Raw genomic sequence first — 110,413 nt, 5'->3', positions numbered from 1 at the left:
CGCGCTGGACCTGCTGTTCGTGCTGCACGCCGACCACGAGCAGAACTGCTCCACCTCCACGGTGCGCCTGGTGGGCTCCTCCGAGGCGAACCTGTTCGCCTCCATCTCCGCGGGCATCAACGCCCTGTTCGGCCCGCTGCACGGCGGCGCGAACAGCGCGGTGCTGGAGATGCTGGAGAAGATCCGCGACGAGGGCGGCGACGTGGAAGCCTTCGTGCGCAAGGTGAAGAACAAGGAGGACGGCGTCCGCCTGATGGGCTTCGGCCACCGGGTCTACAAGAACTACGACCCGCGCGCCGCCATCATCAAGAAGACCGCGGACGAGATCCTGGGCAAGCTGGGCGGCGACGACCAGCTGCTCGACATCGCCAAGAAGCTCGAGGAGACCGCGCTCGCGGACGACTACTTCATCGAGCGCAAGCTGTACCCGAACGTGGACTTCTACACCGGGTTGATCTACCGGGCGATGGGCTTCCCCACGAAGTTCTTCACCGTCCTGTTCGCACTGGGCAGGCTGCCGGGCTGGATCGCGCACTGGCGCGAGATGATCAAGGACCCGGCCACCAAGATCGGCCGCCCGCGCCAGGTCTACGTCGGCTCGCCGTCGCGCGACTTCGTGCCGATGGACCAGCGCTGACCGGTTCCGCGACGAGAAAGGCCCGCGCCCCAAGGGGTGCGGGCCTTTCCGTCCTCTGTGGACTGTCAGGGGCGCAGCGCGTCGCGCAGCCGGACCCGCGCGCCGGTGCGCAGCACCGCGTTGGCGTAGACCCTGCCGCCCAGCCACGTGATGGCCGCGATCGCCAGCAGCGCCAGCAGCACCGCCAGCAGCACCTGCCACGCGGGCGCCACACCGACCGCCATCCGGCCCGGCATCATGATCGGCGCGAACGGCGGCAGCAGCGACAGCACCGTCACCGCGGTCCCCGACGGGTCCTGGATCATCAGGTTGATGCCGACCACGAAGGCGATGATGATCACCATGCTGATCGGCGTGAGCACCGACTGCAGCTCCTCCTGGCGGGAGACCAGCGAGGCCGCCGCGGCGAACACCGTGGCGTAGAGGAAGAACCCGAGCAGGTACCACAGCACGCCGGTGGCCAGCGCCCCGCCCGCCAGCCCGGCCACGTCGAGCACGCCCGACAGCGAGGACAGCAGCACCCCCAGCCCGCCGATCAGCAGCAGCTGGACCAGCCCGACCGCGCCCAGCCCGACCACCTTGCCCAGCAGCAGCTGCCACGGCCGCAGCGTGGCCAGCAGCAGCTCCACCACCCGGCTGGACTTCTCCTCCACCACGCCCTGGGCCACCATCGTCCCGTAGACCAGCAGCGAGTAGTACAGCAGCCCGGCGATCACCAGGCCGATGGCCAGCCGCGGCCCCTCCTGGTCGTCCTCGGGCTCCAGCGCCACCACGGCGGTCTGCGCCCGCGCCACGTTCGCGGTGACCGTGGCCGGGTCCAGCCCCGCCTCGGCCAGCTGCGCGCTGAGCACCTGCTGCTTGACCACCAGGTCCAGCGCGGTGCGCAGCTGCTCGTCGAGCCGGTCCTTGACCACCACGCGCAGCGCGTCCGCCGCGCCGGTCACCAGCGCGTCCAGCTCGCCCTCGCGCACCCGCCGCTCGGCGTCGGCCACGTCGGCCGCGTCCACCACCTCGATGTCGTAGCTCAGCGACTGCGCGGTCTGCTCCACCGCCCCGGCCAGCGCGGTGGCCTGGCCGTTGAACGCCACCACGTCGCGCCCCACCCGGTCGAACAGCACCGCCTGCAGCAGCACGTAGCCCGCCAGCACGGCCACGATGACCACCGTGCCCCACAGGAACGACTTGGCGCGCACTCGGGTCAGGAATTCCCGGCGCGCGACCAGGAACACCGCGCGGCCGGGGGTGAGGGTGCTCATGCGGCGTTCTCCTCCGTCACGACGCTGCGGAACAGCTCGGTCAGCGACGGCCGCTGCCGGGTGAACTCGTGCACCGGCCCGGTGGCCAGCGCCGCGCGCAGCACCACCTGGTCGTCCGCGTCGGGGGCCAGTTCGAGCACCGTCCGGCCGCCGCTGACGTGCGCGGACCGCACGCCCGCCAGCCCGTCGGCCCAGCCCGGCGGCGCGGCGGGCGCGTGCACCACCAGCCGCGAGTCGCCGCCCGCGCGCAGCTCGTCGACCGTGCCGCAGGCCACCAGCGAGCCGCCGCGCACGATGCCCACCCGGTCGCACAGCCGCTCCACCAGGTCCAGCTGGTGGCTGGAGAACACCACGGGCACGCCCTCGGCGGCCTTCTCCCGCAGCACCTGGCTCATCACGTCCACGGCCACCGGGTCCAGCCCGGAGAACGGCTCGTCGAGCACCAGCACCTCCGGCTGGTGCACCAGCGCCGCGGCCAGCTGCACCCGCTGCTGGTTGCCCAGGCTGAGCTTCTGCACCTCGTCGCCGCGCCGCTCGCGCACCCCGAGCCGGGTGATCCACGCCTCCGCGGAGCGCCGCGCCTCGGCGGGGGACAGCCCGTGCAGCTCGGCCAGGTAGACCAGCTGCTCCAGCACCTTCATCCGGGGGTAGAGGCCGCGCTCCTCGGGCATGTAGCCGATGCGCCTGCGGGTCTCCAGGGTGATCGGCTCGCCGTTCCAGCGCACCTCGCCGGAGTCGGCGGCCAGCACGCCCAGCGCGATGCGCATGGTCGTGGTCTTGCCCGCGCCGTTGCTGCCGACGAAGCCGAACAGCTCGCCGGGGTGGACCTGGAAGGTCATCTCGCGCAGGGCCACGACGTCCCCGTAGCGCTTGGAGACGCGGTCGATCTCCAGCACCCCGTGTGCCACGGTCGCTCTCCTCACGTCGTCAACCGCCGTAGACCTGCGTCGACAGCGGCTCGAAGGGGGTGCGGCTGAACACCGCCTCCACCGGCAGCCCGAACACCTCGCAGATGCGCAGCGCCAGGTCCAGGCTGGGGTAGTGGTCGCCCCGCTCCAGCGCCCCGATGGTCTGCGGGTTGACCTCGACGGCCTCCGCCAACGCGGCTCTGGTCATACCGCGCTCCGCGCGCAGGACCTGCATCCGGTTGTGGATGCGCTGTTCGGACCCCCGGCGAACCGGACTCATGGACGAAGTGTTGCGAAAACCCAACGAATCGGCAAGCAAACAACCTGGCGATTGCGCTGAACGGCCCAGCATGAGCAGCGCCCGTACCCCAAATCACGATTCGGTGAAACGATCCGCAGCCCGGAACCGAAACGAACTCTCGACGAGTCGAATGCGCACCAGGGCAGCCAGCCCGTTGCGGTGAGGGGTGGACATGGAGCCGGACCAGTGGCTCGCCCAGTACGGGCAGAAGATCGAGCAGGCCAAGCGCGGCGCCGCGGAGGTGGAGACCCGCCTCGGCGGGGTGGGCGGCAGCGCGACCTCCCCGGACGGCCTGGTCACCGTGTCGGTCAACGCCTCGGGCGCGCTGACCGACCTGATCCTGCGGCCCGGCCTGCGCGGTGAGGACCCCGAGCGCATCGCCAGCGCCGTCATGGCCGCCGCCGCGCAGGCGCAGCGCGCCGCGGCGGGCCAGGTGGTCGAGATCATGACCGAGTTCGTGGGCGACAGCCCGGCGCTGGAGTTCGTCAAGGCGAAGATGCCCAACGGCTATTCGGGTGACGGCACGGACGCCGTGGAACCGCAGCCGGAGCTGCAGCGTCGAGACACCAGGCCCGATGACGAGTACTTCACCAACCCACCCGACGTGATGGCCTGAGCAGGGGGTAGAGGGACATGTTCCACTCGTTCCACGTCAGCCCGGAGCAGATCCGGGCGCACGCGGGCACCGTCGACCAGTTGACCCAGCGGATGCTCGCGGCCACCCGGACCGCCGACCCCTCGCTGTCGACCGAGGCCTTCGGCGTCTTCGGTTCCTTCCTGGCGCAGTTCCTGCTCAAGACCGCCGGCGCGTCCCAGGACATCCTCGGCCAGGCCACCGAGACCGTCGCGGACATGTGCCAGGGCCTCAAGGAGGTCGCCGACCTCTACGAGAACGTCGACCTGGACAACGCGTTCGGGTTCACCGGAGGAGCGCGCGGATGAGCACCCAGGCCACCACTCAGGGCCGCGACCCGGCCTACCTGGTCAACGACGTGCAGGGCACGGTCGCGGCGGTCGAGCGCGGCGACTGGGTCTCCGCCGGGCTGGGCATGGCCAACACCGCCATGGGCATCGTCGGGCTGGCCGCCAACCCGCTGTCGGGCTTCCTGTCGGCCGGGTTCAGCTGGGCCATCCAGCACGTGGACTTCCTGCGCGAGCCGTTCGACGCGCTGCTGGGCGACCCGCAGGCCATCGCCAGGATGTCCGAGAGCTGGGCCTCGGCGGCCAAGCAGGTCGAGAGCGTGGTCGCGGACTACCGGCGCACCGCCGTGGAGGAGACCCGCGGCTGGGCGGGCCGCTCCGCCGACGGCTACCGCGCGGCGGCCGCCAAGCACGCCAGCGGCCTGGAGACGCTGGCCAAGGCCACGCAGGGCATCTCGCGCGCGGCCAAGGGCGCGGGCGAGCTGGTGGCCACGGTCCGCAAGGCCATCATGGACCTGATCGGCAAGGCCGTGTCGGACATGGTCATGCGGATCATCCAGTGGCTGTCGGCGTCGTTCCTGACCTTCGGCGCGGCCATCGGCGCGGCCATCGCCGACATCGTGCAGATGGCCTGCAACTACGCCAAGAAGCTCGCGGACTTCCTGCAGAAGCTGGCCAACTCGCTGAAGAAGCTGATCGAGCTGATCCGCTCGGTCGCGCAGATCGCGCAGACCGCCAAGCAGATCCTGCAGGCCATCACCGCGATGACCAACTCCAACCGGACGGGCGGCGGCAGCGGGCCCCGGCTGAGCCAGGGCGGGGTCGGGCTGACGCAGGAGCAGCTGGCGCAGATGGACCGCAACGCGCGCGACCGGTACACCTCCGGGTCCGGCGGCGCGACCAACCCCAGCGGCAGCCACGGCGCGGGGCCGGTGGTCAACCAGCCGCCGCAGGTCGGCGGCACCGGCGGGTGGACCTCGCCGCAGCCCCACCCCGGTCAGCCGGGCGGGCCGGTGGTCAGCCCGCCGCCGCAGGTGGGCGGCACCGACCAGTGGATGCGGGCGCAGCCGTACCCGTACCCCGGCAACTCCGGCGGTCCGGTGGCCCAGCCGCCGCGGGTCGGCACCCCCGGCTACGGTCCCGGCACCCCCGGCTACGGCCCCGGCGCGCCCGGTGGCACTCCAGGGGGCACCCCTGGCGGCGGCAGCGGTGGTTCCGGTGGTTCCGGTGGCAGCACCGGCGGGCACTGGGAGCCGGGCCGCTGGGTGCCGAACACCCCCGGCGGCACCACTCCGGGCGGTACCACCCCGCCCCCGTCGGGCTACACGCCGCCGGTCTACACCCCGCCCGCCTACACCCCGCCCGCGAGCCGCGGCGCCGACACCACGCACGCCACCACGGCGGACGGCGGCGGCACGCCCACCGCGCCCCCGGCGCGGTCGTTCAGCGCGCCCGACCTCAACCTCGACAAGGCGGGCGGCGCGGGCGGCGGCGGTGGTGGTGGTGCCGCAGGTGGCTTCGGCGGTGGCGGCGCGGGCGGTTTCGGCGGTGGCGGCGCGGGTGCGGGCATCGGCGGTTCCGGCGGCGGTGGCGCGGGCGGCAACCCGATGCCGCAGGCGGGTGGCGCGTCCGGCGTCCTGCCCCCCGGTTCCGGCGGCGGCCCCGCCACGGGCGGCCCGGCGGGCGCCGCGGCGGGTGGTCGGCCCGCCGCGGGTGGCGGCATGGGCATGATGGGCGCGCCGATGGCGGGGATGCCCCCGCAGGGCGGCGACGCCAAGGACCACCAGCGCAAGGTCCGCATCGAGGGCGACCCGCTGATCGAGGAGCCGCCCAGGGCGGCCAAGCCGGTCATCGGCGAGTGACGCGGAGCCGGGGCCGTCCCACGCGGGGCGGCCCCGGCGGCCTCACAGCTCCACCAGCGCCTTGCCCAGGTTCTCCCCGCGCAGCATGCCGATGAACGCCTCGGGGGCCTTGTCCAGGCCGCCGCTGGTGACCGTCTCCCGGTAGCGCAGGCTGCCCTCGGCGACCCAGCGGCCCACCTCCCGCTGGAACCGCTCGCGCAGGTGGCCGTGGTCGCGGACCAGGAACCCGCGCAGCGTCAGGCGCTTGCCCACCGCCAAGCCCAGGTTGCGCGGCGCGGTGGGCGCGGAAGTGCTGTTGTAGACCGAGATCGCGCCGCACAGCGCCGCGCGGCCGAAGTCGTTGAACGAGGCGATGGCCGCCTCCAGGTGGTCGCCGCCGACGTTGTCGAAGTACACGTCGATGCCGTCCGGCGCGGCCTCGGCGAGCAGGTCGGCCACCTTGCCGCTCTTGTAGTTGAACGCCGCGTCGAAGCCGAGCTCGCCGGTCAGGAAGGCGACCTTGTCGTCGGAGCCCGCGCTGCCGATCACCCGCTTCGCACCGCGCAGCTTCGCCACCTGCCCGGCCACCTGGCCCACCGCGCCCGCCGCGCCGGAGACGAAGACGACCTCGCCCTCCTTGAACGCGGCCACCTCCAGCAGGCCCGCGTAGGCGGTCAACCCGGTCATGCCCAGCACGCCGAGGTAGGCCCCCAGCGGGGCGGCGTCCGGGTCCACCTTCACCGCGTGGCGCGGGTCGAGCACGGCGTACTCGCGCCAGCCCAGGCCGTGCAGCACCTTGTCGCCGGGCGCGAACCCCTCCGCGTCGGACTCCACGACCTCGCCGATCGCCCCGCCGTCCAGCGGCTCGCCGAGGCGGAACGGCTCGACGTAGGACTTGACGTCGTTCATCCGGCCGCGCATGTACGGGTCGACGCTCATCAGCACGTTGCGCACCAGCAACTCGCCCGGACCGGGCCGGGGCACGGGGACCTCCGCCAGCTCGAAGTCCTCCGGGGTGGGCAAGCCCTTCGGTCGGGCGGCCAGGCGGATCTCACGGGCGGTCATCGGCGCTCCTCAGCGGACTGTCTTGAGTGGACTTCCTGGAGTGGACTGGCGCGGCGACTCCAGCACGGCCACGCCGCGGTAGTCGAAGCCGAGCTTGCGGTAGACGGCGATGGCGTCGGCGTTGCCCGCGTCGACCATGAGGGCGCAGGTGCCGTGGCGGGTCAGCAGCGAACTGGCGACGAACGCGCAGAGCCCGGTGGACAGGCCCCGGCCGCGGTGGTCGGGGTGCGTGGCCACGCCCGCGAGGAAGCCCGCGGTCGGCGCGGACCAGGCGTCGGCGGCGACCGCGACCAGCCCGCCGTCCACGCGCAGCCCCGCCCACCGCGTCGGGCCGGGTTCGCGCGGCCACACGTAGGAGTTCGGGTTCGCCTCGCGCAGCAACGCCTCCACCTCGTCCCACTCGGACTCCGCGAGCCATCTTCCTGGGCCGGGGGCCAGCTCGCCACCGCGCTCCATCCACCCGAAGACCACCCTGGCGGGGGTGCTCAGCCGCGCGGCGAGGTCGGTGGTGACCAGCGGTCGCAGGTGCGGGGCGGCCAGGTGCTCCAGCAGGGCGTCCACGTCGCCGGGCGGCCCGTCCAGGACCAGCCGGTCGTGGCGGTTGAGCCGGGGGGCCAGCACGGCGACCGCGCCGCCGTGCGCCCAGGCGGAGCCGCCCCAGGCCAGCGCCTGGGCGGCCCAGCGGATCATGGTGCTCCGGTCGGCCAGGTCGGCGGGGCTGTGCAGTCGACGCATCCCCGCATCATCGCCCGCCCCGCCCCCCGCGTCGGCAAGTACTACCCGGCACGCCTCCGGCGGCCGGTAACCACTACCCGGCGTCGCGAACGCTCGGTTCGCGGTGCTTGGACCCTCGGTTCGCGGTGTCCGAACGCTCGGCTCGCGGGATCAGGGCTTGCGGCGCAGCAGGGAGCGCTTCTGCAGCGCCTCCTCCAGGGCGTGGAAGGCGGCGTCCATCGCGGCGTTGTACTCCTGCTGGGGGCGGGGCGGCACGGCCTCGTCCGGGGTGGGGCGCGAGCCGATGGAGGTCCACCGCTCGTCCCACAGCGCCTTCACCGCCGCCTCCCAGTACTGCTCCACGTCCGCCTTGACCGCCTTCTCCTGCTCCAGCGCGGCGGCCATGCGCTCCTGGGACTCCGCCAGCCGCTCCAGCAGCTGCCGGACCACGGCGCGGTCCCGCGCCCGCATCCGCTCCACGGACTCGCCCACCATGGCGATGGTCTCCTTGTACCGCTCGACCGCGGACGGCTGGTGCGGGTCGGCGCTGTGCTGGCCCATCACGACTCCTCCCCGGTGTCGAACGGGATGAGCACCTGCGGCCGGGAGTGCTCGAACCGGTCGAAGAACAGCCCCCGGCGCGGCCTCGGCGACCACGCCATGACCTGCTCCGGCCCGAACGACAGCAGCTCCTTGCCCTGCACGTCGAAGGCGACCCACGCGCCGATGTCGTCGTACACGCCCGGCGGCAGGCTGTTCTTCAGCCGCTGCACGCCGCGCCACCAGCCGATCACGTGGGTGCGGTGCTCCGGCCCGTGCTTGAGCACGGTGCGCAGGTGGTCCAGGCCGGACGTGCGCGTCGCCGGGTCCTTCTCCTCCAGCGCCGTGTGCGCCGCGTCCACCGCGTAGATCACGACGTAGTGCGGTTGCGGGGCGGCGAGCGCGCTGGTGGCCGCCGCCCTGAGCTGCTGCGCGGTCTCGCCGAGCAGCCCCCTGATCCCCTCCAGGCCCAGCAGGTCCGCCTCGTGGCCGGTGTTGCACAGCTGCTTGACCAGGCGGTCGGCGTGCGGCTGGGCGTCCTCGGCCAGGCAGATCACGGTGAACCTGGCCGCCGTGGGCTCGTGCTGGCGGGCCAGCGACAGCGCCGCGCTGCCCAGCACCCCCGCGGCGTCCTCGGCCAGCGAGCCCAGCACCGCGATGTTGCGGCCCGGCGTGCGGGGGAAGCGGACCCCGGCCGCGCTGCCCGCCACGTCGATCACCTGGCCCAGCAGCACGGTCGGGTTGACCTCCCCGGCGCGCAGCGCCCGGAAGTCCGGCAGCGCCCGCAGCGCGGGCACCCGGCCGCCGTCGAACAGCACCGGTTCGGGCAGGTCCGAGGGCCTGCGCCGGAACAGCTCCGCCTGCAGCACGTCGAAGGTGCCCCGGCGGGTCGCGTCCGGGATGCGGGCGACCTCGTTACCCGGCCGCACGCCCGACTCGTGGTTGACCACCGCGTGCCAGCGCGGCAGCTCCACCGCCGCGTCGTTGTGCGGCTCGGCCAGCACCCGGCGCGCCTTGGGCAGCGCGATCCGCACGGTGAACTGCTCGAAGATCGCCGACTTGCCCCAGAAGCCCTCGATGCCCGCCACGTCCTGGCTGCACAGCACCAGGTGGATGCCCTGCGAGCGGCCCCGCCGGGCCACGTCCTCCAGCAGCTGGGTGGCCTGCTGGGTGACCTGGTCGCGCTCGCCGAACAGGTACTGGAACTCGTCGACCACCGCGACGATGCGCGGCCACCGGCCCTCCGGGTCCTCCTCGCGCAGCTGCTCCAGCTTGGTGACCTCGTGCTGCTTGGCCGCGTCCGCGCGCCTGCGCATCTCGTCGGACAGGAACTTCAGCAGCGCCACGCCGAACTCGCGGTCGGTGTTGACGTTCACCCCGACCAGCCGCGCGTGCGGCAGCCACGTCGGGTCCTTGCGGCCCGGCGCGAACTGGGCGAACGACACGCCCTCCTTGAAGTCCAGCAGGTACAGCTCCAGCTCGTCCGGCGAGTACCGGGCGGCCAGCCCGCCGAGCATGGCGTAGAGGAAGTTCGTCTTGCCCGACCCGCTCGGCCCGCCCACCAGCGCGTGCGGCGAGGTGTCGCCCAGCGCCACGTGCACCGGCTCGCCGTCGTGGTAGCCGACCGGGGTGACCACGCCGGCGGCCGAGCTCTCGGTCCACAGCTGCTCGGGCAGCAGGTCGTCGAACGCGCCGAACCGGGTGCGCCGCTCCTCGCGCTTGTCCGCGATCACCGCGCACGCCCTGGGCACCTGGGCGCGCGGCAGCGGCGGGTCCAGCGCCACCGCCACGTGCTTGCCGGTCATCGTGCAGCTCGCGCTCTGGTCGGCGTGCACGGTCACCGTCTCCACCGGCGAGTTCACCGTGATCGGGATGTCGACGATGAACAGCTGCACGCCCGCCGCCAAGCCGTTGCGGGCCACCCGCTGCAACTGCTGCTGGTGCTCCTCGCGCAGCGGCTGCCGGTTGCCGAACAGCACCGCGACGTGCCACGGCTCGGTGCGCCTGCCGCCCGCGCTGACCGCGCGCACCGACTGGTGGCCCTCGACCAGCACCCCGGTGTGCACCCGGCGGATGTGGTCGGACAGCTCGTCGAGCATCTCGTGCAGCCGCGCCGGGTCGTGCACGGTGAGCAGGCCCGCGCGGGTCAGCGGGTACAGGCCGGGCAGCGAGCCGGTGAGCTGGCTGACGTCCCACACGTGCACGTGCACCAGACCGGGCTGGAAGTGGCTGAGCACCCGCAGCAGCAGGTTCTCCACCAGCGCCTCGGCCGTCGCGCGGCTGTCCGGCACCGACGCCACGTGCAGGTGGGCCTGGTCCAGCAGCGGGACCGCCACCGGGAACCGCTGGGGCTCGGGCGCCGTGCGCACCACGCCCGTGCCGATGCGCCACAGCTCCGGCACGCCCTCGCTGCCGTCGGCGGTGCCCGCGCTGCCCAGCCACGCCTCGGGCGGCCAGGACGCCGGGCCGTCCGCCACTTCGCCCACCAGGGCGGTCAGCTGGTCCGGGCCGTGCTCGGACCACTCGCGGAACGCCTCCACCCGGTCGATCAGCGCGCTCGCCAGCCGCGCGTCGAACAGGGGCTTGGCCAGCGCCCCGGCCAGCGCCGGGTCCTCCAGCGCCCGGTCGACGCCGTCGCCGCGCAGGATGACCTCGAACATGTCGCGGGCCCGCTCCTCGGCCAGCCGGTGGTGCTCGCGCGCGGCGTTGCCCAGCGCGGCGGCCACCGAGCGGCGGAACTCCTCCAGGGCGGCCTGGACCTTCCTCCGGCGTTCGTCGCGCCTGCTCACGTCAGAGCTCCGCGGTCAACCGCTGGACCAGGTCCAGGCTGCGCACGATCAGCTCCAGCTGAGCGGCGAAGCCCTCCTTGGCCTTGAGGAAACCGGGCGGCACCAGCGCGTCCTGGTGGTTGGCGTCGGCCTCCGCCAGCACCTCCAGCGCGTCGTCCAGCGCGCTCTCCGCCTCCCGCACGCTGCGGTAGGCGTCCCGCAGGAACTCGCAGCTCTGCTCCAGGGCGAGCTTGACCTCCGCGACCGACGTCACGCTAGAGCCTCGAATTGATGCTCTCGGCCTGCGAGATGCCCGCGCCGAGGAACTTCTGCAAGTCGTTGACGCCGCTGACCACCTCGGCGAACTGGGCGTTGGCCTGCTCCACGTCGGACTGGACGCTGCCCTGGGTGGCCGTGTTGAGCAGCGCCTGCGCGTCCTCGGCGAGGTCGGCGGCCTGCTGCAGCGCGGCGGCGCTCTGGCCCGCCTTCTCGATGGCTTGGGCGATCGCGGCACGGACCTCTTCGATGCTGGCCATGTCGAATCCCGTCTCCCTCTGAACCGCCCCCGCGCTTATGGTTACCCAGCCGCGCGTTGAACTTCTGCCCAAAAATTCACAGTTTAAGAGTGCCCGCCGCTGGTGGAGTGTATTGCAAGTCCACCCTTTTGGGTTAGAGCGCGCGAACGCTCACTCGGGCTCCGTCCACACCAATGCCGAAGTCGGCGTCGCGTTGAGTTCCAATGCGGTGACCCCCGTTATCGGGGGTGGTGTCGCTGACCAGCGGACCGTGGCCGATTCGCCCGACCACTCCGGCGCGGACCACCCCGAACGGCCCAGCGAGGACACTGCGTCGAGTAGCACCGACGTGGTCGACCCCACACTCGTCCCGAGGTCGAAGTGCACGCTCAGTAGGTGCCCGAGGGGAGCCACACGGGTGATCTTGCCATCCCGACCCACCCGGCTGGCTACCGCCCGCGCCTGCCACTCGGCCCCGGCGGGCCGGTCCGCCGCCACGTCCACCCGCAGAAGCAGCCGAACGGTCGAGTCCGGATCGGGCGTCAGCGCGGGTTCGGGCCCCGGTTCGGGTTCGGGTTCGGGGACCGGTTCGGGGGCCTGCGGGGGGTCGGGCGCGGGGTCGGGCGTGGGTTCGGGCGTGGGTTCCGGCTCCGGCTCCGGCTCGGGTGCCGCCCCGGCGTCGCGCCGGTAGGGGTCGCCCCCGGCCCACGCCTCGACCAGCAGCCGCTCCGCGCCGGGCACCAGCCCGTCCAGCAGCGCCGGGTCCTCGATCACCGCCCACGCGGCGGGCGGGTCGCAGGCGATCCGCGGCAGGGGGAAGTCGTCGCCGAGCGCCCGGACGAACCCGCGCACGGCCATGGCCAGCGCGCCCGCGCTGTGCCGGGCGGCGTCGCCGGTGGTCGGCTCGCCGCTGGTCCGGCTGATGGTGACCGACCAGCAGCCGGGCTCCTCGTCCGAGCAGTCGCGGGCCTGGAGGACCGACCCGCCTACCCGCCGCAGCAACCCGGCGCAGGCGGTCAGCGCCTGCCGCTCGTCGTCGGCCGCGACCACCAGTGTGATCAACAGCTCCAGGTCATCTCCAGCCATCGCGGGGCGATTGTCCACCAGGCGGGTCCTGCCCCGGCACGCGCTCCCACCAGGCCGGGCGGGCGGCGGCCGCGCGAATCACCCGAAGGATTTTCGCAGTGCGGTTCATTCGGTTACCCGATGGTGGCCGGAGAGTCGCCCTGGTTTCCTCGGAGCGACCGGGAGAAGATATCCCGGAATGGTTGCCGTGTCGCTCCGGTGAACCATTCGGAGGTGTTGAACAATAGCCGTGGAATGGGTGGGCATCGGCGGCGGTCCGGATCATCCGGCCTGATCACGTGCGTGCCCGGCGGGCGGGCGGCGTTCGGGGCGGACGCATCCGGTCGCGCTGCCGCGCCCGCACCGACTGTTGCCGCAACCTTGCGGGAACAGCGGGCAAAGGCGTCGGAAATCGCCCTTTTGCGGGTTTCCGGGGGTAGGGGTGGGGGTGCGCGGGCAACGACACGGCGAATTCGCGCGCGTCCGGCCGGTGGCCGACCGGTGACCGGCCACACCGTGCTGTGGTCCCCGGTCCGGCTGTCCCCGGTCGAGCTGGCGGTGTGCTGGTCGCACCTGGGCCTGGGCGCGCTGCCGCGGGTGCTCGACCCGGCCGCAGTCCAGCCGCGCGATTCGGTCCGCGAGGTGCTGACCGGGCTGCGCGGGCGCGGCGTCGCACCGCGGGGCGGTCAGCTGGAGCGGCAACTGCGCACGCTGGCGGGGGGCGAGTGCCGGATCGACTCGTGGCAGTTCCTGGACGAGCCGGTGCGGCTGCGGGCGGCGCTGTCGGGGCCGGTCGGCGTGCTGGCCGTGCTGCGGGCCGACCACGCCGTCCTGGTCAGCGTCCCGCACTACGCCGTGCCCGGCCAGCTGCTGGCCGGGCTGGCCCCGGTCGACCCGGCGCCGCTGCCGCCGGTCAGCGTGCGCGCCACCGCGCTGGACGAAGCCGACCGCGACCACCTCGCCGCGGCGCTGGCCGCGCGGGGCGAACCACGGTCCGCCGCCGAGCGGTGCGCGCGGGCGCTGCGCGACGCGGGCCACCACGGCCGGTTCGCGGTCACCGCGGGCGGGCGGCGCTCCGGGCGCGTGGTCGCCTTCCACGACACCGGGCTCGGCAGGCTGCTGGTGCTGCGCGGACCCGACCGGACCACCTGCCTGCCCGCGGACCGGGCCGCCGTCGCCGCCGCGATCGCCGAGCTGGTCGACGAGACCCGCGGCAGCACCGAACCACTGGCTTGACCTTGAGCAGGTCCAGCGGTGTTGAGTGGAGCCATGACGAACCACCTGCAAGGCAAGGTCGCCCTCGTCACCGGCGCGTCGTCGGGCATCGGCGAGGCCACGGCGGTCGCGCTGGCCCGCGCGGGGGCCACCGTCGCCATCGCGGCGCGGCGGGTCGAGCGGCTCAAGGCGCTGGAGGAGCGGCTGACCGAAGAGGGCGCCCGCGTGCTGCCCGTCGAGCTGGACGTGACCGACGAGGCCGCCTGCCGGGCGGCGGTCCAGCGCGTCGCCGACACCTACGGCGGGCTGGACGTGCTGGTCAACAACGCGGGCGTGATGCTGCTGGGCAAGATCGAGGGCGCGGACACCACCGACTGGACCCGCATGGTCTCGACCAACCTGCTCGGGGTGATGTACCTGACCCACGCCGCGCTGCCGCACCTGCTGGAGCGCCGGGGCGCGGTGGTGCAGGTGTCCTCCACCGCGGGCCGGGTGGTGCGGGCGGGCGGGGGCGTCTACAACGCCACCAAGTTCGGGCTCAACGCCTTCAGCGAGTCGCTGCGCCTGGAGGTCACCCAGCGCGGCGTGCGCGTCATCGTGGTCGAGCCCGGCGTGGTCGCCACCGAGCTGCGCGACCACATCACCGACCAGGAGGCCAAGGCCAACATGGAGCGCACCGCGGCGGCCATGCGGCAGCTCCAGCCCGAGGACGTCGCGGCGGCCGTGGTGTACGCGGTGACCCAGCCCGAGCACGTCGCGGTCAACGAGATCCTGGTGCGGCCAACCGACCAGGGCTGGTGAGGGGCGAGGGGCGGCGGCCCGGCGGGACCGCCGCTCAGCCCAGCTCCAGCACCCGCCGCACGAACTCGACCACGTCGGCGAGCACCTCGTCCCGGTTGGTCTCGTTGAACACCTCGTGCCGCGCGCCGGGGTACACCCGCTCCTCGAACAGCAGCCCGCGCAGCCGGTCGGTGCCGGTGCGCGTGTCGGCCAGCGGGACCAGCTCGTCGGCGTCGCCGTGCAGCCACAGCGTGGGCAGGTCCTCCAGGGCGGGCCCGTAGTTGACCTCCTCCAGCGCCCGCTCCAGCGCCTCCAGCGTGGCGCGCTGGAACGGCCCGTGCCAGACCAGCGGGTCGGCGGCGTAGCCCCTGACCACCTCGGGGTCGCGGGAGAGCAGCTTCGGGTCGATGGACTCGTCCGGGATCTCCGGCTCGGACAGCAGGTCCAAGCCCTGCCAGGTGCCCAGCACCGGCGCGGAGAGCACCAGCGCGGCCAGCCGCTCGCGGTGCTCCTGCGCGTACTTGGCGGCGACCAGGCCGCCCACGGAGTGTCCGATGAGGACGATCGGCAGGTCGGAGGCGGCCGAGCTGATCGCCGCGTCCACGTCGGCCACCAGGCCGTCGACGTCGGTGATCAGCGCGCGGGGCCCCTCCGAGCCGCCGTGGCCCGCCTGGTCGGCGGCCACCACCAGGGCGCCCGCCGCGACGAGGGCCTCGGCCACGTGGCCGTACCGGCCCGAGTGCTCGCCGTACCCGTGCACCAGCACGGCGAGCCACGTGGCCTCCAGGTTGGGCCAGGTGCGGACCGCGAGTTCCCCCGAGTGGCCGGGGACGTTGGACTCGATCACCTAAGCAGCGTAGAACGCGCTGATGTAGATCTTCCCGCCGCCGCACACCGGCCCCAGGCCCCAGTTCAGCCGCATCGGCTCGGTCTCGTCGGGCGGGACCGCCGCGGCGCTGGGGGCCTCCGGCTCGCACGGCCGGTCCACCGGCTCGTCGCCGGTGGCCACGACGGTCCAGTGCAGGTTCGCCACGGCGGTGCCGCCGGGGGGCAGGGTCACCGCGGAGGGGCCGGGGTCGGCGGTGCGCTCCAGCTGGGTCGGCACTTGGCTGCCGTCGGCGGCCAGCAGCTGCAGGCCGCTGTAGCCGTTGAGGGTGCACGGGCCGGCGCCGGTGTTGGTGACCAGCAGCTTGCCGTAGCGGTTGCCCGCCCCGGCGTCGGTGGGCTCGACCCTGCCGTCGAGCACCGCCGCCGAGCAGCGGCCGGGGTCCGTCGCCGCCGGGGGCGCGGCCGAGGAGGGCGGGGGAGGTGGCGTGCCCGCCGCTGTGCCCGCCTGCGACGTCGATGACGACGTGGCGGGCGGTGACGCCGTGGTCGACAGGGCGGTCTGGTCGGCCGCCGTCTGGGCATCGCCGCACGCGGTGAGCGAAGCCGCGAGAACACCGCACGCGACGAGCGTCCGTCGCCTCATGTCCACCTCCTGGTCGGGCCTGTGGTCTCCCGTGGTCTACCCAGAGGACGTGCCCGCGCGACGACCGGTTGGGTGGGGTGGACAGGATTTCACTTGATCGGGGGTATCACGGTCGCTTTTCGACCCAGCCCCGCGCGAGCACCGGCATCCCGGTCACCTCGGCGGCCCACAGGTAGGTCCAGCACACCCGGCCGTCCGGCAGCGTGACGCGAACCCGCCGGTACTCAGGGCCTTCGTACTCGTCGAGCACGGGCAGCGCCGCCTCGGGCGTCTCCAGCCGCAGCAGGTGCCCCGGCACGCCCGCGCCGTCGCCGCCTGGCCGCAGCGCCGGGTAACCCAGGCCGGTGTCGTGCAGCACGCCCGGCAACATCACCCGTTCGGGCTCGCCCGAGGTGAACGGCTCCACCAGGGACCACGCGCTCAGGCCGGGCTGGAGCGTGCCGTAGACGAAGAGCCGGTCCGGCCAGTCGTCCGGTGACGGGGCGCCGCGCACCGGCGACACGTCCAGGCCGTCGGTGAGCGCGGCCCGGCCCGCCAGCCTGCGCGCGCCCCGCTGGTCCACCTCGGCGCACCGCACCGGCCGCCCGCCGGACAGCAGCGGCATCCGCCGGGAGCCCGCCCCGGTGTAGGCCAGCACGGAGTCGATCACCCCGCCGTTGAACAACGTCACCCGACCGGTGTGCAACCGCACCAGTTGGTAGCGCAGCCCCCGGCCCTCGCACCGGTCCAGCACGCGCAGCTGCTCGGCGGTGGCGAACCAGACCGCGTGCTCCTCCTCGACGCCGGGCGCGGCGGCCAGCGTGGCGGGCCGCTGCCCGTCGGTCTTGCGCAGGCCGGCGGCCCACACCGCGGCGATGCCCTCGCAGCGGGCGCGCAGCACCACGGCGGGGCCGGGCAGGCCCAGCTCCTCGCGCAGCCACGTCACCTTGGCGGGGTTGGCGTTGGACCCGTAGGCCAGCACCGGCATCCGGCCCGCCAGCGGCGGCTCGCCGTGCCGGGCCAGCCACTCGTCCAGGTCCACCCCGTCGGGGGCGACCCGCCACCCCGAGTCGGCGCCGGGGTCCGGGGTGACCGGCCACCCCGCCCCGTCCAGGTGCACGAAGCAGTGCCCCGGCCGGGCTCCCGGATAGGGCTCCGCCGGGTGCCGGTCGTCGGTGAACGGCTGCGTCATCCCTTCATTCTGGCAAAGCTCACAGGGAATTCACCTTTTGCCGGACCGACCCCTTCGGCAACCCCTCCGATCTGTGGGCGGTCCGAGTCGGATCAGCTCAGGAGAAATTGCCCAATTCGGCCCAGCAAAGCTCGGAGGGGTCCATGTGACCTGTCACACGTTCGCCATGCGCCGGTCGTCGTACTCCCGCTGCGCCGCCAGCAGGGTCGGCAGGTTCTGCTCGATCCACTCGAACATGCCCTTGATCCGCAGGGCGATCTGCCTGCCCGGCTCGGTGAGGGAGTAGTCCACGTGCGGCGGGATCACCGGGTGCACCACGCGCCGCACCAGCCCGTCGCGCTCCAGCGCCTGCAGCGTCTGGGCCAGCATCTTCTCGCTCACCCCGCGCACCTCGCGGCGCAGCGCGGAGAACCGCAGGGTGCCCTCCAGCAGCTTGCCCAGCACCAGGCTGCCCCATCGGCCGGTCACGTGGTCGGCGATCACGCGGGAGGGGCAGTTGTGGTCGTACACGTCACCTGTCAGGGCCATGAAGGGCAGCCTAGCTGGATGCTTTCGTATTCGTAAGTACCCCACTTCAAGGTGGGTACTTACGAATAGTGAGCGGTTTTCCTAACGTGTCCGCCATGACCACGTTGATCACCGGCGCGACCGGCCACCTCGGCTCCCTGATCGTCGAGCACGTCCTGAACCGCATCCCGGCCGCCGAACTGGCCGTCTCGGTGCGCGACCCGGAGAAGGCGAGCGCGCTCGCCGCGCGGGGGGTGGACGTGCGGCACGGCGACTTCACCCGCCCCGAAACCCTCCGCACCGCCTTCGCGGGCGTGGACAAGCTCGTGCTCGTCTCCATCGACGGCCCCGACGAGGAGCGCGTGGAAGCCCACCGGGCCGCCGTCGCCGCCGCGAAGGAAGCGGGCGTGTCCTTCATCGCCTACACCAGCGTCACCGACGCCGACACCTCCCCGCTGATCCTGGCCAAGGTCCACAAGGCGACCGAGGAGGCCATCAGCGCCACCGGCATCCCGCACGCCTTCCTGCGCAACGGCATGTACCACGAGAACTACACGCCCGCGCTGGCCCAGGGCGCGCTGGTGCACGCGGCCGGTGACGGCCGGATCGCCAGCGCCTCCCGCGACGACCTCGCCGAGGCGGCGGCCGTCGTGATCACCTCCGACGGCCACGACAACGCCACCTACGAGCTGACCGGGCCCACCGCGTGGAGCTTCGCGGAACTGGCCGAGCTGGGCGGCGTCGAGCACCGCGCGATCACGCCGCAGGAGCGGCAGGCCCAGCTGGCCTCCTTCGGGCTGCCGGAGTTCCTCGCGGAACTGCTCACCGACATCGAGGCCAACATCGCCAAGGGCGTGCTGTCGGAGGTCCGCCCCGACCTGGAGAAGCTCCTGGGCCGCACCCCCAGGAGCATCCAGCAGGCTCTGTAGGGGCTAGGGCAGGCGGACGGCGGAGCCGGAGACGCGGGCGCGGGGGTCGTCGGGGGAGACCTCCACCAGCAGGAGGCTGGGCCGGCCCATGTCCTCGCCCTGGTGCAGGGTGATCGCCCTCGGCCGGTCCACCAGGCCAAGTTCCCGCAGGTAGCCCGCGAACGCGGCGGCGGCCGAGCCGGTGGCGGGGTCCTCGACCACGCCACCGACCGGGAACGGGTCGCGCGCGTCGAACACGTCCTCGGCCCGCTGGAAGAGCAGCTGCGCGGTCACCGCGTCGCGCTCCCGCAGCAGGTCGGCCAGCGCGTCGAAGTCGTAGTCCAGGTCGGCCAGCCGCTGCCTGGTCCCGGCCACCACGACCAGGTGGTGCGACCCGCCGAACGCCCAGTGCACCGGGTAGCGCGGGTCGAGGTCGTCGGCGGACCAGCCCAGCGCCCGCAGCGCCCGCGCCACGTCCTCCTCGGAGGCGGCGCGGGAGGAGGTCGCCACGCTGGTCAGGGTGGCCCGGCCCGCCGCCACCGCCACCTCCACCTCGCCCGCGCGGGTGGCGAACCGCACCACGCCGGACCCGCCCAGCGCCACCGCCGCCGCCACGGTGGCGTGCCCGCAGAACGGCACCTCCACCAGCGGGCTGAAGTACCGCACGCCGAACGCGCGCGGGTCGTCGGTGGGGAGCAGGAACGCGGTCTCGGAGTAGCCCACCGACGCGGCCAGCGAGAGCATGTCCTCGTCGGCCAGGCCGGTGGCGTCGAGGACCACCCCGGCGGGGTTGCCTCCCGCCGGGTCGGTGGTGAACGCCGCGTAGCGGAGCACTTCGGTCGTGCGCTCGGTCATGCGCACAGCCTGACCGGCGCGGTCGGCCGAGTCCAGGAGTCGGGCGTCACGCCAGCGCCGCGAGCATCCCCTCGCAGCTGCGCACGACCACCTCCGCCGCGCGCCGCTGCGCCTGGTCCAGCGCCGGGTTGGCGGCCTGCTCGCGCCAGCGCCCCAACGCCTCCAGCACGCCCTGCCGCGCCTCGCCGGGGGTGGGCTCGTGCTCCATCCCCAGCCGCGCGGGCAGGCTCGTGCCCAGCCCGCCGACCAGCCGCGCCGCCTCGGCGTCCAGCTCGGCGGGCAGCCGGGTCCGCCCGCCCTGCAGCGCCGCCAGCAGCCGCAGCTCCCGGAAGTCGTGCGCCGAGGCCAGCACCCGCTCCACCGCCGCGACCAGCGCCCGCGCGGCGGGCCGGGGTTCGGCGCGCAGCACCACGTCCAGGCCCAGCAGCGCCGAGCGCGCCTTGAGCACCTCGCGCCGCTCGGTGAAGTACTGCCCGATCGAGTCGCGCAGCTCGCCCAGGCCGCTGCGCTGCACCAGCTGCCCGGTCAGCTTGACCTGCGTGTCGAACCCCTGCCGCACCAGGGTGCTGGTCAGCCGCACGCCGAACAGCCCGAACCGGTCCAGCAGCCGCTGCCGCACCGGGGAGGCCAGCCGCACCGGGAAGTCCTCGCCGACGAACCGGTCCGCGGACAGCAGGTGGTCGTCCAGCTCCGCGCGCGGCAGCGAGGCCAGCGCCGCCAGCGCGGCGAACTCGTCGTCGCGCAGCGTCCGCGCGGCCACGGCGAGCAGCCCGGCGACCGCGACCACGTTCTGGCACAGCGGCCTGATCCTCGGCTCGCGCCGGTAGCGGCGGGCGATCTGCTTGGCCGAGGACAGCGCGTCGATCCGCCCGCCGCCGATCTCGTCGGCGCGCGCCAGCACCAGCACCGTGCCGACCGGGGTGGCCCGCGCGATGGGGTGGTCGTGGGCGGCCTGCAGGTAGTGCAGGTCGGCGGTGTGCAGGTGCCGGGTCAGGTACAGCACCGCGTCCGCCTCGCCGTAGACCTGCTCCACCGGGGCCCCCGAGGGCGCGTCGATCACCACCACGTCCCGCAGCGACCGCGACGGCCAGTCGACCACCACCCGGTCCGCCGTCGGGGCCTCCACGAACACCTTGCCGTCGCGGCGCACCACGGGCACCTCGTGCGGTCCGGCCTGGGCGCGCGGCTGCGGGCCGTCGCGGTACCAGGTGAACGCGGCGCGCGGCGCGAACTCCTCGCCGACCAGGGCACTGACCACAGTGGACTTGCCCGCCAGCGGCGCGCCCGCGACGGCGACGCGCACCGGTTCGGCCAACCGCGCCAGGTGCCCGCGCAGCCACGCGGTCGCCCGAGGGCTGTCGCGGTAGACGCCGAGCGCCTCGGTGAGCAGGGCCTGGACCCGGTCCTCCAGGTTCACGCGCTGATCCCCAGCGGCGGTTGGCCCGGCGCCGCCGCCAGTGCCTGGACCCGCTGGTAGAGCTGGACCAGCGCGTCCAGCTCGCGCTTGGCCTCCCTGGTGCGGCGCTCGCGCTCGGTGGCGTCGTCCTGGACCGCGCGGCGGGCGCTGCGGGCGGACTCCAGCAGCGTCTCCTGCATCTCCTCGGCCAGCGTGCTGAAGTGGTTGCGCAGGCTGCGCTGGATGTGCCGGGCGGCGTCCCGGCAGTCCTTGCTGAACTTGACGAAGAAGTCGTCCACGTGCCGCTGCGCGGCCTGGCGGGCGGCGGCCTGGCGGCGCTTGAGCCGCTGGTCGCCCTCGTCCATGATGGACTTGCCGCCGAACAGCGCGCCCGCGCCCAGCGAGATCGCGTTGATCAGCGGCATCCCGGCCAGGCTGGTGACCAGGCCGAACATCAGCAGGCCGCCGTAGGAGCCGCGCAGGCCGGTGAAGAACTTCTGGCTGATGCTGAACTTCTCGATCACCGGGCGGTCCATCTTGGACACCCGGTCCAGCACGTCGTCGGGGAACACCGACTCGGGCAGCAGGTCCTCGCGGTGCACCGGGAAGCTGCGGGCGACCTTCTCGGCCACCCACTCCGAGCGGTCCAGCAGCCAGGCGAAGTTGGTGGTGGCGGCTTCGGTGAGGTTGTCCTCCAGCCAGCGCTCGAACCGGTCCCAGCCCAGCATCGGGTCGGCGGTCTCGAAGGTCCGGTCCACCTCGCGCAGGATCTTGCGGGTGCGGTCGCGCAGGTCGTACTCGATGTCGGAGACCAGGTCGGCCATCTCGTCGGCGAGCACGGTCTGCCAGCGGGCGGAGCGGCGGCGCAGCTCGTCGACCCGGCGCTGGGCCTCGTGCAGCGCCGCGATGGTGTCCTGGGTGCCGCGCGAGCCCTGGCTGGACAGCTCCTCCCGCAGCGGCGCGACCAGCTGCTTGATGGCCGAGGCGGCGGCCACCGCGACGGTGCGGCGGGCCAGCACGTCGGCGGCGGCCACGATGTCCTGCTGCACGCACGCCAGCAGCTCGGGGAACCCCGACTCGGCGTTGAGCTCGCGGTCGCCGGTCTTGGCCGCGCGCAGCCGCAGCGCGGAGGAGACCGGGATGAGCTTGGCGGTGACGCCCGCCCGCGCCAGGTGGGCCCGGTTGCGCTCGACCACGCGCCGCCACTGCGCCGCGATGTCGATCTTGGTCAGCACCACGGTGACGTTCGGGCAGGAGGTCATCACCTGCTTGAGCAGCTCCAGCTCGGAGGCGGTCAGCTCGGTGGTCGCGTCGGAGACCATGAGCACCGCGTCGGCCTGGAGCAGGGCGGTGAACGTGCTCGCGGTGCGCGCCGAGCGCAGGTCGCCCACGCCGGGGGTGTCCACCAGCACCAGCCCGGAGGTCAGCAGGGCGCGGGGGATGCCGACCTCGGCGGCCAGCAGCTCGCCGGGGCGGCCCGCGCTGACCTGCTGGGCGACCTGGTCGATGGGCACCGGGATGCGCTCGGTGGGGGTGTTGGCGATGGAGACGCCGCGCACCAGCGCGGCGGAGGGCGTCTCGGCGTGCTGCACGAAGGTGGGGACGGTGGTGGTGACGTCGTCGCCCACGGCGCACACCGGGGCGTTGATCATCGCGTTGACGAGCTGGCTCTTGCCCTGCTTGGCCTCACCGACGACCAGCACCCGCAGCTTGGGGTCGAGCTGGCTGGCCCGCTTCTCGCGCAGCCGGGCGGCCAGGTCGGGTCTGTTGTGCGCGGCGCAAGCCCTGATCGTGTCGTCGAGCACGTCGAGCCAAGGCGCAGACATCACCCGAAAGAGTGTGCCTGCTGACCGTCCGTGGTGAAAGGGGAGGGCCCGCCCGTCCGGTGGACGAGCGGGCCCTCCCGAGGCTCGACCGAGCTCAGAACAGCAGGTCGTCCACGCCGAGCGAGTCGACGACCGGGACGTCCAGCGCGTCCACCTTGCCGGTGACGTGACCCACCACGTCGTCCACGCCGGTGTGGTTGGCGACCTCGGCCACGGTGTCCACCACGGGCGCCACCGGCGCCGCGGAGGTCACCTCGGTCACGTGGGAGGTCACGTGGGAGGTGACGTGGCCCAGGGTCTGGTCCACGCCCAGGTTGCCGGTGAGGTCACCGGTCACGCCGTCGACCACGCCGTTGAGCGTGTCGACCGTGCCGAACACGTGGCTGGTCAGGCCCTCCGTGCCGGGCAGCGGACCGGTGACCCCACCAACGGAGGCGACCGCGCCGTGGGCGGCGGCGGTCGCCGTGTCGGCGAGGTCGTCGACCTGGCCGGTGGTGGTGTGCAGCGTGCCGTCCAGGGTGTCGGTCACGTCGCCCACCGCGGAGAAGTCCCCCGCGACGGTGGCGTCCACCGAGGCCACCGCGTCGACCAGGCCCCAGCTGGACAGGCCGCCGAAGGCGTCCAGCCCGTTCGCGTCGGCGGTGAGCGCGCCCGCCACCGCGAGGTTCACGTCGGACGTGCTCGGCACGCCCGCGAGGGACAGCTGCTGGGCCACGGCCTGGAGCTGGGTGATGGCGCCCGCGGTGCCGTCCTCCACCACGTCCAGCGGCAGGTCGTTGAGCACGACGCCGTCGAGGGCGGGCAGGCCCGCGGTCGGCGCGTAGTCCAGGACCAGCGGGATGACCTCCTGCACGTCCAGGGCGCTGATGTCGCTCAGGCCCGCCGCGGCCAGCGAGCCCTCGGCGTCGACCTGGAACGCCTCCAGCGCCTTGGGGTCGCTGAGCAGCTCGAGGACGAAGTCGTGCAGCGTGTTGGGGCTGGTGCCCATGTGGAAACTCTCCTGGTCAGATGGGGCGCGGGTGCCAGGCCGGCAGGGGTGGCCCGGCGGGTTGGTCCCAACGTACGGAGAGTGGCGGACCGGGCCATCGGGGATTGCTCCCAGTAGATGCCGAAACCACGTTGGGGTGGTTCTCGTTCACTCCCTAGGGGATTAGGGGCTGAAGTTGTGACCCCCCGATCCCGCGTGTAGGTAGTGGGAGCCCTACTGCGAACAGGTGACCGAAGGAGGCTCCGAGTTGCCGTACGTCCTCGGGGTCGACGTGGGCACCACGCGCACCGCGGCGGCCGTGTGCAGGCTCGGCGGCGCCGGGCGGGCCGAGCCAGAGGTGGTCGGCCTCGGCGGACCGGGCGGCGGCGTGGCCTCGTTCCTGCAGCTCACCCCCGACGGCACGATCGCGGTGGGGGAGCCGGGCGACCCCCGCCGGACCGCCACCGGGTTCCTGCGCCGGGTCGGCGACGAGGTGCCGGTCGTGCTCGGCTCCGAGCTGTGCGCGCCCGAGGAGCTGACCGCCCTGATGGTCGCCTGGGTGGCCAGGCAGGTCGCCGACCGGGAGGGCGAGCGGGCCTCGCACGTCGTCCTGACTCACCCCCCTGGGTGGGGGCCGCACGCCAAGGGGCTGGTGCACGGGGCGCTGCGGGCGATGGGGCTGCCCGAGGTGACGCTGCTCGCCGAACCCCTCGCCGCCGCGGAGAACCACGTCTTCGCGCGCGGCCCGGCGAGCACGGTCGGCGTGTTCAGCATGGGCAGCCACGCCTTCAGCGCCGCGCTGGTGCGCCGCGCCCCCGACCGGGGCTTCGAGCTGCTGTCCTGGACCGAGGGCGTGGACCAGGACGCCGGGGCCGACTTCGACGACGCCGTGCTGTCCCACGTGCGCACCGAGCTCGGCCGCGCGCTGGGCGAGCTCGACGCCGAGGACCCGCGCGCGCTGAGCCTGCTCGCCCGGCTGCGGCGCGACTGCGAGGCCGCCAAGCGGGTGCTGTCCGGCACGCCGGAGACGGCCGTCCCGGTGCACCTGCCCACCGGACCGGTCGAGGTGGTGCTGACCAGGGCGCGGTTCGAGGAGCTGATCCGCCCCGCCGTCGAGCAGGCGGTGGAGTCCCTGCGGCGGACCTGCCGGGGCACCACCCCGGACGCGGTGGTCCTGGTCGGCGGCAGCGCCCGCATCCCGCTGATCGCCGCGTCCGTCCCCGGCCGGGTGGCGCTGGAGGCCGCCCCGGAGACCTCGGTGGTCAAGGGCGCCGCGCTGGCCGCCCGGCGGCTGCTGGTCGGCCCCGAGGACGAGCCCGAACCCGTGGAGACCTCCGTGCTCGCGCGCGGCGACGACCCGCGGCTGCGCTTCCCCGTGGGAGCGCTGGAGCTGGACGACGCGGAGATCGCCGCGCCGCCACCCCGCCCCCCGGTCGAGATCACCCCGCTGGACCTGCCCGAACGCCGCTCGGTCAAGCGCGTCGTGCGCGGCTTCGCGGTCAGCGGCCGGTCCCGCGGTTCCCGCTCCCCCGACGACGAGGACGGCCGTTGAGCCACCGCATGACGATCCCCACCAGGCCCGTGCTCGACCAGGCGACCAGGCAGCTGCTGGACGCCATCGCCGCCGACCCGGCGGCGCCCATGAGGCTGGGCGTGCTGGCCCCCGGCGGCTACGGCAAGACAACGGTCCTGGGCGAGGTCGAACGCGCGTACGCGCAGGCGGGCGTGGACGTCACCATCGTCGACGACGCGCACCTGCTGCCCGAGGCCGACCTGCTGGCCCTGCGATCGGCCGTCGAGCGCGGCGGAGGTCGCGTCGTGGTCGCCTACCGGCCGTGGCCGCGCTCCCGCGCGCTGGCCGCGCTGGCGGAGTCGCTGGGGCGGGCGCGGCCCGCGCTGACGCCCGCCCCGTTCAGCCGCGACCAGGTCCGCCAGGCGCTGCCCGCCTCGGCGGGCCGGGCGGTGGTGGACTTCGTGCACCAGCAGACCGGCGGCGTGCCCCGGTTCGTGGCGCGGCTGGCGGCGCTGACCGCGCCCGAGCTCACCGCCGAGGTGATCGGGCGGTTCCGGGCCGACCTGGACTGGCTGGACACCGACGTGCAGAAGTTCCTGCTGGCCGCCGAGGCGGGCGCGGCGCTGCGGCTGGACCTGCTGGCCGCGTTGCTGGACAAGGACTTCGACGCGGTCGGCGAGGTGATCGAGGCCGGTCGGGCGACCGGGCTGCTGGCCCAGGACGGCACGCTGCTGCCGGTGGCCCGCGCGGCCGTGGCGGCGCTGAGCCGCACCGACCGGCGCATCGCCGTGCGGCAGCGGCTGGCCGAGATCCAGCTGCGCTCCGGCGGCCCGGTGCTGGAGCTGGTGCGCCCGCTGCTCGGCTCCGGCGCGGGCGGCCCCTCGGTGGCCGCCGCCTTCCAGGCCGCCGCGCGGGAAGCGCTTCCCACCGACCCCGCGCTGGCCGCCCGGCTGCTCGGCGCGGCGGGCTCGCCGTCGCCGGAGGCGGCGGTCCACCGGGCCACCGCGTCGGCCATGGCCGGTGACCTGGATGCCGCGCTGCGGCTGGCCGACCAGGTGATCTCCTCGGGCGACCGGCAGCACCGCGGCCCGGCCGCCGAGGTCGCCGCGATCGCGCTGGCGCACCGGGGCCAGCTGGCCCGCAGCACCGAGCTGCACCGCTGGTCGCCCAGCGCGACCTCGACCGCGTTCGCCGTGGTCGGCCAGATCGGCACCGGCAGGCTGCCCGCCGCCGCACTGCCGGTGGCGCCGCCGACGATGCTCGAGGGCGGCGCTTTCCTGATGGCGCAAGGAGTTCTGGAGTCCGTCACCGAGGAGCCGACCACCGCTCTGTCCACTTTGGTCCGCGCTGCCGGGCTGCTGGAACCGGCAGGCGGCGCGGTGCTGCTGCCGGACACCCCCGCCGCGCTGGCCGCGCTGGTCGCGCTGCACAGCGGGGAGCTGGGCGTCGCGGAATCGGTGCTGGACCGCGCGATCGCCACCTCGCTGGGCGGCGGGCTGATGTCGGTGCGGCACCGGCTGCTGCGCGCGTGGGCGGCGATGCTGCGCGGGGACCTGGTGCGGGCCAGGGAGGTGCTGGTCGCCCTGCGCAAGGTCGGTCGGCCGCTGGAGCCGAGGGACTGGGTGTTCGCGGTGGCGCTGGAGGTGGGCATCGCGCGCCGCAACAGCGACCTGGCGGCGTTGAAGCGCACCTGGGAGCAGGCGTGCGAGGCGGTGCTGCGGCACCCGGTGGACCTGTTCACCTTCCTGCCGCTGGGCGAGTTCGCCGCCGCGGCGGCCCGGCTGCGCGACCAGCACCGGCTGGCCCCGCACCTGGCGCGGGCGCGGGAGCTGCTGCGGCAGCTGGGCGACCCGCCGCTGTGGTCGGTGCCGCTGCACTGGAGCGGCCTGCACGCGGCGATCATCGCCGAGGAGGCGGGCGCGGCCGAGGAGCACGCCGCCGAGCTGGCCGCCAACCGCGACCGCGGCCGGTACTGCGCGATCGTCTCGGCCGCCGCGGAGAGCTGGCTGGACGTGCTGGCGGGCAAGGTCGACCCGGACCGGGTGGAGCGGGCCGCGCGCGGGCTGCACGTGGCGGGGCAGTGGTGGGACGCGGCCCGGCTGGCCGGGCAGGCCGCGATCCGCACCTCCGACCGGCAGGCCATGGTGCGGCTGCTGGACTGCGCCCGGCTGCTGCAGGGGCGGCCGGTCGGCGCGAAGCGGGCCGCCGAGGCGGGCGCGGAGGGCCCGGCGGAGGTGGGCAAGCTCAGCGACCGCGAGCGCGAGGTGGCCGAGCTGGTGCTCAGCGGGCTGACCTACAAGCAGGTGGGCGACCGGCTGTTCATCTCGGCGAAGACCGTCGAGCACCACATGGCCCGCATCCGCCAGCGGCTGGGCTGCTCCAGCCGGGCCGAGCTGCTCGACCAGCTCCGCCAGCTGCTGGGGTAGACCACTCGATCGTGATCTTGCCGGGTGTCGAACACCTGTTCGACACTGGACGGCATGATCACTCCTGCCCTGCTGCTGTACCCGCTGGTCCTGGCCTTGTCTTGCTCGGTCGTGCTAAATTTTGCTCATGCGAGCAAAATCGGTGACGGAACAGGCCCGGCGGGCGCAGATCATCGCCGCGGCCATCGAAGTCGTCGCCGAACTGGGGTACCAGGCCACCTCGTTCAAGCGGATCGCCCAGCGGGCGGGGCTGAGCAGCACCGGCCTGATCTCCTACCACTTCAAGGGCAAGCAGGAGCTGGTGGACGAGGTCTTCGCGGAGGTGCTGCGGCGGTTCACCACCTTCGTGCTGGACCGGCTCGACCGGGCCGACACCGCCGCGGGCGAGCTGCGGGCGTTCCTGTCGGCCAACTTGCGGTTCATGGCCGCCCACCGGGCGGAGGCGGTCGCCTTCCTGCGGCTGCGCCCGCACGTGTCGGAGCGCGAGGTGGCGGAGGGGGACCACCGCAAGATGGCCGACCTGCTGCGCGCGGGTCAGGCGGCGGGCGAGTTCCGCGACTTCGACCCGGACATCATGTCGATCTTCCTGCTGGCCCTGCGCACCGGTGTGCTGACCAGGGCGGCCGACGACGCGGCGGTCGACATCGAGCTGTGCGAGCGCGAACTGCTGATCGCGGTCGAGCTCGCCACCAGAAGATGACGCGCCACCTCGCGCTCGCACTGGCACTGGTGCTGCTGCTGGGCGCGACGAGCGGAGGGCAAGCGATGGACGACCACACGACCAAAACAGACACCGGCGTGGTCCGCGGCCTGCGGAAAGCCGACCACCTGCTGTTCCAGGGCATCCCGTACGCGGCCAAGCCCGGCCGCTGGGAGGCGCCCCACCGGGCGCGGCCGTGGCCGGGGGTGCTGGACGCCACCGCGCCCGGCAGCCCGTGCCCACAGGTGGGCTCGCCCTACTCGGAGCTGCGCTCCACCGAGGAGGAGTGCCTGTTCCTCAACGTCACCACGCCCTCCACCCGAGGCCGCAGGCCGGTGCTGGTGTGGCTGCACGGCGACGGCGCGATCGGCGCGGGCCACTTCTTCGACGCCGCGCGGCTGGCGGTGCTCGGCGACGCGGTCGTGGTGACCGTCAACTACCGGCTGGGCGTCTTCGGCGGGTTCGGGATGCCCGGCCTGGCGGGCTCGGGCGAGTTCGGGCTCATGGACCAGCGGGCCGCGCTGGCCTGGGTGCGGCGCAACGCGGGCGCGTTCGGCGGCGACGCGGACAACGTGACGCTGTTCGGGGTCTCCTACGGGGCCACCGCCGTCGCCGCGCACCTGATGTCACCGCACTCGCGCGGCCTGTTCGACAAGGCTGCCCTGCACAGCTCGTTCACCCTGGTCGACCTGCCCGCCGGGGCGTGGTTCCCGAACCTGCCCGCGCTGCCCTGGCTGGCGTGGCGGCCGCCGGCGGAGATCGAGGCGCTGGGCGCGGCGGTCGCCGCCGAGCTGAACTGCGCGGACGTGGCGTGCCTGCGCGCCCAGCCGGTGGAGCGGGTGCTCGACCACCCCGACGTGATGAACATCTTCCAGGCCATGCCCTTCCAGGGCGGCCCGCCGGACGAGGTGCTGGGCCGGGGGGAGTTCGCCGAGGTGCCCGTGCTGGCCGGGAACACCAAGGACGAGCACCGCTCCCTGGTCCGCGTGTTCCGCGGCGAGGTCGCCCGCGAGGAGTACCCGCACCTGCTCGAAGCCGCGTTCGGCGCGCACGCGCCCGACGTGCTGGCCGAGTACCCGCTGTCGGACTACCCCGACGCCACTCGGGCCTGGGCGCAGGTCCTCACCGACCGCGTGTGGGCGCGGCCGACGTGGCAGCAGCACCGGTTCCTGTCCGCCCACAACCCGGTGTACGCCTTCGAGTTCGCCGACCCGCGCGCCTCCGCCGACGGCGCCGGGCACAACTCCGACATCGGCTACCTGTTCGTCGAACCGGGCAACAAGTTCACCCCCGAGCAGCGCGAACTGTCCGACCAGATGATCCGGTACTGGACCAACTTCGCCCGCAGCGGCGATCCCAACGGCGACGGACTGCCCGCATGGCCGCGCTTCGACCACGGCGGGCACGTCCAGTCATTGGCGCCCAACGCCATCGAGGGGGTGGACTACCGGACCACGCACCGGCTCGGGTTCTGGGAGGGACGCTGAGGCCAGTTCCGCTCAAGGTTTCTCCCAAGTCGGGCCGCCACCCTGAGCGGGCGCGCTGGGTGACTGGGGGTGTCGAGGTCGGGGCGGTGACCGCTCACCGTCCCGACCTCGACCGTGCTCAGCCCGCCAGGTCCTCCCGCGCCAGGTCCTCCCGCGTCGCGGCGCGGTTGCCGGTCGCGTGGACCAGGATCAGGCCGACCGAGGCGATCAGGAAGTTCTGCAGCGCCGCGTTCAGCCCGTTCCAGTCCGACGACTGCCACATGAGGAACCACTCGCCGCCGATGGCGATGAACCCGCCCCCGAACAGCAGCACCTGCATCACCCAGCCCGCCGAGGACAGCCGCCGCGCGGTCGTCACCCGGCCCCTCAGCCACGCCACCAGCGCCGCCAGCAGCACCAGCGCGGTCAACGCCTCCCAGGCGATGATCAGCAGGTAGGCCGCGGTGACCAGACCCTGCGCGGTGATCGCGCGCCACATCGTGTTCGACGACTTGAACGTGGTGTCCATCGCGAACACGTGCTCGACGAACGCGCGGTTGGTCTCGTAGTCGGTGACGTTGCCCAGCACCACGAGGCTCATGTACAGCGCGGTGATCGCGGTGACCACCGCGATCGCCGTCTCCGGGCTCCCCACCCGTGCCAAAAAACGCATGGTCGGAACTTAGTCACTCCGGTCGGGAAATCCATGAGGACCAGTGCCAGGACCCGGTCCGGCGCTGCGGGTTGACGCAGGCCCCGCCCGCGAACCGAGCGTTCGGGCACCGCGAACCGAGCGTTCGGGCACCGTGGCGGACGCTGCCCCCCAGCCAAGTCGCCCGGAGCAACCTCCGTGCGACCCCTCGCGTGTACCAGGCGTCGCAGTGTTGTCACGCAGAGGAGAGAAATGCGGAGAAAACGTCGCCTCTACGCGGTGCTGGGGTGTCTCACCGCCGCGCTCGTCAGCCTTCCGGGGGTGAGCGCCGCGCGAGCGGACCAGCCGGATCGGGTGCCCGTGGAACGCCTGACCGACACCAGGTCGGACCGGGTGCTCCGCGAGGGCACCCACACCGGGCCGACCGATCCGGCCACGCGACTCACCGCCCAGGTGTTCTTCAGGGGCGATGCCAACGGCCTGGCCGACTACGCGCGCGCGGTGTCCGACCCGGCCGACCCCCGCTACGGCCGGTTCCTGACACCCGAGCGGACACGTGCCCGCTTCGGTCCCGCGCGGCAGCGGATCGACGCGGTCACCGCCTGGCTGCGCGACACCGGTCTGGCCGTCGACGCGGTCAGCTCCCTGGGCGTCGTCGTGAGCGGAACCGTCGCCCAGGCGACCGCCGCCTTCGGCACGCGGTTCGCGAACTACACCCTCGGCGGGACGCCGTACCGCGCGGCGGTGGACCCGATCACCGTGCCCGCCGACGTGGCGGCCGACGTCCTCGCCGTCACCGGGCTCACCGCGGGCAAGCCCGGCAAGCCCGACATCCCCGTGTCCAGCGGTGCCCTCCCGGCGAACCGCACGCCGGACGAAGCCGCGCGCCGAACCGCCGCGCCGACCAACCCCTGCCCCGCCCACTTCGGCGACACCCCGGCCACCGACCTCCCGCCCGCCTACGGGCGTCCCGCCCAGTGGGCTCCGTGCGGCTACACGCCGAAGCAGGTGCGCGACGCCTACGGGATCACCGGCACCGGGCTGACCGGCAGAGGCGCGACCATCGGCATCATCGGCTCCAGCTACGAGGTCAACGCGCTGGCCGACGCGAACCGCTTCGCCGCCGAGCACGGTGAGCCCACCCTCGCGCCGGGGCAGTTCACCGCGCACGTCGCGCCTGGCGCGAGCACGGCCGATGTCAGCGGCGAGTTCGCCATGGACATCCAGGCCGCGCACGCGATGGCGCCGGAGGCGAACATCGCCTACGTGGTCGGTTCGAGGACTCAGTGGGGAGATCCGGTGCTGGACGCGATCGCCACCATCGTGGACCGGCGGCTGGCGGATGTCGTGTCGGGCTCGGTCCTCAGCGGCTTCACCCCCGGCTGGGCGCCCGACGCGATCGCCGCGTACGAGCGCCTGTTCCAGGAGGCGGCCGTCGAGGGCATCACGTTCGCTTTCGCCAGCGGCGACTCGGGCGGTGGCCTCGTCGACGGTGTGCGGACCGTCGAGTACCCGTCGTCCAGCCCCTGGGTCACCGCGGTGGGCGGCACCACCCTGGCCATCGGCCCGCGGAACAGCCACCTGTGGGAAGTCGTCTGGGCGACCGAGTACACCGACCTGGCCGCGGACGGCACGCGCTGGGACCCCGAACCACCCGGCCACCAGGAGAAGGCGACCGGCGGCGGCGTCAGCACCGTGTTCGGCCAACCCTTCTACCAGCGCGGTGTCGTGCCCGCGACCTTCGCGGGCAGCCCGCGGGGGCGCGCCATTCCCGACGTCTCCGCCCTCGCCGACCCGGACCTCGGTCTGCTCATCGGGTTGACCCAGTACGACCTCGACGGCAACCAGGGCTACGTCGAGGAGAACGGTGGCGGCACCAGCCTGGCGTCTCCGCTGTTCGCGGGCGTCGCGGCCCTCATCGTGCAGGCCAGGGGTCCGCTCGGCTTCGCGAACCCGGCGCTCTACGCGCGTCAGCACCAGTTCCGCCGCGTCCACGACAACCCGGCGGGAACACCGGACACGATCGCGTTCGCCGTCAACCGCCACGGCTCCGTCAGGCTGGTCACCCCCGGCCAGTACGAGAACGCCAACCTCGACTTCGCCCCCGGCTACAACACGGCGACCGGCCTCGGCTCACCGACCCGAGAGCTGATCGACTCGTTCCGGGGCACGCCTCAGCCGCAGGGCGGTTCGTAGTCCAGTTGCGGCAGGTGCTTGCGCCAGACCTCCTCGGTCATCACGCCCTTGGTCTTGGCGCAGATCCGGTCGATGGTGCGCTGCTGGTCCAGGTCCCACAGCCGGACGGTGCTGTCGGTGCTGGTGGACATCAGCAGTTTGCCGTCGGGGCTGTAGTCCAGGTCCCGCAGCGCACCCTCGTGCCCCTCCAGCACCTGGTCCAGCGACTCGGCGCGGGAGGGCGTGGCCAGGTTCCACAGCCGCAGCGTCCGGTCGGCGCTGCCGCTGGCCAGGGTGTGCCCGCCGGGGTGGAACGCGAGCGCGACCACCGCCTCGGAGTGCCCGGTCAGCGCGTCGCCCAGCGGCCGGGGGTGGGCCGGGTCGCCGATGTCCCACAGCCGGATCGTCTTGTCGTCGCTGCCGGTGGCCAGCACGCGGCCGTCGGGGCGGATGTCGCCGGAGCGCACCGGACTGGTGTGCCCCTCCAGCGGGTCGCCCAGCGGCTTGGCGGCGGCCGGGTCGGTGACGTCCCACAGCCGGATGGTCTGGTCGGCGCTGCCGGTGATCAGGGTCCGGCCGTCCGGGGTGAACTGCGCGAAGTGCACGTAGCCCTGGTGGCCCAGCAGCGGCGGTCCGAGTTCGCGCGGGTGGGCGCGGTCGCTGATGTCCCACAGCCGCACCGAGGTGTCGTCGTCGCCGGTGGCCAGCACGCGGCCGTCGGGGCGGAACGCGATCGGCGAGCTGTAGCGGGTCCGCAGCCGCAGCGGGTCGCCCAGCGGTGTCGGCGCCCTGGGGTCGGTCAGGTCCCACAGCCGCACGCTGGTGTCGCTGGCGCTGGCCATGGTGCGGCCGTCGTCGCTGATCGCCAGCGCCCACACCACGTCGTCCTGCTCCGGCGCGCCGGGCTCGACGCCGCGAGGGGAGGTCGGGTCGGACACGTCCCAGATCCGCAGCGTGCGGTCCTCGCTGCCGGAGATCAGGGTCTTGCCGTCGGGGGTGATGCGCGGTCCGATGGTGCGCGCGGAGTGGCCGACCAGCACCGTCTTGGGCAGCGACCACAGCCGCACCACGTGGTCCTGGCTGCCGGTGGCCAGGGTGTGGCCGTCCGGGCTGAACCCCACCGCGTAGACGATGCCGTTGCGGCCCGCCATGGGCGTGCCCAGGGACAGCACCTGCGCCGGGTCGGTCACGTTCCACAGCCGCGTGGTGCCGTCCTCGCTGCCGGAGGCCAGCAGGTTGCCGTCGGGGCTGAACGCCACCGACCACACCCCGCCCTTGTGCTCGGTCAGCGGTTTGCCCACCGGCCGGGGGGAGGCCGGGTCCGAGACGTCGAACAGCCGCACCGTGCGGTCCTCGCTGCCCGCGGCCAGGGTGCGGCTGTCGGGGCTGAACGCCACCGAGTGCACGGTGCCGTCGAACCCGGTCAGCGGGGTGCCGGTGGGCCGGGGCCGGTCGCGGTCCAGCACGTTCCACAGCACCACGGTGGTGTCGTCGCCGCCGACCGCGAGCAGCGCGCCGTCGGGGCTGAACGCGATCGAGCGGACCGGTGCCGAGTGCAGGCCCAGCGGTTGGCCGAGCTGCCGGGGCGCGGCCGGGTCGGTGACGTCCCACAGCCGGGCGTTGTGGTCCTCCTGGGCGGTGGCCAGGGTGCGGCCGTCGGGGGAGAACGCCAGCAGGTAGATGGTGCCGCCGCGGCCCTCCAGCGGCGGGCCCAGCGCGCGGGGCGCGGCGGGGTCGGTGACGTCCCACAGCCGCACCGTGCCGTCGTTGCCCGCGGTGGCCAGGGTCCTGCTGTCGGGGCTGAACACCGCGGAGCTGACCCACTCGCGGTGCCCGACCAGCGGTTGGCCCAGCGGTTTGGGGTCGTCCCGGTCGCGCACGTCCCACAGCCGCACGGTGTTGTCGTAGCTGGCGGTGGCCAGCGTCCTGCCGTCCGGGCTGAACGTGGTCAGGTACACCGCGCCCTGGTGCCCCGCCAGCGGGGTGGCCAGCGCGGTGACCTGGGTGGACAGCAGCCGCTTGACCACCGACTGGTCCTGCGGCCGCATCCGGTGCGCGGCCAGCGCCAGCTGCGCCGACAGCGACGGGTCGGTCTCCTGCAGCCGGTCGGCCTCGGCCACGACCTGGCGGAACACCGCGTCGTCGCGCTGCCGCACGGCCACCACGGCGGCGGTGGCCGCGATCAGCGCCAGCACCACCACCGCGGCCACCGCGCTGCGCCTGCCCCAGGTGGCCCGCTTGCGGTGCTGGGTGGACACGGCCAGGAAGTCCTGCGCGGTGCCGGTCAGCCCGCCGGGGCCGACCGCGTCGGCCCAGTGCCGCGCGGTCTCCAGCCGGGCGCCCCGGTACAGCAGCGAGGAGTCCCGGTCGTGCGCGGCCCAGCTCGCCGCGTCCTCCTCCAGGCGCTGGCGCAGCAGCTGCCCCTCGCGGTCCTGGTCGATCCAGCCGCGCAGCCGGGGCCACGCCTGCAGCAGCGCCTCGTGGGTGATCTCCACCGAGCCCGCGTCCAGGGTCACCAGCCGGGCCCTGGCCAGCACCTCCAGCGCCTCCTCGCCCGCGGCGCGGTTGGCGGCCTGCTCGACCAGCTCGTTGCGGGTGGACCGGCGCCGGGTGTCCTGGGTGTCCTCGCCGACGCGCACCAGCCGCAGCAGCAGCGGGCGGGCGGCCTGCTGGGCGGACGGGTCCAGGTCGGCCCAGGCGCGTTCGGCGGTGGCCGCCACCGCGCCCTGGATGCCGCCCGCCGCGCGGTAGCCCGCGATGGTCAGCTTGCCCGCCTGCCTGCGCTGCCAGGTGGCCAGCAGCGCGTGCGACAGCAGCGGCAGCGCGCCCGCGTCGTAGGCGCCCTGGCCGCGGGTGGGGGCGCGTCCGCTGCGCACGCCCAGGTCGCGCAGCATCAGCTCGACCAGCCCCGGCTCCAGGTGCAGGCCCGCGGCCTTGGCCGGGCGCGACACCGCCTCGCGCAGTTCGGCCGAGGTCATCGGGCCGAGCACCATCTGCCGGTCCTGCAGCGCGTCGGCCAGTTCCGGGTAGGCCAGGCAGCGGCCGTAGAAGTCGGCCCGCACGCCGAGCACGACCAGCGCGGGCGGGGCGCCGCCGGGCACCGCCGGGGTGCTGGCGGCGTTGAGGGCGTGCACGAAGACCTGCACCAGGCTCTCGTCGCCGCACAGCGTGAACGCCTCTTCGAACTGGTCGACCACCAGCACGACCCGCTCGGCGCCGTGCCGCGCGGCGTAGGCGGCGAACGCGGCGCGGATGCGCCCGGCGTAGCGCAGCACCCCCAGCAGCGCTTGGCCGGGGAACGACTCCGCCCCGGCGGGTTCCTGGTCCGCGCCCTCGGCGCGCAGCGCCACCCGCAGGACGTCGGCCAGTTCGGGAATGTGCCTGGACAATTCCGCGAGGGGATCGGCCCCAGGCGTCATGACCACCGCGGGCCATTTCTCCGAACCGGTCACGGGAAGGGCGCCCTCGCGAATCGCGGGAATCACCCCGGCGCGCACCAGTGATGATTTTCCGGCGCCCGAGGCGCCGACCAGCATCACGATTCCGCCGGTTTCCGCGGCGCTGCCCAGGCGGGACACCAGGGCGGCCGTGCTGCGTTGTCTGCCGAAGAACCAGTTGGCGTCCTCGGATTGGAAGGCGGCCAATCCGCGGTAGGGGCAGACGCCGATTTCCCCGGTGCTGGGAGGCTCTTCCTCCTCGGCCGCGGCGACCGGGCTGGACAGCGCTTGCTCCCACAGCGAGTGCCACGCTTCGAGGTCGTACAGGCCGGGTGCGGCGGGCTGCGGGTGGGTCTTGCGGGCCTCGCCGATGAGGACTTCGAGGACTACCGAGAGTGCTGAGAACCGGGCCGGGACGTTGCGCCCGCGCCGCCAGTCGCTGACCCGCTGGGCGCTCGCCCTGACCGGTCGGCCGCGCTCGTCGGCGCGCCGGGCGCGGGCCACCGACTCGGTCACCCGCTTCAGGGGAGGATCGCCCGCCTCGGCGTAGAGCAGCGCGAACCGCTCCGCGAAAACCGCCCGCGACCCCGACCCCCGACCGGAACTCGCCATCCGCAGCTGGCCTCCTCGCGTCCGGCCTTCCGGACCGGAAAACCGGGTGTGAGCGCATGAACTGGTCGTTTGCCGACCGGCGGTACCCCCTTGGGACCACCCTAACGACTCGCGCTGCCAAGGTGGTCCTGACGGCGTGCTGACGTCGTCGGGTTGTGCGAAGGGACCGGACAAAGTGGTTTCGCAGGCAACTATCACGGCGAGGGGTTCATCGTTCGCCGAGGAGTCCTGGGGGTCTTCTCGGCGGTGCGCACCGGACCGGCCCGCGCGCTGGAACGGTGCGGCGACCTTCCTCGCCCACCGGGGGTAAGGGGGATCGACCGGCTTCCCGCCGGTGACGATCCGTGACAGCCGGGAGTGGCCCGGCGCGGCGGGGTCCGCGGCCCCGCGAGACCGGGTGATCACCGCACGGCGCGGTGCGGTGATCACCTCGTTCCCCTCCCTGTCGCATTTCCGCCGGCCACCGGCGTCCGCCTGCCCGATGCTGGTGCCGTGCACGAAGACGCGGAACGCTGCGCCAGGGCCGTCAAGGCGAGGGACGCCCGATTCGACGGGTGGTTCTTCACCGCCGTCGTGACCACCCGGATCTACTGCCGCCCGAGTTGTCCGGTGGCGCCGCCCAAAGTCGAGAACATGCGTTTCTACCCGAGTGCGGCGGCGGCCCAGCAGGCCGGATTCCGCGCCTGCAAGAGATGCCGCCCGGACGCCAGTCCGGGTTCTCCGCTGTGGCACCACCGCGCCGATTCGGTGGCCAAGGCGATGCGGTTGATCGCCGATGGCGTGGTCGACCGGGAAGGTGTGCCGGGTCTGGCCGCGCGGCTGGGTTACAGCGTTCGACAGGTCGAGCGGCAATTGGTGGCCGAGCTGGGCGCGGGGCCGCTGGCGCTGGCGCGGGCGCAGCGCGCGCAGACCGCCCGGTTGCTGATCGAGACCACCGCGCTGCCGATGGCCGAGGTCGCGCTCGCGGCCGGGTTCGCCAGCGTCCGGGCGTTCAACGAGACGGTGCGCGAGGTCTTCGGCCTGTCCCCGACCGAGCTGCGCGCGCGGCGGCGGGGTCCGGCGGGCGGCGTGCCGGGGGTGCTGTCGCTGCGGTTGCCCTTCCGCGCGCCGCTGCACCCGGACAACCTGTTCGGCCACCTGGCCGCGACCGCGGTGCCGGGCGTGGAGGAGTGGCGGGACGGCGCGTACCGCCGCACGCTGCGGCTGCCGCACGGGCACGGCGTGGTGTCGCTGCGCCCTGGGGGCGACCACGTGGCCTGCCTGCTGGCGCTGGCCGACCTGCGCGACCTGTCCATCGCGATCGCCCGGTGCAGGCGGATGCTGGACCTGGACGCCGACCCGGTGGCGGTGGACGAGCAGCTGGCGGCGGACCCGCTGCTGCGGCCGCTGGTGCGCCGCGCGCCGGGCAGGCGCGTGCCGGGCACGGCGGACGCCGAGGAGTTCGCCGTGCGCGCGGTGCTCGGGCAGCAGGTGTCCACCGCGGCGGCGCGCACGCACGCGGGCAGGCTGGTGCTCGCCGCTGGTGAGCCGGTGCCCGACGACGGCGGGCTGACCCACCTGTTCCCCACGCCCGCCGCGCTGCTGGAGCTGGACCCGTCGGCGCTGGCGGTGCCAGGGGCGCGGCGGGACGCGTTCACCGGGCTGGTGCGGGCGCTGGCCGAGGGGCGGATCGACCTGGGGGCGGGCGCGGACTGGGCCGAGGCGCGGGCCGGGCTGGCCGCGCTGCCCGGCCTGGGCCCGTGGACGGTCGAGGTGATCGCCATGCGGGCGCTGGGCGACCCGGACGCCTTCATCCCGTCGGACCTGGGCGTCCGCGCCGCCGCGCGCGCCCTCGGCCTGCCCGCCACGCCCGCGGCGCTGACCGGGCGCGCCAGGGCGTGGCGCCCGTGGCGGGCCTACGCCGTCCAACACCTCTGGGCCACCGGTGACCACGCGGTCAACCGGCTGCCCGCCTGAAGGACCTCCAGGGAGCCACTGATGACGCACACCACGGTCGACAGCCCGGTCGGCCCGCTGACGCTGGTCGCGACGGACGGCGCGCTGTCCGGCCTCTACATGACCGACCAGCGCTACCGGCCGGACGACGCGACGTTCGGCGAGCCGGACGCCGAGCCGTTCGGCGAAGCGGTCGCCCAGCTGGCGGAGTACTTCGCGGGCGAGCGCACGTCGTTCGACCTGCCGCTGTCCTTGCGCGGCACGCCGTTCCAGCGGACCGTGTGGTCCGCGCTGCGCGAGATCCCCTACGGGGAGACGGTGTCCTACGGCGAGCTGGCGCGGAGCATGGGCAGGCCGACCGCCGCGCGGGCGGTCGGCCTGGCCAACGGGCGCAACCCGATCGGCATCATCGTGCCGTGCCACCGGGTGATCGGCTCGACCGGCGGCCTGACCGGCTACGGCGGCGGGCTGGACCGCAAGCGGCACCTGCTGGACTTCGAGCGCTCGCTCAGGCGCTGACCGGCTGCGCGGCGGGCCGGGGGCCGCGCTTGCCCGGCCGCTGCAGCCACCACTCGGCCACCAGCAGCGGGATCACCCAGCCCGCCCACGCGGACAGGCCCGCGATCGCCTGCGTGAGCGCGACCTCGCTGCCGCCGAAGGTGGTCTCCAGCCCTGGCGAGAGCACGATGACCCCCACGGCGGTCCACAGCCGGTTGCTGATGATCGACGCGGTGAGCGCGAAGCTGCGGATCATCCACCGCCGGTGGTCGGCGAACCGCCGTCGCCGGGCGGCCCGGTAGCCCGCGACCGTGAAGGCCAGCCACAGCAGGCCCATCAGCACGTTGCTGACCTGGGTGTTGGGCCCGAAGGGGCTGACCGAGCCGACCGCCACCGCCAGCACCCCGGCGGGCAGCACGCCCGCGAGGACGTAGACGCGGCCGATCCGCCGGTGCGCCACCGGGAAGCGCTGCCGGAACCACGGCCACACCTGGACCACGCACGTGGTCAGCGCGATGGCGCCGAAGACGACGTGGCCGACCAGGGCGGGGTAGTGCCACGTGTGGTCGCCCGGCTGCGGGACGCGCGACTGGGCCCGGTCCAGCGACAGGTAAGGGGGCAGCGAGAACGCCACGAAGGCCACCACGACGAACGCGAACGGCGCGACCCACGGGCGCCGGTACCACTTGGTCCTCATGCCGCCACGGTCGTCGGCGGCGCTGACCGCGCGCGCACCGAGCGCTGACCACCGACAACAAGCGCTGTCTTGACAAATAAAATTGTCGGTAGCAGGCTGTGTCGCGTGATGGACGTTGCGGTGATCGAGGACCCGGCCGCGGCCGAGGTCTCCCTGGACCCGGTGCGCGCCCGGCTGCTGGCCGAGCTGGCCGAACCGGCGTCGGCGACGGCGCTGGCGGCCAAGGTGGGGCTGCCCAGGCAGAAGGTGAACTACCACCTGCGCGCCCTGGAGCGGCACGGCCTGGTCGAGCTGGCCGAGGAGCGGCGGCGGGGCAACGTGACCGAGCGCGTCATGCGCGCCACGGCGGCCTCCTACGTGATCTCCCCGGTCGCGCTGGCCGCCGTCCAGCCCGACCCGGCCCGCTCGCCGGACCGGCTGTCCGCGCGCTGGCTGCTGGCCGTGGCCGCGCGGCTGGTGCGCGACGTCGGCGACCTGGTCACCGGGGCCGCCAGGGCGGGCAAGCGGGTGGCCACGTTCGCGCTCGACGGCGAGGTCCGCTTCGCCTCCGCGGCCGACCGGGCGGCGTTCGCCGAGGAGCTGGCCGCGTCGGTCACCGCCCTGGTGGCCAAGTACCACGACGAATCCGCCGCGGGGGGACGCGCGCACCGCGTCGTCGTCGCGGTGCACCCGAGCACCGGCAAGGAGCGCTGACATGGGGCGGGAGTTCGAGGCCGTCAACGAGGTCGAGCTGGACGGCGTGACACCGGAGCAGGTGTGGCAGGCCATCGCCACCGGGCCGGGCATCGACTCGTGGTTCATGGGGCGCAACGAGGTCGAGCCGGGCGTGGCGGTGCGCTCGGCGTTCGGCGGCTACCAGCCGACCCACCCGATCACCGCCTGGGAACCGGGGGAGCACCTGGCCTACGGCGGCGAGAAGGCCCCGGACGGGCGGTTCGTCGCCTACGAGTTCCTCGTCGAGGGCCGCGACCGCGGCAGCACCGTGCTCCGCATGGTCACCAGCGGCTTCCTCCCCGGCGACGACTGGGAGGACGAGTACGAGGCGATGCTGGCGGGCGGCGAGATGTTCTGGGCCACCCTGGTGCAGTACCTGCGGCACTTCGCGGGCCGCGCCGCCACGCCCGTCACCGCGTTCGGCCCGCCGGTGGCCGACTGGGCGGCCACCTGGACCGCGCTGGGCCGCGCGCTGGGCCTGGACCGGCCCGCCGAGACCGGCGACCGCGTCCGGCTCGACGGCGCGGACGGGGTCGTCTACTTCGCCAACGCGCAGACCGTCGGCGTGCGCGCCGAGGACGCCCTCTACCGGTTCTTCCGCGGCGCGCAAGGCGGCCTGACCGCCATGCACCACTTCTTCACCCCCGTCGACGCCGACACCGAGCGGGTGTGGGCTTCCTGGATCGGAGACCTGTCGTGACCACCTTCGCCACGTCCGCGGACGGCACCCGGATCGCTTGCGGTGCAACGGGTTCCGGCCCGGCTGTGATCATCGTGGACGGTGCCCTGTGCTCGCGCGGGTTCGGCCCGAGCGCCAAGCTCGCCGAAGCGCTCGCGCCGCACTTCACCGTCCACACCTACGACCGGCGCGGTCGCGGCGAGAGCGGCGACACCCGGCCCTACGCCGTCGAGCGCGAGGTCGAGGACCTCGCCGCCCTGGTGGAACTGGCGGGCGGCCGGGCGCACCTGGTCGGCGTGTCCTCCGGCGCGGTGCTGGCGCTGGAGGCCGCGCACCGCGGCGTGCCGGTGGACAAGCTGGCCCTCTACGAGGCGCCGCTCGTCGTGGACGGCACGCACGAGCCGATGGACCCGGAACTGCCCGCGCGGATGGCGGCCCTCATCGCGGCCGACCGCCGAGGTGAGGCGGTGAAGACCTTCATGCGCTGGGTCGGCACGCCCGCCCTGGTCACCGCCGTGCTGCCGATCATGCCGCCGTGGAAGAAGCTCACCGCCGCCGCGCCCACCCTGTCGCACGACATCGCGCTGGTGTCGGAGTTCCAGCACGGCGAGCCGATCCCGGCGGGCCGGTGGGACGGGGTCAAGGCGCCCGTGCTGGTGCTGGCGGGCGGCAAGAGCCCGGAGTACATGCGCAACTCCCAGGCCCAGCTGGCCGAAGTGCTGCCGGACGCGGAACTGCGCGTGCTGCCCGGCCAGACGCACATGGTGAAGGCGAACGTCCTGGGGCCGGTCCTGGTCGACTTCCTCGCCCGCTGAAAACCCCCTACCGGGTGCGGAATCGGCGGTTTCGGCGGTGCGCGAGGAGCCGATCCTGTCTCCGTCCTGCCATCCCCAGCACGAGAACGGAGCGGGTCGTTGACGACCGAGGAGCTGTTCAGCCACCTGGAGACCCCCGAGCCGCAGGCGCCGATCGCCCAGGTCGAGCAGCCGCGCTCCTACGAGGGCCTGTTCCGGGAGCCCGGCGCGCCCGCGGGCGGCGGCGCCCACCGGTGACCGCCCCCGCTCACCGCGCCCCGCGCGCGGCGACGCGCTCGCGGTGGTGGCGGGGCCGGACCGCCTCGTCCACCACCGCCACCGCCAAGTCCGAATAGGACAGTGCCGCGCCGCCTGCTTCCTCGCCGCCGAGGCGGTAGCGCCCGGTCCGCTCGCCGGTGAACAGCTCGGCGGGCGGGGTGAGCACCACCCAGTCCACGCCGGTGGCCGAGGCGCGCAACCGCGCCAACCCGTCGGCGTGCGCTTGCGCGAACGCCCTGAGCTCCGGTGGGAACAGCGCCGGGTCGTCCATCACCAGGCCGCCGCCGGGCGCGCGCAGGTCGGCGAAGAGCCCGACCGCCACCAGCCTGGGCACCCCCGAGGCCAGCAGCGCGTCGGCCGCCTTGGTGAAGAAGGCCCGGTCCCAGTCGCCCGCCACCTGGTGCGGACCGGTGACGGGGGTCGCGGCCTGCACCGCCGCGTCGTGCCCGGCCACCAGCTCCGCGACCGAGCGCGGGTCCGTGACGTCCCCGCGCACGCCGGGGTGCCGCCGCGGGTCGCGCACCACGGCCGTCACCTCGTGCCCCCTCGCCCTCGCCTCGTCCACCACCGCGCGACCGGCTCGCCCGCCCGCGCCGAAGACCACGATCCGTCCCATGGGACGGACGCTAGGGCCACCCCCGCCGGTCACTTCAAGGAAACTGGGCCGGGTGAGCCTCGACCCCGACATGTTCCCCTCGTACTGCCCGTCGTCGGTGCCGGTCCGGATCGGCGACAAGTGGACCGGCATGGTGATCCGCTGCCTGGAGGGCGGACCGCGCCGCTTCGGCGAGCTGCGCGTGCCGCTGCGCCGCGTCACGCCGAAGGTGCTCACCGAGACGCTGCGGGCGATGGAGCGCGACGGCCTGGTCACGCGCACCGCCCACGACGAGAACCCGCCGAGGGTGGTGTACGAACTGACCGGGCTGGGGCGCGGCCTGCTGCCGCTGATCGACGCCGTGGGGACGTGGTGCGAGAACAACCTCGACGCGCTGCTGCGCGCCCGCGAGCGGCATCAGGGCTTGCGGCCCACCGCGCCCGCGATGCAGTAGGACACCGCGTCCAGCGGGGTGAGGTTCGGGCCGTCCGGCCACCAGTCGGCGCAGATCACCAGGCCGGGCGGCACCAGTTCCAGGCCCTCGAACAGCTCCTCCAGCTCCCGGCGGGTGCGGAACCGGCCGCTGCCCATCGGGCTGTGCAGGAAGGTCTCCTCCATGCGCCGCGCGATGGCGCTGTGCTCCTCGGTCTCCGGGTCGAAGAAGTGGCTGATGCCGACGTAGGAACCGGAGGGCAGGGCCTCGATGTACTCGGCCATGATCTCCCGCACGGTGGGCGACTCGCCGTTGTAGTGGTGCAGCGTGCCCATCTGCAGCAGCGCCACCGGCTCGCTGAAGTCGATGTGCTCGCGCACCACCGGGTCCTCCAGGGTCTCGCGCGGGTTGAAGATGTCCGCCGCGGAGAAGTGCGTCCGGTCGTTCTCCTCCAGCAGCGCGCGGCCGTGCGCGAGCACCACGGGGTCGTTGTCCACGTAGACCACCCGCGCTTCCGGGTTGATCCGCTGCGCCACCTGGTGGGTGTTCTCCGCGGTGGGCAGGCCCGAGCCGCAGTCGAGGAACTGGGTGATGCCGGTGCGGGCGGCCAGGAACCTGGTGGCGCGGATGAGGAACTGCCGGTTGTCCACGGCCAGGGTGGACGCCTCGGGCGCCACCCGCCGCACCCGGCGCAGCACTTCCCGGTCGATCTCGTAGTTGTCCTTGCCATCGAGGAAGGCGTCGTAGACCCTGGCGATGCTGGCTTTCGAGGTGTCGATGTAGGCGGGAGCGGGAGCGTCCGACGACGGACCGCGCATGAGGTGACCTCTCAGAGCGTTCGGGGCGGCAGCTGTGCACCACGGGACGACCGCGGAGTCCATCGGGCAGGAACCTGTCGAGCGGCGCTGGACGAGCGGTCGTGGGTGTACGTTCGGCGACGATGCGATTTCACCCTTCACCACCGCAACCGCTGTTCGGGTGGGAGTAGTCCAGAGGGAGGATCTGCCATGACCACGGATGACCCCTCCCGCTCGGGTGATCGGGACACCGGCCCGACCGCGCTGCGCATCGTGCTCGGCGCCCAGCTGCGCAGGCTCCGGGAGGCCGCGGGCCTGTCCCGCGCCGAGGCGGGCTACCAGATCCGCGGCTCCGACTCCAAGATCAGCAGGTTGGAGCTGGGCCGGGTCGGTCTGAAGGTCCGCGACGTGACGGACCTGCTGACCATGTACGGGATGACCGACGAGGACGCGCGGGAGAAGTTCCTGGCGATGGTCCGCCGGTCCAACGAGCCCGGCTGGTGGCACCGCTACAGCGACCTGATGCCGGACTGGTTCCAGGACTACGTCGGGTTGGAGGAGGCGGCCGCCCGCATCCTGACCTACGAGACGCAGTTCGTGCCCGGCCTGCTGCAGACCGAGGACTACGCCAGGGCCATCGCCAGCCACGGCCGGGCGGAGCTGGCCACGGCGGAGGTCGAGCGGCGCGTCAAGCTGCGGATGGACCGGCAGAAGATCCTGTGGCGGCCGACCGCGCCGCGGTTGTGGGCGGTGATCGACGAGTCGGTGCTGCACCGGCCGATCGGCGGCAGGCGGGTGCTGCGCGAGCAGCTGGACCACCTGCTGGAGGTCACCGAGCAGCCGCAGGTCACCCTGCAGGTGGTGCCGTACGAGTTGAGCGGGTACGCCGCGGAGGGGCCGTTCTCCGTGCTCCGGTTCGGCGAGCCGGACCTGCCCGACATCGTCTACGTCGAGCACCTGGCGGGCGCGCTCTACCTGGACAAGCGCGAGGAGCTGGAGATGTACGGCCGGGTGTTCGATCGGCTGACCGTGGACGCCGAGACGCCCGATCGGAGCAGGCAGCTGCTCGCGAAGCGACGCGCTGAGCTTTAGCGTTTTCCTCCTTGAGGGGGAGATTCCGCCGCTGCGGTTGCACGTGCGTTTACCCGTGCACCAACCGGTGCTAGCGTCCGTGCACGCTCAAATGCACGTGCAGATGCAACCTCGACCGAGGTAGGTGGGTGTTGATGATCACCAAGGCCCGCAACGGTGTGTCCGCTACCGAGCTGCGCGGAGTCGACTGGCGCAAGAGCACCCACAGCGGCGCCGTGGGCAACTGCGTGGAGCTCGCCGAAGTCGATCACGACGCCATCGCCCTGCGCAACTCCCGCTTCCCGGAGGGGCCCGCGCTGGTCTACACCCGCGCCGAGATCGCCGCCTTCGTCGCGGGCGCCAAGGACGGTGAGTTCGATGACCTCATCGGCTGATGCCTCCCGCACGACCTGGCAGCTGCGCCAGCTGATCAACCGGGGCTTCCAGTTCCTGCACCCGCGCAACGCGCGCGGCGAGCTGACCGCCGTGGTCGGCGTGCGAGCCCACGGCACCGTCATCGACGTGGTGCGACTGCACACCGAGGACGACGCGCTGGCCATGCGGGTGCCCGAGGACGAGGCGAACCTGTTCTCGCCCACGCGGTTCGCCTGGCGCAGGCGCGGCCCGGCCGCCGCGGTGCTGGAGGAGCTGCTGGAGCTCCCGGACGACCGCACCCCCTGATCTCCGACGAACCGACCTGGGGAGAGGCGTCAGGGGACGGGCCCACCGCGCTCCGGCCCGTCCCGTGCTCCCCGTTCGTCGCGGCCGCGGCGGTGGTCGTCGCCGGTCCTGCTCCGCCCAGGGCCCCGCTCGCGGTGACGACCACCGCTGCGGCGGAAGTCGAGTTGTCCACAGCCCTGTCCACAGCTGTGGAAGGATCGAACAGGCGTTCGACCGGAGCGTGTCGCCCCGTTCGGGTGAACCTGATCGTCCGTTCGCGCACCGTCCGTGAGAAGTCGCCGCAGTGGGAATCTCATCGGGTTGGTATTTTGGAATTAATCCACCGGTAATCACCATGGCCATTTGATCGGCAGCCGGAACGGATTGCCAAGCGCTTTCGCCTGGTGGATGCTGCCGCCATGGACCGCCCTTTCCCGTCGCGCCGCCGCGCGCCGGGCCGCCGCCGCGGGGTCGCCGATCCGCTGGCCGCGCGGGGCTCCGCGCCGCTGGGCCGCCCGGTGTCCGCACCCCGTGTCGAGGATCGTCGACGCGGCGTCGAGCGCCCCGGACCGCCGGGGGAGGCCCTCGCAGGCGGTCCGGTGAATGCGTCGCCGTCCACGGGCGGGCACGTCACCCGCGCGTCGCGCGCGTGGGCGGTGGCGAGCCGCGCCGCGCCGGGGGAGCGCCCGTCCGCCGAGCGCCCGCGCCCGCGATCACTCCCCCGAAGGGATGACTTCGAACAGGTCCTCGAAGCGCAGGGGCGCCAGCGCCACCAGTGCGCCGCCGATGAACGCCGGGCCGGGTTTGAGGTAGCCGTCGACCACTCTCGTCACCGTGGACCGGTTGACGTCCATCGCCTTGGCCAGGGCGTAATCGGAGCGGAAACCCGCCCGTCGCGCGGCCTCGGTGAACGCCTCGGCGCGCAGCTTGATGGTGTTCGGCATTGCCGTCCCGTGCTGTGTGGACACCCAACGTCCGGTGTGTGCGCGGACAGTAGCGCATGGTGGACGTTGCGTGCGCGCACGTAACATGTCGGCCCGTGGCCGCAGAGGAGAGCACCCCGTCGTCCTGGTGGCAGTACGTCCAGGCCAACTTGGACAACCAGGGCTGGACCACCGGCGACCTCGCGCGGCACACCGGCATCGACCGCAGCCGCTTCACCGACTGGCGGCGGGGCCGCAGCGTCTCCATCGAGAACGCGCGCACGATCGCCCGCGTCTTCGGCGCCAGCCCGCTGGAGGTGATGGTGGCGGCGGGCCTGCTCACCGAGCAGGAGGCCCAGCTGCGCCGCACCCGGCCCGACCCGGCGGCGCTCACCGACGAGGAGCTGCTGGCCGAGCTGGGCCGCCGCCTCCGGCGCGCGGACGGCAAAGTCTGAGCGGGTAATTGGAAAATTCACTTCTCCAGGCGAATTTCCCGCGCGCTTGCGTCGGTTGTCGTACCCTGACCGCGTGCGAAAAGGCGCGGGAGATCAACTGGGACTCGCTGCCGCCCTGGTGCGCTCCGCATTTTTAGTGAATTCCGCGTACGCCGACGTGGGCCGCAGGCTCGGGCTGACCGCGCAGCAGGGGCAACTGCTGTGCGTCCTGATGCTCCAGCCCTACGGCATGGGCGAGCTGGGCGAGGTGCTCGGACTGGCGAAGTCCAGCCTCACCGGGCTGGTCGACCGCAGCGAGCAGCGCGGGCTGGTGCGCCGCGAGCAGGACCCGCTGGACGGCCGCGCGGTGCGGGTGGCGCTGACCGCGAAGGGCGCGGGGGTGGCGGGCAACTTCCACGCCGAGGCGCGCAGGCGGATCGAGGCGCTGCCCGCCTGCCTGGACGAGGACGACCGGCGCAGGCTGGCGGAGCTGCTGAGCCGGGTGGTGGCGGACAACCGGGTGCCCGCGGTCTTCGCGACCTCCGACGAGAGCGGCCCCTGACCGGGACTGGACGGCGGGTTCAGGGCTGCGCTGGGTGATCGTCCCGATGCGATGGCGCCCACCCGCTGCTTGGCTTCGGGGCATGAACTCCCTGGGCGCTCTCGCTCTGGCGGCGCTGGTGGCCGCACCGGCCCCCGCCGCGCCGACCGCCACCCTGCCGGAGCCGACCGGTCCGCACCCGGTCGGGATCACCGAACTGCACCTGGTCGACCACACCCGCCAGGACCCGTGGGTGCCCGGCGCGGTGCGGGAGCTGGTGGTCGACATCCGCTACCCGTCCTCGCGCACCGGCGAACCGGCCCGGTTCACGCCGCCGCCCGTCGCCGAGGTCGTGGCCGCCGAGGATGCCGCGGTGGTGGGCGTCGACCCCGGCGAGCTGGACTACACCTTCCCCACGCACTCCTCCGCCGGCACGCCCGCGATCGGCCGCCACCCCGTCGTGCTCTACTCACCCGGTCGCGGCGTGTCCCGCGCGTTCGGCACCGCGCTGGCCGAGCAGCTGGCGAGCCGGGGCTACGTGGTGGTCTCCCTCGACCACACCCACGAAGCGCCCGCCGTGGCGTTCCCCGACGGCAGGGTGGCCCGGCGCGCCCTGCCGCCGTCGAGCGTCGAGGTGTCCAAGCGGATCATGGCGACCCGCGTCCAGGACACCCGGTTCGTCCTCGACCAGCTCGACGTCCTGGCCGGGGGAGGCAACCCCGACGCCGCGCGGCGTGCACTGCCGCGCGGGCTGGGGCGGGCGCTGGATTTGTCCGAGGTGGGCATGTTCGGCCACTCCGGCGGCGGGTTCACCGCCGGGGAGACCATGGTGTCCGACCGCCGGATCGACGCCGGGGCCGACCTCGACGGCAGCATGGGCTACTCCCAGTCCGACCGCGACTTCGGCCGAGTCGCCGACGAGGGGCTCGACCGGCCGTTCCTGCTGATGAGCGCGGGCGACCACAGCGCCGCCTCCGACGCCTCCTGGCAGGAGTTCCTGCGCAACCATCGGGGGTGGAGCCGCCAGCTGCACATTCCGGCGGGGGAGCACTTCACCTACACCGACCACCAGGCGCTGCTGCCCGGCCTGGTCGCGCGCCTCGGACTGGACCCGGCCGTGGTCCACCCCATCATCGGGACCGTGGACCCGGTGCGCGCTCTTGCGGCCCAGCGGGCCTACCTGACCGCGTTCTTCGACCAGCACCTGCGGCACAAGCCGCAGCGGCTGCTGGACGGCCCGTCCGCCGCTCACCCGGACGTGCGATTCCTCGGGTGAGCGGCGGTTTCCAGAACCGGTTTCACAGCGCGGGTTTCACAGCTCCTGCCGCACTTCCTCCAGCACCGCACCGGAGGCGTCCCGGACGACGAGCCGCACCACCGTCGAGCCCGCCTCGTTCAGCGTGATCCCCGGCAGGACCACCGAACCCGCCACCGGAGCGGCCGTCACATCGGCGTCGTCCGGGCCCTCGACGGTCACCGACGCGACGCGCGGGTCGGTGGGCACGGCGATCACGGCCACGGTGTTCGAGCTGGTGTAGGCGGTTCCGCTCTCGTCGCGGGAGTCGACGAAGCCGTGGAAGACCCGCACGCCGCGCAGGGTCGCGCCGGACACCTGAGGCTTCCTCCCCAGGTCGTGCACCTGGACGGTCCGGTCCTGGTGGCACAGCAGCAGGAGGTCGCCGTAGTGGCCCAGCTGCGCGGACTCGGCCGCGCCCAGCGCGACCGCCTGCCCGGCCCGCCAGGCGGCGGGGTCCGGCACCGGCCTGCCGTCCAGGCACTCGCCCAACCGGCGTCCCTCGGCGCTGTCGCGCTCCTCGGGGGCGCGAGGCCGGTCCACGACCGCCGGGGACGGCGGCGGCGTGGCCAGCTCGAACCGCTGGACCAAGTCGGCCGCGCCGGTCACCTCGGGCTGCGCGACCACCGGCCCCGTCGGGAGGAAACCGTTGGGCACCAAGAAGATCCGGCCGGACCGCGCCGCGACGGCCCGCCGGTCCGCCGCCCGGTCCCCGGCGAGGGTGAAGGGGCGCGGGTCGTCCCCGGTGAACCCGGCCAGCGAGCCGGTGGACGTGGTGAACGCCAGGGTGAGCGCGCCCGGATCGGCCACCGGCGGCGACACGGTGACCGAGGCCGGGGTGGTCTCGCAGAACACGGTCCCCGCCCCGGTGCCGAACGCCATCACGTCCACGCCGTGGCGGGAGGCCGTGGCGACCGGGGTCCACCCCTCGACCGGCGGCAGCCCGGTGCCCCCGGCGTGGCAGCGCCGCGCCGCGCCCTCCGGAACCGACCCGGTGCGCAGGTCGTAGTCGGAGCCGGCGTCGGACAGCGCCAGTTCCGGGATGTCGGCGCGGCTCGCGGCGGTCGACGCCGTCCCGTCGCGGTCAACGAGCTGCACCGCCAGCGCGGTCGTGGCGGCCACGGCCACCGCGACGGCGGCGACCTTGAGCGGCAGCCGACGCGGGGGCGGCGCGTCGAAACCGGCGCGCAGGCGGGTGAGCGCGGCGTCGCGCACGCCGTCGGGCAGCGGACTGCCGGGCGGCAGGTCCAGGTCAGTCATCGGGGTCCTCCTCGATCATGGCGCGCAGCCGGGCGCGGGCGCGCGAGGTCCGGGAGCGGACGCTGGCCTCGGCGATGCCGAGCAGCCGCGCCGCGTCGGCCGTGGAGACCTCGCCGAGCAGGCACAGCCGGACGACTTCCCGCTCGGCGCGCGGCAGGCGGTCCACGGCGGCCAGCACGCGCCGCAGGCGGCGCTCGGCGAGGTCGCCCTCGGCGACCGCGTCGGCGTGGTCGCGCTCGGCGGGGGTGCGGGACAGCAGTTGGCGCAGCGCTGCTCGCCGCGCGACGGCCCGCCGCTCGTCGCGGGCCAGCCTGGCGGTGACGGTGAACAGCCACGGGCGGGCCGAGTCCCTGGTCAGCACCGCCCTTCCCCTGGTGCGCCAGGCGTTGAGGAACGCGGTGGAGAGCAGGTCGTCGGCCTGCGACCAGGACGCGGTGAGCCGGTAGGCGTAGTTCCACACGGCCTCGGCGTGCCGCTGGAACAGCTCGGTGAACGCGGCGTGCGCCTCCGGCCCGCTCGCCGCGACGCGGTTCCACAGGTCGGCGTCGGACTCGGGAGGGGGGCCTGTGCCGGGGGCGCTGTCCAATGCCGACACCCCGCTCGACTCCGTCGAAGCTTGCGTCATGCACTGTATGAGGGCGCGCGGCGGGCAGTGCTGCGGCGCGGCCGTATGCCTTGGGTCACACCCCTGACGTGGCAGGATGCGCTGGTGACCAGCAGACCTACCGCCGAGCAGCGCCTGGGCGACCTGGCGCTGCTGCGTCGCGTCCGCGACCGGATCGACCGCGAGTACGCGCAGCCGCTGGACGTCGAGGCGCTCGCCCGCGGCGTGAACATCTCCGCCGGGCACCTGAGCCGCCAGTTCCGGCTGGCCTACGGGGAGTCGCCCTACTCCTACCTGATGACGCGGCGCATCGAGCGGGCGATGGCGCTGCTGCGCCGCGGCGACCTCAGCGTCACCGAGGTCTGCTTCGCGGTCGGCTGCTCGTCGCTGGGCACCTTCAGCACCCGCTTCTCCGAGCTGGTCGGCATGTCGCCCAGCGCCTACCGGCGCGAGGCCACGCGCGCGACCGAGGGGCTGCCGTCGTGCGTGGCCAAGCAGGTAACCAGACCGGTCAGGAATCGAGAAGCGCGGGCCGCCTGGCCGCGCCTAGCGTGACCGCCATGGACATCACCATCCACACGAGCTTCCTGCCGCACGACGACCCGGAGGCGTCGCTGGCCTTCTACCGGGACGTCCTGGGCTTCGAGGTCCGCAGCGACGTCGGGCAGGGCAGGATGCGCTGGATCACGGTCGGCCCGGCCGGTCAGCCGGACACCTCCATCCTGCTCGCGCCGCCCGACGCCGACCCCGGCATGACCGAGGACGAGCGCCGCACCATCACCGAGATGATGGCCAAGGGCACCTACGGCTGGATCCTGCTGGCCACCAAGGACCTCGACGCCACGTTCGAGAAGGTGCAGGCGGGCGACGCGGAGGTCGTCCAGGAGCCGACCGAGCAGCCGTACGGGGTGCGGGACTGCGCTTTCCGCGACCCGGCGGGCAACCTGGTCCGCATCCAGGAGTTGCGCTGAGCGGTGGGGCACCGGGGCAGGACCCCGGTGCCCCACGAGCGGCTACTCCTTCAGCGCGGCGAGCTGGATCAGGTTGCCGCAGGTGTCGTCGAGCACGGCGGTGACCACCGGGCCCAGGTCGGTCGCCTCCTGGGTGAACTCCACGCCCAGCCCCTTGAGCCGCTCGACCTCGGCGTGCACGTCGTCCACGGTGAACTGGGTGAACGGGATGCCATCGGCGACCAGTGCCTCCTTGAACGGGCGGGCCGCCGGGTGGGCGTCCGGCTCCAGCAGCAGCTCGACGCCGTCCGGGTCGGCGGGGGAGACCACGGTGAGCCAGCGGAACTCGCCCGCGGGCTGGTCGGTCTTCTTGGTGAAGCCCAGCTTCTCGGTGTAGAAGGCCAGCGCCTTGGCCTGGTCGTCGACGAACACGCTGGTGATGCTGACGCGGATCACGGGTTCGGTGCCTCCCTGTCGATGGGCCACCGCTCGACGATCGAGCGCAGCGGGCTCGTGTCGAGGTGGTGGAACTTGTACCGGCCCTGCCGCCGGGTGCGCACCAGCCCTGCTTGTTCGAGCACCGCGAGGTGCTGCGAGATGGCCTGCCGCGAGGAGCCCAAGCCGTGCTTCATGGTCAACCTGCTGCAGATCTCGAACAGCGTCTGACCGTCCTTCTCGGTCAGCTCGTCCAGGATGGTGCGCCGAGTCGCGTCACCGATGGCCTTGAACAGTTCGGCGTCGGCGTCCACCGGTCCAGTTATAGGCAAGTCCCCACTTGCCTGTCAAGGGTAGCTCGTCCCGAACGCTCGGTTCGTGACGCGCGAACGCTCAGTTCGTGGTGTCCGAACGCTCGGTTCGCGATTTCTGGCGCTGGTAGTAGCGCGCGACGCGGGCGCGGTTGCCGCAGCGGGTCGGGGAGCACCAGCGCCTGCGGGGGTGCGCGGGCAGGAAGAGCATCACGCACCCCTCCGCCTCGCACTCCTTGAGGCGGCCGATCGCGGGGTCGGTGAGCAGGTCGGCGGCGGCTTCGGCGAGCCGGGCGGCCAGTCGGACGCCGAGCCCGCCGTCACGCCGGGCGGTCGCGGTGACGGTCGCGCCGTCCCAGGCCAACTCCCGCACGGCGGGCGCGGCGCGCTGGGCTTCGGTCAGGCCGCGCAGGGCGGCCTCCGGCGGCCTGCCGCCGCCCAGCAGCGCCCGGACGACCGCGTCGACCTGCTCCCGCGCGGCGTGCACGGGCGCGAGGTCGGCCGCCGTCGGTGCGGCGTCGCCCGCCTCCACGTGGAGCGCGGGTTGTCGGGCCACCCAGGCGGCCAGCCGCTGCGGCGTGTCGAGCAGGTCGGCGCGGCCGTCCTCGGTCGCCGGACGGGTGTTGACCAGGTCCAGCGCGAGGGGTTCACCGGTGAGCGGTTCGGCGTCACTCATGTGACTAATGCTACCAAGGGCGATTGACCCGTTAGATCAACAGAGCTATAACTAACGCATCATCGCGCCAAGGAGGCATGTGACATGCTCGCTCGCGTCGCCCACCGCCACGTCCTCGTCGACGGGGTGGAGGTCTTCTACCGGGAGTCCCTGCCGGACCGGCCGGACGCGCCGGTCCTGTTGCTGCTGCACGGTTTCCCGTCCGCCTCGCACCAGTTCCGCCGACTCCTCGACGCCCTCGGCGCGCGCTACCGGCTGATCGCGCCCGACTACCCCGGCTTCGGCCACACCCGCGCCCCGGACGGCTTCACCTACTCGTTCGACCGCCTCGCCGACGTCGTCGAGGGCTTCGTGGACCGCCTGGGCCTGACCCGCTTCGCGCTGTACCTGTTCGACTTCGGCGCACCCGTCGGCTTCCGGCTGGCGCTGCGCGCGCCGGAGCGGATCACCGGGCTGGTCGTGCAGAACGGCAACGCCTACGCCGAGGGCCTGTCGGACGCGGCGCGGGACTTCATCGCCCTCACCCCCGACACCCCCGGCGCCGAGCGCACCATCATGGACCTGTTCACCCTCGACGCGACCCGCGCCCAGTACGAGGGCGGCACCGCCGACCCCGCGCTGGTCGCGCCGGAGGGCTGGCTGCTCGACCAGTTCTTCCTCGACCAGCCGGGGCGCAAGCGGGCCCAGCTCGCCCTGGCCTACGACTACCACCGCAACGTCGAGTCCTACCCGGACTGGCAGGCGTGGCTGCGCGAGCACCGCCCGCCGACGCTGATCGCCTGGGGCGTCAACGACCCGTTCTTCACCGAGGCCGGGGCGCGGGCCTACCTGTGCGACGTGCCGGATGCCGCGCTGCACCTGTTCGACACCGGCCACTTCGCCCTGGAGGACCACCTGCCCGCCATCGCCCCGCTGATCGCCGACTTCCTCGACACCGCGGCAAGCCGGTAGCGCCCTTCCCTGCGCCCCTTTCAGTGGGACGCGGCGTGCGCCGCCACGACCTGCCGCCAGCCCGGCTGGGCGTGCTCGGGGGCGAACTCGGCCACCAGCAGGGAGGGGAAGGTGCCCAGCGGGGCCCGGCGCGGGTCGGCCTTGGCGTGTTCGACGATGGCGTCGGTGATCGACGTGATGAGGTCGAGCCGGGGCAGCAGGTCCTCCGCCTCGGTCACCAGGTCGGCGGGGAGCAGGTCCAGGCCGTCCCCGGCGACGTCGGCGCCCGCGCCCAGGTGCAGCAGGGCGATCTCCGGCCGCTTGCGGGAGGCGATGCCCAGGCTGGTGTGCAGGGCGATGGAGTCCCAGACGACCTCCACGCGCTCCTCGGGCACGTCCCGCTCGCGCAGGAACCGGGCCGCCGCGTCCGCGCCGCCCACCTCGAACCGCTGGTCGCCCCGGTCCTGGGCGCTCAGCCCGAGGTCGTGCAGCACGCAGCTGAGGAACAGCAGCTCGTCGTCGTAGTCGGCGCCGGGGCGCAGCCCCCGGTGCTCCCCGAGGGCGCGGCCGTACAGGTAGCTGCGCACGCTGTGGTTGAACAGGTAGGGCCCCTCCTGCTCCTCGGCGAATTGGCAGGCGGCGCGGGCCAGGTCGGTCCCCGGCAGGTCGAACTTCTCGTGCAAGGCGTTCTCGCGCAGGGCGGACATCGGCGCTCCAAGCGGTGTGGTCGTTCCGGACACCGCTGATCGTGTCCGGTCCGTCCCGGCGCAACCAGTGGCCAGAAGGCCGTATGTCGCTAACATCTTGCCATGCCCGTGATCGCTGTCCTGGCCCTCGACGGCACCGTGGGGTTCGAGCTGACGATTCCGTGCCTGGTGTTCGAGACGGCCACCGGCTGGGTCGGCGGACCTCCCTACGAGGTGCGCGTCTGCTCCCCCCAGGACCCGGTCCACGTCGAGTCCGGGCGGCTGGCCTTCCGCGCCCCGTGGGGCCTGGAGGGACTGGCCGGGCTGGAGGCCGCCGACACGGTGTTCCTCCTGGCCCGCACCGGTTTCCTCGACGACCCGCCGGAGGAGGCGCTGGACGCGGTGCGGGCGGCGGCGGCCAGTGGCGCGCGGGTCGCGTCGATCTGCACCGGGGCGTTCGACCTGGCCCGCACCGGCCTGCTGGCGGGCAAGCGGGCGACCACGCACTGGAAGCACGCCGCCGAGCTGGCCCGCCGCCACCCCGAGGTCGAGGTGGACCCGTCGGTGCTGTTCGTCGACGAGGGGGCGGTGCTCACCTCGGCGGGCGTGGCGGCGGGCCTGGACCTGTGCCTGCACCTGCTGCGCCGCGACCACGGCGCGGCGCTGGCCGCCGAGGTCGCCAGGGTGATCGTGATGCCGCCGCAGCGCGACGGCGGCCAGGCCCAGTTCCTCCGCCACGTCGACCCCTCCGAGCCCGACGCCTCGCTCCAGCCCACCCTGGCCTGGCTGGAGGCCAACCTGAGCCAGCCGCTCACCCTGGCGGGCATCGCCCGGCACGCGGGGCTGAGCCAGCGCAGCCTGAGCCGCCGGTTCCAGCAGGAGGTGGGCAGCGCGCCGATGCGGTGGTTGCTGCGGGCCCGCGTCCGGCGCGCGCAGCAGCTGCTGGAGACCACCGACCTGCCGGTGGAGCGGGTGGCGCGGGAGGCCGGGCTGGGCGCGGCCAACACCCTGCGCCACCACTTCGGCAGGATCGTCGGCACCTCGCCGCACGCCTACCGCAGGACCTTCCGCGCCCAGCCGCTGGAAGGCCGCGCACCCGCGGACTGACGATCAGGACGCGGGCACGAAGTTGGCGTACTCCTCGATGCGGGTGATCAGGCCGTCCTCGAAGCGGAAGTACACCGCGGCGTGCACCTGCCCGCGCGTGCCGTCCACAGTGGACACGTGGATCACGTGCTGCTGGAGGACTTCGCCGGGCCGGGCGAACTGCCGCACGACCTCGTAGCGCATCGACTCGATCGAGCCGATCTGCGCCTCCATCCCGCCGATGTTGTCCTGGATGGTCTCGTCGCCCTTGCCGTCGTTGTGCCAGACGGTGGCCGTGTCGGCGCACATCGCCCGCGCGGCCGCCCAGTCGCGCGCCTCCAGGTGGCGCAGGTAGGTGATGGCCTTGTCCTCGAGCTCCTGGCTCATGCGTCACTTCCTCGGGTGAGAGCGCGTTCTCCCGCTTCGACCCGCATCGGCAGGTGGTTGCCGGCGGGCGCGAGCGGGCAGGTGAAAACGGTGGGGGACAGGTGGTGGTGCGACAGCGTCGCCCGGTTGAAGTCGACGGTCACCGCGCTGCCGGGGTCGAGCGGGGGCAGCACCAGCCAGCGGCCGATCTCGGGCGTGCCGTCCCCGCTGGTCTCGTCGGTGAAGACCACCAGCCGCTGGCCCGGCATGTCCTCCAGCACGGTCAGCACGTGCTCGGTGCCGTCGATGGTGACGACGAGGTCGACGGGGGCCAGGATGGCCTCCGTGCTGCGGGGGCTCGTCAGACGCCCCACCTCGACGCGGCGGCCCTCCGGAGCCGCGCGGTACCGGCCCTCGAAGACCCAGGCCGGGTCGTAGGGGTAGGCGTCGACGCCGCTGAGGCCGGAGCGCTCGAGCGCCAGCGGGTCCATCACGACCAGCCCGTAGAACCCGTCCGCGCCGCCCGCGAAGCCCGCGCGTCCCTCGGGCAGTTCCAGGGAGCTGCCGGAGGGCACTTCGACCGTCCCGTCCACCACCTCGCCGTTGACCCGCAGGCCGTCCCCGGCGGTGGCCGTCACGGTCAGCGCGCCCGCCTCGGTGACGCTCCACCGCCCCGGGACACCGGCGACGGTCCGCGGCTCCCGGCCCGCCACCCGGCCGTTGGCGACCACCTTGGCCTTGCCGTTGGGGCCCGCGATCTCCTCCCACCTGCTCCTGCGCCACGCCTCGTGCTCGGCGGGCGGTCGGCTCGCCTGCTCGGTCCCGCTCATGGTTCCCCTTCTCCGTTCTCAGATTCGGCGTGCGGCCCACACGGTCCGCTCGGTGCGCACCGCGAGGTCGTCGCGGCGCAGGAGGCTGTGCGGGCCGTCGGTGTCGAGCAGCCGGTCCAGCGCGGCGAGGTCGTCGGCGGGCAGCGCGTCGGCGACGACCTCGCGGATTCGCCGCAAACCGTTGAGCGCGTAGCGGACCACGGCCTCGGACCGGGACTGCTCGATGTGGACGCTGAGGGTGCGCTCGCCCTCGACGGTGAAGCCGGCCGCGGTCAGCCTCGGTCCCCAGTCGGCGCCGCGGTGGGGCATCCGCTCGGCGTGGCGGCCCTCGGTCACGGCGTGGCAGCGCTCCTCCAGGCCGGGGCGCTCCTCGGGGGCGTCCTCGGGCAGGAAGCGGGGGAAGCCCGCCAGCTCGACCACGGCGAACAGCCCGCCGGGGGTGAGCGCGTCGCGCACCCGGCGCAGGGCGCGCTCGGGGTCGGTCAGGTGGTGCAGCGAGGCCGAGGCCCACACCAGGTCCGGTGCGCCGAGTTCCGGCCACGACGCGTCCAGGTCGGCCTGGACGGTGCGCACGCGGTCGGCGACCCCGGCCGCTCGGGCCTTCTCCGCCAGCCGGCGCAGGTGCTCCGGCGAGGAGTCGACGGCGGTCACGCGGGCCTCGGGGAAGCGGGCGAGCAGGGCGAAGGTGCCCGCGCCGGTGCCGCAGCCCAGGTCCGCGATCCGGCGCGGAGCCGTGTTGACGGGCAGCCAGTCGACGATGGACGCGATGTGCTCCGCGAGCACTTCCGCGTCCAGGTCGAGGATCTCGGCCTGGTCGTGGCTGTGCTCATGCGCGTGCTCGTGGTGCTTGTGGTGCTTGTGGTGGTGCGCGGTTGGGGGCATGGACCCAAGGTAGGACGGCCATGCGTCACGAGCACGGAACCTTGCGTATATGGCAAAACGGTGGGTGCTGGGCCTGCCGCACGCGCAACCGCTCCTACCGGGTGGGGACCTCCTCGGCGCTCGGGTGCCCCCGGCGGGCGTCGCGGTCGAAGATGCCCAGGATCTCGCACGGCCCGCCCTCGGCGCCGATCGCGTGCGGCAGCATGGTCGGGAACTCCGCGGCCTGGTTGGTCTCCACGCGGAAGCGGCGGTGGCCCAGCATCAGGACGGCGGTGCCGGAGAGCACCACCAGCCACTCGCGGCCGGGGTGGGCCCGCATGAGCGCCGGGTTGTCCGGCGGTGGCTGCGTCATGCGCTGGCGCACGACCGACATGCCGGGGTCGGCCTTGATCGGCCACCGCATCAGCCCGTGGGCGGCGTCCACCGCCGGGTGCGAGATCACGTCGTCGGTGCCGGTCTCGACCAGCTGGTCCAGCGAGGTGTCCAGGGCGCGGGCCAGGGTGACGAGCTGGTCCAGGGCGAGGCGGCGCTGCCCGTTCTCGATGCGGCTGAGCGAGGACGGGCTCAGCCGCGCGCGGGTGGCGAGCTCCTCCAGCGACAGGCCCTGCGCCACCCGCAGTGCGCGGATGCGCTTGCGCACCAAGCCGTCCAGATCGCCATCGTTTTGCTTCATGAGCAAGAGGTTATGCCCAGCACGCAAGCACTTCGTACGTTCGCGTCATGAACACCAGTGGACAAGCGCGGACCGACGTCGGCGCGGTGATCCCGGACCCCCGCCTGCGCCGCCGGGTCCTCATCGCGGTCTGCGTCGCCCTGATGGCCGTCATCGCCTCGGTGACCGGGCTGAACGTCGCCCAGCCCGACCTCGCCGTCACCTTCGACGCCTCGCAGGCCGAGGTCCTGTGGATCATCAACAGCTACACCCTCGCCCTGGCCGCGCTCCTGCTGCCGCTCGGGGCGATCGGCGACCGGTGGGGCCGCAAGCCCGTGCTCCTCGCGGGCCTGCTCGTCTTCGGCGTCGCGAACGCGGCGGCGGGACTGGCCCCCTCCGCCGGGGTCGTGCTGGCGGCCAGGGTGCTCAGCGGTGTGGGCGCGGCCATGATCATGCCCGTCACCCTCGCCGTCATCACCTCCACCTTCCCCGACCAGGAGCGCGGCCGGGCGATCGGGGTGTGGACCGGCGTCGCCGGGGGCGGCGGCGTCCTCGGCATGTTCCTCTCCGCCGTGCTGGTCGACGCGGCGAGCTGGCGCTACCTGTTCGTGCTGCCCGTCGCGCTGGTGGTGGTCGCGTTCGCCATGGCGTGGCGCTCGGTCCCCGACTCGCGCGAGCAGGCGCGGAACTCCTTCGACACCGTCGGCTCGCTGGTGTCCCCCGTCGCCGTGGTCGGGCTGGTCCTCTTCCTCCAGGAGGCCCCCGAGCGGGGCTGGACCGCGCCCCTGCCGCTGGCCGGCCTGCTCGTCGGCGTCGCGGGCGTGGTGGGCTTCGTCGCCTGGGAGCTGCGCCACCGCGCCCCGCTGCTGGACGTCCGGCTCTTCCGCGAACGCGGCCTGGCGAACGGCTCCGTGGCGCTGCTGGTGGTCTTCGGCGTCCAGGCGGGGGTGACCGTCGTGCTCTACCCGTTCTTCCAGACCGTGCTGGGCTGGTCGGGCCTGCTGGCCACGGCGGCGCTGATGCCCATGGCCGGGTTGATGATGGTGGCCTCCGGCCTGGCCCCGCGCCTGGCCGAGCGCGTCGGGGCCCGCGCCACCACGGCGACCGGCGTCCTGCTCGCGGGCGCGGGTCTGCTCCTCATGGCCGTCCTGGTCTCCGTCGACGGCGGCTATCCGGCGGTCCTGCCCGGCATGCTCGCCACCGGGCTGGGCATGGGGCTGACGATGCCGCCCGCCACCGAGGCCATCACCAGCGCCCTGCCCAGGCAACGCCAGGGCGTCGCCTCCGCGCTCAACGACGTCACCCGCGAACTCGGCACCGTGCTCGGCGTCGCGCTGCTCGGCGCGCTGCTGTCGGCGGGCTACCGCGACGCCATCGACACCCGGCTCGGCGCTGGACTCGGCGCTGGACTCGGCGCTGTGCCCGCCGACGCGGCGAACGCCGCCCGCGAAGGCGTCGCCACCGCCGTCGAGGCCGCGGGCCCCGGTGGGCAGGCCCTCGTCCTGGCCGCGCAGGAGTCCTTCGTGGACGGTTGGCGGACCGCGCTGTGGGCGGGCGCGGCCGTCATGGCGGTCCTGTTCGCCTACCTGGTGGCGGCCCGCCCGACCCGCCGGTGACCCTCCAGCCGCCCGGCCGCGCGGACCAGCCCGGCCAGCGCGGGGGAGCGGCTGTGCGGGGGCCAGGCCAGGACGGTGGTGATGGGCGGCGCGTCGGTCAGCGGGACCGCGGTGTGCTCGTCCCACAACCAGGTGTGCGCGGAGGCGCAGATGACCACCGTGGCCCGGCCCAGCGCGATCATCTGGGCCAGTTGCGACTGGTCGCGGAACTCGGGGCCGGGACCGGGCGGGTAGTTGCCGTCGTGGTCGGGCCAGCGGGCGGCGGGCAGGTCGGGCAGGCCGGTGACCTCGGCCATGGACAGCGACGGGCGCGTGGCCAGCGGGTGCCCGGCGGGCAGGACGGCGATCCGCCCCACGGTCAGCAGGTCCTCGGTGTCGAACTCGGCGAGGGGGTCGAAGGGCCGGTGCAGCAGCGCCGCGTCGGCGCGGCCGTCGCGCAGCAGCCGCCGCTGCTCGCCGATCCCGCACAGCACCACCTCGACCTCGACGGCGTCGGGTTCGGCGGCGTAGGCGTCGAGGAGCTCGCGCAGCAGCTCGTGGTCCGCGCCCGCCTTCGTCGCCAGCACCAGGCGCTCGCGCGAGGACGCGGCGCGGCGGGTGCGGTGGACGGCGGCGGTGGCCGCGTCGAGGGTCGTGCGGGCCTCGACCAGCAGCACCCGGCCGGGGTCGGTGAGGGCCACGCCGCGGCGGTCGCGCTCCAGCAGGCGGACGCCGAGGCGCCGTTCGAGCCGCTGGATCGCGCGGGACAGCGGCGGCTGCGCGATGCCCAGCCGCTCGGCGGCGCGACCGAAGTGCAGCTCCTCGGCGACGGTCACGAAGTACCGCAGCTCGCGGGTCTCCAGCAGGTCCACTCCACCACCGTACTGCGGTGATACCCGCCGGGTATGACAGGGCACCGGATCGGTGTTGGCGCGCCGCCCACCCGCGAGCACAGCATCGGAGCCGTGAGTGAGCACAAGATCGCGCTGGTGACCGGCGCCAACAAGGGGATCGGGTACGAGATCGCGGCGGGGCTGGGCGCCCTGGGCTACCGGGTCGGCGTGGGGGCCCGCGACGACGTCCGACGCGAGACCGCCGTCGAGAAGCTGCGCGCTGCGGGCGTGGACGCGTTCGGGGTGCCGCTGGACGTGACCAGCGACCAGAGCGTCGCCCAGGCCGCCGAACTGGTCCAGCGGCAGGCCGGGCGGCTGGACGCCCTGGTCAACAACGCGGGCATCTCAGGAGAGCTGAGCCAGGACTGGACGCAGGACCCGACCGCGCTCGACCTCGACCTCGTCCGCACCGTCGTGGAGACCAACGTCCTGGGCGTCATCCGGGTGACCAACGCGATGCTGCCGCTGCTGCGCCGCGCGGCCTCGCCGCGCGTCGTCAACGTCTCCAGCAGCGTGGGCTCGCTGACCTGGCAGTCGGACCCGAACGTCGACGTCGGCCCGGTCATGGCGGCCTACGCGCCGACGAAGTCGTTCCTCAACGCCGTCACCGTGCAGTACGCCAGGTGGTTGGCGGACACGAACATCCTGGTCAACGCCGCCTGCCCCGGCCTGGTCGCGACCGACTTCACCGGCTTCACCGGCCGCACCCCCCAGGAGGGCGCGGCCACGCCGATCCGCCTGGCCACGCTGCCCGACGACGGCCCGACCGGCTCGTTCTTCAACGACGACGGCGTCATCCCCTGGTGACGAGGCTCACTTGGACTCGACCGCGCCCACCGGGGTCGCCATCGCGGCGAGCGCGGCGGTCGCGTCGGCCCAGGCGCGGTCGCCGGGGTAGAGCGCGCTGCGCAGGTAGGCCCAGACGAGCGCCCGCAGCGCGGCCACCCGCTCGGGGTTCTCGTCGGTGGTCTCCTTGGCGTCGTAGGAGGAGATCCCGCCGAGCCCGTGCTCGGCGCCGAACAGGGTCAGCAGGCTCTTGGGGCCGGGGCTGCGGGAGTAGGCGTCGCAGTGCCAGTCCCGGCGCTGGGAGAAGTGGGCGTTCCAGTCCTTGTCGCCCACCACGACCAGCGCGGGCGTGGTCATCCCGTGGAAAGCGGTGGCCTTCAGGGCGGGGTAGTGCTCGGCCACGGCGGGCGCGAGGTCCTCGCCGTGGCCGGGCGCGGCCAGCAGCACGGCAGCCTTGACGCGGTCGTCGGACAGGTCCAGGTCCGACCCGTCAGCCGGGTCCGCCGTGCTCTGACCGGCCAGCACACCCACCGTGTGGCCGCCCATGGAGTGCCCGACCGCGGCGATCCTGCTCCGGTCCAGGCGTCCGGCGAGGCCGGGGACGGCGGCCTCGACCTGGTCGAGGTGGTCGAGGACGTGGCGCATGTCCTCGACGCGGGAGCGCGCGTACGCAGGCGCGTCCGGGTCGTCGGCCTCCCGCAGGCCCAGCATCATCGCGTCCAGGTGGGTGGGCTGGATGACGACGAACCCGTGGGCCGCCCAGAAGTCCACCACGGGCCCGTAGCCGTGCAGGGACGAGACGAAGTTCGACGGCCCGTGGCCGTGCGAGAAGAGGATGACGGGCAGGTTGTCGCCGGTCGCCGGCGCGGAGACCTTCATCCGCAGGTCGACCGGCCTGCCCGGCACCTCGAGCACCACGGGGCTGAAGGTCGTGACGGGAGTGGCGGCGTCGACCGGGATGCCACCGGCCTCGCTGAACGGCGGACCGCTCTCCGGCGAGGTCCGGGCGGCAGGCGGCGCGTGGTTGGAGCCCGGCCCTGGTTGGGACATCACGTGGTCCTTCCGCGTTCGTGGATGCGGGTCCGGCAACTAACCGGAACCATGTTCCAGAACCTACCGGAACTTCGTTCCATTTCGCAAGCGCGGGTGGGCCCGTCCCCCCGACCCGTGTCCGAAGAGGACACGGCGACACCTCAAACGCCGACCTCGCACAGCAGTTCGCTGAGCTCGACAGGCGCGGTGACCATGCAGTCGTGACCCGTCTTCAGCTCCCGCACCCGCGCCGGAGAACCGTTGGGCTGCACCGCGGGCACCGGAGGGCGGACGATGCCGTCGATCGTCGCCCCGACGCAGTGGATGTGCGTGCGCGGGATCGCCTTCGCGGCCGGGTTGTCCAACCGGACCGGCTCCTGGAAGCAGCGCGCCGACTGGTCCGAGAGCATCCCGCGCACCCAGGCCGCGTCCGCCGGGTCGGTGATCCCGAACAGGCCGTGCGGCGGCGGCAGCTCGGGCAGCGGCGGAACCCGCCAGCCGTCGCCGGACCGCGCGGCGAGGTCGAGCAGACCCTGCGTCACGGGCTGGACGTCGATCGCCGTCTCACCGTGCTCGGGGACCATCGCGTCGAGGTAGACCAGGTGCGCGATCCGGTCCGGGACGTCGTTGGCGACCGAGGAGATGACCAGCCCCGCGTAGCTGTGCCCCACCAGGACCACTTCGGTGAGGTCCTGTTCGAGGATCAGCGCCACGACGTCGGCGATATGCGTTTCCAGCCCCACCTCGGCGCTGAGCAGGTGCGCCCGGTCGCCGTGACCGGTCAGCGACGGCGCGAGCACCCGGTGCCCGGCCGACTCCAGCAGCGGCGTCACCCGGTCCCAGCAGCGCCCGCTGTGCCAAGCGCCGTGCACCAGCAGAAAAGTCGACATGGTCGCGGTGGTCCTCCGGGTTCGGGACGTGCTCGGAGAACGGCACTTACGATTCGTAACCAAGTACCGTTCGGGAATCACGATCATCGTGATCGCCCGACTTGTCCCTGGCAATAAGGCACATTCCGGTGACCCGGTTCCTCGGAGGTAACCATGACCGCGGCGGACGACGAGCCGGCTTGCCGTCCCCAAGCGGTGCTCGACATCGTCGCGGACAAGTGGTCGCTGCTGATCGTGCGCGCCCTCAGCGGCGGCCCGCGCCGCTTCACCCAGCTCAAGCGGGACATCGACGGCATCAGCCAGCGGATGCTCACCGCCACGCTGCGCGGGCTGGAGCGCGACGGAATCCTGACCCGCACCGTCCACAACGTCATGCCGCCGCACGTCAGCTACGAACTCACCCCGATGGGCAACACCCTCCGCGAAGCCGTCGCACCACTGCTGCAATGGGGCGTCGCGCACCTGACGCGCATCCAGGCGGCCCGAGCCGAGTACGACGCCCGCCCCATCAGCGGCACCCACACCACCCCCTGACCGGTCGATGGCGGACGCCCACGCCCGCCCCCGGTGTCACCCACCTATGGGCGTGTTGGGCGTGTCACCCCCGCGAGTCGAACGCCCAGACACCCCGAATTCAACATTCGCGCACCCCGACCCGCCCTTTCGCACCCCGACCCGCGCTTTCGCACCCCGACCCGCGCTTTCGCGGCCTCGACCCGCGCTTCCCGCGCCCCAGCCCGCGCCCGCGCGCCCGCTTCCGCGCACCTCGGGTAGTAGTCACCGGCCCTCCCAACCCCGCCGGGTAGTACTTGCCCACGCACCAGGGGGTGCCCGCGAGCGCCGTCCCCGTATGACCTGGGCTCGTCCCGACCGCACGTGTCAAGGGGGCCTGAACGCACCACCAACCCCGGACCCGACTGCGGCCCCCTTGACGCGTGTGGTTCGCCTTCGGCAGGTCATGCGGGGGCGGCGCGACTCGCCATCCTTGGCGACCTGCCGCGCGGCGAGCGCACCCTTTGCTGGATAACCCAACCCGAACGACGAACTCAGGGGTCCCGAACGTTCGACTCGCGGTACCTGAGCGTTCGACTCGCGCGACCTGAACGGAGAACTCGCGGATGTGGGCGCGGCGGGCTTCCTGCGGGGGAGTAGGTACTTTGGGGTGAGTAACACCCTGCGAGAGAGTGGTGAACGATGGCGACGACGACCGCGGCCCGGAGGAGGGCCATGGCCAAGGTCGAGTACGACGCTTTCCTGGCCGTCTGCCCCAGCCGCGAGTTGCTCGACCGCATCTCCGACAAGTGGGTCACGCTGATCCTGTGCGCGCTCGGTGGCGGTCCGGCCAACCCGGATCACGACGGCACGGGCGAGCCCCGGCCGATGCGCTACTCGGAGCTGGCGCGGCTGCTGGCGGGCGTCAGCCAGAAGATGCTCACCCAGACCCTGCGCTCCCTGGAGCGCGACGGCTTCGTCACCCGCACCGTGACGCCGACGGTGCCCGTCACGGTCACCTACGAGGTGACCGAGCTGGGCTTGTCCCTGTACCAGGCGGTGCGCGGTCTCAAGGTCTGGGCCGAGACGCACATGGACACCGTCCTGCTGAACCGCGAGACCTACGACACCACCCCCGCCGAAGGGTAGCCACGGACCGCTTCCCGCGCCGGACCGGTGGGACGCACCCGATAGTCAACTAGACTGCCTAGGTTGTCGACCTCACCGCCCGCACCGTCGAGGAGGGTGTCAGATGACCGAGGAGTCGGCGCTCCGCCAGCTCGCCGACGCGGGCAGCGACGAGCTGGGCAGGCTGCTCCTGCGCGCCGTTCGAGCGGTCAACGAGCAGATCATCGGCAGGCTCACCGCCCTGGGGCACCCGGCCGTGCGCGGCCCGCACACGGCCGTGTTCACCAACCTGGACGCCGAGGGCACCCGCGCCGTCACCCTCGCCCAGCGCGCGGGGATGACCAGGCAGGCGATGAGCACGCTGATCCGCGAACTGGAGGAGGCGGGCTACCTGCGGGTGAGCCCGGACCCCGCCGACGGTCGCGCGACCCTGGTGCGGCTGACCGCTCTGGGCGAGCGGTTCTGCCGCGACGCGGCGACCGTGATCAACCGGCTCGGCGCCGAGTGGGCCGAGCTCCTCGGCGACCCCGACCTGGCGAACCTGCGGGGGTCGCTGCACGCGCTGGTCGACTACGCGCCCCCGGCCTGACCTCCCCCGGCCTGACCTCCCGCGCCAGTGAGAGGTCCAGGGGAAGGTGGTATCGGCGAGTCCTGGTTGTCCCGCCTCGCCAGGACCACCCTGGGAGCGTGGAACGGGACGACCTCGCAGACTTCCTGCGCCGCCGACGCGCGCTGCTCCAGCCGGAGGACGTCGGCGTCCCGGCCGGAGGACGGCGTCGGACGCCGGGGCTGCGGCGCTTCGAGGTCGCCCAGCTCGCGGGCATGTCACCGGACTACTACGCCAGGCTGGAGCAGGGACGCGGGCCGCGGCCATCGGTCGCGGTGCTCACCGCGCTGGCTCGCGCGCTGCGGCTGACCACCGACGAGCGCGATCACCTGCTCCGCCTCGCCGGGCACCTCGCCCCGCCTCGCGCCGGTGGTGACGAGCACGTCGACCGCGGCCTGCGCCGTCTGCTGGACGGGCTGCCGGGCCTGCCCGCCCTGGTCGCCTCCGACCTGAACATCGTGCTCGCCCAGAACCGGATGGCGGACGCGCTGCTGGGGGAGTGGACCCGGTTCCGCGGTCTCGCCCGCAGCTGCACCTACCGGTGGTTCACCGACCCGGAGATGCGCGGGCAGCACCCCGTCGAGGACCACGAGCACGAGAGCCGGGCGCGGGTGGACGACCTGCGCGCGACCCTCGCGGCCCGCCCGGCCGATCCGGCGGTGCGGGAGATGGTCGGGGCGCTGCGCGCGAGGAGCGCGGAGTTCGCCCGGCTGTGGGCCCGGCACGACGTCGCGGTCCGCCGCGGCGACCGCAAGCGCATCCTGCACCCCGCGGTCGGGCTGGTCGAGCTGGACTTCGACGTGCTGGGGACGGGCAGGCAGGACCAGCGCCTGGTCGTGTACTCACCCGCGCCGGGCAGCGCCGCGGTGACGCAGCTGGAACTGCTGGCCGTGCTCGGCGGGGAGCGCTCCACCCCGTCCGGGAGCGCGGAGCGGCACCTCCCGAGCTGACCCGATCCTGCCCTGCCCTGCCCTGCCTCGCCCGCACGACCGGAGGAGAACCGTGCCCCAACGATCCGTCCAGCCGCTGCGGCGGACCACCGCGCTCGTGCTCACCGCCCTGCTCGCCACGACCCCGACGGCTCTCGCGACCCCAGCGCGCCCCGACCACGGCCGCACCTGCCTGGGTGACGTGCGCGTCCTCGCCCACTTCGACCGGGCGGCGGGGCAGGCCGCCGAGAGCATCGCCCCGGAGCCCGGCGGCGGCGCGGTCGTCGGCATGATCCCCGCGCGCCAGGTGGTGCGGGTCGAGCGGACCGGGGCCGTCCGGGTGCTCGCCACCATGCCGCTGCCCCCGGACGGGGGCGGCACCACCCCGGTCGTCGGAACCCCCGTGGTCACCGGGGTCGTCCGGTCGGGCGGCGGCGCCGTGCACTTCCTCTACTCCTCGGGGCGGGGCGGGCTGACCGGGGTCTGGCGGCTCCGCCGCTCCGGTGCGCCCGAGCTCGTCGTGCCGCTGCCCGCCGACACCATGCCGAACGCGCTGGTGGTCGACGACGAGCGGGACCGCTTCCTGGTCACCGACTCGACCGGCGGGCGGGTCTGGCAGGCCCCGCTGCGCGGCGGCGCGGCCTCCGTGTGGTCGGCGGACCCGGCACTGGCGCCCGTGGACTTCTTCGGCGCCAACGGCCTGAAGGTCCACGACGGCGCGGTGTGGGCGAGCAACTCCGACCGCGGCACCATCGTCCGCATCCCGGTGGCCGAGGACGGCGGTCCCGGCCGCGCCGAGGTCCGGGCCAGTGGCCTGGAGGGCGTCGACGACTTCGACTTCACCGGTCGGGGCACCGAGATCCTCGCCGCGGTCAACCAGAGCAGCAGGCTCGTGCGGGTGAGCGCGGACGGCACCGGGGAGACCCTGCTGGACGCCGGGGACGGAATGCGGGGCACCACGGCCGTCGTCGTGCGCGGGAACCGCGCCTACGTGACCAACGGCGCCAACCTGGTCGGTGGCGACTCGAACCTGCTGCTCGCCGAGCTGCGGCGGTGCTGACGGCCGCGCTCGCCCGACCTGGTGCCCCGCGAGCGCGGGTCAGCGCGGGTCAGCGCGCTGCGGCCGAGCGGCTGAGGCGCACCGCCGAGACGAGGAAGAACAGGCCGCCGAGGGTGGCGTAGCCCGCCAGGCTCGCCAGCGACGCGCCGGGCTGGGCGGCCTGCAGCACGAAGGACGTCCCGGCGACGGTGGAGATGGCCCCGCTGACGATCATCGCCCACTGACCGCCCAGCGCCCGGCGGCTGAGGCCGACGCCGAGCTGGGTCAGGCCCGACACGACCGCCCAAGCGCCCCACACCCGCAACACCGCCGGGATGCCGGAGGCGGCGGCGAGGGCGAGTCCGACGCAGGCGAGAGCGCTGATCGCGATGTTCGCGTACAGGCCCTTGGCGGGCCCGGCGGTGCGCGACGACCGGACGTCGACGACGGCGGCGGCCAGGTCGAACAGCGGGTACAGCACGAGCAGCGCGATGCTGACCGGCCCGAGCGTCGACGCGGTCGCGAACAGCGCGCCCGCCCAGACCAGGGCGAACCCGAAGCGGGTGAAGTACAGACGTCGGAGGGCGGGCGCGGGAGTGGCCTCGGGGGTGACGACGGCGCTGGCGCTCATGAGAACTCCTTGGGTGGTGATTCCGCTCGCTCGGACCAACGAGCGGTGGAGACGATGAGGAGAACGTTCGGTCTCATCGGAAGGTTGTCAGCTCTGCCCGTCCACGTCAAGACCGAACGTTCTATCGACTATGCTGGGTGGGGTGACGAACGCCCAGGGTCAGGTCTCCCAAGCGCGGTCCCGGCTGCTCACCGCGGCGACCCGGATCTTCTACGCCGAGGGAATCCACTCCGTCGGCGTGGACCGGATCGTCGCCGAGGCGAAGGTGACCAGGGCCACGCTGTACCGGCACTTCCCCGGCAAGGACGACCTGATCGTCTGCTACCTGCGAGAAGCCGACGCGGCCATCCGGCGGCAGGTCGACGACGCCGTCTCCGGCGGGCTGTCCGCCCCGGACGCCGTCCGGGCCGTCGGCAGGTCCATCGCGGAGGGCATCCGGTCGCCGGGGTTCCGAGGCTGCGCCTTCCTCAACGCCGCGGCGGAGTACCCCGCCCCGGAGCACCCCGTGCACCAGGCCGTCCTCGCGCACCGCCAGTGGTTCTCGCGCACCGTCACGGAGTTGCTCGCCCGCGCCGGGGCCGCGCCCGCCGAACCCGCCGCCAGGCACTTCGTCATGCTCCGGGACGGGGCGATGGCCGCGGGCTGCCTGTCGGACCCCGAGCCGATCTGCGAAACCCTCCTGGAGGGGGTCGAAGGGCTGTTGCGCGCCCTCGGCGCGGACGGGGGGAAATCCCCGGAAGAACGGTCGACCGGACCGTCCTGAGTAGACTGTCCAATTCGGTCGCACCCGACGTCGAACCAGTGGGACGGCATTACGACGACGGTCGGGGGCCTGCCTCCCGGTCGCCGTGGTGGCGACGTTCGCGGTAGGTGCGGGTCTTGTGGCGGTTGCCGCAGATCTCCATCGCGCACCAGCGGCCACGGCCGTTGCGCGAGGTGTCGTAGAACGCCCAGCGGCAGTCCGGCGCGGCGCAGAGCTTGACCCGTGCCCAGTCGCCCCTGGCCGCGCTGCCTGCCACCGTCTCCACGACGGCGTCCAGCCACGGCCTGCCGGACGCGGCGGCGATGCGCAGCCCACCCGACGCGTCCGGCACGAGTCGCAGCGGGTAGTCCCGCAGGGCCGATGCGACCTCGACCTCGGTCTCGGCATCGACGACGAGCGCCTGTCGCAGCGCCGTGCGCAGTGCGATGGCGGCCTCCACGTCCGCCGTGCGCAACGGGGTGTCGCCGGACGAGAGGTCATGGGCCGCCAGCCAGTCCGCCAGCGCTCGGGGCGACGTCAGCCGCTCGCCGGGGACGTGGGTCTCCCCGTGTCGCGTGAACGTCCGCTCGTCGAGGGTGTTGAGGAAGTCCTCGACCACCTTCAGCGACAGCACGACACCGTTGTAACACGAGACTGGTGTTGCTCGCCAACGACACCGTTGTTAGCTTTTACTGGTGTCGCTGATCAGGTGAGAAGAGCGGAGGTCGTCATGACTGGTGCCGCACCCGAAACCGTCCCCCAGCCGGTGCTGGAGGACTTGCGCGCCCGGCTGCGGGCCTACCGCCGGGTGGCGCTGCCGCCGGGATTCGGCTGGGAGCGCGGCGTTGACGGTGATTTCCTGGCCGAACTCGTCACCTACTGGGCAGAGCACTACGACTGGCGGGTGCACGAGGCGCGGATTCGCGCGCTGCCGTGGGAGCTGAGCGGCGTCCCCGTGCGGCTGATCCACCAGCGCGGCGCGACCGGTGGCGTGCCGGTTCTGCTCCTGCACGGCTGGCCGGACTCGGTGCTGCGGTTCGAGAAGGTCCTGCCGCTGCTGACGGAGGTCACCGTGGTCGCCCCGGCGCTGCCGGGTTTCCCCTTTGCGGCCCCCATGGCCGGTGCGGGCATGTCGGCCGCGGCCATGGCGGAGGCGGTGGCCGCCGCGATGGCCGAACTGGGCTACGACCGCTACGTCGTCTCCGCGGGCGACGTCGGCTGCGACGTCGCCGAAGTGCTCGCCGCGGAGCACCCCGACAGGGTCGCCGCCCTGCACTTGACCGACGTGTCGCAGCACCGCTTCCTGATCGACCCCCCGGAGGACCTCTCCCCGGCCGAGCGGGCCTACGTGCGGCACGGGCACCGCTGGCAGGCGCGGGAGGGCGGCTACATGCGGGAGCAGGCGACCAAGCCGCACACCCTGGCGGTCGGACTCGGCGACTCGCCCGCCGGGCTGGCCGCCTGGCTGCTGGAGAAGCTGCGCACGTGGACCGACTGCGGAGGCGACGTCACGGCGGTGTTCACCCGCGACGAGCTGCTGACCTGGATCACGGCGTACTGGGTCAGCGGCTCGATCGGCACCTCGTTCACCCCGTACGCGGAAACAGGTCCGGGGCCACGGGAGCGGATCGTCGCGCCGACGGCGTTCACGATCTTCCCCAAGGACCTCGTCAACGCGCCACGGGAGTTCGCGGAGCGCTTCTTCGACGTCCGGTCCTGGGTGGAGGAGAGCAGCGGCGGGCACTTCGCGGCGTGGGAGCGCCCGGAGCGGTACGTCGCCGGAGTCCGCACCGCGATGTCCTTGGCCTGACGGCAGGGTGGGCGTCATCCACCCGGTCCGCCGTGGCCACGGCAACCCGGTGATGGCCCGGATCGGCGAGCAGTTCCGCCCTGGGCGTGCTCGCCGCTGGCGAATAGCCCCATGGTGCCGAGGCGGTAGAAAAGACAGACTGCTCGGAGATCTCGCGAGGTATCGCCGATACCGCCATGGCGATTCCATGCCGGCCCACGCTCAAGCGCGACCACCCGGTGAACGACGACCGACCACTCCTCCGCGACGCGGATCAGGCTGCACGCGGGCTCGGGAACAGCGCGCCGAAGGAGTGGAAGTGCCGCTCCGGCAGCCACACCGCGTGGAAGTCGTGCCGGTCGGCGAACTCGGTGGTGGCGTTGATCAGCGCGTACTTGTCGGAGGCGTCCTGCTCGGGGCAGTCGCCGAAGAAGTACAGGCTGAAGTCGCAGGACGAGCCCGTGGACGACGGCAGGTCGTGGGCGGGTTCCGGCCGCGCCGCGGTCGGCCGCTCGCGGATCACCGGCGGTGCGGCGGTGGGCAGCGGGGGCGTGGGCAGTGCGGCGGCAGGGGCCGACCCGCCTTCGGCCAGCGCGTCCAGCTGCCGCCGCATGAGCTCGACCAGCCGCTCGCTCAGCGCGAGCTGGCGTGCGACGACGTCCCGCACGTCGGCGGGCTGCCCCGCCCGATCCGCCTCGGCGGTCCGGCCGGGCTCGACCGCTCGACCGGGTTCGGCGGTCGGGGCGGGCTCGGCGGTCCGACCAGGCGCGGGCGGAACGAGATCGGCCAGCTCGCGCGGCGTATCGACCTCGTCGAACAGCGCGCGGACGGGCTGACCTCCAGCAGCTCACACCCGCTCGCGGCGGCCAGGACCAGGTCGAACCGCACCGGCTGCCCCGCCTGCCGCAGCAGGTGGTCGGCATCGGGCACCCAGTCCGTGACCACCCTCTGCCGGCGCTTCCCGCTCCCCGCCCAGACGCGCCGCGCGTCGTTGATCCGGATGCCGACGACGTCGGGCATCCGGATCAGCGCACGGTGGCGAGAAGCCCTTGGGACCACAACACGCGGAAGCCGCCAGGAAAACTCCCCTGGCGGCTTCCGCTCATCGAGCGGGCGGTCAGCCCTCGTCCTCGTCGTCGTCCTTGGTGGCCGCGCGCTCCGCCGCGCTGCGCTCCACGCAGAACTCGTTGTCCGCCGGGTCGGCCAGCACCACCCAGCCCTTGCCGTCCTCGGTGCGCTGGTCGTCGACGAAGCTCGCCCCCAGCGCCAGCAGCCGCTCCACCTCCGCGTCGCGGGACAGCTCCGGCTGCAGGTCCAGGTGCACGCGGTTGCGCACGGCGGGCTTGCCGTCAGGGACCCGGACGAACAGCAGCGTGGGACCTTCGCCCTCGGGCGGGGCCAGGCCCACCGCGTCGTCGCCGGGGACGTCCTCCTCGTCCACCGGGTGGCCCAGCACCTGGCTCCAGAACAGGGCCAGGTCGTAGGGCTCGTGCGGGGCGCCGCAGTTCAGCGTGACGTGACGGACGACAGACTTCACGCGCTCTCCCTCGAACCGTGCCGGTGGCACGGCGGTTGTCGGCGGGGCGGTTCCGGGTGGGCCACCGCCCGGCGGCGGGCCTCCACGTCCGGTCGTCCCAGGGTATCGGCCGCCCCCGGCTCCGGGCACAGCCAGGAGGATTCCCGACGCCGCCGCGCGCCCTCGCTGCCGGGCTCGCCGCGGACGGAGAGGGAGAGGAGCCGAGGGCGACCGTGGTGACCCGTGCGGCGGCCGAGCCGGCCGCCCCCGCCTCGCCAGCCCACCGTCACCGCGCCAGGTCGAAGGGGCGCGGGTGCGGCGCAGGCCGGTAGACCCGGTACGCGTGCGTCGCGCCGGGGTCCAGCCGTGCCGCCGCCGCGTTCAGCGCGTTCGGGCCCGTGTCGGGCCACCGGCCGGTGTCCACCCGCTCCTCCAGCGCGGCCAACGCCGCCATCATCTCCCCGGTGGTGAACGCGCAATGGCCGCCGCGATGCACGAAAGCTTGGCGCAGCGACTTCTCGTGGCCCGCGTCGCGCACCGCGTCGGCGTAAGCGCGCTGGCCCTGCACCGGCACGGGCGCGTCCCCGGTGGTGTGGATCGTGAGCAGCGGGGTGCGCGGCCGTCCGGTGAACGTCAGGTTCCGGGTCATGTACGCCACCGCGCCCTGGTCGGCCGAGATCCGGGGCGCCCCGGCGAGCGTCGCGAGGTCCTCGGCGAGCGACAGTCCCGCGCGGGCGTAGAGCGCCTCGACTTCGGGGCGGATGGCGGAGCGGGCGAGCAGGCGCGAGTAGTCCACCCCGGTGTTCCACGACATGTTGCCGCCGGCCCTGGTCTCCGCCTCCTGGCGACCGGACAGTCCCGTGTGGACGATGTTGTGCAGCTGCTCGTACTGGTTGCGCTGCGCGGTGTCGTAGTCGTCGGGAGCGGGCTCCGGCGACGAGGCGGTGGTCCACGCCGGGATGTTGTGCAGCGCCGAGGCCAGCGCGATGCGGGCCCGGCCACGGGCCGTGGCCTGCGCCGCGTCGAGCGCCGGGACCAGCTCGGCCGCCGACGCGAGCGCGGTGGCCCGGTCGGGCAGGTCGACCAGTGGCACGGTGGAGGTCGTCAGCAGGGTCCGGACGGCGAAGACCGCGTCGAGGGTGCTGTTCCAGCTGGCGACCGCACCCGCCTGCACCCCGCACATGGCGAGCGCGCCGTCGAACCGGTGGCCGTGCCGCTCGGCGAGGCCGGTGGTGATCATGCCGCCGAGCGAAGCGCCCCACGCGATAGTCCTGCGGGGCTTGCCGAACCGCTTCGCGAACTCGTCCACAGTGGACAACTGGTCGGGTAGCGCGTGCTCGACCGCCCAACCCGTCTCGGCGTACGACGACCCGATCAGCGCGTAACCCCGGTCGAGCGCGGCGGTCCGGACCGCCGCGCTCGGCGCGTTCTGAGCGGGGTTCGGCGCGCCGTCGGCGGTGTAGCCGTGGCTGTACAGCAGGGCGGTCCGGTTCCAGTTCCTCGGCACGTCCATGACGTAGGCCGCGCCGCTGGGCAGCACCCCCTCGACGTGGGACGGTGGCGCGGCAGCGGGTGGCAGGAGCCCGGCCACGAGCGCGGTCGCGAGCACGAGCTTCACGATCGTTCCTCTCGGTGGAGCGCGGTTGCGACCTCGCGCGGGACGAGCACGACCGAGCGGCGGCCCGAGGGGACTGCCGCGGTTCTGAATGTTGTCACCAGCTACAAAGTAGGCACTGACAACTATGTTGTCAACGAAATACCTTCCGCTACCGTGGGGCCGTGCCACCTGCGACCGACGAGCGGCCCTACCACCACGGGAAACTCCGCCCCGCGCTGCTCGAAGCCGCCGAGCGCCACCTGCGCGAACGCGGCGCGGACGAGCTGTCACTGCGCGACCTGGCGCGAGAGCTCGGCGTCAGCCACGCCGCGCCGCGCAGGCACTTCGCGGACCGCCAAGCGCTGCTCGACGCGCTCGCCGAAGCCGGGTTCACCCGGCTGGACACCGCCCTGCGCGACGCGCTGGCCGCCGCGCGAGCGGACTTCCCGGCCCGCGTGCGCGCCGCCATGACGGCCTACCTGCGCTTCGCCACCGAGAACGCGGCCCTGCTCGACCTGATGTACACCAGCAAGCACCGACCGGGCGCGACGCGGATCATCAAGGCGGCCGAAGCGCCGTTCGGGCTGATGAACGACCTGATCGTGCAGGGGCAGGAGCAGGGCGCCCTCGAAGCGGGCGCCCCGGAGCGGATCGGCATCGTCCTGTTCGCGACCCTCCAGGGCATCGCCTCCATCGTCAACGGCAACATCGTCAAGCCGGAACTCCTCGACGGCCTCGTGGAAACCGCCGCCCAGCAGTTCCTCCGAGGAGCCCGCCCGCTCACCGAGAACCCTTGATGGGACGGTGAGGTTTCTCAGCGAAGCGCCGGCGGCGAACGCCTCGCGCTGTGCGCTCCTTCGCCGCTCGCGGCGCTGAAAGCCGTTGAAGGCGCTGTTCGAGAAGCAGCCGCGGCTGGCCAGGGCCAACGCCGCCAAGGCCCTCGACGACCTCGGCGCGCCCTTCTCGCCGGTGGTTCCCGCCTGGGCCGCGCTCCCGGTTCAGGCGGTGATCGCTGCCCAGCCGCGGTCGAGCAGCTCCCAGGCCCTGGTGAAGGCCGCGGCCGGGTCGGGGCGGGAGCGGGCGAGGGCCACCGCCTCCAGGGCGAAGCGAGCGAGGGCCGCGCACGTCAGATCGTCCGCGGGCAGGCCGGACTCGGCGGCGATGGTGCGGGCCAGCGCCTCCTCGTGGCGCAGCCACATCGTGCGGCTGTACTCCCGCAGGGTGGGCGTCCGCTGCACGAACGCTTGGAACTCGGCGAACCGGGATCCGGGGCCGGACGGCTTCGTGGCGAAGCCGGTCAGGTGGATCCGCAGGGCCTCGGTGATCGTCCGGCCCGGCGGCCGGTCGGTCACGGCGGCGATCAGCGCCGCCTCGTTGTCCGTCTCGTCGTCGAAGACCAGCGCTTCCTTGCCGCCGGGGAAGTAGTTGAACAGCGTCGACACGGAGACGTCGGCGGCCTCGGCGATCTGCCGGATGCCCACTCGCTCGTAGCCGTGCGCCAGGAACAGCCGCAGTGCCGTCTCGGCGATCGCCTTGCGGGTGGCCGCTTTCTTGCGCTCCCGCAGACCCGCAGGCCGCCGGCCCGAGTCGCTCATGCCTTCACTCTACGCCAAACTTGGCCTCGGTCAAAACTTGGAACAGTTGCATCTTTGGGATCGTTCTGTTTACCGTAGCGGGGGCGACGAACCCACGAGAGGAAGACGCGATGACGAACCCCAGACCGGCCGAGGCCAGGATCAGCATCATCGGGGCCGGCCCCGGCGGCCTGACGTGCGCCCGGATCCTGCAGCGGCACGGCATCCCGGTCATGGTCTACGAGCGCGACGCCTGCGTGCACGCCCGCAACCAGGGCGGCAGCCTCGACCTGCACGCCGACGACGGTCAGCTGGCGCTGCGCGAGGCCGGGCTGCTCGACCAGTTCTTCGCCCTCGCCCGCCCGGAGGGCCAGGAGATGCGGCGCTTCGACACCGACGGCAACGTGGTGTTCCGCCAGCTGCCGGAGCCCGACGACCGGTACAAGCCGGAGATCGACCGCGGCGTGCTGCGTGACCTGCTGCTCGACTCCCTCGCGCCGGGCACCGTGCAGTGGGGCCGCGCCCTCGAATCGGTCGACGGCCCCACCGGCGGACCTCGGCGGCTGCACTTCTCCGACGGCGGCACGGTCGAGACCGACCTGGTCGTCGGCGCGGACGGAGCGTTCTCCCGCGTACGCCCGGCGATCTCCTCCGCGGTACCGCACTACACCGGCGTGAACTTCCTGGAGGCCCGCTTCGACGACGTCGAGGAGCGTCACCCCGGCATCGCCGAGCTGGTCGGCCACGGCCTCGCGACCGGTACGGACGGCGAACGCGCCCTGGCCGCCCAGCGCAACAGCGGCGACCACATCCGGGTCTACATCGTCCAGCGCGTCCCGCTGCACTGGATCTCGGAGGCGGGGCTGAGCATCGACGACACCGCCGGCCTGCGGGCTCACCTGCTCGAACAGTTCGCCGGCTGGTCGCCAGGGGTGCTCAGCATGATCGCCGACAACGACGGCCCGTACATCGACCGCCCCCTGTTCGTGCTGCCCGCGCCGCACACCTGGGAACACTCGCCGACCGCGACCCTGCTCGGCGACGCCGCCCACCTCATGCCGCCGGTGGGCGTCGGCGTCAACCTGGCGATGCTCGACGCGTGCGAACTCGCCCTGGCCCTGACCCGCGCCGACACGGTGGGCGAGGCCGTGCGCGCTTACGAGGGGACGATGCTGCCGCGCTCCGCGGAATGGTCCACCGCCCTCGACGGTGCGGCCGGTTTCCTGTTCGACCGGGACGACAGCCACGAGGGCGGCGACAGGATGCGAGAGCTCAAGGAGGAGATCAACCGATGAACGTCGACGGAACGTGGCAGCTCACCATGCTCACCGGGGGCGGTGAGGAAACCGTCGAACTGGTCCTGCGATCGGCGGGCGAAACCCTGAACGGCACCTTCGACGGCCGTCCCATCAGCGAGGGCGAGCTCCGGGGTGCCGAGGTCACCTTCACCGCTTCCATCACCTCACCCCTCAAAGCGAAGATCAAGTGTGCCGCCGCGCTGGACGGGGACGCGATGAGGGGCGAAGCGAAGGCGATCTTCCTGACGGTCCCGTTCACGGCCACCCGCATGCCCACCCCCGGAAATCCGTCATGAGGTGACCTTCCTGGTCGTAGCCGCCGCGGTGGCACAACTCAGCGGAGTTCCCGCCGCGGCCGCGTCCGACGTCCACCGCCCCTCCATCGCCTTCGACTACCTCGCGGGACGGTGGCAGGCGCGGGCCGGCCGCGGCGGGTACGACAACCGGCGGGCTCGCAGGCAGGGAACACTTGCGCTACCCGGCCAACGCGAAGGCCCACCGTCCCCGAGAACAACAGGATGCCCCCACGGCGCAGCTGTTCGCTCCGTGCTCGATCCGGCTGGCGCCTTTGCCATCGGAGCTTCAGGAAATGCCGTGTGAGGCGTTCGAGACACTTGCAAGCTGAGTCAGAGCTCGAGTCACGCGAACAAGGCACGAACGCGGTCGAGTTGGGTGAGGAACTCCGAAGTGCGCCGGTCGCGTTGCCGCCATCGGACGGCCGGCCATCGCTGTCGACACTTCGTGAAAACTGTGGGCGGAGCTCCGCCGGTTGCGTCGGGCTGACCCCGACGAGTTGCGGCACAAGGAGAAGTGGCGGCCGGCGCTGGACATGCTCGACGAGGTCACCGCCGATGGCAGCCCGCCCGGGTGCTGGCTGCTGGCCGAATGGCCACATCGAGCACGAACGTCGCGTGGACCCAGCAGGCGGCGGTGCGCACGTAGGTGATGCCCGCGACCCGCAGTTCGCTGACACGCGTGGTCGTGAAGTCACGTTTCACCAGGTCGACCAGCCTGCTGGTGTCCGCTGCCGGTCGTGTCGTGCGCGACGACCTGGCACGCGGCAGGCCACGCGGCCTGCTCTCGCGCATCAGCCGCTCGACGGTGCACCGGGCCGCCTCGATGCCGTGTAGTACGTCAACGGTGTGACTCCCGGCGGGCGTCCGCGTGAGCGCCTCCAGGACCGGCTGGACACCGTCGGTCGTGGTGCACGACCGACGGGCTCGAAGCACCGGGCGGCGAACGACTTGCGCTGTGCGCTCTTTCGCCCAATCAGCTTGTTCTGCCGCTGCACGGGGTCGGCTGGACGACGCCGAATCACCGACCAACACGGTGCATTTCATCCGGTTGCTCCCCCCGGCTCGGCCACTGCGGATGACTTCCGCCGAGCGACACACCGCGCCGCGCAAAAGTTCCCCTTGAGGAAGGTAGGAACCTGGTGAGAATCCCCCGTTGAGGCGCTTTTGCCATTGCCGTCGAGTGAGGGCGATTCCTAAATTCGGTCACGAGCGAGCACTTCTCCCGCTGTCCACACGTGCCGCACCCCCTCACCGAAGGAGCTTCGTGGATACCACCATGAGCACTCACGCCCCGCCGGGCAGGCCACCGCACACGCGGTGGAACCCGCGGCTCATCGGGCAGATCGCCGCGTTGCTCCTGGCGAACGTCACGGCGGACTCGGTGATCGTCATGCCCCTGTTCGTCCTGCCGCAGATGCTCGACCACTTCGACACCACCCAGGCGGCGTGGGTCGGCTCCACCGCGATGCTCGCGGGGGCGATGTGGGCGCCGCTGTTCGGCAAGAGCGCCGACATCCACGGCAAGCGCCGGATGCTGACAGTCGCGCTGCTCATCGCCTGCGGCGGTGGCGTGGTCTGCCTCATCGCGCCCAGCCTGTGGGTCTTCGTGCTCGGCCGCATGTTGCAGGGCGCCGCCGTGGCGGCGGTGTTCCTGACCGCCTCGCTGGTCCGCGACATGTGCGCGCCACGGATCGCGATGCCCGCGGTGGGCGCGGTGACCACCTGCGCGGGAGTGGTGGGGATCGCCTCGACCTCCAGCGTCGAATCGCTCGTGGCGCAGTTCGGGTTCCGGGTCGTGTTCGTGGCCTCGGCGCTGTTCGCGGCCGCCGCGGTGACCTGCATCCGCGCCTTCGTCCCGGAATCGGAGGTGAGGACGCCGGGGCGGGTCGACGTCGCGGGAACGCTCCTGCTCGGGGGAGGCGTCGTCGCGGTGCTCGGCTACATCAGCCTCGGACCGGACCTCGGCTGGCTCAGCGCGGGCGCGCTCGCGCTGCTCGCCGCGGGCGTCGTGGCGCTGACCCGGTGGTACCTCGTCTCCAGCCGGATTCCCGAGCCGGTGATCGACATCAGGAACCTCGGCAGGCCGATGGTGCTCACCCTGCTCGTGGTCGTGCTCGCCACCGGTGCCGGGCAGAGCATGGACCAGCTGCTCAGCCTCATCGCCCAGGTCTCGTCGGACCAGGGGCTCGGCTACGGGCTCGACGCCCAGGGCTCGCTCGCGCTGCTGTTCGGCCTGCCCGCCATCGCGATCATGGCGGGAGGGTTGCTGTCGGGCTGGGTCGCGGCCCGCACCGACCCGGCGGTGGCACTGGCCGCGGGCGTGCTGGTGGGCACCGTGGCAGCGCTCGGCATGTTCCTCGGCGCGTCCTCGTTCCCCTTCGCCGTCTTCTTCGCCTTCTGCCTGAACCTGGGCATGGGATCGCTGCTGGCCTCCGGGTTCAACATGGCGGCCGCCCTCACCGCGCCGGACCGCCAGGGCGTGACCGCGAGCATGGTCTCGGTCACCAGCGCGATCGGCTCGGTGGGGGTGAGCTTCACCGGCGCGGCCATCCTCTCCGGCACGAGGATCGAGGTCGACGGGGCCACGGTCAACTCCGCCACGGGCGTGTACAGCTACATCGCGACCTCGGCCGGGTTGTTCGTGACCGCCGCTGTGCTCGCCTTCCTGCTGCTCGCCCAGCGCCGCGCCAACCGGCCACAAAGGACTGTCTGACGTGCTGGAGGTGGTGTCGGACGGGTGGGGGCTGATCGCCGTGCGAGCCGAGGAAGCGACCGTCGCGACGGTCTTCCCGACCGATCCAACCGATCCGACCGGCGAACCGACGACTCCCTCCGGCCACGTGCGCGCGGCGATGTCCGTGTCCCTACCTGCCGCCGGTCCGCACAGGCGGATGGCATGACACCGCTGGCCATCACGCTCGCCGTGCTCAGTGCCGCGTGTCTGGCGCTGGCGACTCGTTCGCAGCACGACGCGGTCACCGTGTCCGGCGCGAAGCTCGGCATGGTCCGAGATCCTCGCTGGCTGGGTGGGCTGGCGTTGCTGGCCGTCGGCGCCGGGGTGCACGCGGCCGCGCTGGGCATGGCGCCGTTGACGGTCGTGCAGCCCATCGGGGTGCTCGCGATCGGGATGACCGCGTTGCTGGACCGCCGGTTCCGCGAGATCCCGGCGATCCTGCTGACCACCGTGGGCGTGGGCGCGTTCGTGTTCCTCGCCTCCGGCAGCGCGACCGCGACCCCGGTCGTGCCGGACGCCGAGCTCACGGCCGGGCTCGTGGCCCTCGGCGGGATCGCCGTTCCCGGAGTCGTCGCCGCGCTCACCACCAACGCGCGCATCCGTGCCGTGGCGTTCGCGTCGGCCGGTGGTGTGGCGTACGGGTACGTGTCCGTGCTCATGCGCGCTGTCTCGCAGTCGGTGCAGCAAGGCGGTTTCGGGCTCTCGCACATCGCGTCCGCGCTCGGCATCGCGCTCTCGCTCGCGGTCGGCGGCTGGCTGGTCCAGCACGCCTACGCGGACGGACCCCCTCATCTCGCCGTCGCCTGCCTGACCGTGGCGGACCCGCTGGTCGCGGTCGGCCTCGGCGCCTTCCTGCTCGGCGAGGCCGCACACCTGTCCCCGTGGACCGGCGCAGCGCTGATCACCTGCGCGCTCGCCGCCACGGGCGGTGTGCTGGCACTCGCCTGTCACCCCCGTGCCACTCTTCGAACGGAGCTTCCCGTGAACACCTCCAGCGCGCTGCGGATCGTCATCGCCGCCGACACGTTCCCGCCGGACGTCAACGGTGCGGCGCGCTTCGCGCAACGGCTCGCCGTCGGTCTGGCGGGCAATGGCCACGACGTGCACGTCATCGCCCCGGACTCGCCGCGCGCCACGCCGATCGAAGGCGTGACCGTGCACCGGCTGCGGTCGCACCGGCTGCCGTTCTACCCCGACTTCCGCTTCTGCCTGCCGTGGCAGGCCTCCCGCGAGGCCGACGAGCTCGTCAAGTCCCTCAAGCCCGACGTCGTGCACGTGCAGGCGCACTTCGTGGTCGGCCGGTACGTCCTGAACTCCGCCGCCGCGCAGGGCATCCCGACGCTGGCCACGAACCACTTCATGCCGGAGAACCTGTTCAGCCACGCGCACGTGCCCGCGTTCCTGCGGGGCCTGGCGCGCAAGTGGGCCTACCGCGACCTGACCCGCGTCTTCGACCGCGCCGACATCGTCACCGCCCCGACACCGCGCGCCGTGCGACTGCTGCACGACAGCGGTTTCCCGGAGCGGGCGGTGCCGGTGTCGTGCGGTATCGACATCTCCCGCTACCAGCGTTCGGTGACCCGCGGCGAACGCCCGACCGCGCTGTTCGTCGGCCGCTTGGACGAGGAGAAGCGGGTGGACGAGTTCCTGCGCGCTCTGGCCCGCGTGCCCGCCGCGTCCGGCGAGATCGTCGGCGACGGCACCTGCCGCACGGCGTGGGAGCTGCTGGCCCGCGACCTCGGCATCACCGACCGCGTCCGCTTCCGCGGCTTCGTCTCCGAGGACGAACTGCTCGACGCCTACGCCCGCGCCGACCTGTTCGTCATGCCCGGTGTGGCGGAGTTGCAGAGCCTGGCGACGATGGAGGCGATGGCGGCGGGCAAGCCGGTGATCGCCGCCAACGCCATGGCGCTGCCGCACCTCGTGCACCCCGGCCGCAACGGCTGGCTGTTCGAACCCGGCGACGTCGACCAGCTCACCCAGCGCCTGCACGCGCTCGTGCACGACGCCGCGATGCGGGCCCGGATGGGCGCCGCCAGCGGCGAGATCATCTCGCACCACGCCCAGGCGGCCACGCTGGAGCGCTTCGAAGCCCTGTACGCGCGGGCGATGGGCCGCACGGCACCGGTCATCGCGCTGGCGGCCTGAACTCGCGAACTATTTCCGAAACAATTGTCGACGCTCACTCGTCGAATTCCGGGGTGAGCTATTCCGATGCGCGCGAACACATTTGCGCGACCGCTGGCTGAATTATCCACGACGCCCCGATCCGATTGACAACTCAGCACCATCCAGCCATGCTGATCACTATCCCTTAATTAAGTTAAGGAGTTTCCGTGTCGAACGCCGACCTAACTCACCCGAATGCGAAGATCCTGTCGGTCCACCAACGCCTCGCCACGTCCGGCGCGCGCAGCGCGCACGTTTTCCGGACCGACCGCGGGCTGCACCTCGTGGTTCCCCAGCTGGCCGAGGACCTGCCGGACCGGGCCCCGGACATGAACGGCGGGAACGCCGACGTCGACGCCCTGCTCTACCGCTGGGAGGGGGAGCGGTTCGTCCAGGTGAACCGCTTGGCCTGTCCGAGCGGCGAGGACGCGCTGAGCTTCACCAGCGGCGGGAGGAACTACCTGGCGTTCGCCAACCTCCGCACCGGGAAGGGCCCGTACGAGACGGACGTCGACTCGCTCATCTACCGCGAGGACGAGAACGGCGAGTGGGTCATCGACGAAACGCTGCCCACCTTCGGGGCCAAGCAGTGGCACCACTTCTCGATCGACGACCGCGAGTTCCTGGCGCTGGCCCAGGGGCTGACCATGCCGGGCCTGTCGCCCAAGGGGCACGGACGTTCGGTCGTCTTCGAGCGCGTCCACGGGCGGTGGCGGGAGTTCCAGGTCCTGGGCGGGCGCTGGGGTTACAACTGGGACCACTTCCGCGTCGGCGGCCACCACTTCCTGGCCTACGCCGACCAGGTCACCCCCAGCGTCGTCTACCGCTGGGACGGCGATTCCTTCATCCCCTACCAGACCTTCGCGGAGAAGTTCGGCCGGAGCTTCCGGCACTTCTCCCAGGACGGCCAGGAGTGGCTGGCCTTCGCGTGCATCAACGGCGACTCGACGCTCTACCGCTGGAACGGCGAGCTGTTCGAGCCGCACCAGTCCCTCGGTGGCCTCGGCGGCCGCGAGTTCGCCCTCCACCGGCACGGCGACGAGCTGTTCCTCGTCCGCGTCTGCTTCATCCAGGGAAGGCCCCCCGTGGCCAAGACCGACCTGATGTCGCAGCTGTACCGGTGGGTCGACGGGAAGTTCGAGGTGATCGAGGAGTTCCCCACCTTCGGCGGCACCGACGCGAGCTTCTTCGAGGCCGACGGCAGAACCTTCCTGGTCGTCGCCAACAGCCTCACCCCGGACGTGCGGTTCCGCCAGGACAGCGTCGTCTACGAGCTCGCACTCGACAACGCCTGACCCGGACCGACAGCGCCCGACCCGAGCCGACAAGGACGAATTCGATGCGATACCAGCCCAACCCGCACTTCATGCGGCTGTTCGAGATGTTCACCTCCGCCCCGGACAGCATCGGCCAGAACCTGCAGCGGCGACTGGGCGAGGCCCACGCGGACGCCCCGTTGCTGCTGGCGACGGGCACCGACCTGGTGCTGTTCCCCGGCGGCGGACGCCCGCCCACGTCGGTCGACTTCAGGAAGGGCACCAAGGGGTTCTTCGAGATCACCGCGGTCTCGCACCTCGGCCTCGCGATCCCCTACCTGGCCCGGCTGCGCGAGCTCGGCGACTTCGGCTGCAAGACCGCCGCCAGGGAGCTCATCGAGCAGTGCCGCGTCGTGCAGGACTTCAACAGCGTCTCCTACTGGCGTGACGAGGTCGCGGTCACCGCGTGGCGGGGGCGCGAGGAGAAAATCACCGACCTGGTCGACTACACCTGCGCGACCACCGCGGACTACCTGGGACGCGCGATCGAGAACCCGAAGCTGCTGAACTTCGAGCACATGCGCGCGAACCTGCTCGAAGGCGACGGGCCGGACGCGGTGCCCGTGCCGTTCAACGACATGATGGCCGCCACCTTCGCCCTCTCGGCGCTGGACTCGGTGCACCGGAGCCTGAAGTGGCTCCACGAGCAGTCCATCGACTGGGCCCGGTTGATGGTGATCGTCACCGGTGGCGCCGGACGCCCGAGCGCGGGCCTGACCTGGCAGAGCAACAACCTGTGCCCGCTGCTCTACGAGGCGTCGGGCCACCAGCTCGACCCGGCCCGGCTGATCATCGCCCCGACCGCCCCGGCCATCGGGCCCGAGCAGCTCGCCGACCGCGAGGTCTGCGCTCGGGCCGAGGCGCAGTACCGCACGTTCTGGTACGGCTGCCTGTCGTCGGTGGAGATGAGCCGTCTCATGTGGCCGGACTACCCGGCTTTCCAGAAGCGGATCGACCAGGCGCCCGTGGTCGATGCCGACACCGAGGTGGTCGAAGCCATGCCGCGCGTCCGGTCGGTCCACGACAAGCGGGCCATCGTGACCAGGCTCCGCTACGTCATGGAGGACCCCGGCGCGCAGATCGCGACCGCGGGCGTGCAGTTCGTGCTCGACCAGCTCAGCGCCAACGGGAACCGGCCCGAACTCGTCGAGCTCCCCGGCTTCACCCACACCACCTACCCGGCCGGGGCGCGGAGGTGACGAGCGTTGCGGCTCAGTGCCCGCCGAAGGTGACGGCGGACGTGCTGCCCCCGTCCGCCGTCCTCCTCAAACCATGGTCCTACCTCAGGAGTCAGAAGTGACACATCCGGACACGGCGGAGTTGGCGCTCGCCAAGGACGCGCAGGACATGCTCTTCCGCGATGCCCGCACCGTCACGGATTTCCAGGACGTGCCGGTAACGGACGCCCAGGTGCGCGCCATCTACGACCTCGTCAAACACGGCCCGACCGCGATGAACCAGCAGCCGTTGCGCGCTGTCCTGGTCCGGTCGGAAACGGCCCGCGGGCGTCTGCTCGCGCACATCTTCGAGGACAACAACAAGGCCGAGACCCAGGCGGCGCCGTTGTCGGTCGTCCTGGCCGCCGACCTGGACTTCCACCTCAGGTTCGCGGAGACGTTCCCGGTGCTGCCCGATGCCGAGCAGCTGTACGCCGAGGCCGAGCCGGAGACCCGCATCGCTTCGGCGCTCATGAACGCCCACATCCAGCTCGCCTACTTCATCATCGGCGTCCGCGCGGCCGGACTCGCCGCGGCGCCCATCACCAGGTTCGACCACCAGGCCCTGGACGCGGACTTCTTCCCCGACGGCAAGTTCCGAGCGGTGGCCGTGGTCAACGTGGGCGTGCCGGTCCAGGGCATGCCCGGCTACCCGCGTCTGCCTCGCCTTCAGTACGAAGACGTCTTCGTCACCGCCTGATCCGAGAAGAGGGGAAACACCATGCAGAAGCGTGCGCTGGTCGTCGGTTTGGGGATCGCGGGCATGTCCGCGGCGATCGGGCTGCGCCGAGCGGGATGGACGCCCGTGATCATCGAGCGGGCTGCCGAGCGCCGGACCGGGGGCTACTTCATCTTCCTGTTCCCGGAGGGCAGGCAGGCAGCCGCCGACCTGGGCATCGCCGACCACCTCCACACCCGCAACCCGGCGTGGAAGGAGGGCGGGAACACCTGGGCGCTGAATCGCCGCAACAAGCCGAAACCGGAACTGGGTTTCCTCGACCAGCCTGGCCCGGCGGCGGTGTTGCGCGGCGACATCGAGGCCGCGCTGTGGCGCAGCATCACCGACGATCCCGTCGAGGACCCGGTCGAGGTGCGGTTCGCCACCACCCCGGTCGAGATCACCCAGGACGCCGACGGAGCGCGGGTCCTGCTCCAGAACGCCGATTCCGGCACGCAGTACCGCGAGACGTTCGACCTCGTGGTCGGAGCGGACGGGCTGCGCTCGACCGTGCGCCGGATGGTGTTCGGCCCGCACGAGGATTACATGACGGATTGGAACGCGATGGTCTGCGCCTTCCAGCTGAAGGAGCACGTGCCCTCGTTCGCTCCGACCGACACCGTCGTCGTCCCGCGCGCCAAGCGCGCGGCGTGGGTGTTCGGGTTCGCCGATCACGCGCCCACGACGCTGCTGACGTACCGGACCGATGACGTCCAGAAGCAGTTCAGCGGGTCGCGGATCGAGCAGCTGCGGTCGGTCTACGCGGGAATGGACGACCCGGTGGTGCGCCACATCCTGGACTCCCTGGAGGACGCCCCCGACGTCCTGTTCGACTCGGTCCACCAGGTGAAGATGCCGCGGTGGAGCTCGGGCCGGGTGGTCCTGCTCGGTGACGCGGCGTGGTGCCTGACCACCTACTCGGGCATGGGCGCCTCGGCCTCGCTGTGCGGCGGCGCTGCTCTCGGCAAGGCCATGCGGGAGCACCCCGACAACCTCGACGAGGCCCTGACCGCGTGGGAGACCGGGCTTCGCCCGTTCATCACCGAGCAACAGCGCACCGCGAAGATCAAGCAGCAGAGGTTCGTGCCTTCGAGCAGGCGGGCAGCGGCGTTGCGCAGGCTCATCCTCGGTGTCGCCCGCAGGGTCATTCACCGCCGGCTCGCCGCCGGGACGTCCGAACATCCGGCTCCGGTCCTGTCCGGCACGGCTCGGTGACGCGTCCACACCCCAGCTTGATCGCGGTAGTCGGATTCATCCGCGTGGTGGCCGGGCCGGTTCGGCCGTGGGCGTCGACGATGCCCCGCCTGCGAGGAAACCCCGCTGACGAGGACTGAGGTGAGGGGACGGGTCTTTCGGCGGCGGAATGGAAGTGCGACCAACACATCCGCCGAGCGGAAAGACCCGTCCGTGCTGCGCGGTAACGCCCCGCTGTCCGTAGAAGGCCGCCACCCAGCACGGCCCCGGCGGTCGACCTTCGGGCCTCTCATCGCGACTGACTGCCTGCTCAGCGCAGGCGCGCCGCCTGTTCGCCGTCGCGCGCACCCGAATCGGCATACGTCCGCCTACAGACCAACGAGGTGACAACGTGACCACCCAGTCGATCGCTTTGCGTTCCCGTGCCGCAGAACCTGGCGACCAGCCCGACACCAACGGCGCACGCCTGGTGTCGCCGCACACCACGGCCATTCTCGGGATCGCCCTCGCCGCCGCGACGTTGGTCGTCCTCGAACTGGTCGGCGCGGGCAGGATGGATCTCTTCGCCCAGACGGTCAGCGACTACATCGCACTTCCGGCGGGGGCGCCATTGATCGGGATCGCCGCCGCGGGCTTGGTCACAGCCGGGCTCGCCGCGACGTCGACCGCGACCGCGGTGGTCCGTCGAGTGCTCCTGGGGTGGTGCGCGGCCGTGGCCCTGCTCGCTGCGTTCCCCACGAACCTGCCGAACGAGCCGGTTCACCTTTCGGGCCAGATACATCGCTGCGCGGGTGCGCTGGTGTTCATCCTGCTGCCGGTCGCGGGCATACTCGCCGCCCGTTCGGCAGGCGCACGGCGGTGGGACCTGACCATCGCGACGGTCATCGCCGCCATCGGTTCGGCCGCGTTCCTGCTTCCCCACGTGCCGCACATCCTGGCAGGCACCGCCTTGCCCGACTGGCTGGGGCTGGCCGAGCGGGGCGCACTCGTCGCACTGGCGGCCCTGCTGTTGCGGCTGACCGCACCCACTGGCGTTCCGACGACACGGCCACTGGCGGCAGCCGGCGCAGGAGTCGAGTCGCGGAGCGCGTCGTGAACCGCCGTCCGCCGGACACCGGGCGTGGTGATGGCCGAAGCGAAGGAGCGGTCACCGAGTCGGAGGCAAACCGCCGAACCTCGCAGCCCGCCTGATCACGGATCTGCCGGTGGCTGGTCGGCAGGCCCTGCGAGATCGCCCATCGGAACGCCACTCGTTGCGGCCCTCTGCCGCTGACCCGAAAGAACCGCCATGATCACCAAGTCCACCGCTCGCGGATTCGGCTTCGCCCTGTCGACCTTCCGGCGCTTCCTGCCCCTGCCCGCGACCCGGTGACGTCGACAGCCGCGCGAGGGACACCGCGCCGGTGCACAGCGGTACTTCAACCTACGCGATGAACAAGGGGACACCATGCTTCACTACGCCGTTTCCGCCTTCTCCACAGCGCCCCGGGAAGCGATCTGGGCGCTACTGGTCGATGCCGAGTCGTGGCCCCGGTGGTCGTCCCTGGGTGAGCTGGACCGGGAGCGCTCGGCGAACCTCGACCCGGCCGGCCGTGATCAGGTCGGAGCGGTTCGCGCGTTCCGCAAGGGCAAGAACGTCAGCCGGGAGCAGATCACGGAACTGCGGGAGCCTGCCTTGTTCGCCTACGAAGCGGAGTTCCTGCCGGTCATCCGTGACTACCGGGCGCGAGTCGAGCTGACGCCGACCAACGGTGGGACTCTCATCCACTGGCGAGGCCAGTACACCGCGCCGTGGTGGGCGCGCTGGTTCACGCAGCGCTTCCTGCAGCGCCTCGTACAGAAGCTGGCCGATGACCTCGTCGCGCACGCAGGCCAGCAGAACAGCCGTATGTGACGACAGACGAGCGTGGCGGCGAGGACGGCAGCATGACGACGGTCGGCGGAACGAGAGGGGCGCGCACCTGACGGTGTCCTTCGCGGCCGGCTACTACGGCCCATGTTCAACGGCGGTGCCCCCCGGCCGCCGAGGTGGCGGAGCGGGCGGGGCACTCGGTGAACGTGCTGCTGAAGGTGTACGCGAAGTGCATCGACGGGCGATGAAATGTCATCAACAAGAAAATCGAAGCGCTGTTGGAGCATCTACAACTACACCGTTGCAACCCCTTGCCTGCAGTTCTGTCGGGAGCTGGCCCGTGAGCGGCGGCGCGTGAGGTGACCACGCTCAGGGACGCGCACGAGGTGCTGGGGAAGTTGATGCCCGCGCCTGCTGCTCCGCGGTCGCTCTGGCGGGTCTTCTGCCTGCGTAGCGCGGAGGTGTACCGGCAGGTCGCCGAGATCGACCGCTGGCACCACCACGAGGCCCTGTACTGGGCCACGCGCGAGCGCGAGAAGGGAGAGGCGATCGGCCCCAATGAACCCTAGTCAGTCTCCCGGTGTCACTCGACTTCCGGACCGCGTCTTCGCCGGGGTGAATCTTTCGAACACCGTCGGACAGCAGGCCGATTCCAGTACGTTACGGCACGTCAGAGCGACGGGGGGAGTGCCCGGCGTGTTCAGGAGAACGAGAGCCGAGAGCGGAAGGCGTGGGATGAGTCCGGCAACGAAAGCGCTGGCGGGTGGGAGTGTCACGGTCGCCGTCGGTTTGCTGCTCTGGTTGTTCACAGGTGATGTCCACACCCCGGTGATCACCTTGACCAAGGTGGGGGTCGTGCTCATGTTCATGGGCGGTCTGGAGCTGCTGTACGGCGTCTACCTGGGTGTTGTGAAGAAGAAGTAGCGGCAGGGGACCGGGGTGGGGGCAGGCGGCGGCCGGTGGAAAAGATCAAGCCCCGAGCGCGTAGACGCAGCTCAGGGCCTGATTCACCCGGCGAAAGGTGAGTGCCCCCGGCAGGATTCGAACCTGCGACACACGGTTTAGGAAACCGATGCTCTATCCCCTGAGCTACGAGGGCGCGGGCAACAGCGTACCGGGTGCCCGCGCCCTCCTCGTCGGTGGGGCCTCACCCGACCGGCCCTCATCCGCGACCCCCTCCCCACGGCATCCGTGCACCGCGCGTGAGGATGGGCTGGGAGCGCTCTCCGCTGTTGGGGGGAAGTGGTCCACGCCATCTTCTCCCCGGCGACCGGGTGAGGTAGGGAGAAGGCAACCACCTCTAGCGGGAGCGGCACCTCATGAGCGGCAGACCCTGGCCCGACTTCCGGCCCGGACCACTCGGGGCGTTCGGCGCCTGGTGGCGGCGCAGGCAGGCGCGCAACGCCGAGCAGTTCACGTTCGTGCCGCCGCCGACCTCGCACGAGCACCCGTTCGAGACGCCGCTGCCGAGCGCGGTCTACGGGCTGGACTTCCAGGCGAAGTTCACCGTGCACTGGCGGGTGGATCTGACCACCGGGGCCCGGCACAACGCCCCGCGCAGCGCGGCGGTCAACGACGTGGTGCAGCGCGCGAAGGCGATCACGGAGCGCGCGATGCTGGTGCACTGCGCGCCGTTGCGGCACCAGCTCGCGGATGAGCTGGCGACGGAGCGGCAGGTGGAGGGGACGCACGTGTTCGCCCGCGCCGAGGGGGTGGACCTGCACGTGCTGGACGCGGACATGGAGATGGCGCGCAAGCACATCGAGCTGCTGCGGGCCACGACGGTGCGGCAGGCCGAGCGGGAGGCGGAGCGGGCCGAGATCCGGTACTTGCGCGACGAGGTGCTGACCGACCTGTCCACGGCGACGATCTGGTGGCTGCACCGCAACGGGTACCAGGTCGAGCAGGCGGTCGCGCTGTCGCAGCAGCTGGCCGAGCTGGTCCGGATCGCTTCCCAGCGGGAGGGCAGGCACTGGGCCGACACGCTGGTGACCAGCTTCGAGAGCGCGCTGCCCCGGTTGTCCGACGGGCACCGCACGGATCTGCGCCAGCACTTGGCGCAGGCGCTGGGGATCTACGGCGGGTCGGGGGTGGCGGCGGAGTTCGCCGAGCAGGTGGGGTTGGCGCGCCAGTTGCCGCCCGCCGAAGAGCACGTCCCGGAACACGCCAAGGAGCACGTCCAGGGGCACGTCCAGGGGCACGTCCAGGGGCACGTCAACGGGGCATCCCGGCCGAACGGGGTCGCGCCTCGGCACTGATTCCCTACTGTGGTGGGGTGATCGAGAACCTGACCGAGGTGCGGGGTGCCGCCGTGGCGGGCGCGCTGCGCGTGCTGGCGCGGTTGACGCCGTTCGTCGAGCCCGAGCTGATCGGTTTGCGCGAGGTGGTGCGGCCCGGTGACGTGTGCGTCGACATCGGTGCCGCGCTCGGCCTCTACACCGTGACCCTGTCCCGCCTGGTGGGGCCGAGCGGGACGGTGCACAGCGTCGAGCCGCTGGTCTTCGCGCACCCGGCGCTGTCCTACCTGCTGCGCCCGCGCGAGGGCCGCAACGTGGTGCGGCACTCCGTAGCGCTGGGCTCCTCCGAGGGGCAGGAGGTGATGAGCGTGCCGGTGCGGCACGGGACGCCGGTGACGGGCCGCTCCTTCCTCACCGCGGGCGCGGACGGGCTGGGGTCCAACGCCGAGTTCTCCGAGCACGTGGAGGTCCTGGTGCGCACGGACACGCTGGACCGGTTCTGCGCGGCCAACGGGGTCGAGCGGCTGGACTTCGTCAAGGCCGACGTGGAGGGCGCGGAGCTGCGCGTGCTGCAGGGCGGCGAGGACACCATCGAGAGGTTCCGGCCGAAGCTGCTGCTGGAGGTCGAGGAGCGGCACGTCCGGCGGTTCGGCTACCGGGCGGACGACGTGGCGTCGTGGTTGGGCGAGCGCGGCTACCGGATGTCGGTGTGGCACCGGGGGGCTTGGACGCGGGTCGACCGGATCACCGACCGGGTGCGGAACTACCTGTTCACGCCCCTGCCCACCTGAGCGGACCGCCTGAGAAGGCGGAAGACCCCGGTCCCTGGGGGTGGACCGGGGTCTTCCTGCGGACCGGTCTACGTGTCGTAGACCTCAAGCTCGTACAGCGAGTATCCGTAGCCCGTGGCTCGTTGGGTACCCGTCATTCGTACGAATCGTGCCTCGGCCGAGGCGAACGGGACAACATCTTTACCGCCATTACCTGCATTCGTGATGAAAACTTCATGCCACTGTGCTCCATCGCGGGAAATTTCAAGGCGGTAGCCCTTCGCGTAGGCGGCTTCCCACGACAGCACGACCCGGCCGACCCGGCGCACCGCGCCCAGGTCGACCTGGAGCCACTGCCGGTCGCTCCAGTCGCTGGCCCACCGGGTGCCCGGATCGCCGTCGACGGCGTTGGCGGGCGGGGAGTGGTGCGCGCCGCGCTCATAGCTGCTGGCGGTGGCCGTGCCGCCCGCGGCGAGGTTGGCCACGGTGGTGCCGCGCCGTGCGGGGAACTGCACGACCTGCTGGTAGGTGGGCCGGTTCTGCCAGCTGATCTTGTCGTGGGTGATGCCGCCCATGGGGCGGTGGATGATCGTGTCGGCGCACCACTGGTCGCCCGCCGCGCAGCTGTCGTCGCCGGGGTAGACCCCCGTGGCGGGCACGGCGGCGGCTTGGGCGAGGCTGTCGAGCAGCACCTGCCTGCACCGCGCCAGGTCCCCGCCGCCGCAGTACTTCGCGCCCAGCGGGCCCCGCACCGGTTCGCCCAGCACCGCGCGCAGGTCCTTGTCCACGTAGCTCCACCAGCCGTACTGGAACGAGGAGCCCTTGTGCGGCTGGGCGCCGTGCGCGTCGGACGGCGGCTCGTCGACCTGGACGGCCCTGGTCAGCTCGGTGTAGAGGGCGTCGCCGAGGCCGGGTTGGAACTGGGCGCGCACCAGGATCGGCCACCAGGCGTCGAGCACGCGGATGGCGTCGGCGTGCGCGTAGGTCCTGCTGCCCCTGGTGGTCTCCTCGCGCAGCCCGCCCGCCGCCAGCCAGGCGCGCAGCTTCGCCACGGTCGCGGCCAGCGCGGGGTCGGCCACGGCCGCGGTGTCGATGACCCGCAGCAGGTCGGGCAGCACCCGCTCGGCCCGCAGGTCCGCCACGCCCGCTTCGGCCATCGCCCTGGTCAGCGACGCGCGGGTCACCTTCGTGCCGCTGGAGACCATGGCGCGCACCCGGTCGTCGAGCAGGTCGCCGCGGTGCACCGAGCCGTTGCCGTAGCCCGAGGACGTGTAGTCCAGGGCCTGCTTGTTGTTCCAGCTGATGTAGTAGTCCTGGTTCACCGAGTTGGGGTGCTGGGCGAACGGTGTGTAGGTGGCGGTGTTGTCGTTCGGGTTCCACCCCTCCCATTCGTAGGACGGCTCCGCCTTGACGGGCAGGTTCGGGTCCACGAAGGACTTGCGCACGGGGTTGGCGCCGGAGTTGAAGTACGCGATGTCGCGCGAGTCGGCGTAGAACCAGTTGAACGCGTACCCGACGTGCTCGGCGGCGCGCTGGAAGTCCTGCGCCGAGCGGATCGCGTCGGGGTCGTTGAACTCCTGGAAGCCGATGATGGAGTCGACCTCGTGCAGGTAGGTGGAGCGCAGCGAGGTGTAGGCGACGTGCTTGCCGTCCACGCGGGCGCGGCTGTGCACCAGACCGTACTTGGTGCGGTGCATCACCAGCGTGTAGGAGCCGGCGGGGGTCGGGTCGGCGACTGTCGGCTTCCAGGAGTTCTTGCGTTCCAACCGCTCCATCGGCAGGCACTGCCCGTGGTAGCGGTAGTGCAGCGACGCGGCGGAGGCCGGCTTGCCGTCGGGCTCGCACAGTTCGACGGCGTAGGTGTCGGTGATGTCCTGGCCGGCCGAGGTGGCGCTCCACGAGTAGTCCACGCCGCGGCCGAGCTGGACGTACATGCTCACGCCCGCGAACGACACGCCGCGCGCCCGCAGGCCGGGGCCGTTGAGCTCTTGGAGCATCAGCAGCTGCGGCGCGAAGTAGCCGGTCTGCGGCCCCCACACGGCGACCGGGTTGCCGGTGTCGGTGTGCGCGCCGGACACCGCGAGCGCGTTGGACATGCCGTGCGTCTTGGTGAGCAGGTCGCGCGGCAGCACGCCGTCGGCGAAAAGCCCTTCCACCGCCTTGAGATCGGCGGGCACGTCCACGGTGGACCGCGCTGAGATGGTCTCGTCGTGGACGACCGGTTCGGGGGTCACCACGCCGCCGTCGGGCAGCGCGACGCCCTGCGGGTCCGCGGGGGTGGTGGCGTACGGGAAGCGCTGTCCGTCGTGCAGGGTCAGCACCGCTTCGGGGTCGTTCTGCTGCCGGAACGAGCGCCACACCCGGTCGCCTGCCTCGGCGCCGTAGCGGTTCTGCGCGGCCAGCTTCACCAGCGCGTTCTGCACCTCGCCGCCGCCGCCCGCGCCGAACAGCCCGCCGACGACGGCCGCGATGGCGACCAGGTCGGTGGTCTTGAAGGGCTGGATGTCGTTCCAGTTGGTGATCGCGTCGGCGTGTCCGGTCAGGACGTACTCGCCGGGGAAGTCGCGGTTGGCGACGGCCCGCTGGATGTAGGCGTTGATGCCCGCCACGTAGTCGGTCACGTCCCGCAGCGCCTGCGCGCCGCGCTCGCCTTGCGCGGCCACGCGGTCGATCTGGGCCTGCAGGTCGGCCTCGGTGTAGGGGATCTGGGTGTAGAAGCTCTGCTCCAGCGCGCGGTTGCCCTCCGCGCCGCCCGCGAACCCGGACAGCTGGCCCCGGCCGAGGTGGCGGAACAGGTCCATCAGCCACAGCCGGTCCTGCGCCGCGGCGTAGCCCGCGCCGAATTCGGTGCCCGATCGAGTGGTTCCGTAGATGTGGGGCATGCCCAGGGCCTTGTCCCGGACGATAGTGACGTCAGCGCGCGGTGAGATGGTGCTCTCGACCTGGTCGGCGGGCACGCCGAAGGATGCGTCGTTGAAGAAGGTGCCCAGTTGCTCGTTGGTCAAGCCCCGGTAGCCCGACGCGAGGGCGTCGTACTCGTCGAGCTGGTCGGCCGCGTGCGCGGGGCGCGTGCCGAACACCTGGTGCGCCAGGATCTGGGCGAGCGTGGCGTTGCCGTTCTGGCCCGGCGGCACGATGTCGTGGCACTGGCCGAGGCAGAAGTCGTCGGCGGCGAACGCCGCGGCCGTCGGCTCCGCCCGCGCCGGGACGGACGCGACGGCGGCCACCGTCACCAGGACGGCGGCCGCGGCGATCGATCGGGCGGCTCTCCGCATGGCGCGAAGCTCCTTCCAGCCGGGTTTGGTGTGGCGCACGTTACTTTTCCGCTCGCTATCACGAAAGTGCTTCGCGTTTAGCCGAACCCGATCGGCCGTACGGGTGTTGCCGCTTGACCATATTCGCCGACAGTGGGAAAAGAATTGACATGCTGCGACGTCGACGACTGCTCACCGGGCTCGGTGCCGGGGGCCTGCTGGCCTGCCTCGGCGCGCGCCCGGCGGGGGCCACCCCCCTGCTGCCCATCCGGGGCTGCGCCGACTGGGGCGCGCGGCCCCCGTCCGGCCCGCTGACCGTCGCCGCCCGGCGGCCGGTGCGCATCCTCGTCCACCACACCGCCTCGGACAACGTCACCGACTACTCGCTGGCGCACGCCTGCGCGCACGCCAGGTGGATCCAGGACCTGCACATGGACCGCAACAAGTGGATCGACTCGGGGCAGCACTTCACCAACAGCCGAGGCGGGTTCCTGATGGAGGGCAGGCACGGCAGCCTCGACGCGCTGCGGGCGGGCGACCGGGTGGTGCAGGGCGCGCACTGCCCCGGCCAGAACCTCGACGCCATCGGCATCGAGAACGAGGGCACGTACATGGTGGTCGAGCCGACCCGCCTGCAGTGGGACTCGCTCGTGTCGTTCTGCGCCTACACGTGCCAGCAGTACGACATCGCGCCCACCGAGATCCAGGGCCACCGCGATTACTACGACACCCTGTGCCCCGGCGACCTGCTCTACGCCCTGCTCCCGCAGCTGCGCCAGGAGGTCGCGCACGCGCTGGGGTGACCAGGCGTGTCCTGGCAACTGTGAACGCGCTGGTCGGCCTGCCCCAAGGGGCCGTGACCCTGGCCAACGCCTTCCGGGGCGTGGTGAGATAACGGCGAATTAACGCCCGCTTGCGCGATGGTGCGCGATGCTGGGGCGGTACGAGCACGAAACGCCAACTCGGGGAGGCGTCGTGATCAAGGTGATGCTGGCCGACGACGAGGACCTCGTCCGGTCGGGCCTGCGCATGATCCTCAGCAGCGCCGGGGACGTCGAGGTCGTGGCCGAGTGCGACGACGGGCACCTGGTGGTCGACCTGGCGCGCAAGCACCGCCCGCACGTCGTGCTGCTGGACATCCGGATGCGCTCCTCCGACGGGCTGGTGGCGCTGCGCAGGCTGCGCGACCTGCCCGACCCGCCCAAGGTCGCCATGCTGACCACGTTCGACGTGGACGAGTACGTCAGCGAGGCGCTGCGCCTGGGCGCGAGCGGGTTCCTGCTCAAGGACACCGAGCCCGAGCAGCTGGTCAGGGCGGTGCGCGACCTGGCTCGCGGCGGCGCCGTGCTGGACCCCGGCGTGGCCGCCCGCGTGCTGGCGGCGGTCGCCGACGGCGAGCGCGCGGCCGAACCCGCCCGGCGGCTGCTGACCTCGCTGTCCGAGCGCGAGCGGGAGGTGCTGGTGCTGATCGGGCAGGGCCTGTCCAACGCCGAGATCGGCGCGACCCTGCACCTGTCCGAGGCCACCGTGAAGGGCTACGTGTCCTCCGTGCTGGGCAAGATCGGCGCGGTGAACCGCGTCCAGGCCGCGCTGGTGGCCTTCCGCGGCGGCCTCATCGCCTAGCCCGCGCAATGCCCGTTCGGGCGGCCGGGTAGTAGTCACCGGCCCGTGTGAGCGCCCCCGGTGGTACTTGCGGGCGCTATACGGGGAGGTCGATCGAGGGTTCCACTTCGACGCGGTTGCGGCCCCTGCGCTTGGCCCGGTACAGCGCCATGTCCGCCGCGGCGAACAGCTGGTCCAGGGCGGCGGGACCCGCCGCCACACCGATAGACACGGTGGGCCGCCGGGCGGTGCCCAGCACCACGTTCCACTCGTGGGCGTCCACCGCCGCGCGGATGCGCTCGGCCACCACCGGGCCCACGTCGGGGGCGTTGCCCTCGCCCAGCAGCACCACGAACTCGTCGCCCGCCCACCGGGCCACCAGGTCCTCGGCCCGGCACTCGCGGCGCAGCAGCCGGGCGATCTCGCGCAGCGCGGCGTCGCCCGCCGCGTGCCCGGCGTCGTCGTTGACGTCCTTGAACCAGTCCACGTCGACCAGCACCAGCCACGGCACCCGGCCGCGCGCCGCCGAGCCCTCCAGCAGCCGGGCCGCCGCGCGCTCCAGGCCCAGCCGGTTGGCCAGCCCGGTCAGCGGGTCGCGGGCGGCGGCCTCCTGCGCCGCCACCGCCAGCCGCTGCGCCTGCACCGCCACCCGGCGCTGCTCCAGCGCCTGGGCCAGGCCCTCCTGGAGGGTCTCCGACGCCGTCTTGCCCGCCGCGACGCTGCACCGCAGCGCGGCGGCCTCGCCCACCGAGTCGCCCATCCGGGCGCAGATGTCGGCCAGGTCCTGGGAGAACCGCAGCAGCAGCGACGGGTCGTTGATCGCCTCGGACGCGGCGACCGCCCGGCTGGCCAGGGTGCGCGCCTCGACCAGCTTGCCCTGGTCCCGCCGGACCACCGCGAGCACCCAGTTGCCCACCGCCAGCGCCCACTTGTCGTCGGCCCGCGCGGCCAGCCGCAGCGTCTCGCGGGCGTGCTCCTCGGCCAGGTCCAGCTCGCCGACCCCGGCCAGCGAGCGGCTGTACGCGCCGAGCAGCGCGCGGTGCATCTGCGCGTCCTTGGTCAGCGACAGCCCTTCCTTGAGGCAGTCCCTGGCCTCCTCGAAGATCGCGGGCGCGACGTCGGGCGGGGAGGAGATGGCGCGGAAGTTCAGCGTGCCGCCCAGCCCCTGCAGGCAGTGGCCCAGCACCTCGGCCGCGCCCGCGCGGCGCGCGGCCCGCACCGAGGAGCGCAGCATGTCCACCGCGGCCCGCCGGTTGCCGATGCCCTCCAGCAGGTAGGCCAGCGAGTGCATGGCCTGCGCGGCGGCCGGGGAGTCGGGCTGCTCGCCGTCCAGGTCGGTCCAGCCCTCGGCGGCCAGCTCCAGCGCCAGCGGGATGCGGCCCAGCCGCCAGGCGAGCTTGGCGCGGTTCACCAGCACCGCCGACCGCGTCCAGCGGTCCAGCCCGGTCGGCAGCCTGGTCATGACCTGGTCGAACAGGGTGTTGGCCTCCGGGAGGCGGCCAGCGTTCAGCAACGCCTTGACCTCGCGGTCCTGTTCCGGCACCTGTCCCGGTACCAGCGGCTCCTGCTGCTCCACTCGTGCTCGACACTCCATTCCGACTCGATGGGGGCGCGCGGACCCCACACCGCCGGCACGGTCCCCACAGGCTACCGGCCGGGACGCCGCCTGTACCGCTCCTGGTGGAGGACTTCCTCCAGGGGCAGCCTGCTGCGCCATCCGTGGCGCTCCAGGTCGGGGGTGTCGGGCAGCCCCGCCACCGGTCCCAGGCACAGCCAGGCCACCGGGCGCACCCTCGGCGGGATGTCCAGCAGCCTGCGCAGCACGTCCTCCCGGTAGAAGCTGACCCAGCCCACGCCCAGGCCCTCGGCGGTGGCGGCCAGCCACAGGTTCTGGATCGCCAGGCACACCGAGTACAGGCCCGCGTCGGCGATGGCGTGCCTGCCCAGCACGGCGGGGGAGCCCCGGTCCGGGTCGTAGGTGACCACGACGCCCATCGAGGATTCCATGATCCCCTCGACCTTGATCCGGGCGAACAGCTCCGCGCGCTCACCGTCCAGTTCGGACGCGAAGACGCTGCGCTCGGCCTGCACGTGGTCGCGGAAGGCGCGGCGGGTGTGCTCGTCGCGCACCAGCACGAAGTCCCACGGCTGGGACAGGCCCACGCTGGGCGCGGCGTGCGCGGCGGTGAGCACCCGGCGCAGCACGTCCGGCGGGATGGGGGCGCCGGTGAACTCACCCCTGGTGTCCCGGCGGCGGTGCAAGACGTCGTAGAAGCTCATTCCACGGATCGTGCCCCACCACCCCCTGACCAGCCCTCGTGGCATTCGTCTCACCAGCCGCGCCTCCCTTCCCCGCCTCCCCAACCCCCACGCGAGGCCGCGTCGGCCTGTCGGGATGCCTTTCGGAAAAATCACGCCCTTCGATTTTTCCGAAACGCGTCCCGATGGGCCGACTTCCAGGCGGCCGAGCCCGACCCGGCGGAGCCGGGTCAATTCAATACTGCGTTTCTCCGTCGGGGGAGTCGCGCCACTGGGGGAAGGGGCGGTCGATGTGCCAGCGGGTGCCGTCGTGGGTGAGCACGCGGTCTTCGCAGGTGTTGAGGTTGGACAGGGATTCGAACAGCTCGATGCTCCAGCCGAAGAGCCTGCGGCAGAGCAGCCGGATGGTCAGGCCGTGGGAGACGACGAGCGCCGTGCGCGGGTGGTCGGGTTGGCGCATCCGGTTTTCCAGTTCGCCCAGGAACGCGGCGAGCCGGTCGTCGACGTCGGCGCCGGATTCGCCGTTGGGGAGTCGGAAGAAGAAGTGGCCGAAGGCGTGCCGCTGGTGCTTGAGCACTTCTTGCTGCACCGGGTCCTGGAGGTTGCCCCAGTCCTGTTCGCGGAGCCGGGGTTCGGCGACGACCCGTTCGGCCAGCGGGCCCAGTGCCAGGCCGCGCAGGGTGGAGCGGGTGCGCACGTAGGGGCTGACGTAGACCGCGGCCGGGGTGCCGTCGAGGAGGGTCTTGATCCGGGGTCCGGCGGCGGCGGCCTCTCGTTCGCCGCGCCGGGTGAGCGGCAGAGCGTGGTCGGGTATACGGCAGTAGGCCAGTTCGTCGACGTTGCCGAGGCTCTGGCCGTGGCGCAGCAGGATGATCCGCACCCCGCCATGGTGCCGATGTTACAGTCCGGCAGCCATGCCGGACGGAAGGTGTCACATGATCAAGTACATCGCGCTGTACCGGAAACCGCAGGACGCCGAGGCGTTCGAGGAGCGCTACTTCCAGTCGCACCTGCCGCTGGTGGCCAAGACGCCCGGCCTGGTGCGCGCCGAGGTCGCCAGGGTCGGCCGGGTGTTCGTGCCGGGGTTCCTGGGCGAGAGCGAGCCGTACCTGGTCGCCGAGATGTACTTCGAGTCCGAGGCCGCGATGAAGGCGGCGTTCTCCTCCCCGGAGTGGCAGGCCGCGGGCGCCAACCTGACCGAGATCGGCGGGCTGGACCTGGTCGCGATGTTCGCCGCGGAGGTCGTGCAGCGATGATCGCGGCGGTGATCGGCGGGGGCACCATGGGCGCGGGCATCGCCCACCTGCTGCTCGCGGGCGGCCACGAGGTCGTGCTCGCCGAGGCGGGCGCGGAGCGCGCGGCGGCGGCCCAGGCGGCGGTCCGCGCGTCGCTGGAGAAGGCGTTCCAGCGCGGCAAGCTGGACCGGCCCGTCGAGGACCTGCTCGCCGCGCTGACCGTGGTGGAGAAGCTGGCCGACGTGCCCGCCGAGCTGGTGGTCGAGGCCGTTCCCGAGGACGCCGAGCTCAAGCGCGCGGTGCTCGCCGAGGCCGCAAGCGCTTGCCCCGACGCGGTGCTGGCCTCCAACACCTCGTCGCTGTCCATCACGCGGCTGGCCGAGGGCCTGCCCGGCGAGCGCTTCCTCGGGATGCACTTCTTCAACCCCGTGCCCGTGCGGGAACTGGTGGAGCTGGTGCACCACCCCGGCGTGGCACCCGAGGTCGTGGCGCGGGCGCGCGGCTGGGCCGAGGCGCTGGGCAAGACCGTGATCGAGGTGCGCGACGCGCCCGGCTTCGCCACCTCGCGGCTGGGCGTCGCGGTCGGCCTGGAGGCGATCCGGATGCTGGAGGAGGGCGTGGCGGACGCCGAGGACGTCGACACCGGGATGCGCCTTGGCTACGGCTGGCCGATGGGGCCGCTGCGGCTGACCGACCTGGTCGGCCTGGACGTGCGGCTGGCCATCGCCGAGCACCTGGCCGCCGAGCTGGGGCCGCGCTTCGAGCCGCCCGCGCTGCTGCGCGCCAAGGTCGAGCGCGGCGAGCTGGGACGCAAGACCGGGCGCGGCTTCTTCACCTGGTAAGCAGGACGGCGTGCGGATCAGGGACATCACCGCGGACGACGCGGCCGAGACCGCCCGCCTGCGCAAGGTCGCGTTCGGCAGCGCCCCCGACGAGGACCCGGCGCGGCCGGGCCTGCGCGGGCTGGTCGCCGAGCTGGACGGCCGCGCCGCGGCGGTGCTGACCATCCGGGAGTTCCACCAGTTCTACGGCGGGCTGCCGGTGCCGATGGGCGGCATCGGCGGCGTCGCCGTGGACCCCTACGCCAGGGGGCGCGGCGTGGCCACCGGCCTGCTCGACGCGACCCTGCGCTCGCTGCGCGAGCACGGCCAGCCGCTGTCGGTGCTCTACGCCACGGTGCCCGCCCTGTACCGGTCGTGCGGCTGGGAGCGGGCGGGCGTGTTCGAGTGGCTGGACTTGAGCGTGGACCGGCTGCCGCGCGGGCCGAGGGTGCTCTCGCGGGCGGCGTGGGAGGGCGACCTGGACGCGCTGCACGCCTGCTACCTCGACCTGGCCAGCGGGGTGGACGGGCTGCTCACCCGCGAGAAGCCCGCCGTCGACGTGGCCGACGTGCTGCGGCACGACGTGGTGTCGGTGGTGCCGGGGCACGACGGCGAGGTGCGCGGGTACCTGACCGCCGAGCGGACCCGCGACGGGCTGAAGGTGTTCGACCTGGTCGGCCGGGACGCCGACGCCGCGCTCGGGCTGCTGCGGGAGCTGACCTCCTGGGGCGGGACGCTGGAGCGGCTGTCGCTGCGGGTGACCGACCCGGCGGTGGTCGGGCTGCTGGTCAACCAGGGCATCCGGTACTCCGTGACCACCTCCACGTGGCTGCTGCGGGTGGTCGACCTGCCCGCGGCGGTGGCGGCGCGGGGCTGGCCGGGCGCGGCGTTCCTGCGTCCGGCGGCGGTGGACCTGGAGGTCGTCGACGAGCACGCGCCCTGGCACGCCGGGCGGCAGCGGCTGGTCGTGGAGGACGGGCGGGTGCGGGTCGAGCCCGGCGGCAGCGGCGCGGTCCGGGTGCACGCGCGGGCGCTGGGGCCGTGGTTCAGCGGGATGCACGACACGCGCGCGTTGCGGCGGGCCGGGTTGCTGGACGGCGGCGGGGACGCGGCGCTGCTGGACCAGCTGGTCGCCGCGCCCGGCGTGCCCAGGCTGGCCGACTTCTTCTGACCCGGCTCCGCCCGGTGCCCTGGGACCAGGACAACTACCCTGGCCAGCCGTGTTGCTCGACGCGTTGGAACTGATCGGGATCGCGGCGTTCGCCGCGTCCGGCGCGGTGGCGGCGGTGCGGGCCCGGCTGGACGTGTTCGGCGTGGTCGTGATCGCGCTGACCACCGCGCTCGGCGGCGGCGCGCTGCGCGACGTGCTGCTGGGCGTGCACCCGCCCACGAACCTGGTCACCTGGCCCTACCTGCTGGTGGCCTCGGTGACCGGGGTGGTGGTGTTCCGCTTCCACCCGGCGCTGGCCCGGCTGCGCCGGTCGGTGCTGCTGCTGGACGCGGTCGGCCTGGGCCTGTTCGTCACCTCGGGCACCTCGACCGCGCTGGCGCTGGGCGTCCCGGCCTACGCCGCCTGCCTGGTGGGCATGACCACCGGCATCGGCGGCGGCGCGCTGCGCGACGTGCTGCTGCGGGAGATCCCGCTGGTGCTGCGCCGGGAGATCTACGCGGTCGCCGCGCTGGCCGGGGCCGCCGTGGTCGCGGCGGGCGACCGCCTCGGGCTGCCCGCCGGTCTCACCGCGCTGGCCGGCTCGGCGCTGATCGTGGCGCTGCGCCTGGTCGCCCTGTGGCGCCGCTGGAACGCCCCCGTCCCCAAGGAGCACTGATCCCGCGAACCGGGCGTTCCGGCACCGCGAGTTCGCTTTCCGCGCGATCCGCGGGTGGCGGCGGAAAGACGGGACAGCTCACACCGGGTTCTCAGGCGGCTCTCAGGACCAGGGGCAACACTGAGCCCATGCGCATCCTCGTTGTCGACGACGACCGGGCCGTGCGTGAGTCGCTCCGCCGCTCACTGCAGTTCAACGGCTACCAGGTCGACCTGGCCGGAGACGGCCAGCAGGCGCTCGAATCCGTCCTCACCCAGCGCCCGGATGCGATGGTCCTCGACGTCATGATGCCCAGGCTGGACGGCCTGGAGGTGTGCCGCAGGCTGCGCAGCACCGGTGACGACCTGCCCATCCTGGTGCTCACCGCGCGGGACGCGGTGTCCGACCGGGTGTCCGGTCTGGACGCGGGCGCCGACGACTACCTGCCCAAGCCGTTCGCGCTGGAGGAGCTGCTGGCCCGGCTGCGCGCGCTGCTGCGGCGGGCCGCCCCGGACGCCGGGGACGAGACGGCGGGCGCGGTGCTGCGCTTCGCCGACCTGGAGCTGGACCCCAACACCCGCGACGTGCGGCGCGGCGACCGGTCGATCAGTCTCACCCGGACCGAGTTCGCGCTGCTGGAGCTGTTCCTGGCGCACCCCAAGCAGGTGCTCACCCGCGGTCGCATCCTGGAAGACGTGTGGGGCTACGACTTCCCCACCTCGGGCAACGCGCTGGAGGTCTACGTCGGCTACCTGCGCCGCAAGACCGAGGCCAGCGGCGAGCCGAGGTTGCTGCACACCGTGCGCGGCGTGGGCTACGTGCTGCGGGAGACCCCTCCGTGATCGATGCCGGTGGCCGCTTCCAGCGGTTCTCCCTGCGCGCTCGCGTGACCCTGCTGGCCGCGTTCTGCGTGGCCGGGGCGGTGGCCCTGGTGTCGCTGGGCGCGTACCTGACGGTCAGCCAGAACCTGCACGCCCAGCTCGACGCCCACCTGCGCCAGCGCGCCGAGGCCGCCGTGGCGGCCCCCAAGGTCAACAACGAGGTCGACGAGATGCCCGGCGCGTTCCTGGCCGCCGGGGACATCCGCATCGGCGTGCTGCACGTGGACGGCAGCATCGTGTACCCGAAGTACACCGTCCGGCCGCCGACCCGCGACGCCGACCTGGAGGTGGCGCGGGGGAAGGTGCTGGAGAACATCTGGACCGACACCCGCACGGACTTCCGGGTCATCTCGGTGCCCTACGGCGACGGCCAGGCCATGGTGATCGCCCAGTCGATGAAGCCGATGCACACCACGCTGGCCAAGCTCAGCGTGGTGCTGTTCGTGATCAGCGGGCTGGGCGTGCTGGTGGCGGCGGCGGCGGGCACGGCGGTCGCGCGCACCGGTCTGCGGCCGGTGCAGCGGCTGACCGAGGCCACCGAGCGGGTCGCGCTGACCGGCGACCTGCGGCCGATCCCGGTGTCCGGGGACGACGAGCTGGCCCGGCTGACCCAGCGGTTCAACGCGATGCTGGGCGCGGTGGCCGAGTCGCAGGAGCGGCAGCGCAGGCTGGTCGCCGACGCGGGCCACGAGCTGCGCACCCCGCTGACGTCCATGCGCACCAACCTGGAGCTGCTGCTGGCCTCCGAGCGGCCGGGCGCGCCCACGCTGGCCGAGGAGGACAAGGCGGAGATCCACGCCGACGTGCGCGCGCAGCTGGACGAGCTGACCACGCTGATCGGCGACCTGGTGGAGCTGGCCCGCGAGGACGCGCCGCAGGTGGTGCAGGAGCCGGTGGACCTGGTCGAGGTGGTGGAGCGGGCGCTGGACCGGGCGCGCAGGCGCGCGGCGACCGACATCCGGTTCGAGGTGCGGCAGCTGCAGCCGTGGTCGCTGCTGGGCGATTCCAGCGCGCTGGAGCGGGCGGTGCTGAACCTGCTGGACAACGCGGTGAAGTTCACCCCGGACGACGGGGTGGTGCGGGTGGAGCTGCGCCAGCTCGGTGACGGCAGCGCGGTGCTGGAGGTGGCCGACTCCGGGCCGGGGGTCGCCGAGGCGGACCTGCCGCACGTGTTCGAGCGCTTCTACCGCTCGTCGGAGGCGCGCACGCTGCCCGGCTCCGGCCTGGGGCTGGCCATCGTCAAGCAGGCGGCGGAGCGCCACGGCGGCGCGGTCTACGCGGGCCGGGCCCCGGAGGGCGGCGCGCTGTTCGCGGTCCGCCTGCCCGGTCGCCCCTGACCCCGGTCGGAGGACACCCAACGGAGTCAACCCAACACGGAGTCAAACAAAGTTGCGCACGTTGTGCTCTTGGTTGTCGTGCGTGTCAACCCCTGTCACTTGGCTGCTGAACTCCATTTTTGGGTGTCCGTAACCGAGGTGTGCGCGGTCGGGCGGGCGGGAGTGCCGAACAGACCCGAACGATCAGTCATGTTTGACTGTGTTGACTTGGCGGTCCCGTTCGGCCACGCTGAGCGCCATGACGAGCTGGCCCACCGCCCTGCCCGGCCTGGCCTGGGGGGCGGACTACAACCCCGAGCAGTGGCCCGAGGCGGTGTGGCGGCAGGACGTCGAGCTGATGCGCCGGGCCGGGGTCGACCTGGTCACCGTCGGCGTCTTCGCGTGGGCGCTGCTGGAGGTCGAGGAGGGGCGCTACGAGTTCGGCTGGCTGGACCGCGCGCTGGACCTGCTGGCCGAGCACGGCATCCGGGTCGACCTGGCCACCGCCACCGCCGCGCCGCCGCCCTGGCTGACCACCCGCTACCCCGACGTGCTGCCCGAGCGGGCCGACGGCGTGCGGCTCTCGCACGGCTCCCGGCAGGCTTACTGCCCGACCTCGCGGCGCTACCGGGACAAGGCGGTGGCGCTGGCCCGCGCGCTGGCCGAGCGCTACCGGGACCACCCGGCGCTGGCCGCCTGGCACGTCGGCAACGAGTACGGCTGCCACGTCCCGCGCTGCTACTGCGACCGCTGCGGCGCGGCGTTCCGGGAGTGGCTGCGCGCCCGCCACGGCGACCTGGCGGCGCTCAACGAGTCGTGGGGCACGGCGTTCTGGAGCCAGCACTACACCGACTGGGCGCAGGTGCTGCCGCCGCGCGTGACGCCGAGCTTCGGCAACCCCGGCCAGCTGCTGGACTTCGACCGGTTCTGCTCCGACGCGCTGCTGGAGCTGTTCAAGGCCGAGCGCGACGTGCTGCGCGAGGTCACCCCCGGCGTGCCGGTGACCACCAACTTCATGGTGATGTGGACCTTCGCCGAGCTGGACTACTGGGCGTGGGCGCGCGAGGTCGACTTCGTCTCCAACGACCACTACCTACGCGCGGAGGACCCGGAGCGGCACGTCGAGCTGGCGTTCTGCGCGGACCTGGTGCGCGGTCTGGCGGGCGGGCGGCCGTGGCTGCTGATGGAGAACTCGACCTCGGCGGTCAACTGGCAGCCGCGCAACACCGCCAAGCCGCCCGGCGAGATGCGGCGCAACGCCTACGCGCACCTGGCCCGAGGCGCCGACGGCACGCTGTTCTTCCAGTGGCGGCAGTCGGTGGCGGGCGCGGAGCGGTTCCACTCGGCGATGGTGCCGCACGCGGGCGAGGACACCGGGGTCTTCCGCGAGGTGTGCCAGGTCGGCACGGAGTACGCGCGCCTGAAGGAGATCGTCGGGTCCACTGTGGACGCCGAGGTGGCGCTGGTGTACGACTGGCAGTCCCTGTGGGCCTCCCGCCAGCCCGCGCACCCGACCGTCGACTTCTCCTACCAGGACAACGCTCTCGCGCTCTACCGCGCGCTGTGGCGGGCCGGGGTCACCGTGGACTTCGTGCCGCCCGACGCGGAGCTGTCCGGCTACCGGCTGGTGGTCGTGCCGTCGCTGTACCTGATGGACGACGCGGAGCCGCTGGCCTCCTACGCGGCGGGCGGCGGCCACCTGCTGGTGACCTACCTGTCCGGCATCGCCGACCGGCGCGACCACGTGCACCCCGGCGGCTACCCCGGCGCGCTGCGCGAGCTGCTGGGCGTGCGCACCGAGGAGTTCTTCCCGCTGCGCCAAGGGGAAACCGTCCGGCTGGACGACGGCGGCGAGGTCGCGGTGTGGACGGAGTGGCTGCACGCGGAGTCCGCCGAGGTGGTCTCCCGCTACGCCGACGGCCCGCTGGCGGGAGTGCCCGCGGTGACCCGCCACGGCGACGCCTGGTACCTGGCCTGCGGCCTGCGCGGCGAGGGGCTGGACGCGCTGGTGGCCGCCGTGCTGGACCGGGCGGGCGTGGCGCGCGGCCCCGAGGGCGTCGAGGCGGTCCGCCGTCGCGGTGCGCTCGACGGCGCGGACGTATCGTGGCTGGTCGTGGTCAACCACGGCGAACGCGACGCGGAACTGCCCGCGACCGGCCTGGAACTGCTCTCCGGCGCGCGGGTCGGTGGACAGCTGCGGGTGCCCGCGGGCGGCGTGGCCGTGCTCAGGGAAGAGGTGTGACGTGCTGGCGCGACAACGGCAGGCGGTGATCCTGGAGGAGGTCCGCCGCACCGGCGCGGTCCGGGTCAGCGACCTGGTGGTGCGACTGGGCGTGTCGGACATGACGGTGCGCCGCGACCTGGACGTGCTGGCCTCGCGCGGGCTGCTGGAGAAGGTCTACGGCGGGGCCACCTCCGTGGTCGGCCGCAGCACCGACGAACCCGGCTTCGAGGCCAAGTCGGTGCGCCAGCTGCCGGAGAAGGAGGCCATCGCGGCGCGGGCGGCCGGCCTGGTGCGGCCGGGCACCGCGATCGGGCTGTCGGCGGGCACCACGACGTGGACGCTGGCGCGGTTCCTGGACGACATCCCGGACCTGACCGTGGTGACCAACTCCATCCGGGTGGCCGACGTGCTCCAGCAGAGCGGGCGCACCGACCGCACGGTGGTGCTCACCGGCGGCGTGCGCACGCCGTCGGACGCGCTGGTCGGCCCGGTGGCGGTGCAGGCGCTGCGGTCGCTGCACCTGGACGTGGTGTTCCTGGGCGTGCACGGGATGGCCGAGCGCTCCGGCTTCACCACGCCGAACCTGAACGAGAGCGAGACCGACCGGGCGCTGGTGGACGCCGCGGGGCGGGTGGTGGTCCTCGCCGACCACACCAAGTGGGGCACGGTCGGCATCTCCACCATCGCCGACCTGGACGAGGCCCACGTGCTGGTGACCGATGAAGGACTGCCCGAGCAGGCCAGGGCCGTGCTCGGCGAGCAAGTGGGCGAACTGGTGCTGGCGCACGTGCCCGGCAGGGGAGAGGAACTCGCGTGAAGCGCACGGCGGGCAAGCTGGCCGACGGCCGGGAGATCATCTACTACGACGACTCGCCGGACGCGCCGCCGCGCCAGGCGGTGGACACCAGGGACCTCCCGCGCACCCAGCCGCTGTCGGAGGTGCGGCGCGACCCGCTGACCGCGGAGTGGGTGGGCATCGCGGCGCACCGGCAGACCCGCACCTACAAGCCGCCCGCCGACCTGTGCCCGCTGTGCCCGTCCACGCCGGGCAAGCCGACGGAGATCCCCGAGTCCGGCTACGACGTGGTGGTGTTCGAGAACCGGTTCCCGTCGTTCGCGCCGACCGTGCCGGACCTGCCGCCGACGGTGGACGGGATGCCGATGGTGGCCCGCGCGCCCGGCCTGGGCCGGTGCGAGGTGGTCTGCTTCACCTCCGACCACAACAGCTCCTTCGGCGAGCTGAGCGCGGGCCGGGTGCGCACCGTGGTGGACGTGTGGGCGGAGCGGACCGCCGCGCTGGCCGAGGTGCCGGGGGTGGAGCAGGTCTTCCCCTTCGAGAACCGGGGCGAGGAAATCGGCGTCACGCTGCACCACCCGCACGGGCAGATCTACGGCTACCCGTTCGTCACGCCGAAGACCGAGCGGATGCTCTCGGTGGCCGGGAAGTACCTGGAAGAGCATGGACGTCCACTTCTGGGTGACATCTTGGCGGCGGAGCGCGCGGCTGAGGTCCGGGTCGTCGCGGAGTCCGGGCACTGGACCGCGTTCGTGCCCGCCGCCGCCCGCTGGCCGGTCGAGGTGCACGTGGTGCCGCACCGCCAGGTGCCGGACCTGCCCGCGCTGACCGACGCCGAGCGGGACGACTTCGCCCGGCTGTACCTGGAGGTGCTGCACCGGCTCGACGGCCTCTACCAGCGCCCCCTGCCCTACATCGCGGCCTGGCACCAGGCCCCCGTGCGCACCGGCCGCGACCTGGCCTGGCTGCACCTGGAGGTGTTCTCGGTGCTGCGCACGGCGGACAAGCTGAAGTACCTGGCCGGGTCGGAGTCGGGCATGGGCGTGTGGGTCAACGACGTCACCCCGGAGCAGATCGCGGAGCGGCTGCGCGCCTCGGCGCGGTGATCCGCGGACTCACAACTGACGCCCAGGTCTGTTTAAGCCTCTTCTCAGGCGGGCACCGCACAGTGGTGGACATGACCGAGAACGAGCCGCAGCAGCCCCAGCAGCAGCAGCCCCGGACCACCGAGCCCAGCCCTTGGGCGCGCGATACCGGGGGTTCCGGTCATGATCAGGACCACCCGCGCCAGGGCGCCGGTGGTTCCGAGGCCGACCGGGCGGGCGCCGTGCAGGGCGGCCCCGCCGGGACGGAGTGGGCAGGCGGTCCCGGCGCTGTGCAGGGCGGCGACGGGACCGCGCCCGGTGTCACCGACCGGGGTGCTGTGCAGGGCGGCACCCCGGTCGCGGGCACTTCCTTCCCCGGCGTCCCCTTCGCGGGCGCTCCCGGTCCCGCGCCGGAAGCGGGCTGGTCCCACGGCGCGCAGGACCCCGGCCAGCCCGGACAGACCTCTGGCCAGATGCCCGGCCAGGCCCCCGGACAGCCCGGTCCCTACTACCTCGCGCCCGGCGCGCAGGTGAGCGCCCCGCCGCGTCCCCGAGGTCGCGGCAAGGTCGTCGCGGGCGTGGCCGCGCTGGTGCTGGCCGTCGGCGGCGTCGCGGGCGGGGTCGGCGGCTACTACGGCTACCAGGCCGCGGAGGACGCCACCGTGGTCAACGCGCTGGACGCCCCGCCGCCCGCGCGGCAGACCGGCGGCGCGGCCGAGGGCTCCGTCGAGCAGGTCGCCCAGAAGGTGCTGCCCGTCGTGGTGCAGGTGCAGGTCAGCGGCGGCGCCGGGTCCGGCATCGTGATCAGCTCCGACGGGTCGGTGCTGACCAACAACCACGTGGTCGAGTCCGCCGCCAACGGCGGCCCGGTGCGCGTGCAGTTCCAGGACGGCAGCACCGCCGACGCCGAGATCGTCGGCCGCGACCCGTCGTCGGACCTGGCCGTGGTGAAGGCCCGCGGCGTGTCCGGGCTGCCCACCGCCGAGCTGGGCACCTCCAGCGACCTGCGGATCGGCCAGGAGGTGGTGGCCATCGGCTCGCCGTTCGACCTCAACGGCACGGTCACCTCCGGCATCGTCAGCTCGCTCAACCGCCCGGTGCGGGCGGGCGGCGAGAACGGCAGCCAGTCCTCCGTGCTCGACGCCATCCAGACCGACGCGGCGATCAACCCCGGCAACTCCGGCGGCCCGCTGGTGGACATGCAGGGCCGCATCATCGGCGTCAACTCGGCGATCTACAGCCCCAACTCCGGCCGGTCCTCGCAGGCGGGCTCGGTCGGCATCGGCTTCGCCATCCCGATCGACCAGGCCCGGCGCACCGCCAAGGAGCTCAGCGAGAACGGCCGGGCCACGCAGACCGTGCTGGGCGTGCAGGTCACCGACGCCGACCGGGGCGGCGCGCTGATCCGCGAGGTCAGCGGCGGCGGTGCGGCCGAGCAGGCGGGGGTCAAGGCGGGCGACGTGGTGACCAAGTT

Annotated in this window: 115 protein-coding genes, 1 tRNA gene and 1 pseudogene (1 of these 117 cut by a window edge); 67 read left to right on the top strand and 50 right to left on the bottom strand. The window is 73.0% G+C overall.

All coding sequences use genetic code 11. The features are described from left to right. Positions 1-637, top strand: the 3' portion of a protein-coding gene (locus IEZ00_RS00675; protein WP_189221057.1) for a citrate synthase. The gene continues 677 nt to the left of window position 1, outside the view; the window shows 637 of its 1,314 coding nt (coding positions 678-1,314); its start codon lies off the left edge, out of view; the stop codon is at positions 635-637. Between the two features lie 65 nt (positions 638-702). Here IEZ00_RS00675 and IEZ00_RS00670 read toward each other — a convergent pair whose 3' ends face one another. From IEZ00_RS00670 to IEZ00_RS00660, 3 genes are read right to left on the bottom strand one after another with little or no spacing between them, the layout of a single operon-like run. Further along, the gene (locus IEZ00_RS00670) at positions 703-1,893 is read right to left on the bottom strand and encodes an ABC transporter permease (RefSeq protein WP_189221056.1); all 1,191 of its coding nucleotides are present in this window, start codon (positions 1,891-1,893) and stop codon (positions 703-705) included. Further along, complete coding sequence (locus IEZ00_RS00665) at positions 1,890-2,801, bottom strand: ABC transporter ATP-binding protein (protein WP_372448507.1); 912 nt, start codon at positions 2,799-2,801, stop codon at positions 1,890-1,892. Before IEZ00_RS00665 ends, IEZ00_RS00670 begins: the two co-directional genes overlap by 4 nt. A gap of 19 nt (positions 2,802-2,820) precedes the next feature. Continuing rightward, complete coding sequence (locus IEZ00_RS00660; RefSeq protein ID WP_189221055.1) at positions 2,821-3,081, bottom strand: helix-turn-helix transcriptional regulator; 261 nt, start codon at positions 3,079-3,081, stop codon at positions 2,821-2,823. 193 nt (positions 3,082-3,274) lie between these two features. Here IEZ00_RS00660 and IEZ00_RS00655 point away from each other — a divergent pair, with 193 nt between their 5' ends. From IEZ00_RS00655 to IEZ00_RS00645, 3 genes are read left to right on the top strand one after another with little or no spacing between them, the layout of a single operon-like run. Beyond that, entirely contained in the window at positions 3,275-3,718 is a 444-nt protein-coding gene (locus IEZ00_RS00655; protein ID WP_189221054.1) for a YbaB/EbfC family nucleoid-associated protein, read from the top strand. A gap of 17 nt (positions 3,719-3,735) precedes the next feature. Then, positions 3,736-4,044 (top strand): type VII secretion target, encoded by a 309-nt coding sequence (locus IEZ00_RS00650; protein ID WP_189221053.1) that lies wholly within the window; start codon positions 3,736-3,738, stop codon positions 4,042-4,044. Continuing rightward, complete coding sequence (locus IEZ00_RS00645) at positions 4,041-5,885, top strand: WXG100 family type VII secretion target (protein WP_189221052.1); 1,845 nt, start codon at positions 4,041-4,043, stop codon at positions 5,883-5,885. The genes IEZ00_RS00650 and IEZ00_RS00645 overlap by 4 nt, the downstream gene beginning before the upstream one ends. A gap of 42 nt (positions 5,886-5,927) precedes the next feature. Here IEZ00_RS00645 and IEZ00_RS00640 read toward each other — a convergent pair whose 3' ends face one another. The 7 genes from IEZ00_RS00640 to IEZ00_RS00610 form a co-directional block, all read right to left on the bottom strand. Next, on the bottom strand, positions 5,928-6,929 hold the full coding sequence (locus IEZ00_RS00640) for an NADP-dependent oxidoreductase (protein ID WP_189221051.1): 1,002 nt from the start codon (positions 6,927-6,929) through the stop codon (positions 5,928-5,930). A gap of 9 nt (positions 6,930-6,938) precedes the next feature. Next, positions 6,939-7,664: a GNAT family N-acetyltransferase gene (locus IEZ00_RS00635; RefSeq protein WP_229794854.1), complete on the bottom strand. Its 726-nt coding sequence runs from the start codon at positions 7,662-7,664 to the stop codon at positions 6,939-6,941. 150 nt (positions 7,665-7,814) lie between these two features. Next, on the bottom strand, positions 7,815-8,204 hold the full coding sequence (locus tag IEZ00_RS00630; RefSeq protein ID WP_189221050.1) for a hypothetical protein: 390 nt from the start codon (positions 8,202-8,204) through the stop codon (positions 7,815-7,817). Beyond that, positions 8,204-10,972, bottom strand: a complete 2,769-nt coding sequence (locus tag IEZ00_RS00625) for an FtsK/SpoIIIE domain-containing protein (protein ID WP_189221049.1) — start codon at positions 10,970-10,972, stop codon at positions 8,204-8,206. The genes IEZ00_RS00630 and IEZ00_RS00625 overlap by 1 nt, the downstream gene beginning before the upstream one ends. Position 10,973: 1 nt before the next feature. Then, a complete protein-coding gene (locus tag IEZ00_RS00620) occupies positions 10,974-11,225 on the bottom strand; it encodes a hypothetical protein (RefSeq protein ID WP_189221048.1) in 252 nt (83 codons plus the stop codon). 1 nt (position 11,226) lies between these two features. Further along, positions 11,227-11,487 carry a hypothetical protein gene (locus tag IEZ00_RS00615; RefSeq protein WP_189221047.1) on the bottom strand — a complete coding sequence of 87 codons (261 nt, stop codon included), beginning with the start codon at positions 11,485-11,487 and terminating at the stop codon, positions 11,227-11,229. A gap of 150 nt (positions 11,488-11,637) precedes the next feature. Further along, on the bottom strand, positions 11,638-12,552 hold the full coding sequence (locus IEZ00_RS00610; RefSeq protein ID WP_189221046.1) for a hypothetical protein: 915 nt from the start codon (positions 12,550-12,552) through the stop codon (positions 11,638-11,640). A 480-nt stretch (positions 12,553-13,032) separates the two neighbouring features. Between IEZ00_RS00610 and IEZ00_RS00605 the strand changes: the two genes are divergently transcribed. Next, a complete protein-coding gene (locus IEZ00_RS00605) occupies positions 13,033-13,767 on the top strand; it encodes an ESX secretion-associated protein EspG (protein ID WP_189221045.1) in 735 nt (244 codons plus the stop codon). 33 nt (positions 13,768-13,800) lie between these two features. Further along, positions 13,801-14,547 (top strand): SDR family NAD(P)-dependent oxidoreductase, encoded by a 747-nt coding sequence (locus IEZ00_RS00600; protein ID WP_189221044.1) that lies wholly within the window; start codon positions 13,801-13,803, stop codon positions 14,545-14,547. A gap of 34 nt (positions 14,548-14,581) precedes the next feature. Here the strand turns inward: IEZ00_RS00600 and IEZ00_RS00595 are convergent, their stop codons facing one another. The 4 genes from IEZ00_RS00595 to IEZ00_RS00580 all read right to left on the bottom strand — a co-directional run bounded on the left by IEZ00_RS00595 (position 14,582) and on the right by IEZ00_RS00580 (position 17,696). Next, complete coding sequence (locus tag IEZ00_RS00595) at positions 14,582-15,373, bottom strand: alpha/beta fold hydrolase (protein WP_189221043.1); 792 nt, start codon at positions 15,371-15,373, stop codon at positions 14,582-14,584. Continuing rightward, positions 15,374-15,997, bottom strand: coding sequence for a DUF4232 domain-containing protein (locus IEZ00_RS00590; RefSeq protein ID WP_189221042.1), 624 nt, complete (start codon positions 15,995-15,997; stop codon positions 15,374-15,376). A gap of 106 nt (positions 15,998-16,103) precedes the next feature. Continuing rightward, positions 16,104-17,168, bottom strand: coding sequence for a gamma-glutamylcyclotransferase family protein (locus tag IEZ00_RS00585; protein ID WP_189221041.1), 1,065 nt, complete (start codon positions 17,166-17,168; stop codon positions 16,104-16,106). A 153-nt stretch (positions 17,169-17,321) separates the two neighbouring features. Continuing rightward, positions 17,322-17,696: a winged helix-turn-helix transcriptional regulator gene (locus tag IEZ00_RS00580; protein ID WP_189221040.1), complete on the bottom strand. Its 375-nt coding sequence runs from the start codon at positions 17,694-17,696 to the stop codon at positions 17,322-17,324. Between the two features lie 95 nt (positions 17,697-17,791). Between IEZ00_RS00580 and IEZ00_RS00575 the strand changes: the two genes are divergently transcribed. Beyond that, positions 17,792-18,604 (top strand): SDR family oxidoreductase, encoded by an 813-nt coding sequence (locus IEZ00_RS00575; protein ID WP_189221039.1) that lies wholly within the window; start codon positions 17,792-17,794, stop codon positions 18,602-18,604. A gap of 3 nt (positions 18,605-18,607) precedes the next feature. Here IEZ00_RS00575 and IEZ00_RS00570 read toward each other — a convergent pair whose 3' ends face one another. The 4 genes from IEZ00_RS00570 to IEZ00_RS00555 form a co-directional block, all read right to left on the bottom strand. Then, positions 18,608-19,438, bottom strand: a complete 831-nt coding sequence (locus IEZ00_RS00570) for a PhzF family phenazine biosynthesis protein (protein ID WP_189221038.1) — start codon at positions 19,436-19,438, stop codon at positions 18,608-18,610. Between the two features lie 46 nt (positions 19,439-19,484). Then, complete coding sequence (locus IEZ00_RS00565) at positions 19,485-20,855, bottom strand: putative GTPase (protein ID WP_189221037.1); 1,371 nt, start codon at positions 20,853-20,855, stop codon at positions 19,485-19,487. Next, a complete protein-coding gene (locus IEZ00_RS00560) occupies positions 20,852-22,660 on the bottom strand; it encodes a dynamin family protein (RefSeq protein WP_189221703.1) in 1,809 nt (602 codons plus the stop codon). The genes IEZ00_RS00565 and IEZ00_RS00560 overlap by 4 nt, the downstream gene beginning before the upstream one ends. A 94-nt stretch (positions 22,661-22,754) precedes the next feature. Then, complete coding sequence (locus IEZ00_RS00555; RefSeq protein WP_189221036.1) at positions 22,755-23,648, bottom strand: IniB N-terminal domain-containing protein; 894 nt, start codon at positions 23,646-23,648, stop codon at positions 22,755-22,757. A 247-nt stretch (positions 23,649-23,895) separates the two neighbouring features. Here IEZ00_RS00555 and IEZ00_RS00550 point away from each other — a divergent pair, with 247 nt between their 5' ends. The 4 genes from IEZ00_RS00550 to IEZ00_RS00535 all read left to right on the top strand — a co-directional run bounded on the left by IEZ00_RS00550 (position 23,896) and on the right by IEZ00_RS00535 (position 29,753). Continuing rightward, on the top strand, positions 23,896-25,179 hold the full coding sequence (locus tag IEZ00_RS00550; protein ID WP_189221035.1) for an Hsp70 family protein: 1,284 nt from the start codon (positions 23,896-23,898) through the stop codon (positions 25,177-25,179). 8 nt (positions 25,180-25,187) lie between these two features. Then, positions 25,188-27,566, top strand: a complete 2,379-nt coding sequence (locus IEZ00_RS00545) for a helix-turn-helix transcriptional regulator (RefSeq protein WP_189221034.1) — start codon at positions 25,188-25,190, stop codon at positions 27,564-27,566. A gap of 127 nt (positions 27,567-27,693) precedes the next feature. Beyond that, positions 27,694-28,266 (top strand): TetR/AcrR family transcriptional regulator, encoded by a 573-nt coding sequence (locus IEZ00_RS00540; RefSeq protein ID WP_189221033.1) that lies wholly within the window; start codon positions 27,694-27,696, stop codon positions 28,264-28,266. Next, on the top strand, positions 28,263-29,753 hold the full coding sequence (locus IEZ00_RS00535) for a carboxylesterase/lipase family protein (RefSeq protein ID WP_229794852.1): 1,491 nt from the start codon (positions 28,263-28,265) through the stop codon (positions 29,751-29,753). Before IEZ00_RS00540 ends, IEZ00_RS00535 begins: the two co-directional genes overlap by 4 nt. A gap of 118 nt (positions 29,754-29,871) precedes the next feature. On the opposite strand, the gene IEZ00_RS00530 is transcribed toward IEZ00_RS00535, so the two are convergent. Further along, positions 29,872-30,405 (bottom strand): DUF2165 domain-containing protein, encoded by a 534-nt coding sequence (locus tag IEZ00_RS00530; protein ID WP_189221032.1) that lies wholly within the window; start codon positions 30,403-30,405, stop codon positions 29,872-29,874. Positions 30,406-30,705: 300 nt separating this feature from the next. On the opposite strand from IEZ00_RS00530, the gene IEZ00_RS00525 reads away from it, so the two are divergent. Then, on the top strand, positions 30,706-32,580 hold the full coding sequence (locus IEZ00_RS00525; protein ID WP_229794850.1) for a S53 family peptidase: 1,875 nt from the start codon (positions 30,706-30,708) through the stop codon (positions 32,578-32,580). On the opposite strand, the gene IEZ00_RS00520 is transcribed toward IEZ00_RS00525, so the two are convergent. Then, the gene (locus tag IEZ00_RS00520; RefSeq protein WP_189221030.1) at positions 32,559-36,608 is read right to left on the bottom strand and encodes a WD40 repeat domain-containing protein; all 4,050 of its coding nucleotides are present in this window, start codon (positions 36,606-36,608) and stop codon (positions 32,559-32,561) included. The genes IEZ00_RS00525 and IEZ00_RS00520 overlap by 22 nt on opposite strands. A 492-nt stretch (positions 36,609-37,100) precedes the next feature. Here IEZ00_RS00520 and IEZ00_RS00515 point away from each other — a divergent pair, with 492 nt between their 5' ends. Both IEZ00_RS00515 and IEZ00_RS00510 read left to right on the top strand, forming a co-directional pair. Beyond that, the gene (locus IEZ00_RS00515; protein ID WP_189221029.1) at positions 37,101-38,564 is read left to right on the top strand and encodes a DNA-3-methyladenine glycosylase 2; all 1,464 of its coding nucleotides are present in this window, start codon (positions 37,101-37,103) and stop codon (positions 38,562-38,564) included. An 18-nt stretch (positions 38,565-38,582) separates the two neighbouring features. After that, positions 38,583-39,062, top strand: coding sequence for a methylated-DNA--[protein]-cysteine S-methyltransferase (locus IEZ00_RS00510; protein ID WP_189221701.1), 480 nt, complete (start codon positions 38,583-38,585; stop codon positions 39,060-39,062). Here IEZ00_RS00510 and IEZ00_RS00505 read toward each other — a convergent pair. Then, complete coding sequence (locus tag IEZ00_RS00505) at positions 39,052-39,738, bottom strand: DUF2306 domain-containing protein (protein WP_189221028.1); 687 nt, start codon at positions 39,736-39,738, stop codon at positions 39,052-39,054. The two genes, IEZ00_RS00510 and IEZ00_RS00505, sit on opposite strands and share 11 nt — an antisense overlap. Before the next feature lie 105 nt (positions 39,739-39,843). Here IEZ00_RS00505 and IEZ00_RS00500 point away from each other — a divergent pair, with 105 nt between their 5' ends. The 4 genes from IEZ00_RS00500 to IEZ00_RS00485 all read left to right on the top strand — a co-directional run bounded on the left by IEZ00_RS00500 (position 39,844) and on the right by IEZ00_RS00485 (position 42,183). Further along, positions 39,844-40,431, top strand: coding sequence for an ArsR/SmtB family transcription factor (locus IEZ00_RS00500; protein WP_189221027.1), 588 nt, complete (start codon positions 39,844-39,846; stop codon positions 40,429-40,431). Position 40,432: 1 nt separating this feature from the next. After that, positions 40,433-41,152: an SRPBCC family protein gene (locus IEZ00_RS00495; protein ID WP_189221026.1), complete on the top strand. Its 720-nt coding sequence runs from the start codon at positions 40,433-40,435 to the stop codon at positions 41,150-41,152. Then, on the top strand, positions 41,149-41,946 hold the full coding sequence (locus IEZ00_RS00490; protein WP_189221025.1) for an alpha/beta fold hydrolase: 798 nt from the start codon (positions 41,149-41,151) through the stop codon (positions 41,944-41,946). Before IEZ00_RS00495 ends, IEZ00_RS00490 begins: the two co-directional genes overlap by 4 nt. Before the next feature lie 99 nt (positions 41,947-42,045). Next, positions 42,046-42,183 (top strand): hypothetical protein, encoded by a 138-nt coding sequence (locus IEZ00_RS00485; protein ID WP_189221024.1) that lies wholly within the window; start codon positions 42,046-42,048, stop codon positions 42,181-42,183. Between the two features lie 10 nt (positions 42,184-42,193). Here the strand turns inward: IEZ00_RS00485 and IEZ00_RS00480 are convergent, their stop codons facing one another. Beyond that, a complete protein-coding gene (locus tag IEZ00_RS00480; protein ID WP_189221023.1) occupies positions 42,194-42,820 on the bottom strand; it encodes an NAD(P)-dependent oxidoreductase in 627 nt (208 codons plus the stop codon). A gap of 70 nt (positions 42,821-42,890) precedes the next feature. On the opposite strand from IEZ00_RS00480, the gene IEZ00_RS00475 reads away from it, so the two are divergent. Beyond that, positions 42,891-43,253 carry a winged helix-turn-helix transcriptional regulator gene (locus IEZ00_RS00475; RefSeq protein WP_189221700.1) on the top strand — a complete coding sequence of 121 codons (363 nt, stop codon included), beginning with the start codon at positions 42,891-42,893 and terminating at the stop codon, positions 43,251-43,253. On the opposite strand, the gene IEZ00_RS00470 is transcribed toward IEZ00_RS00475, so the two are convergent. Continuing rightward, positions 43,217-44,050, bottom strand: a complete 834-nt coding sequence (locus tag IEZ00_RS00470; RefSeq protein WP_189221022.1) for an SAM-dependent methyltransferase — start codon at positions 44,048-44,050, stop codon at positions 43,217-43,219. The genes IEZ00_RS00475 and IEZ00_RS00470 overlap by 37 nt on opposite strands. 189 nt (positions 44,051-44,239) lie before the next feature. Here IEZ00_RS00470 and IEZ00_RS00465 point away from each other — a divergent pair, with 189 nt between their 5' ends. The 3 genes from IEZ00_RS00465 to IEZ00_RS00455 all read left to right on the top strand — a co-directional run bounded on the left by IEZ00_RS00465 (position 44,240) and on the right by IEZ00_RS00455 (position 45,781). Continuing rightward, the gene (locus IEZ00_RS00465) at positions 44,240-45,121 is read left to right on the top strand and encodes a Sco1979 family transcriptional regulator (protein ID WP_189221021.1); all 882 of its coding nucleotides are present in this window, start codon (positions 44,240-44,242) and stop codon (positions 45,119-45,121) included. Positions 45,122-45,255: 134 nt separating this feature from the next. Further along, positions 45,256-45,495 carry a DUF397 domain-containing protein gene (locus IEZ00_RS00460; protein WP_189221020.1) on the top strand — a complete coding sequence of 80 codons (240 nt, stop codon included), beginning with the start codon at positions 45,256-45,258 and terminating at the stop codon, positions 45,493-45,495. Continuing rightward, positions 45,479-45,781 carry a hypothetical protein gene (locus tag IEZ00_RS00455; RefSeq protein WP_189221019.1) on the top strand — a complete coding sequence of 101 codons (303 nt, stop codon included), beginning with the start codon at positions 45,479-45,481 and terminating at the stop codon, positions 45,779-45,781. Before IEZ00_RS00460 ends, IEZ00_RS00455 begins: the two co-directional genes overlap by 17 nt. 692 nt (positions 45,782-46,473) lie before the next feature. Here IEZ00_RS00455 and IEZ00_RS00450 read toward each other — a convergent pair. After that, on the bottom strand, positions 46,474-46,704 hold the full coding sequence (locus tag IEZ00_RS00450; RefSeq protein WP_189221018.1) for a transcriptional regulator: 231 nt from the start codon (positions 46,702-46,704) through the stop codon (positions 46,474-46,476). A gap of 95 nt (positions 46,705-46,799) precedes the next feature. Here IEZ00_RS00450 and IEZ00_RS00445 point away from each other — a divergent pair, with 95 nt between their 5' ends. The 3 genes from IEZ00_RS00445 (at position 46,800) to IEZ00_RS00435 (ending at position 48,934) form a co-directional block, all read left to right on the top strand. Next, the gene (locus IEZ00_RS00445) at positions 46,800-47,138 is read left to right on the top strand and encodes a helix-turn-helix domain-containing protein (RefSeq protein WP_229794849.1); all 339 of its coding nucleotides are present in this window, start codon (positions 46,800-46,802) and stop codon (positions 47,136-47,138) included. A gap of 136 nt (positions 47,139-47,274) precedes the next feature. Beyond that, positions 47,275-47,679: a MarR family winged helix-turn-helix transcriptional regulator gene (locus tag IEZ00_RS00440; protein ID WP_306344634.1), complete on the top strand. Its 405-nt coding sequence runs from the start codon at positions 47,275-47,277 to the stop codon at positions 47,677-47,679. Positions 47,680-47,761: 82 nt separating this feature from the next. Beyond that, complete coding sequence (locus tag IEZ00_RS00435; protein WP_189221016.1) at positions 47,762-48,934, top strand: alpha/beta hydrolase family protein; 1,173 nt, start codon at positions 47,762-47,764, stop codon at positions 48,932-48,934. Positions 48,935-48,970: 36 nt separating this feature from the next. Here IEZ00_RS00435 and IEZ00_RS00430 read toward each other — a convergent pair whose 3' ends face one another. Both IEZ00_RS00430 and IEZ00_RS00425 read right to left on the bottom strand, forming a co-directional pair. After that, the gene (locus IEZ00_RS00430) at positions 48,971-50,212 is read right to left on the bottom strand and encodes a hypothetical protein (protein WP_189221015.1); all 1,242 of its coding nucleotides are present in this window, start codon (positions 50,210-50,212) and stop codon (positions 48,971-48,973) included. Continuing rightward, entirely contained in the window at positions 50,205-50,837 is a 633-nt protein-coding gene (locus IEZ00_RS00425; protein ID WP_189221014.1) for an RNA polymerase sigma factor, read from the bottom strand. Before IEZ00_RS00425 ends, IEZ00_RS00430 begins: the two co-directional genes overlap by 8 nt. Before the next feature lie 45 nt (positions 50,838-50,882). On the opposite strand from IEZ00_RS00425, the gene IEZ00_RS00420 reads away from it, so the two are divergent. Further along, positions 50,883-51,371, top strand: coding sequence for a helix-turn-helix transcriptional regulator (locus tag IEZ00_RS00420; RefSeq protein WP_373293059.1), 489 nt, complete (start codon positions 50,883-50,885; stop codon positions 51,369-51,371). Positions 51,372-51,376: 5 nt separating this feature from the next. Then, entirely contained in the window at positions 51,377-51,787 is a 411-nt protein-coding gene (locus IEZ00_RS00415) for a VOC family protein (protein WP_189221012.1), read from the top strand. A gap of 42 nt (positions 51,788-51,829) precedes the next feature. On the opposite strand, the gene IEZ00_RS00410 is transcribed toward IEZ00_RS00415, so the two are convergent. The 3 genes from IEZ00_RS00410 to IEZ00_RS00400 form a co-directional block, all read right to left on the bottom strand. Continuing rightward, positions 51,830-52,222 (bottom strand): VOC family protein, encoded by a 393-nt coding sequence (locus IEZ00_RS00410; RefSeq protein WP_276530085.1) that lies wholly within the window; start codon positions 52,220-52,222, stop codon positions 51,830-51,832. Then, positions 52,219-52,515 carry an ArsR/SmtB family transcription factor gene (locus IEZ00_RS00405; protein ID WP_189221011.1) on the bottom strand — a complete coding sequence of 99 codons (297 nt, stop codon included), beginning with the start codon at positions 52,513-52,515 and terminating at the stop codon, positions 52,219-52,221. The genes IEZ00_RS00410 and IEZ00_RS00405 overlap by 4 nt, the downstream gene beginning before the upstream one ends. 79 nt (positions 52,516-52,594) lie before the next feature. Further along, positions 52,595-53,188 (bottom strand): CGNR zinc finger domain-containing protein, encoded by a 594-nt coding sequence (locus tag IEZ00_RS00400; protein ID WP_189221010.1) that lies wholly within the window; start codon positions 53,186-53,188, stop codon positions 52,595-52,597. Positions 53,189-53,272: 84 nt separating this feature from the next. On the opposite strand from IEZ00_RS00400, the gene IEZ00_RS00395 reads away from it, so the two are divergent. After that, the gene (locus tag IEZ00_RS00395; RefSeq protein WP_189221009.1) at positions 53,273-54,139 is read left to right on the top strand and encodes an alpha/beta fold hydrolase; all 867 of its coding nucleotides are present in this window, start codon (positions 53,273-53,275) and stop codon (positions 54,137-54,139) included. 20 nt (positions 54,140-54,159) lie between these two features. Here the strand turns inward: IEZ00_RS00395 and IEZ00_RS00390 are convergent, their stop codons facing one another. Then, positions 54,160-54,825: an HD domain-containing protein gene (locus tag IEZ00_RS00390; RefSeq protein ID WP_229794847.1), complete on the bottom strand. Its 666-nt coding sequence runs from the start codon at positions 54,823-54,825 to the stop codon at positions 54,160-54,162. A gap of 102 nt (positions 54,826-54,927) precedes the next feature. Between IEZ00_RS00390 and IEZ00_RS00385 the strand changes: the two genes are divergently transcribed. Then, on the top strand, positions 54,928-55,911 hold the full coding sequence (locus tag IEZ00_RS00385; RefSeq protein ID WP_189221007.1) for a GlxA family transcriptional regulator: 984 nt from the start codon (positions 54,928-54,930) through the stop codon (positions 55,909-55,911). Positions 55,912-55,914: 3 nt separating this feature from the next. On the opposite strand, the gene IEZ00_RS00380 is transcribed toward IEZ00_RS00385, so the two are convergent. The 4 genes from IEZ00_RS00380 to IEZ00_RS00365 all read right to left on the bottom strand — a co-directional run bounded on the left by IEZ00_RS00380 (position 55,915) and on the right by IEZ00_RS00365 (position 58,641). Then, positions 55,915-56,277 (bottom strand): nuclear transport factor 2 family protein, encoded by a 363-nt coding sequence (locus tag IEZ00_RS00380; protein ID WP_189221006.1) that lies wholly within the window; start codon positions 56,275-56,277, stop codon positions 55,915-55,917. Beyond that, entirely contained in the window at positions 56,274-57,086 is an 813-nt protein-coding gene (locus IEZ00_RS00375; protein ID WP_189221005.1) for a DUF1684 domain-containing protein, read from the bottom strand. The genes IEZ00_RS00380 and IEZ00_RS00375 overlap by 4 nt, the downstream gene beginning before the upstream one ends. 18 nt (positions 57,087-57,104) lie before the next feature. After that, a complete protein-coding gene (locus IEZ00_RS00370) occupies positions 57,105-57,968 on the bottom strand; it encodes a class I SAM-dependent methyltransferase (protein ID WP_189221004.1) in 864 nt (287 codons plus the stop codon). A gap of 94 nt (positions 57,969-58,062) precedes the next feature. Further along, positions 58,063-58,641 (bottom strand): helix-turn-helix domain-containing protein, encoded by a 579-nt coding sequence (locus IEZ00_RS00365; RefSeq protein ID WP_189221003.1) that lies wholly within the window; start codon positions 58,639-58,641, stop codon positions 58,063-58,065. A gap of 47 nt (positions 58,642-58,688) precedes the next feature. Between IEZ00_RS00365 and IEZ00_RS00360 the strand changes: the two genes are divergently transcribed. Then, complete coding sequence (locus IEZ00_RS00360) at positions 58,689-60,236, top strand: MFS transporter (RefSeq protein WP_189221002.1); 1,548 nt, start codon at positions 58,689-58,691, stop codon at positions 60,234-60,236. Here IEZ00_RS00360 and IEZ00_RS00355 read toward each other — a convergent pair. After that, positions 60,203-61,087 carry a LysR family transcriptional regulator gene (locus IEZ00_RS00355; protein WP_189221001.1) on the bottom strand — a complete coding sequence of 295 codons (885 nt, stop codon included), beginning with the start codon at positions 61,085-61,087 and terminating at the stop codon, positions 60,203-60,205. The two genes, IEZ00_RS00360 and IEZ00_RS00355, sit on opposite strands and share 34 nt — an antisense overlap. Before the next feature lie 93 nt (positions 61,088-61,180). Between IEZ00_RS00355 and IEZ00_RS00350 the strand changes: the two genes are divergently transcribed. Then, positions 61,181-61,915 carry an SDR family NAD(P)-dependent oxidoreductase gene (locus tag IEZ00_RS00350; protein WP_229794845.1) on the top strand — a complete coding sequence of 245 codons (735 nt, stop codon included), beginning with the start codon at positions 61,181-61,183 and terminating at the stop codon, positions 61,913-61,915. 6 nt (positions 61,916-61,921) lie between these two features. Here IEZ00_RS00350 and IEZ00_RS00345 read toward each other — a convergent pair whose 3' ends face one another. Further along, a complete protein-coding gene (locus IEZ00_RS00345; protein ID WP_189220999.1) occupies positions 61,922-62,944 on the bottom strand; it encodes an alpha/beta hydrolase family protein in 1,023 nt (340 codons plus the stop codon). 143 nt (positions 62,945-63,087) lie between these two features. Further along, the gene (locus IEZ00_RS00340) at positions 63,088-63,816 is read right to left on the bottom strand and encodes an alpha/beta hydrolase (protein WP_189220998.1); all 729 of its coding nucleotides are present in this window, start codon (positions 63,814-63,816) and stop codon (positions 63,088-63,090) included. A 153-nt stretch (positions 63,817-63,969) separates the two neighbouring features. Here IEZ00_RS00340 and IEZ00_RS00335 point away from each other — a divergent pair, with 153 nt between their 5' ends. From IEZ00_RS00335 to IEZ00_RS00315, 5 genes are all read left to right on the top strand, one after another. Then, positions 63,970-64,350 carry a winged helix-turn-helix transcriptional regulator gene (locus IEZ00_RS00335; RefSeq protein WP_189220997.1) on the top strand — a complete coding sequence of 127 codons (381 nt, stop codon included), beginning with the start codon at positions 63,970-63,972 and terminating at the stop codon, positions 64,348-64,350. A gap of 660 nt (positions 64,351-65,010) precedes the next feature. After that, entirely contained in the window at positions 65,011-65,457 is a 447-nt protein-coding gene (locus IEZ00_RS00330; protein WP_189220996.1) for a winged helix-turn-helix transcriptional regulator, read from the top strand. Positions 65,458-65,560: 103 nt separating this feature from the next. Continuing rightward, positions 65,561-66,025, top strand: a complete 465-nt coding sequence (locus IEZ00_RS00325; protein WP_189220995.1) for a MarR family winged helix-turn-helix transcriptional regulator — start codon at positions 65,561-65,563, stop codon at positions 66,023-66,025. 98 nt (positions 66,026-66,123) lie between these two features. After that, complete coding sequence (locus IEZ00_RS00320) at positions 66,124-66,993, top strand: helix-turn-helix transcriptional regulator (protein WP_189220994.1); 870 nt, start codon at positions 66,124-66,126, stop codon at positions 66,991-66,993. 52 nt (positions 66,994-67,045) lie between these two features. Continuing rightward, complete coding sequence (locus IEZ00_RS00315; protein ID WP_189220993.1) at positions 67,046-68,032, top strand: SMP-30/gluconolactonase/LRE family protein; 987 nt, start codon at positions 67,046-67,048, stop codon at positions 68,030-68,032. 49 nt (positions 68,033-68,081) lie between these two features. Here the strand turns inward: IEZ00_RS00315 and IEZ00_RS00310 are convergent, their stop codons facing one another. Then, positions 68,082-68,642 (bottom strand): hypothetical protein, encoded by a 561-nt coding sequence (locus IEZ00_RS00310; protein ID WP_189220992.1) that lies wholly within the window; start codon positions 68,640-68,642, stop codon positions 68,082-68,084. Positions 68,643-68,772: 130 nt separating this feature from the next. On the opposite strand from IEZ00_RS00310, the gene IEZ00_RS00305 reads away from it, so the two are divergent. Beyond that, positions 68,773-69,405 carry a TetR/AcrR family transcriptional regulator gene (locus tag IEZ00_RS00305; RefSeq protein ID WP_189220991.1) on the top strand — a complete coding sequence of 211 codons (633 nt, stop codon included), beginning with the start codon at positions 68,773-68,775 and terminating at the stop codon, positions 69,403-69,405. Positions 69,406-69,454: 49 nt separating this feature from the next. On the opposite strand, the gene IEZ00_RS00300 is transcribed toward IEZ00_RS00305, so the two are convergent. Then, the gene (locus tag IEZ00_RS00300; RefSeq protein WP_189220990.1) at positions 69,455-70,018 is read right to left on the bottom strand and encodes a CGNR zinc finger domain-containing protein; all 564 of its coding nucleotides are present in this window, start codon (positions 70,016-70,018) and stop codon (positions 69,455-69,457) included. A gap of 96 nt (positions 70,019-70,114) precedes the next feature. Between IEZ00_RS00300 and IEZ00_RS00295 the strand changes: the two genes are divergently transcribed. Beyond that, entirely contained in the window at positions 70,115-71,194 is a 1,080-nt protein-coding gene (locus tag IEZ00_RS00295; RefSeq protein ID WP_189220989.1) for an epoxide hydrolase family protein, read from the top strand. A 253-nt stretch (positions 71,195-71,447) separates the two neighbouring features. Here IEZ00_RS00295 and IEZ00_RS00290 read toward each other — a convergent pair whose 3' ends face one another. The 4 genes from IEZ00_RS00290 to IEZ00_RS00275 form a co-directional block, all read right to left on the bottom strand. Beyond that, positions 71,448-71,840 carry a hypothetical protein gene (locus IEZ00_RS00290; RefSeq protein WP_189220988.1) on the bottom strand — a complete coding sequence of 131 codons (393 nt, stop codon included), beginning with the start codon at positions 71,838-71,840 and terminating at the stop codon, positions 71,448-71,450. Beyond that, positions 71,807-72,193, bottom strand: coding sequence for a hypothetical protein (locus tag IEZ00_RS00285; protein WP_189220987.1), 387 nt, complete (start codon positions 72,191-72,193; stop codon positions 71,807-71,809). Before IEZ00_RS00285 ends, IEZ00_RS00290 begins: the two co-directional genes overlap by 34 nt. Before the next feature lie 97 nt (positions 72,194-72,290). Next, positions 72,291-72,710, bottom strand: coding sequence for a VOC family protein (locus IEZ00_RS00280; protein WP_189220986.1), 420 nt, complete (start codon positions 72,708-72,710; stop codon positions 72,291-72,293). A gap of 265 nt (positions 72,711-72,975) precedes the next feature. Continuing rightward, positions 72,976-74,307 carry an alpha/beta hydrolase family protein gene (locus IEZ00_RS00275; protein ID WP_229794841.1) on the bottom strand — a complete coding sequence of 444 codons (1,332 nt, stop codon included), beginning with the start codon at positions 74,305-74,307 and terminating at the stop codon, positions 72,976-72,978. A gap of 161 nt (positions 74,308-74,468) precedes the next feature. Between IEZ00_RS00275 and IEZ00_RS00270 the strand changes: the two genes are divergently transcribed. After that, the gene (locus IEZ00_RS00270) at positions 74,469-75,083 is read left to right on the top strand and encodes a TetR/AcrR family transcriptional regulator (RefSeq protein WP_189220985.1); all 615 of its coding nucleotides are present in this window, start codon (positions 74,469-74,471) and stop codon (positions 75,081-75,083) included. Positions 75,084-75,284: 201 nt separating this feature from the next. Here IEZ00_RS00270 and IEZ00_RS00265 read toward each other — a convergent pair whose 3' ends face one another. Next, the gene (locus IEZ00_RS00265) at positions 75,285-75,881 is read right to left on the bottom strand and encodes a TetR/AcrR family transcriptional regulator (RefSeq protein WP_189220984.1); all 597 of its coding nucleotides are present in this window, start codon (positions 75,879-75,881) and stop codon (positions 75,285-75,287) included. Between the two features lie 110 nt (positions 75,882-75,991). Here IEZ00_RS00265 and IEZ00_RS00260 point away from each other — a divergent pair, with 110 nt between their 5' ends. The 3 genes and pseudogenes from IEZ00_RS00260 to IEZ00_RS38045 all read left to right on the top strand — a co-directional run. Next, positions 75,992-77,155, top strand: coding sequence for an FAD-dependent oxidoreductase (locus IEZ00_RS00260; RefSeq protein ID WP_189220983.1), 1,164 nt, complete (start codon positions 75,992-75,994; stop codon positions 77,153-77,155). After that, positions 77,152-77,454, top strand: coding sequence for a hypothetical protein (locus tag IEZ00_RS00255; protein ID WP_189220982.1), 303 nt, complete (start codon positions 77,152-77,154; stop codon positions 77,452-77,454). Before IEZ00_RS00260 ends, IEZ00_RS00255 begins: the two co-directional genes overlap by 4 nt. Before the next feature lie 473 nt (positions 77,455-77,927). Beyond that, positions 77,928-77,981, top strand: a pseudogene (locus tag IEZ00_RS38045) (hypothetical protein); the annotation flags it as partial. A 19-nt stretch (positions 77,982-78,000) separates the two neighbouring features. Here the strand turns inward: IEZ00_RS38045 and IEZ00_RS36070 are convergent. Then, on the bottom strand, positions 78,001-78,246 hold the full coding sequence (locus IEZ00_RS36070; RefSeq protein ID WP_229794840.1) for a hypothetical protein: 246 nt from the start codon (positions 78,244-78,246) through the stop codon (positions 78,001-78,003). 484 nt (positions 78,247-78,730) lie between these two features. Between IEZ00_RS36070 and IEZ00_RS00245 the strand changes: the two genes are divergently transcribed. The 11 genes from IEZ00_RS00245 (at position 78,731) to IEZ00_RS37960 (ending at position 89,578) form a co-directional block, all read left to right on the top strand. Further along, positions 78,731-80,167: an MFS transporter gene (locus tag IEZ00_RS00245; protein WP_189220980.1), complete on the top strand. Its 1,437-nt coding sequence runs from the start codon at positions 78,731-78,733 to the stop codon at positions 80,165-80,167. 1 nt (position 80,168) lies between these two features. Then, positions 80,169-80,354, top strand: coding sequence for a hypothetical protein (locus tag IEZ00_RS00240; protein ID WP_189220979.1), 186 nt, complete (start codon positions 80,169-80,171; stop codon positions 80,352-80,354). After that, positions 80,351-82,336, top strand: coding sequence for a glycosyltransferase (locus IEZ00_RS00235; RefSeq protein WP_189220978.1), 1,986 nt, complete (start codon positions 80,351-80,353; stop codon positions 82,334-82,336). The genes IEZ00_RS00240 and IEZ00_RS00235 overlap by 4 nt, the downstream gene beginning before the upstream one ends. Before the next feature lie 188 nt (positions 82,337-82,524). Beyond that, on the top strand, positions 82,525-83,652 hold the full coding sequence (locus IEZ00_RS00230) for a hypothetical protein (RefSeq protein WP_189220977.1): 1,128 nt from the start codon (positions 82,525-82,527) through the stop codon (positions 83,650-83,652). A 44-nt stretch (positions 83,653-83,696) separates the two neighbouring features. Further along, entirely contained in the window at positions 83,697-84,872 is a 1,176-nt protein-coding gene (locus IEZ00_RS00225; protein WP_189220976.1) for a DUF5624 domain-containing protein, read from the top strand. Positions 84,873-84,969: 97 nt separating this feature from the next. Then, positions 84,970-85,590 (top strand): malonic semialdehyde reductase, encoded by a 621-nt coding sequence (locus tag IEZ00_RS00220; RefSeq protein WP_373293058.1) that lies wholly within the window; start codon positions 84,970-84,972, stop codon positions 85,588-85,590. A 21-nt stretch (positions 85,591-85,611) separates the two neighbouring features. Next, complete coding sequence (locus IEZ00_RS00215) at positions 85,612-86,823, top strand: FAD-dependent monooxygenase (protein WP_189220975.1); 1,212 nt, start codon at positions 85,612-85,614, stop codon at positions 86,821-86,823. 370 nt (positions 86,824-87,193) lie between these two features. Next, a complete protein-coding gene (locus tag IEZ00_RS00210; protein WP_189220974.1) occupies positions 87,194-87,898 on the top strand; it encodes a DUF998 domain-containing protein in 705 nt (234 codons plus the stop codon). A gap of 351 nt (positions 87,899-88,249) precedes the next feature. After that, positions 88,250-88,696, top strand: coding sequence for an SRPBCC family protein (locus tag IEZ00_RS00205; protein WP_189220973.1), 447 nt, complete (start codon positions 88,250-88,252; stop codon positions 88,694-88,696). A 317-nt stretch (positions 88,697-89,013) separates the two neighbouring features. Beyond that, positions 89,014-89,223: an AMED_5909 family protein gene (locus IEZ00_RS00200; RefSeq protein WP_189220972.1), complete on the top strand. Its 210-nt coding sequence runs from the start codon at positions 89,014-89,016 to the stop codon at positions 89,221-89,223. Beyond that, a complete protein-coding gene (locus IEZ00_RS37960; protein WP_306344633.1) occupies positions 89,213-89,578 on the top strand; it encodes a DUF5708 family protein in 366 nt (121 codons plus the stop codon). Before IEZ00_RS00200 ends, IEZ00_RS37960 begins: the two co-directional genes overlap by 11 nt. 102 nt (positions 89,579-89,680) lie before the next feature. Here the strand turns inward: IEZ00_RS37960 and IEZ00_RS00190 are convergent. Next, positions 89,681-89,753 (bottom strand) — tRNA-Arg (locus IEZ00_RS00190). Positions 89,754-89,973: 220 nt separating this feature from the next. Between IEZ00_RS00190 and IEZ00_RS00185 the strand changes: the two genes are divergently transcribed. Next, the gene (locus IEZ00_RS00185) at positions 89,974-90,912 is read left to right on the top strand and encodes a hypothetical protein (RefSeq protein ID WP_229794838.1); all 939 of its coding nucleotides are present in this window, start codon (positions 89,974-89,976) and stop codon (positions 90,910-90,912) included. 17 nt (positions 90,913-90,929) lie between these two features. Further along, positions 90,930-91,682 (top strand): FkbM family methyltransferase, encoded by a 753-nt coding sequence (locus tag IEZ00_RS00180; protein WP_189220970.1) that lies wholly within the window; start codon positions 90,930-90,932, stop codon positions 91,680-91,682. A gap of 68 nt (positions 91,683-91,750) precedes the next feature. Here IEZ00_RS00180 and IEZ00_RS00175 read toward each other — a convergent pair whose 3' ends face one another. Then, the gene (locus IEZ00_RS00175) at positions 91,751-94,936 is read right to left on the bottom strand and encodes a penicillin acylase family protein (protein WP_189220969.1); all 3,186 of its coding nucleotides are present in this window, start codon (positions 94,934-94,936) and stop codon (positions 91,751-91,753) included. Between the two features lie 149 nt (positions 94,937-95,085). Between IEZ00_RS00175 and IEZ00_RS00170 the strand changes: the two genes are divergently transcribed. Both IEZ00_RS00170 and IEZ00_RS00165 read left to right on the top strand, forming a co-directional pair. Beyond that, a complete protein-coding gene (locus IEZ00_RS00170; RefSeq protein WP_189220968.1) occupies positions 95,086-95,718 on the top strand; it encodes a peptidoglycan recognition protein family protein in 633 nt (210 codons plus the stop codon). A 172-nt stretch (positions 95,719-95,890) separates the two neighbouring features. Beyond that, entirely contained in the window at positions 95,891-96,538 is a 648-nt protein-coding gene (locus IEZ00_RS00165; RefSeq protein WP_189220967.1) for a response regulator, read from the top strand. A gap of 76 nt (positions 96,539-96,614) precedes the next feature. On the opposite strand, the gene IEZ00_RS00160 is transcribed toward IEZ00_RS00165, so the two are convergent. From IEZ00_RS00160 to IEZ00_RS00150, 3 genes are all read right to left on the bottom strand, one after another. Then, entirely contained in the window at positions 96,615-98,093 is a 1,479-nt protein-coding gene (locus tag IEZ00_RS00160; protein ID WP_229794835.1) for a diguanylate cyclase, read from the bottom strand. Positions 98,094-98,164: 71 nt separating this feature from the next. Beyond that, the gene (gene bluB, locus IEZ00_RS00155; RefSeq protein WP_189220965.1) at positions 98,165-98,797 is read right to left on the bottom strand and encodes a 5,6-dimethylbenzimidazole synthase; all 633 of its coding nucleotides are present in this window, start codon (positions 98,795-98,797) and stop codon (positions 98,165-98,167) included. A gap of 214 nt (positions 98,798-99,011) precedes the next feature. Further along, on the bottom strand, positions 99,012-99,656 hold the full coding sequence (locus IEZ00_RS00150) for a histidine phosphatase family protein (RefSeq protein ID WP_189220964.1): 645 nt from the start codon (positions 99,654-99,656) through the stop codon (positions 99,012-99,014). Positions 99,657-99,711: 55 nt separating this feature from the next. Between IEZ00_RS00150 and IEZ00_RS00145 the strand changes: the two genes are divergently transcribed. The 10 genes from IEZ00_RS00145 to IEZ00_RS00100 form a co-directional block, all read left to right on the top strand. Then, positions 99,712-100,032, top strand: a complete 321-nt coding sequence (locus IEZ00_RS00145) for an EthD family reductase (RefSeq protein WP_189220963.1) — start codon at positions 99,712-99,714, stop codon at positions 100,030-100,032. After that, on the top strand, positions 100,029-100,853 hold the full coding sequence (locus tag IEZ00_RS00140; RefSeq protein ID WP_189220962.1) for a 3-hydroxyacyl-CoA dehydrogenase family protein: 825 nt from the start codon (positions 100,029-100,031) through the stop codon (positions 100,851-100,853). Before IEZ00_RS00145 ends, IEZ00_RS00140 begins: the two co-directional genes overlap by 4 nt. A 10-nt stretch (positions 100,854-100,863) precedes the next feature. After that, positions 100,864-102,003 (top strand): GNAT family N-acetyltransferase, encoded by a 1,140-nt coding sequence (locus IEZ00_RS00135; protein WP_189220961.1) that lies wholly within the window; start codon positions 100,864-100,866, stop codon positions 102,001-102,003. A gap of 49 nt (positions 102,004-102,052) precedes the next feature. Beyond that, positions 102,053-102,658 carry a trimeric intracellular cation channel family protein gene (locus IEZ00_RS00130; RefSeq protein ID WP_189220960.1) on the top strand — a complete coding sequence of 202 codons (606 nt, stop codon included), beginning with the start codon at positions 102,053-102,055 and terminating at the stop codon, positions 102,656-102,658. A 128-nt stretch (positions 102,659-102,786) separates the two neighbouring features. Continuing rightward, the gene (locus IEZ00_RS00125; protein ID WP_189220959.1) at positions 102,787-103,479 is read left to right on the top strand and encodes a response regulator transcription factor; all 693 of its coding nucleotides are present in this window, start codon (positions 102,787-102,789) and stop codon (positions 103,477-103,479) included. After that, positions 103,476-104,855 (top strand): HAMP domain-containing sensor histidine kinase, encoded by a 1,380-nt coding sequence (locus tag IEZ00_RS00120; RefSeq protein ID WP_189220958.1) that lies wholly within the window; start codon positions 103,476-103,478, stop codon positions 104,853-104,855. The genes IEZ00_RS00125 and IEZ00_RS00120 overlap by 4 nt, the downstream gene beginning before the upstream one ends. Before the next feature lie 238 nt (positions 104,856-105,093). Then, on the top strand, positions 105,094-107,076 hold the full coding sequence (locus IEZ00_RS00115) for a beta-galactosidase (RefSeq protein ID WP_189220957.1): 1,983 nt from the start codon (positions 105,094-105,096) through the stop codon (positions 107,074-107,076). A gap of 1 nt (position 107,077) precedes the next feature. Beyond that, positions 107,078-107,875, top strand: coding sequence for a DeoR/GlpR family DNA-binding transcription regulator (locus tag IEZ00_RS00110; RefSeq protein ID WP_189220956.1), 798 nt, complete (start codon positions 107,078-107,080; stop codon positions 107,873-107,875). After that, the gene (gene galT, locus IEZ00_RS00105; RefSeq protein ID WP_189220955.1) at positions 107,872-108,960 is read left to right on the top strand and encodes a galactose-1-phosphate uridylyltransferase; all 1,089 of its coding nucleotides are present in this window, start codon (positions 107,872-107,874) and stop codon (positions 108,958-108,960) included. The genes IEZ00_RS00110 and galT overlap by 4 nt, the downstream gene beginning before the upstream one ends. A gap of 71 nt (positions 108,961-109,031) precedes the next feature. Beyond that, positions 109,032-110,413: trypsin-like peptidase domain-containing protein (locus IEZ00_RS00100; protein WP_229794833.1), on the top strand; the 1,382-nt coding region annotated here is incomplete at its 3' end.

It is taken from the genome of Saccharothrix coeruleofusca, from assembly GCF_014648515.1.
In the GTDB taxonomy this organism is placed as follows: domain Bacteria; phylum Actinomycetota; class Actinomycetes; order Mycobacteriales; family Pseudonocardiaceae; genus Actinosynnema; species Actinosynnema coeruleofuscum.
The sequence above is the reverse complement of the archived record's forward strand: the minus strand, read 5'-3'. Positions and strand labels throughout refer to the sequence as shown.

Bases quoted from the DNA above. Each gene is read 5' to 3' on its own strand.
- IEZ00_RS00495 (WP_189221026.1), top strand. From the start codon at position 40,433: ATGGGGCGGGAGTTCGAGGCCGTCAACGAGGTCGAGCTGGACGGCGTG.
- IEZ00_RS00645 (WP_189221052.1), top strand. From the start codon at position 4,041: ATGAGCACCCAGGCCACCACTCAGGGCCGCGACCCGGCCTACCTGGTC.
- IEZ00_RS00505 (WP_189221028.1), bottom strand. From the start codon at position 39,738: ATGAGGACCAAGTGGTACCGGCGCCCGTGGGTCGCGCCGTTCGCGTTC.
- IEZ00_RS00370 (WP_189221004.1), bottom strand. From the start codon at position 57,968: ATGCCCCCAACCGCGCACCACCACAAGCACCACAAGCACCACGAGCAC.
- IEZ00_RS00520 (WP_189221030.1), bottom strand. From the start codon at position 36,608: ATGGCGAGTTCCGGTCGGGGGTCGGGGTCGCGGGCGGTTTTCGCGGAG.
- IEZ00_RS00360 (WP_189221002.1), top strand. From the start codon at position 58,689: ATGAACACCAGTGGACAAGCGCGGACCGACGTCGGCGCGGTGATCCCG.
- IEZ00_RS00325 (WP_189220995.1), top strand. From the start codon at position 65,561: ATGACCGAGGAGTCGGCGCTCCGCCAGCTCGCCGACGCGGGCAGCGAC.
- IEZ00_RS36070 (WP_229794840.1), bottom strand. From the start codon at position 78,246: ATGCGCGAGAGCAGGCCGCGTGGCCTGCCGCGTGCCAGGTCGTCGCGC.
- IEZ00_RS00635 (WP_229794854.1), bottom strand. From the start codon at position 7,664: ATGCGTCGACTGCACAGCCCCGCCGACCTGGCCGACCGGAGCACCATG.
- IEZ00_RS00285 (WP_189220987.1), bottom strand. From the start codon at position 72,193: ATGCCCGACGTCGTCGGCATCCGGATCAACGACGCGCGGCGCGTCTGG.
- IEZ00_RS00390 (WP_229794847.1), bottom strand. From the start codon at position 54,825: ATGTCCGCCCTGCGCGAGAACGCCTTGCACGAGAAGTTCGACCTGCCG.
- IEZ00_RS00560 (WP_189221703.1), bottom strand. From the start codon at position 22,660: ATGTCTGCGCCTTGGCTCGACGTGCTCGACGACACGATCAGGGCTTGC.
- IEZ00_RS00400 (WP_189221010.1), bottom strand. From the start codon at position 53,188: ATGAGTGACGCCGAACCGCTCACCGGTGAACCCCTCGCGCTGGACCTG.
- IEZ00_RS00295 (WP_189220989.1), top strand. From the start codon at position 70,115: ATGACTGGTGCCGCACCCGAAACCGTCCCCCAGCCGGTGCTGGAGGAC.
- IEZ00_RS00235 (WP_189220978.1), top strand. From the start codon at position 80,351: ATGACACCGCTGGCCATCACGCTCGCCGTGCTCAGTGCCGCGTGTCTG.
- IEZ00_RS00215 (WP_189220975.1), top strand. From the start codon at position 85,612: ATGCAGAAGCGTGCGCTGGTCGTCGGTTTGGGGATCGCGGGCATGTCC.
- IEZ00_RS00475 (WP_189221700.1), top strand. From the start codon at position 42,891: ATGTTCCCCTCGTACTGCCCGTCGTCGGTGCCGGTCCGGATCGGCGAC.
- IEZ00_RS00580 (WP_189221040.1), bottom strand. From the start codon at position 17,696: ATGGCCCTGACAGGTGACGTGTACGACCACAACTGCCCCTCCCGCGTG.
- IEZ00_RS00205 (WP_189220973.1), top strand. From the start codon at position 88,250: ATGCTTCACTACGCCGTTTCCGCCTTCTCCACAGCGCCCCGGGAAGCG.
- IEZ00_RS00380 (WP_189221006.1), bottom strand. From the start codon at position 56,277: ATGAGCCAGGAGCTCGAGGACAAGGCCATCACCTACCTGCGCCACCTG.
- IEZ00_RS00430 (WP_189221015.1), bottom strand. From the start codon at position 50,212: ATGACTGACCTGGACCTGCCGCCCGGCAGTCCGCTGCCCGACGGCGTG.
- IEZ00_RS00470 (WP_189221022.1), bottom strand. From the start codon at position 44,050: ATGCGCGGTCCGTCGTCGGACGCTCCCGCTCCCGCCTACATCGACACC.
- IEZ00_RS00175 (WP_189220969.1), bottom strand. From the start codon at position 94,936: ATGCGGAGAGCCGCCCGATCGATCGCCGCGGCCGCCGTCCTGGTGACG.
- IEZ00_RS00185 (WP_229794838.1), top strand. From the start codon at position 89,974: ATGAGCGGCAGACCCTGGCCCGACTTCCGGCCCGGACCACTCGGGGCG.
- IEZ00_RS00650 (WP_189221053.1), top strand. From the start codon at position 3,736: ATGTTCCACTCGTTCCACGTCAGCCCGGAGCAGATCCGGGCGCACGCG.
- IEZ00_RS00345 (WP_189220999.1), bottom strand. From the start codon at position 62,944: ATGTCCCAACCAGGGCCGGGCTCCAACCACGCGCCGCCTGCCGCCCGG.
- IEZ00_RS00630 (WP_189221050.1), bottom strand. From the start codon at position 8,204: ATGGGCCAGCACAGCGCCGACCCGCACCAGCCGTCCGCGGTCGAGCGG.
- IEZ00_RS00305 (WP_189220991.1), top strand. From the start codon at position 68,773: ATGCTGGGTGGGGTGACGAACGCCCAGGGTCAGGTCTCCCAAGCGCGG.
- IEZ00_RS00140 (WP_189220962.1), top strand. From the start codon at position 100,029: ATGATCGCGGCGGTGATCGGCGGGGGCACCATGGGCGCGGGCATCGCC.
- IEZ00_RS00610 (WP_189221046.1), bottom strand. From the start codon at position 12,552: ATGGCTGGAGATGACCTGGAGCTGTTGATCACACTGGTGGTCGCGGCC.
- IEZ00_RS00425 (WP_189221014.1), bottom strand. From the start codon at position 50,837: ATGACGCAAGCTTCGACGGAGTCGAGCGGGGTGTCGGCATTGGACAGC.
- IEZ00_RS00530 (WP_189221032.1), bottom strand. From the start codon at position 30,405: ATGCGTTTTTTGGCACGGGTGGGGAGCCCGGAGACGGCGATCGCGGTG.
- IEZ00_RS00125 (WP_189220959.1), top strand. From the start codon at position 102,787: ATGCGCATCCTCGTTGTCGACGACGACCGGGCCGTGCGTGAGTCGCTC.
- IEZ00_RS00170 (WP_189220968.1), top strand. From the start codon at position 95,086: ATGCTGCGACGTCGACGACTGCTCACCGGGCTCGGTGCCGGGGGCCTG.
- IEZ00_RS00535 (WP_229794852.1), top strand. From the start codon at position 28,263: ATGACGCGCCACCTCGCGCTCGCACTGGCACTGGTGCTGCTGCTGGGC.
- IEZ00_RS00600 (WP_189221044.1), top strand. From the start codon at position 13,801: ATGACGAACCACCTGCAAGGCAAGGTCGCCCTCGTCACCGGCGCGTCG.
- IEZ00_RS00340 (WP_189220998.1), bottom strand. From the start codon at position 63,816: ATGTCGACTTTTCTGCTGGTGCACGGCGCTTGGCACAGCGGGCGCTGC.
- IEZ00_RS00455 (WP_189221019.1), top strand. From the start codon at position 45,479: ATGACCTCATCGGCTGATGCCTCCCGCACGACCTGGCAGCTGCGCCAG.
- IEZ00_RS00655 (WP_189221054.1), top strand. From the start codon at position 3,275: ATGGAGCCGGACCAGTGGCTCGCCCAGTACGGGCAGAAGATCGAGCAG.
- IEZ00_RS00585 (WP_189221041.1), bottom strand. From the start codon at position 17,168: ATGACGCAGCCGTTCACCGACGACCGGCACCCGGCGGAGCCCTATCCG.
- IEZ00_RS00640 (WP_189221051.1), bottom strand. From the start codon at position 6,929: ATGACCGCCCGTGAGATCCGCCTGGCCGCCCGACCGAAGGGCTTGCCC.
- IEZ00_RS37960 (WP_306344633.1), top strand. From the start codon at position 89,213: ATGAACCCTAGTCAGTCTCCCGGTGTCACTCGACTTCCGGACCGCGTC.
- IEZ00_RS00385 (WP_189221007.1), top strand. From the start codon at position 54,928: ATGCCCGTGATCGCTGTCCTGGCCCTCGACGGCACCGTGGGGTTCGAG.
- IEZ00_RS00415 (WP_189221012.1), top strand. From the start codon at position 51,377: ATGGACATCACCATCCACACGAGCTTCCTGCCGCACGACGACCCGGAG.
- IEZ00_RS00450 (WP_189221018.1), bottom strand. From the start codon at position 46,704: ATGCCGAACACCATCAAGCTGCGCGCCGAGGCGTTCACCGAGGCCGCG.
- IEZ00_RS00375 (WP_189221005.1), bottom strand. From the start codon at position 57,086: ATGAGCGGGACCGAGCAGGCGAGCCGACCGCCCGCCGAGCACGAGGCG.
- IEZ00_RS00335 (WP_189220997.1), top strand. From the start codon at position 63,970: ATGACCGCGGCGGACGACGAGCCGGCTTGCCGTCCCCAAGCGGTGCTC.
- IEZ00_RS00265 (WP_189220984.1), bottom strand. From the start codon at position 75,881: ATGAGCGACTCGGGCCGGCGGCCTGCGGGTCTGCGGGAGCGCAAGAAA.
- IEZ00_RS00225 (WP_189220976.1), top strand. From the start codon at position 83,697: ATGCGATACCAGCCCAACCCGCACTTCATGCGGCTGTTCGAGATGTTC.
- IEZ00_RS00480 (WP_189221023.1), bottom strand. From the start codon at position 42,820: ATGGGACGGATCGTGGTCTTCGGCGCGGGCGGGCGAGCCGGTCGCGCG.
- IEZ00_RS00545 (WP_189221034.1), top strand. From the start codon at position 25,188: ATGACGATCCCCACCAGGCCCGTGCTCGACCAGGCGACCAGGCAGCTG.
- IEZ00_RS00465 (WP_189221021.1), top strand. From the start codon at position 44,240: ATGACCACGGATGACCCCTCCCGCTCGGGTGATCGGGACACCGGCCCG.
- IEZ00_RS00670 (WP_189221056.1), bottom strand. From the start codon at position 1,893: ATGAGCACCCTCACCCCCGGCCGCGCGGTGTTCCTGGTCGCGCGCCGG.
- IEZ00_RS00555 (WP_189221036.1), bottom strand. From the start codon at position 23,648: ATGGGCACCAGCCCCAACACGCTGCACGACTTCGTCCTCGAGCTGCTC.
- IEZ00_RS00420 (WP_373293059.1), top strand. From the start codon at position 50,883: ATGCCTTGGGTCACACCCCTGACGTGGCAGGATGCGCTGGTGACCAGC.
- IEZ00_RS00660 (WP_189221055.1), bottom strand. From the start codon at position 3,081: ATGAGTCCGGTTCGCCGGGGGTCCGAACAGCGCATCCACAACCGGATG.
- IEZ00_RS00590 (WP_189221042.1), bottom strand. From the start codon at position 15,997: ATGAGGCGACGGACGCTCGTCGCGTGCGGTGTTCTCGCGGCTTCGCTC.
- IEZ00_RS00570 (WP_189221038.1), bottom strand. From the start codon at position 19,438: ATGACCGAGCGCACGACCGAAGTGCTCCGCTACGCGGCGTTCACCACC.
- IEZ00_RS00435 (WP_189221016.1), top strand. From the start codon at position 47,762: ATGAACTCCCTGGGCGCTCTCGCTCTGGCGGCGCTGGTGGCCGCACCG.
- IEZ00_RS00395 (WP_189221009.1), top strand. From the start codon at position 53,273: ATGCTCGCTCGCGTCGCCCACCGCCACGTCCTCGTCGACGGGGTGGAG.
- IEZ00_RS00365 (WP_189221003.1), bottom strand. From the start codon at position 58,641: ATGAAGCAAAACGATGGCGATCTGGACGGCTTGGTGCGCAAGCGCATC.
- IEZ00_RS00260 (WP_189220983.1), top strand. From the start codon at position 75,992: ATGACGAACCCCAGACCGGCCGAGGCCAGGATCAGCATCATCGGGGCC.
- IEZ00_RS00330 (WP_189220996.1), top strand. From the start codon at position 65,011: ATGGCGACGACGACCGCGGCCCGGAGGAGGGCCATGGCCAAGGTCGAG.
- IEZ00_RS00575 (WP_189221039.1), top strand. From the start codon at position 17,792: ATGACCACGTTGATCACCGGCGCGACCGGCCACCTCGGCTCCCTGATC.
- IEZ00_RS00310 (WP_189220992.1), bottom strand. From the start codon at position 68,642: ATGAGCGCCAGCGCCGTCGTCACCCCCGAGGCCACTCCCGCGCCCGCC.
- IEZ00_RS00540 (WP_189221033.1), top strand. From the start codon at position 27,694: ATGCGAGCAAAATCGGTGACGGAACAGGCCCGGCGGGCGCAGATCATC.
- IEZ00_RS00615 (WP_189221047.1), bottom strand. From the start codon at position 11,487: ATGGCCAGCATCGAAGAGGTCCGTGCCGCGATCGCCCAAGCCATCGAG.
- IEZ00_RS00245 (WP_189220980.1), top strand. From the start codon at position 78,731: ATGAGCACTCACGCCCCGCCGGGCAGGCCACCGCACACGCGGTGGAAC.
- IEZ00_RS00460 (WP_189221020.1), top strand. From the start codon at position 45,256: ATGATCACCAAGGCCCGCAACGGTGTGTCCGCTACCGAGCTGCGCGGA.
- IEZ00_RS00115 (WP_189220957.1), top strand. From the start codon at position 105,094: ATGACGAGCTGGCCCACCGCCCTGCCCGGCCTGGCCTGGGGGGCGGAC.
- bluB (WP_189220965.1), bottom strand. From the start codon at position 98,797: ATGAGCTTCTACGACGTCTTGCACCGCCGCCGGGACACCAGGGGTGAG.
- IEZ00_RS00145 (WP_189220963.1), top strand. From the start codon at position 99,712: ATGATCAAGTACATCGCGCTGTACCGGAAACCGCAGGACGCCGAGGCG.
- IEZ00_RS00255 (WP_189220982.1), top strand. From the start codon at position 77,152: ATGAACGTCGACGGAACGTGGCAGCTCACCATGCTCACCGGGGGCGGT.